This is a genomic window from Noviherbaspirillum sp. ST9 (assembly GCF_048799745.1).
In the GTDB taxonomy this organism is placed as follows: domain Bacteria; phylum Pseudomonadota; class Gammaproteobacteria; order Burkholderiales; family Burkholderiaceae_D; genus Noviherbaspirillum.
Map to the genome: position 1 here is coordinate 168,483 of NZ_JBLWFR010000007.1, position 111,823 is coordinate 280,305.

The following is a 111,823-nucleotide window of genomic DNA, read 5'->3' on the forward strand; positions in this document are numbered from 1 at the left end:
GACAGCGCCGGCTTTCTTAAGGGCAAGCGCAAATGAACCGCCAATGAGACCAACGCCGAAGATGGATATTTTATTGAACACGCGCGCCCCCGCTCCGCCCGCTCAGGTCAGCACTTGCTTGAGTGCCGCGATAAAGGCTTCGTTTTCTTCCGGCAAGCCGATCGATACCCGGATCCACTGCGGCAATCCGTAATTGCCGACCGGGCGCACGATGATGCCGCGCTTGAGCAGGGCGAGGTTCACCCGCGCGCCGGCGCCATCGTCATTGCCGACCTTGAACAACACGAAATTGCCATATGAGGGCACATACTCGATATCCATCGCGTCGAAAGCATTCGTCAACTGACGGTAGCCATCGGCATTGAGCTTTGCGCTCTTTTGCAGGAAGGCGGCATCGGTCAGAGCAGCGACAGCAGCAGCCTGCGCCATGGAATTGACATTGAACGGCTGGCGAATGCGATTGAGCAGGTCGGTAATCGACGGCTGCGCAATACCGAAGCCGATGCGTAATCCAGCGAGGCCATACGCCTTCGACATGGTGCGCGACACCAGCAGGTTCGGGTATTGCCTGACCCACTCCACCGATTCGTACTGCAGTTCGGGCGCGAGGTATTCGTTGTACGCCTCATCCAGCACCACAACGACGTCCTGCGGGACTTTCTTCAGGAAGGCCTCGATGTCAGCCGCCGGAATGAAGGTGCCGGTCGGGTTGTTGGGATTGGCGATGAACACCAGCTTGGTATCCGCAGTAATGGCTTTTGCCATCGCTTCCAGGTCATGCCCGTAATTCTTCGCAGCGACGACGATCGCGCGTCCGCCGACCGCCTGCGTCGCCAGCGCGTACACGGCGAACGAATACTGGGCATAGACCACGGATTGACCGGGCTGTACGAAGGCATGCGCTGCAAGTTCGAGGATATCGTTGCTGCCGTTGCCAAGCGTGATCCATTCCTGAGGCACGCCGTATTTTGAGGTGATCGCCTGCTTCAGCTCGAAGCCATTCGCATCCGGATAGCGGCCAATGTCTGTCACTGCGTTGAGCATCGCCTGCTTCGCCGATTCCGGCATACCGAGCGGATTTTCATTTGATGCGAGCTTGATGATCTTTGCTTCATCAAGGCCGAACTCGCGAGCAACTTCAGCGATGGGCTTGCCACCCTGGTAAGGGGCGATGGCGCGAACGTAATCGGGTCCGAATTGGAGTGACATAACGATTTCCTGAACAGGTGTCCCACCAGGCAGGTCGCGAGACCGCGCGTGCCCGGAAATGACAGGACAAATTACAAACTAAACGGATATGAGCCGAGCACCTTGAAGAAGGGTGCGTTCTGCTTCAGCTCTGCCATGGCCTTTGCGACCCTCTCGTCCTGGACATGGCCTTCCACGTCGACGTAGAAGTAGTACTCCCACGTGCCCATGCGCGCCGGACGGGATTCGAAACGCGTCATCGACACCCCGTGTGTGGCGAGCGGAGCCAGCATGTTGTAGACCGCGCCGGCCTTGTTGGGCACTGCGAGCACGAGCGAGGTCTGATCCTTTCCGCTCGGCGCAGGCTGAAGGCGACCGACCACCGCGAAGCGCGTGCGGTTGTGCGGATCATCCTGCACGTGCGCCTTGACGACGCCGAGGTTGTAACGCTGCCCGGCAATCTCGCCGGCGATGGCAGCGGCAGTCGGATCTTCGCTGGCGATGCGTGCTGCCTCGCCGTTGGACGCAACCGCCTGACGTTCGATATTCGGATAATTGAGATTCAGCCACACCTGGCACTGGGCGAGTGCCTGCGAATGCGCGCAGATGCGGGTAATGCCATCCATCGTGCCGCTCTTGGTCATCAGGCTGTGATGCACGGGAATGGACAGTTCGCCGCTGATGGACAGCGTCGTTTGCAGCATCAGATCGAGGGTACGGTTGATTGCACCTTCGGAAGAATTTTCAATTGGAACCACGCCAAAGTCCGCAGTGCCTGCCTCGGCGGCACGGAAGACTTCGTCGATGGAACTGCAAGGCACGCCTTCAACGGCATGGCCGAATTGCTGGTACACGGCCTGTTCACTGAAGGTGCCGGCGGGGCCAAGATAAGCCACCGCCACGCGCCGCTCCAGCGCGCGGCACGAGGACATGATCTCGCGGAAGATGGTCTGAACGTCGTGACCGTCGAGCGGCCCCGGATTGTTGTCGGCAACCTTGCGCAGGACCTGCGCTTCGCGCTCGGGGCGGAACACCGGGGCATTGGTTTCAGCCTTTACGTGTCCGACTTCTTGCGCCACGCGTGCACGACGGTTAAGCAGATCGAGGATTTGCGCGTCGATCGCGTCAATCTGCTCGCGAAGGGGTTTAAGTTTGTCGTCGCTCATCATCTTGAGGTAAGTCCGGCGGGAGATAGACACGGCCTCGTAAAAATCCGCCGCCGGAAGGGCATTAACCGTGCTTCTTCTCGAATTCCTTGAGGTAATCAACGAGCGCCTGCACGCCCTCCATCGGCATCGCATTGTAGATCGATGCACGCATGCCGCCCACGGACTTGTGGCCCTTGAGTTGCAACAGGTTGTGCTCCTTCGCGCCGGCCAGGAAAGCGTCGTTCAGCGACTCGTCCTTCAGGAAAAACGGCACGTTCATGCGGGAGCGGCAATCTTTCGCAATATGATTGCTGTAGAAATCGGTCGAATCCAGATAGTCGTACAACAGCGCGGCTTTCGCGATGTTGCGTTGTTCCATCGCATCAACGCCGCCCTGCTTCTTCAGCCACTGGAACACCAGTCCAGCGATGTAGATGCCGTAGGTCGGCGGGGTGTTGTACATTGAATTGTTTTCGGCGACGAGCTTCCAGTCGAAAGCCGAGGGGCAAATTGGCAGCGCATGACCAATCAGGTCATCGCGCACGATGGCGATCGTGAGGCCTGCGGGGCCGATATTCTTCTGTGCGCCACCAAAGATGACGCCGTACTTCGACACATCGATCGCACGCGAAAGGATGTGTGACGACATGTCTGCCACGAGCGGTACGTCACCGACGTCGGGCGCGTACTGGAACTCGACGCCATCAATCGTTTCGTTGGTGCAGATGTGAACGTAGGCCGCGTCCTTTGACAACTTCCACGCATCACGCGGCGGAATGAACGCAAATTTCGCACTTTCGGAAGTAGCGGCAACGTTGACGTTGCAATACTTCTTCGCTTCCTTGATCGACTTGCCCGACCACGAACCCGTGTGAATGAAATCGGCAACGGCGGGTTGTGACTTCGTGCCGAGCAGGTTCATCGGCACGATCGCGTTCTCACCAATTCCGCCGCCCTGCAGGAACAGGATGCGGTAGTTCGACGGAACGGAAAGCAGCTCGCGCAGGTCGCGCTCCGCCGCTTCGTAGATTGAAATGAACTCCTTGCCGCGATGGCTCATTTCCATCACGGACATGCCGCTGCCGTGCCAGTCGAGCATTTCATCGGCCGCCTGCTGCAGCACTTCCTGCGGCAGAACTGCCGGGCCGGCGGAGAAGTTATAGACGCGCGTCATTACTCCTCCGTTCCGGCACCTTCAACCGCACCGCCTTCGACGCCGGCTTCTTCCTCGGCATCCGATTCAACGATACGCTGCAGGCCGCTCAGTTTGGTGCCGTCTTCGACAGCGATCAGCGTGACGCCTTGTGTCGCGCGGCCCATCTCGCGGATCTCTGCCACGCGGGTACGAATCAGTACGCCGCCAGTGGTGATGAGCATGATTTCGTCGCTCGTATCAACCAATGTGGCTGCAACGACTTTGCCGTTGCGCTCGCTGGTCTGGATCGCGATCATGCCCTTGGTACCGCGGCCGTGGCGTGTGTACTCGGTAATCGGCGTGCGCTTGCCGAAGCCGTTCTCGGTCGCGGTCAGCACGGATTGCTGCTCATTTTCCGCAACCAGCAATGCGATGACCTGCTGCCCGTCTTCCAGGTTCATGCCGCGCACGCCGCGCGCCAGGCGACCCATCGGACGAACGTCGTTTTCATCGAAACGGACCGCCTTGCCGGCATCCGAGAACAGCATCACGTCATGCTTGCCGTCCGTCAGCGCCGCACCGATGAGGAAGTCGCCCTCATCCAGGTCCACGGCAATGATGCCGGCCTTGCGCGGATTGCTGAATTCGGTCAGCGGCGTCTTCTTTACGGTACCCAAGCTGGTCGCCATGAACACATAGTGGTCCTCTGGGAAGGTACGGTTCTCGCCGGAGAGCGGCAGCACGACGGTGATCTTCTCGCCGTCCTGTAGCGGGAACATGTTGACGATCGGCTTGCCGCGCGAATTGCGGGAACCCTGCGGCACTTCCCACACCTTCAGCCAGTACAGACGGCCGCGATTGGAGAAGCACAGGATGTAATCGTGCGTGTTGGCGATGAAGAGCTGGTCGATCCAGTCGTCTTCCTTGGTCGCCATGGCCTGCTTGCCGCGCCCACCACGCTTCTGCGCCCGATATTCGGACACCGGTTGGGACTTCATATAACCGGAATGCGACAGCGTCACCACCATATCTTGCGGAGCGATGAGGTCTTCGGTTTCGAGATCGGTCGCGTTCAGTTCGATCGTGGAACGACGGGTGTCCTTTGCGCCGTCGCCATACTCGTTCTTGGCGGCGGTCAGTTCGTCGGAAATGATGGCAGTCACGCGCTCCGGCTTGGCAAGAATATCCAGCAGGTCGGCGATCTGCGCCATGACTTCCTTGTATTCGTTGACGATCTTGTCCTGCTCGAGACCGGTCAGGCGCTGCAGGCGCATCTGGAGGATTTCCTGCGCCTGGTCGTCGGAGAGCTTGTAGAGGCCGTCCGTCTGAATGCCGTAGTGCTTCGGCAGGTTCTCCGGACGGAAAGCGTCCGCCCCGCCGACGTTTTCACCGGCTGCGCGAACGAGCATTTCGCGCACGAGCGACGAGTCCCATGCGCGTGCCATCAATTCGGACTTAGCGATCGGCGGCGTCGGTGCCGCCTTGATGATTGCAATAAAGTCGTCAATGTTTGCCAGCGCGACGGCAAGACCTTCGAGCACATGCCCACGCTCGCGTGCCTTGCGGAGTTCGAAAACGGTACGACGCGTCACCACTTCGCGGCGATGCGACAGGAAGCACTCCAGCATCTGCTTCAGGTTCAACAGCTTCGGCTGGCCGTCGACCAGCGCGACCATGTTCATCCCGAAGGTGTCCTGCAGTTGCGTCTGCTTGTACAGGTTGTTGAGCACCACTTCCGGCACTTCGCCGCGCTTGAGCTCGATCACCACGCGCATGCCCGACTTGTCAGACTCGTCACGGATATCGGAAATGCCTTCCAGTTTCTTGTCGCGCACCAGCTCGGCGATACGCTCGAGCAGCGACTTCTTGTTCACCTGGTACGGCAGCTCATCGACGATGATCGCGGTCCGGTTGTCCTTACCGAATTCCTCGAAATGCGTCTTCGCGCGCATCACCACGCGACCGCGGCCGGTGCGATAGCCATCGCGCACGCCGGACACGCCGTAGATGATGCCCGCAGTCGGGAAGTCGGGCGCGGGGATGAGTTCGATCAGCTCATCGATCGTGCACTCAGGGTTACGCAGCACGTGCAGCGAGCCGTTGATGACTTCGGAAATGTTATGCGGCGGGATGTTGGTCGCCATGCCGACTGCGATACCTGACGAGCCGTTGATCAGCAGGTTGGGAATGCGCGTAGGAAGTACCGACGGCTCCTTCTCCTTGCCGTCGTAGTTCGGCACGAAGTCGACCGTTTCCTTCTCGATGTCCGCCAGCAGCTCGCTGGAAATCTTGTCGAGGCGGCACTCGGTGTAACGCATTGCCGCAGCGTTGTCGCCGTCGACCGAGCCGAAGTTGCCCTGGCCGTCGACCAGCGTGTAACGCAGCGAGAAATCCTGCGCCATGCGAACGAGGGTGTCGTAAATCGCCTGGTCGCCGTGCGGGTGGTATTTACCCATGACTTCACCGACCACGCGCGCACACTTCACGTAGGGACGATTCCAAACGTTGTTTGTTTCATGCATCGCAAAGAGAACGCGGCGATGCACCGGCTTCAGGCCGTCGCGCACGTCGGGAAGCGCACGCCCCACAATCACGCTCATCGCGTAATCGAGGTAGCTCTTGCGCATCTCTTCTTCGAGGGAAATCGGGATTGTCTCTTTGGCGAATTGATCCATTGGCGAGTCGGCTTGTGTGTGCTGAGGTTCGAGATGCCGGCATCGCTGAAAATCCGCGATGCCAAACATTGGATTTTAGCATGGCGGCCTTCACACTCCGCCCTCGTTGGATTTGGAGGCGGCATTCCTTGCTCCAATCGAAGGCGAATACAGGAAAAATATGTTTAAATAAAATGTTTCATTGCGTTAATTGGCATTCTTATAATAATCACCACGGGAAAAAAACTATGCTCAAACACCTCGCCCTCGCCGCCACGATCGGCCTCTCCGCAACCGGTGCAATCGGCCAGACCGATATCAAGGCCAACCCTGACAAGAGCGCTTACCTGCAGGATGGGCGCGGCGTTATCGCACGCAATCCGTTCGGCCTTTGCTGGCGGACCGGTACCTGGACGCCGGCCGATGCAGTCGCAGGGTGCGACGGCGAACTGACGCCTCCGGTCGCAAAGCCGACGGCGCCTGCGATTGCCGCACCCGCCCCCGCTGCCGCGCCTGCGCCGGCAGCGCCGAAGCGCTGCGATTTCGCCGTCACCCTCGGCGCGGACCAGACCTTCGACTTCAACAAGGCCACGCTGAACGCGGCGGCTAAGAAGCGCATCGATGACGAAGCGATCGCGAAGCTTGGCACCTGCGGCAAAGTGGACATTGTCATGGTGACCGGCCATACGGATCGCCTCGGTACGCATCAGTACAACCAGAAGCTGTCCGAGAAGCGCGCTGACGCCGTTGCCGCATACTTGAAGAGCAAGGGCGTGACTGCCGAAATCGACACGCTGGGCGCAGGCAAGACCCAGTCGATCAAGGCTTGCGACGACAAGCTGCCCCGCAAGCAACTGATCGAGTGCCTCGGACCGAACCGCCGCGTCGTGATCGAAGTGCGTGGCTTGGCGAAGTAATTCAATTTTGGCAATTTCAAAAGAAATTTCTGAAAAATTGCTAGTCTAATTTGACAGTCCGTTGCAAAAACACAACGGACTGTCAAAATCGCCTGCTGATTGATTTAGCAGTAATCGATGGCATGCGCTGCTATGGCAAAATGTAGTTAACTAAAGAGCATTGCAAGTGAACAACCTTGCAAAAAAATGATCTAATAGCTCACACCTACAGGTTTAAAAACGTAGTATTTGTTGCGCAGTTCGTCTGCGGATATCTCAACCAAGAGGAAAAATATGAATAATTTGGCAAAACTCGTCTTTGCTGCGTCCGCAGTAGTTTCGTTCTCTGCATCCGCACAGCAGGACATCCAGGCTAAGACCCCGAATAGCGCGTACTTGCAAGATGGCCGTGGCGTGATCGCACGCGACCCGTTCGGCCTGTGCTGGAGGACCGGCACCTGGACTCCGGCCGATGCAGTCGGCGGCTGCGATGGCGAAATCGTCAAGCCGGCCGCCCCGGCACCGGCTGCCGCGCCTGCACCCGCTCCGGCACCGGCACCGGCACCCGCTCCGGTCGCTCCGGTCTCCGAAAAGGTCACCTTCGCCGCTGACACCTTCTTCGACTTCGACAAGGCAGTCCTGAAGCCGGACGGCAAGGCAAAGCTGGACGACCTGTCCTCCAAGCTGAAGGGCATGAACCTGGAAGTCGTGATCGCCGTCGGCCACACCGACTCCGTCGGTTCCGATACCTACAACCAGAAGCTGTCGGTTCGCCGCGCAGAAGCCGTCAAGGCATACCTGGTGTCCAAGGGTGTTGAGCCGAACCGTGTCTACACCGAAGGCAAGGGCGAAAAGCAACCGGTTGCTGATAACAAGTCCGCCGCTGGCCGCGCCAAGAACCGCCGCGTGGAAATCGAAGTTGTCGGTACCCGTACCCGATAATCGATTTGCCTGAGGCAAAACCCCGCTTCGGCGGGGTTTTTTTATGGCTGCGCAATTGCAGGTGACCTATCACGGAACCCGCTGTTGACATTCCTGCACTTCCCGAGAGTGAGCCCCACCCCGCAAACCGCCCCAATCCAGCTATCATTCAGCCTATGAACGCCGATCCCCTAGAACTTCAAAAATTCAGTGACCTCGCCCACCGTTGGTGGGATCCGACCTCGGAATTCCGTCCACTCCATGAAATCAATCCGCTCCGTCTGGAATGGATCAACGCGCGCGCGCCGCTTGCAGGCAAGAACGTCGTCGATATCGGCTGTGGTGGCGGCATCCTTGCAGAGTCAATGGCAAGGAAAGGTGCCAAGGTGACCGGTATCGACCTGTCAGAGAAAGCGCTGAAGGTCGCCGATCTGCATAGCCTCGAATCCGGCGTGCAGGTCAGATATGAGCTGATCGCGGCCGAGCAGCTTGCTGCGCGCGAACCAGGCAGCTTCGATGTCGTCACTTGCATGGAGATGCTCGAACATGTCCCGGATCCATCCGCGATCGTTCAGGCTTGCGCCACCCTCGTCAAGCCCGGTGGACATGTGTTTTTCTCCACCATCAACCGCAATCCCAAGGCCTACCTGTTTGCAGTGATTGGCGCTGAATACGTGCTGCGCATGCTCCCCAAGGGAACGCACGACTATGCCAAGTTCATTACGCCGGCCGAACTTTCGCAATACGTGAGGAATGCCGGCCTGCAAGTCGACGGACTGAAAGGCATGACGTACAACCCGCTAACCAAGATCTACTCGCTGAACCAGGACACCGACGTCAACTATCTCGTTGCGTGCACCCGTCCCGCTTGACCCTCCCGCACAAAGGGCGTTCGTGCTATTGCCGCACGAACGCTACAGCCACTCGATCACCATGACACTTCCCAAGCCCCGCGCCGTCCTCTTCGACCTCGACGGCACGCTCGCCGACACCGCGCCCGATCTCGCAGCCGCCATGAACAAGGTGAGAACGGACCGCGGACTGGCGCCGACTCCGTATGAACAGCTTCGCCCGGTCGCGTCGGCTGGCGCACGCGGACTGATCGGCGCATCTTTCGGACTGAAGCCGGGCGACGACAGCTACGAAGAACTTCGCGTGGCCTTTCTGGACACTTACGAGGGCGCGATCGCTGTCCACACCTCGCTCTTCGAGGGCATCCAGGCCTTGCTGGAGGGACTGCAGGCGCAGAACTTTGCATGGGGCATAGTCACGAACAAGGCGGCACGCTTCACGGACCTGCTCGTCCCCCGCATTGGACTGCACCACGCCGGTTGCGTCATTTCCGGCGATACCACCCCGCATTCCAAACCCCATCCCGCCCCACTGCTTGAAGCCGCAAAGCGCCTTGGAATTTCTCCCCTGGAATGCTGGTACGTGGGCGACGACCTGCGCGACATCGAGGCTGGCCGCGCGGCGGGCATGGCAACGGTAGGTGCCGCATGGGGCTATTGCGGTCACGCCGAACCGGCGACCTGGGAGGCCGATGCCATTGCATCGTCGCCACTCGAGGTGCTGAAACTTGTCCTTGGCTCCAGTTGAACTTTCCGATTGGCGCACGTTCTGATGCGGCTTGACCGAATTTGCGTATGCAGGGCGCGAGATTTATTTCATGCGACGTCTTGAATTCACTCCGGGCAGCACCATCTGGTGAGATACAATAGAAGTACTGTTTTGGGGACGACCTGGTTTCGACGTGGGTTACAAAGCAGCGCAGGGCATACCGAGGGCTGGTCACCTCGTAAATCCAACCGGAAATGAAATAACTGCTAACGACGAACGTTACGCTCTGGCCGCTTAATAACCGGCTAGCCCTACACCACCTCTTCCCTGGGGTGGGCTGGTAACAGCACGTAGGGTCATTTACAGGGAATCGCTTCAGGCCGGGTCACTTGGCTTGGAGTTAAATCCAAGGTGACTCGCCTGATCGAAGCGTGCGCGTCCGCGTCGCTCAGGTTAAAACAAATGGCAGCGCTAAGTATGTAGAACTGTCTGTAGAGGGCTTGCGGACGCGGGTTCGATTCCCGCCGTCTCCACCAAATTCTTTTTCACGCTGCTGCAAGTTGCCTAAAAGGCCGCAATTCCGTTCAGGTTTGCGGCTTTTTTGCTTTCTGCACTTGTTTCGTGCCCTTCCGCCGCAGTTCCGCCCAATTCCGGGAGCTGCGGCTTCGGCATCGTCGATTTCCGCCTCCGTAGGTGTTGGCCGGCCTTCTCGTTATTCACCAAGAGTTACCGTCGGAAAAACTTACACCTTTTGTCATTCGCCAATCTTTGCGGCGGAAATATTTATTTTTTATCAATAAGTTATCAAATTGGCACTCATATTGCTTTTATGGCAACGCTTCACGCGAATTCGACGGGGAGTAATCAAAACTTACAGGAGAAATACATGACGATGAAACTTAAAGGAATGGCGGCGGCGTTCGTTGCTGCAGCCAGTCTTCTGGCAGTCGCGGCGCCAAGCCACGCTGCTGCAGTCATCACCAACGGGACGGTGACCCTTGGTGTCGACGACCTTGGACAGTTGAATGTTCCAGGTACCCCTTCGAGCGGCGGCACCTCCTATGTGGGCTTGCGTTACAACGCGACCGGTAGTGAAGCCACCGCTCCCGGTTGCCTCTGCGAAGGATGGGGTGTCGGCCTCGTCTCGAGCGGAATCAGCGGTTATGCGAACAATTCGGCTGGCACCTCTGGCCTCAGCCTGGTGAGCTTTGCGTCTACGGCAACCACGGCAACATCCATCACTCGCGTCGGCTCCTCCCTGGAGATCACCCACTACTACCACCCGAGCACCACTGCCAACCTCTACCAGGTTGATGTCAGCATCAAGAACATCTCGGGCAGCACGATCGCTGCCGGCGACCTCGTGTATCGCCGCGTCATGGACTGGGATGTGGAACCGACTGCCTTTGACGAGTATGTCACGATCAACGGCGTACCCCTAGCGCTCGGCCTGGCAAACGGTAACAACATCCGCGGAACCGGCGACAACGGCTTCGCAAGTTCAAACCCGCTTTCCGGCGATTTGCGCAGCCTGGTTTGCCCGGTGAATACGAACTTTACGGATTGCGGCCCCAGCGATCATGGCGCCCTGTTCGACTTCGAATTCGAAAGCCTCGTCGACGGTGCCACCAAGCTGTTCACCACCTTCTACGGCGCAGCAGGGAACGAAAGCGATGCCCTGGCTGCACTCGGCAGTGTTGGCGCCGGCCTGTACTCGCTTGGTCAAACCAGTACTGATCCTGCCGGTGGCAAGCCGAATACCTTTATCTTCGGCTTCGGCTCCAAGGGCGGTGTCCTGCAACCGCCGCGCAGTGTACCTGAACCCGGCTCGATGGCGCTGCTTGGTCTCGGCTTTGCCGGCCTCGCCGCTTTCCGCCGCAAGCAAAAGCGCGCTGCATAATACGTCCGCGTAGTTCCCCACCTGCCTCCGTCATGCATTGACAGAGGCAGGTGTCATCCAACAACCATTATCGAGTTTTGTCATGCGCATAAATGCCTTGCTTTCCGCTGTCCTGCTAGCCCTGAGTACACTTCCCGCGCTCGCACTGACGCTCACTCCCTCTGCAACTTCTGCGCCGACGTCGGCCAGTGCGCGGTCTGAGTACGACCAAGGCTTGCAAGCGCTCAATGACAAGAACCTGGATGTCGCCGAATTGCTGTTTCTGAAAGCGGCAGAAAAGGAGAAAGGGGCTGCAGGACCGCTCCTGGGCCTTGCCGAAGTCGCGCGGCTGCGGAAGAACGACGCCGATGTGGAGAAGTGGGTGCGCAAGGCAACGGACGCTGCACCGCGGAGCGCCGAGAGCCAGCTCGCCATGGGTCGATTGCTGTACGCCCGGCGCGACTTTGAAGGTGCAGAGAAATTCCTGCTGAAGGCTGTCGAGTTCGATCCTAAGTTACCGGCTCCAGTACTCGACCTCGGCGAACTTTACCTGAACGCGACCAATCAACCGGTGCGCGCGGTCGGCATGTTCGAGAAGGCCGTGAAGCTGAGTCCGCAACATGGCGGCGCTCACTTTGGCCTCGGGCATGCTTTCATGCAGACGAGAAGCCTTGCCCGCGCAACGGCCAGCTTCAAGGAAGCCGCACGGCTAAGTCCCGACAATCCGCTGGCCTTGATTGGTCTGAGTCAGGCGCAAGCGGCACAAGGCAAGCTGGACGATGCCGTTGCTTCACTTCAGTCCGCAAAAAAGCTGGCCCCCGGCCTCTATACCGTACCGCTACAGCTTGGCATGATCTATCAACAAGCGAAGCAGTGGGCTGAGGCCTACGCTGCCTACACGGAAGCAATCAAGCTGAACGCCGAACTCCCTGTCGCGTATAACAATCTCGCGTGGATGGCTGTGGAACGTCGAGAACGACTGCCAGAGGCGGTGCAATGGGCGCAGAAGGCTGTTGAGCTTGCGCCACGGAATCCGGACTTCGTGGACACCCTCGCCTGGGCGAAACGCGCACAAGGCGACCTGAAGGGTGCGATTGCCTTGCTCGAATCCATTACCGCATCTCAGCAAGCCTCCTTGTCCGCGCTATACCACCTGGGCATCGCCAAGTCGGAAGCCGGCCAGAAGAAGGAGGCGCTCGCGGCATTGAAACGTGTTATCACAACCAATCCGCAGTTCGCCCAGGCGGAAGATGTCTCGCTGCGCATCAGGCAGCTTGAAACGCGCTGACAGCGGGTGCCTCCGCGGCGCCACGCGTCGTGCGAGCATTTATCGCCGCGACCGGGTGAACGGGAATACCTTGGTGAGACCGAGGATGTCGGTGACCAGCAGAACGACGAAGATGAGCACCAGCGCGCCAACAACGTCACCACCGGCTGGCAGGCCATCGATCTGAGATGCGAGGACCCCGGCTTCCTGATCGCTTAGTGCTGCCACCCTGGTCTGGGCATCCTCACGGCTCACACCCATGCGTTCCAGGTGCGCGATCACCTCGGGGCGGTCGAGTGCTGCGTTAATTCTTGCATGATCACTGCGCGCGAGGTTGGCCGCATGGACCTGTTCCGTGCCGATCATGGCCGCCTGTACCGTCTGCGTGAAGCCGACAAAGCTGAAGGTGGCGAGCAATGCGCCGACAAAGGCGCGCTTCATTGATTGCATCATGCTCTCCTCTCGGTAAGAAACATCCTGCTTGGGTCACGGCCAAGGCATGGGGTTGGTGTCCCGGAACTGGCGGTCGTCGTTGCCGAATGCCGGCCTTGGCAGCTCGTCCTGCTCGTCTGCATCTCCGAGCTTTCGTCCGGCAATCTGGCTGATTTCTCGACGCGATTCCGCGAAGTCGGACGACAGGAGCGGGAACTCCGATTTCGGCCAGTTCGCAAGCGCCCATTGAACAAACTCATCGAAGCGGCGTGTAAGTTCAGCTGCGTACTGGTCACATTCTTCCTTGCTTGCCATGTTTTGCTCCGTGGGCGCCACGCGCCCGCTAAGGATTCTTGTTCAAGACCGGTTATCGGTTGGCGTAACGCCGGGTGTCATGCGGCCGGGATCCTAGACATCATCGTCGGTCGCGTCGCGTCCTGTGGCGGCTCGATGTGCTTGACGATACGTTCGAGCTGCCGTCCTCCCGGTCTGGCTCTGTGCTTGCCCCGTACGGACGACGTTCGGGGGATGGGAGCATTGCTGGTTCTCCATCAGGATTTGTCGGTCGTCTTGCCAGGATCCGGGCGGATGTCCTCAAGGCGCCCGACCTCGTCCTTTCGAATGCCGGAAGGCAAGCCGATATCGTCGATACCAATCGGATTGTCCTTGGTACGCGCTTTCTCGCTGTCGCTCATCCCTGCCTCGGCAGGAACGTTTTTCCTGGTATCCATATCGCCTCCAAAAAAGTTAGACGAGTGCTCCTCCTGATGGTTCGAACGCATTGGCGGCGCAAGGCGAAAGCTCCCTGCAAGAACTATCACGATGCCATTTCATCATATGGACAGGCCCCGGCAAGCCGTGCAGGGGAAGACGCACAGGAGAGAGGCATGGGACAGCAAGTGAAGCACTTGATGGACGAAGCAGATATCGGCAGCGGCGACAAATCCTTGGGACAACGCGACGTGGAGCGAGATGAACAATCCTTGGGCGAGAGTAACGGCGAGGCGCCGCAAGGCCGGATGATGCAGAGCGGCACGCACTTGGCGCGGATCGTCGCGCTTCCCCAGCCGGACGGCACGTTTGAGGCACAAGTGTACGTGCGCCTCGCGCGGGAGCCGGAAGTTGCAGAAACATACATACCGGCCGGGACGTTCCCAACAGAGGCAGATGCCTGGGCGGCGGCTGAAGAGCGTGCCCGCCGGGCCTTCGATGAGCACGAATTCTAGGATGACCGGTTCTGCACCGTTCTCCGATTGTTGATGGCCACAATGGCAGCGGGCCGGGCCTTATGGTATGTTAAGTTTCCTGTTTGCAATCGGACATTTGGGACGAGGTGCCGATGTTCCGAGCAGGAGCCCAGATACCATTCGGCAGCTCAATGAACAGCACGCGCAATGCTCTACGGCCTGGCGGCCTGCTCAGGAAACCCGACTTCCTGAAACAAAATATCCTCTTCATTGCTGTTTGGCCGGTGCTATGCCTGCTTCTCGGCATCTTCATGTGGGTTTCCGTCCTCGCGAAGTCCGCCGAAGACCACCGCAGCGAGGAAAGGAGTGCATCGCAGGAAGCGCGCACCCTCGCAACCGCCTACGCGCAGTACCTCACCCGTTCGGTCGAACAGATCGATCATCTTACGCTGCTCGTCAAATATGAATGGGAAAACTCTCTGCTCAGCCTGGAGGCGCTTGCAGAGCAAGGCCTTTTCCCAATCGACCGTTACGCTCTGGTGACCGTGATTGGTCCCGAGGGCCGGCCGATTACCGGGAACCGTCCGCTGGGACAATTGCCGCCACTTGTTACTGACCGGGAATACTTTGTCTTCCACCGGGAAAACCGCTCGCGTGAATTGCGCATCAGTGCCCCGAGCACCGGGCGTGTTTCTGGCAGGCAAGTAATTCAGTTCACCCGACGGCTTGAAAAATCTGACGGAAGCTTCGACGGCGTGGTCCTGGTATCGGTCGAACCGCTATCCTTTTCCTCGTTCTACGACGGCTCAGGCCTGGGAAAATCCGGGCTGCTGGCCATTATCGGAACGGACGGCGTTCTTCGGATGTCCACCATCGGGGACGTCGGCCGCAAGGCGGCAGGCCACGACGGCAATGCGCTTCGGAAGATGCCTGCGCTCGACAGGCTGGACGGCAGTAGCGGGCTGCTCCCCGCCGACTGGTTTGCCGACGCCCGCCCGCGGTTTTCATCGATGGTAGCGCTTGGCACCTACCCCTTGATCGCCATGGTCGGGCTTGCCGAGGAGGAGCGTTTCGCCCCCTATTGGCAGACGCGCAGGAACAACATGGCGATGGCGACGGCCGGCACCCTCTTCCTGTTCCTCTTCGCTGTCGTGGCCACTTTGCTGTCGGCACGCCTTGCATGGCGCAAACACCAGGAAGCGGAGGTGCAGGAAGCCTACCGGCTGGCGACCGAAGGCGGCAACGAAGGCTTTTACATGCTGCGCGCCATGCGGGACAAGTCCGGCACCATCGTCGATTTCGAAGTCGTGGACTGCAATGTGCGCGGGGCGTCGTTCTACGGCCTGACGCGCGAGCAGTTTGTTGGTGCCAAGTCTTCCGTGCTCAATAGCGCAGAATACTTTCCAGTCCTGATGCAGACATACTGCAGTGCCATTGAATCCGGCTACTACGAAGACGAAATCAAGATCCCGCCCGGCAGCCCAATCAAGATCGAGTGGGTGCACCGCCGCCTGGTGCGCTCCGGTACTGGCCTGGCAATCACGTTCCGCGACATCTCGCAGATCAAGGCACACGAGCGCGAGCTGTCCCGCATGGCCAACGAGGACGCGCTCACCGCCCTGCCCAACCGCAACTGGCTGTCCAAGTACCTGCCACAGGCCCTCGAGAACGCGCGCACCTCCGGCAACATGCTCGCGCTACTGTTCGTCGACCTCGACAATTTCAAGAATGTGAATGACTCGCTGGGTCACTCGGCGGGCGACGAACTGCTGCATGCCGCTGCCTTGCGCCTGAAGTCGGTCGTGCGCCCGACCGACCATGTGGTTCGACTCGGCGGCGACGAGTTCACCGTGATCCTGGAACCGGTAGAGCAGGAAGACGATGCCGCCGCCGTTGCAGGACGCATTGCGGAGGCCTTCCATCATCCGTTCGACCTTGCACGCGGCAAGAACTTCGTCAGCGCGTCGATTGGCGTAAGCCTGTTTCCGCATGATGGCCTGGACGCGGAAACACTGCTCAAGCATGCCGACATTGCCATGTACCAGGCCAAGTCCGAGGGCAAGGGGCAGTTCCGCTTCTATGAAGCCAGCCTCTCGGAAATGCTCAAGTCAAGACTGGACATGGAACGCGCCCTGCAGCAAGCGCTGCTGCAAGACCAGTTCGTCCTGCATTACCAGCCGCGCGTGAGCGCGACGACGGGTGAACTCCGGGCCATGGAAGCGCTGGTCCGGTGGCAGCATCCCGAACTCGGACTGATGCCGCCTCTGTCATTTATTCCGCTCGCTGAAGAGACGGGGTTGATCCTCAAGCTTGGCGAAATTGTGATGGAACAGGCTTGCGCCCAAATCGCACGATGGACGACACAGGGTCTTCCCGTCGTACCGGTGTCCATCAACGTCTCCCCCTATCAGTTCAACCACGGTGATGTGCGCGAAACGATTGCGGCCTGCCTTGCACGACACAACGTTCGTCCCGAATTGCTGGAAATCGAAATCACCGAATCGCTGATGATCGGTGAGCAGGAAGAAGTTGCGGCCGAACTCTCCGCGCTGCGCGCATTAGGCATCAAGCTCTTCGTTGATGATTTCGGAACGGGATATTCGTCGCTGTCGCAACTTCAGAGGCTGGACCTGGACGGCCTGAAAATCGATCGTGCCTTCACCGCTCAACTCTGCACCAGCGCCGAGGGCGAAGTATTCTTCCGCGCGATCATGTCCATGGCGCACGCGCTGGGGATGAGCGTCGTGGCGGAAGGCGTGGAGACTTCAGAACAATTGCACGTCCTGCAGTCGCTCTCCTGCGACGAAATCCAGGGCTACTACATTTCACGTCCCGTCCCCGCAGAGGAAGCACAGGTCCTGATGCAACGCCGGCACCTGTGGCCCGTTGCCGACGCGGCGATTCTGCCCGCTGCCTGATCAACTACACTAGGCTTTTATTCCACGGCAAACCCAACGGGAGTGAAATGGCAGCACGCGCGCGCTTCTTTCCTCTTTGCACACTTGCCTGCTTGCTCGTCGCCTGCCAGTCCGACCAGCGGATGCGGGAAGAACAGGCGCAAGCCATCCTGCGTGCAGACACGGGGGCAAGCCTCTATGCGGCCGGCGATATCGCATCCTGCCAGTCCATCCGCCCGGAGGATAGCGGCGCCGCGAAGACGGCAGCGATCATTTCCGCGGGTCTTGCTTCCGACCAGGACGCCATCGTCCTGACGCTTGGCGACAATTCCTACCCGGTCGGCCGGTTGAGCGAATTCGAGGAGTGCTACGCGCCGACATGGGGACAGTTCAAGCAGCGCACCCGCCCGTCGCCCGGCAATCATGATTACTACACACCCTACTCGGCGGGGTACTACACCTACTTCGGCGACGCGGCTGGCCCCGGACGACGCGGGTACTACAGCTTCACGCATGGCGGCTGGCGCATCATTTCGCTCAACAGTTACCTCAAGCCCGCCGAACACAACATGCAGATCGCATGGCTGAAGGACGAACTCGCGCGGAACCCGGCCAAATGCACGCTCGCGTTTTGGCACCATCCCCTGTACAGCTCAGGCGGACACGGCAATGACAAGCGCATGCAGGAAGCATGGGCAATCCTGCACGCGGCCGGGGCGGAAATCGTCCTCGCCGCGCACGACCACAACTATGAACGGTTCGCGCCGCAGGATGCGGAAGGGCGGCGTGACGCGGACCACGGGATCCGGCAGTTTGTCGTAGGGACAGGCGGAGCCGAACTCACGCCGATACGATTCCGTCGCTTTCATAGCGAGGTCTCGGACAACTCCACCCATGGCGTGCTGAAACTGGTATTGAAGCAAGCCGGGTACGAATGGGAATTTCTTCCCGTCGAGAAAGGCGGCTTCACGGACCGAGGTGCAGCCCTTTGCCATTGAACAGGGCACAACATGGCGTCGCGCATGTCATACCCGGAATACATTCAACCTGACATCCAGGGACCGACATGAAGGCAAAAAACCCAGGTTCGCTCCGGCTGTTCTACGCACTCTGGCCGGATGACGCTACATCAACGAAGTTGCAGCAGCTGCAGGCGCCCATGTACGGAAGAAGGATTCCGTACGCCAACTTGCACATGACGCTGGTCTTCCTCGGCCAGCAACCGGCGGCACTTCTGCCCGACCTGAAGGACATCCTTGCCCGCATCCCGCGCACTGACCTCACGCTGACGCTGGATCGCGTCGGCTACTTTCAACGCAACCGGATCGCCTGGTTAGGGCCGACGCATACACCCGAGGCGCTCACTGAGCTGCATGACGCGCTGGTGGAGAATCTACGTGATCGAAAGGTGGTTTTCAACGACCAGCACAGTTACCGGCCGCATGTCACGCTTGCGCGCGACGCTGCACTGCCACCGGACCTCGCCTTCGATCCGATCGAATGGCATGTCACGCAAGCCGCGCTGGTGCAATCGACAACGACAGCGGAAGGATCGATCTATCGGATTCTCGCGTCCCGCGTGATCGACAAGGACGTGTGGGTGCCGGACGAAGGCCGGCAGGCAGGAATCGACGCGCCGCGCGCGTGATCAGTTTGATTCGGCGGCGAGCTTGCGCAGTACCTGCGATGCCGCCACCAGGCCAAAGGATGCCGTCACCACCATGGCCGAGCCGAAGCCCGCGCAATTGAGGCCGGTGATGCCTGTTTTCTCATCGGCATCGATGTCGCAGCTTTCGGCGCTTTCCGGAAAGCGCAGCGGCTCCGTGGAGAACACGGCGTCAATGCCGAACTTGTTCTTCGTGCCACGCGGGAATCCGTGTAGCGCGCGCAGCCGCTTGCGCACCTTGGCCAGCAGCGGTTCCTGCTCCGTGCGGCACAAGTCGCGGATCTCGATCTTCGTCGGATCAGTCTGTCCGCCCGCGCCGCCGATCGTGACGAGTTTGATCTTCTTGGCCCGGCAGTAGGCGATCAGCGCAGTCTTCGCCTTGACGCTGTCGATGGCGTCGATCACGTAATCGTAACCACCCTCGCCGATCATTTCGTCGAGGTTCTCAGGCGTGATGAAATCTTCAATCTCACGCACCGCGCAACAGGGATTGATCTGCGCAATACGTTCGGCCAACGCCGTCACCTTTGCCTTGCCGATCGTGTCGGACAGCGCATGGATCTGGCGGTTGACGTTGGACTCGGCGACATTGTCGAGATCGATCATCGTAATGCGTCCGATAGCGCTTCTTGCCAAGGCTTCCACAACCCACGATCCGACGCCTCCCACTCCAATGACACAGATATGTGCAGAACGGAAACGCGCCAGCGCCGCGTCACCGTACAGGCGTGCGATGCCGCCGAAACGACGCTCGAAATCGATGTCGTTGTCAGAGGAGAAATTCGAAGATGGGAGAGAGATGACTGCGTTCATCCTCCCATTTTAACGGACGGAAACGCACTGTGTTTTTACGTGGAATTATTTTTCTCTGTTTATTGCGGCAGTGCCAGCATTGGCGTTATCGTTGAAGCGTGTTTCCCTCCGTACCGCTACTCCACCTGATCCTTGTCGCCCTGACAGCACACATCGCGCTGGCAGGAGCGCGCATCACGACATCGTTGTATGCGCTGTCCATGCATGCGTCCGAGTTCACAGTCGGCGTCCTCATTGCACTCTTTTCACTTTTCCCCATGCTGTGCGCCGTTCCTGCGGGGAGGCTGATTGATCGTATCGGCATTCTCCGACCGATGATGGCGGGCAGCGTTGCGATGGCCGCCGGATGCCTGTTGCCGGGAATGATCGGCGGCATGCCAGTGCTCTTCCTCGCCACGATTCTGATCGGCACGGGCTTCATGGTGATCCAGGTGGCCGCGCAACACACCGTCGGCGCAATCAGCTCGCAGGAAATGCGCGCGACCAATTACAGCTGGCTGGCACTCGGATTTTCCATCTCCGGCTTTACGGGACCCGTGCTTGCCGGATTGATCATTGACGACGCGCCCTATTACGCAGCCTATCTCGTCTTTGGCTGCTTTGCCGCGGGCGCGTTTACCCTTGTACTGTTTGGCAAGCTTTCTGAAATACGTGGGCAAACGACGCCTGAGCAGGCTGCGACGGGAACAGCGTTCGACCTGCTCCGGCTGCGCGACATGCGACATATTTTCATTGTGGGGATGCTGCTCTCTTCGGCATGGGACCTGTTCACCTTCGTGCTGCCGATCCATGGTGCGCGCTCCGGCTTTGCCGCGTCAACCATCGGCCTCATCCTCGGCTGCTTCTCGGCGGCGACCTTCATGGTCCGCCTGGCCATGCCACTGATCTCCCGCCGCCTGAATGAATGGCAGGTGCTCGCCGGCGCGCTGGTGCTCGCCGCTTTCTGCTACGCCGTCTTTCCTTTCATGCGCCAACCGGTGTCGCTGATGATCGTGGCGGCAATTCTCGGCCTGGCGGTCGGTTCCGCGCAACCGAACATGCTGGCACTCTTGCATCACGTCGCCCCTGCCGGACGCGCCGGCGAAGCAGTCGGAATCCGGGTCACGATTGGCAATGCCTGTCAGGTATTCCTGCCGCTGGCGTTCGGCGGTGCGGGTGCCGCGCTCGGCCTGACAGCAGTCTTTTGGGGAATGACCGCCATGATCGGCGCCGGTCTTCCAATCGCATGGCGCAAAACGCTCCTTTCCAAGGCAGAATAGGCGTCTTTGCGATTTCGCAAAAATTGATTCATGACAAGGCAAAAAAACGGCGTGCACGTATGGTGGTAAGCGTCGTGAACAGCGTGTATCGGCATTGTTGATGATTATCAAAAATGCAATGAGTTGCCATTCACTTCGTGCAGCATTCAACACAATATGAACAGGGAAGATGATGTCGATAGCGGATCTACGTAGGGACTACAGTCGCGCAAGCTTGACGGAGACGGATGTGCATCCGAATCCCGTCGATCAGTTTTCGAAATGGCTTCATGAGGCGATTGACGCCCAGGTGCCGGAAGCGAACGCGATGACCGTATCCACCGCGACAGCGGAGGGACGCCCCTCCTCGCGCATCCTGCTGATCAAGGACGTCGACCAGCGCGGCTTCACGTTCTTCACGAACTACGAAAGCCGCAAGGGCCGCGAGCTGGACAGCAATCCCTTTGCCTCGCTGCTGTTCTACTGGATCGAGCTGGAGCGCCAGGTACGCATCGAAGGCCGCGTGGAACGCATCACCGACGAGGAAAACGACGCCTACTTCAACAGCCGCCCGGTAAAGAGCCGCCTCGGCGCGATCGCTTCGGCACAAAGCCGTCCGGTGGCAAGCCGCGAAGTGCTGGAAGCGCGCGTGCAGGAAGTGGAAAAGCAGTACGGCGACCATCCGGTCCGTCCGCCTCACTGGGGCGGCTACCGCCTGGTGCCCGACTATCTCGAATTCTGGCAGGGCCGCCCGTCCCGCCTGCATGACCGCATTGCCTACACGCGGCAGGCGGATGGAAGCTGGCAATTGCAACGCTTGCAGCCGTAACGATTCTTTTTTATTGCAGTACCTGAAACTGGTTCGTGTGATCAATCCGTCAAAACGGAGGTGTGATCATGTTCTGGGAAAAACGCCTGGGAAACTGGGTCGAAGGCATACGCAGCCACGCGGCACTGCCGCTGCGGCTTGAGTTGTGGAACGGGCGGCAGCTCGATTTCGGCCAGCAGGTACCGCAAGTCACCATCCGGGTGCCGCATGCGTCGGCACTCACCTATCTCCTCACCCCGTCTCTGTTCAACCTCGGCAAGGCTTACGTCGAAGGAAAGATCGAGGTCGAAGGACGCGCCAAGGAAATCATTGCGGTCGGCAGTGCGCTCGCCCGCTATACGCTGCGTCCGGAGGGACGCTTCGCGCGGATCACGCGCACCATCCACCACACCCGCAAGCGCGATGAAGAGGCAATCCGTTACCACTACGACGTCTCCAACGATTTTTACCGTGCGTGGCTGGATGAATACATGGTGTATTCCTGCGCCTACTTCGAAAACGGCGACGAAGACCTGGGCGCCGCGCAACTGAAGAAGATCGACCACATCCTGACCAAGATCCGGGTACAGCCTGGCCAGACACTGCTGGACGTCGGTTGCGGCTGGGGTGCGCTGGTGGTGCGGGCCGCACAAAACTTTGGCGCGAAGTGCGTCGGCGTCACCTTGTCCCGCAACCAGTTCGATCTCGCATGCGAACGTGTGAGGGAAGCCGGACTCGAGGATCGCGTCGAGATCCGCCTCGAAGACTATCGCGATATCAGCGGCACCTTTGATCGCATCACCAGCGTCGGCATGTTCGAGCACGTCGGCGCGAAGCATCTGCCAGAATATTTTTCCAAGCTCCGCGCTTTGCTGGCCGACGACGGAATCGTGATGAATCACGGCATCACCACCACCGATCCGGACAATGGAGAGACGGCCTTCGGTGGCGGGGAATTCATCGAGCAGTACGTGTTCCCGCACGGAGAACTCGCGCATCTGGGAACAGTCCTGACGGCAATGCAACGCGGCGGACTGGAGGTATTCGATGTCGAAAACCTGCGCCGCCACTACGCGCGCACCTGCGGCATCTGGGCGGAAAATTTTGACGACCGCGCCGAGCAGATTCGCACACTGGTGGACGACCGGCGGTTCCGGATCTGGCGTGTCTATCTGGCAGGATGCGCGTATGCCTTTGCGCAGGATTGGGTATCGCTCTACCAGGTGGTCTGCACCAAGGCAAACCGCAATGCGTCCACCCTGCCCTGGTCGCGCCGATATATCTACGCCTGATCGTTATCGAGGCGAATCATGGCGGCATATTCGCGCAGCTTCTCCATGCCCGGTTCCTTGCGTGGCCAGGTGAGATCAACGCCGTCGTTGTCGTAGCGCGGAAGTACGTGCAGGTGCAGGTGCGGCACCGTCTGCCATCCGGCGGGCTTGTTTGCTTGCAGGACGGTGATGCCGTCCGGCTTGAACGCTTCCTGGACGGCGCGCGCAATGCGGCGAGCCGCGCGCATCATGGCGGCGGCCGATTCTTCGTCGGCATCCATCAGCGTGACATAGGGCTTGCGGGTCGCCACCAGCACATGGCCGGGATTGACCTGTCCGGCATCCATGAATGCGAAGACGTATTCGTCTTCATACACGCGCGCGCTTGGAATCTCGCCGCTCAGGATCCGTTCGAATACCGTGCTCATTGTCATGCCTCGGACTTGGCGCGGTCGGCGAACACTTTGCGGAATTTCGCCACCTTCGGCGCGACGACGAAGGCGCAGTAGCCTTGCAACGGGTGCTGCCGGAAATAATCCTGGTGGTAGTCTTCCGCCTTGTAGTAATCCGGCACGGGAGCCAGCTCGGTAACGATCGGAGCATCCCATACGCTGGCCATGCAGGCAATCACCTGCCGCGCGATCTCATGCTGCTCGGGGGAATGATAGAAGATCACAGAACGGTACTGCGTGCCGACGTCATTGCCCTGGCGATTGGGCGTGGTGGGATCGTGGATGGTGAAAAAGATTTCGAGGAGCTCGCGATACGTCACGATGGCGGGGTCGAACTCGATGCGCACGACTTCCGCATGGCCGGTGTTGCCGTCACATACCTGCTCGTAGCTCGGGTTGCGCAGATGGCCGCCGGCATAGCCGTTCTCCACGTGCAGGACGCCTTTGAGTTCCTGATACACCGCCTCCAGACACCAGAAGCACCCTCCGCCAAGTGTTGCGATTTCCGACGCCATGATCCACTCCATGTGTTGATGTATTGACTTTAGCGCAAAGATGCGGAGATGCCTATGTTGCATGGTTGAGTGCGGTCAATATTTTCCTTGCCGCTGTGCAGCGAACCTGCGTGGCGCCTGAGCAAGACGCTGCTGCGGCTGGTGTATCATTTTCGCCACCTGTTGCCATTCATGAAAACCATGCTGCAAGCAAGCTCACTCGTCGACTCCCTCAAACGCGAATTAAAGGCACGCGGCATTACCTATGCCGACCTGGCAAACCGCATCGACATGTCGGAGGCAAGCGTCAAGCGGATGTTCTCGCAGAAGAACTTCACCTTGCAGCGACTGGATGAAATTCTGCAGGCGGCGCAAATCGACTTCCGCGACATCGCGCTGGCCGGCCATGACGAATCGCGCCTGATTTCGGAACTCACGTATGTGCAGGAGAAGGAAATCATTGGCGATCCGAAGCTGTTCATCGTCGCCGTCTCTGTCCTGAACCAGCTGTCGCTCGCGCAGATCGTGCAGGTGTACCGCATGACAGAAGCGGAAGTCGTGAAATGCCTCGTCCGCCTCGACAAGATTGGGATCATTGCGCTCCAGCCCAACAACCGCGTCAAGCTGCTGGTCTCGCGTACCTTCCGCTGGATTCCCGACGGACCGATCCAGGCGCACTTCCGCGAACAGGCATACAGCGACTATCTCGATTCGCAGTTCGATGGCGACCATGAACTGCTGCGTCTCGTGAATGTCATGCTGTCGAAGAAATCCATCGCCGTCCTCCTCGAGCGCTTGAAGCAGGTGGCGCGTGAATTTGCGTTGCAGCACCAGGAAGACGCGCGCCTGCCGTTCGAAGACAAATATGCGATCAGCATGCTGCTCGCGGCACGCCCATGGATGCCGAGGACTTTCCAGGCCATGCTGCGCGAGAAACCCGCGGCGTCGCGAGTCGTGCGACGCAAATAAGGCGGACGCGCTTGTTTCTCGTCAAGCCGGGTTTTTCGGCATAATGGATGAAATAACAGGATTTCAGATGTCACTTCAGTCTTCCAGCGCGGGACCGCCCGAGTTCGACTCCCGCCATTTCCGCATTGCCCTGTCACAGTTCGCCACCGGCGTGACGATCATCACCACGCGCCTGCCTGACGGCACTTTCCTCGGCCTAACTGCCAGTTCGTTCAACTCCGTTTCGCTCGACCCGCCACTCGTGCTATGGAGCCTTGCGCAGACGGCGACCAGCCTGCCCGTTTTCACCGGCAATACGCACTATGTGATCAACATCCTGTCCGGGAACCAGACGGCGCTGGCGGAGCGATTCGCCAAGCGCATCGATAACCGGTTCGAGGGCGTGGAATTCGAACTGTCCTATACCGGCCTGCCGATCCTGAAGGGCGTGGCCGCCTGGTTTGAATGCCACAATCGCAGCCGCTACCCCGAAGGCGACCATGTCATCTTTGTCGGTGAAGTCGAGCGATGCGATGTCACGCCGCAACCGGCACTTGTTTTCCACAACGGGCAATTCTCGGCGACGACGCCAACCAAATAAATAACGAGAAAAGGGACTCAACATGACGAAATCGAAAGCGCAGTTCCAGTGGGACGATCCGCTACTCCTCAGCCAGCAGCTCACCGACGACGAGCGCATGGTGCGCGACGCGGCGCAGGCCTACTGCCAGGACAAGCTGCAACCGCGCGTGCTGGAAGCCTTCCGCCATGAGAAGACCGATCCGGCGATTTTTCGTGAGATGGGCGAACTCGGCCTGCTCGGTCCGACCATTCCGGAACAGTACGGCGGGCCCGGCCTGAACTACGTCAGCTACGGCCTGATTGCACGCGAAGTGGAACGCGTCGATTCCGGCTACCGTTCGATGATGAGCGTGCAGTCGTCGCTGGTCATGGTGCCGATCTTTGAATTCGGTACCGAAGCGCAGAAGCAGAAATACCTGCCGAAACTGGCGAAAGGGGAATGGATTGGCTGCTTTGGCCTGACCGAACCGAACCATGGTTCCGATCCTGGCTCGATGGTGACAAGGGCGAAGAAAGTCCCCGGCGGTTACAGCATTTCCGGCGCCAAGATGTGGATCTCGAACTCCCCCATCGCCGATGTGTTCGTCGTGTGGGCGAAGGACGACGCCGGGGATATCCGCGGCTTCATTCTCGACAAGGGCATGAAGGGTTTGTCGGCACCTGCCATCCACGGCAAGTTCGGCCTGCGCGCATCAATCACCGGCGAAATCGTGATGGATGAAGTGTTCTGTCCGGAAGAGAATGCCTTCCCGGAAGTGCGCGGCCTGAAGGGGCCGTTCACGTGTTTGAATTCCGCGCGTTACGGCATTGCCTGGGGCGCGCTCGGTGCGGCAGAAGACTGCTGGCACCGCGCACGGCAATACGTGCTCGACCGCAAACAGTTCGGCAAGCCGCTCGCGGCAAACCAGCTGATCCAGAAAAAGCTCGCCGACATGCAGACCGAAATTACGCTTGGCCTGCAAGGCTGCCTGCGTCTCGGCCGCATGAAAGATGACGGCACTGCCTCGCCGGAAATCACCTCCATCATGAAGCGCAATTCCTGCGGCAAGGCGCTCGACGTTGCCCGCGTGGCGCGCGACATGCTGGGCGGGAACGGCATTTCAGACGAGTTCGGCATCATCCGCCACATGGTGAACCTGGAAGTGGTCAACACCTACGAAGGCACGCACGATATCCATGCGCTGATTCTCGGCCGCGCGCAGACAGGCATACAGGCGTTCCAGTAAAATTCGGGAACGGCAAAAAAACCCCGTCCGCTGTCAGCAACGGACGGGGTTTTTGCATTCACTTCAGACAAATTACAAAACGCAAATGGTATTCGCATCCCTTGACCAGTTCGACAACCTGGTTGGCGCGCTCGCCGCGACGTTGACCACGATCGCCTTTATCCCGCAGGCGTGGATGACCTGGAAGTCGAAACGCGCCGAGGGCGTCTCCCTCGGTATGTACAGCATCTTTACGTCGGGCGTGGCGATGTGGTTGCTGTACGGCGTGCTGATCTGCGCATGGCCAGTCATCATCGCCAACGTGTTCACGCTGGCACTGGCGCTGTTTATCCTCGTGATGAAACTGCGCTTCGGATAACAGCGCCAGCCTTTCCCTCTTACAGCCAGCCGCGCTTGCCCATTTCCTGGGAGACGAGGTCGGACAGCAGCTTGTACCCGAAGGGCGTCGGGTGCACGGTGTCCGCATACTGGAAAGTGTCCGTCGCGCCGGCGATCAGGTTGTTCTTCGTGCAAACGAGCGAGGAACCGAGCGGGTTCTTCGCGGCCGTCAAGTCGCAAGCCGGCGTCGTCACATTGGTAATGCCGTACTTCGCCGGATTGGCGAACTGGTCGCGGCCGGTGGTGTAAGCATCCACCAGCACGACGTCCGTCCCTGACAGCCCCTGCGCCAACTGTGCGTTGAAGGTCGTTACCATCGTATTGATCAGTCCCTGCGTTTCGGCGCTTTGACCACGCGCGAACGGCGTCAGGCTGACGTCCGGCAGGTTGACGACCACTACGTACTTCGCGCCCTTGCCCAGCACCAGATTCTTCACATAGCCGCCGAGTTCGGCGCCGGCGGTACCCATCGCCGTCACCGCGGCCGTCGGGCTTCCACCTGCTCCCACCGTGGCGAGGTTAATGAAGACGTCATTCCCGCCCGCCATGACGAACACGATCTCGGTGCCCGTGAACGAACCGCGTGTCGCGAGGTGATTCTGGATCTGCGTCGCAACCGGAACGGTAAGCTGGCCGAGAACTGCATTGGCGCCGCCCAGCGCCTTGTTGCCCGGTCCGATGGGGTTGGTCACCCGCGCGCCCCCTTGTGCGTAGGCCGTGCAGTTGGTGAAGTTCGTCACCGGAACGGCGAAGCCCTGCGCGGGATCGCCCTCAAGGCCGGTTTGCGCCGGGCAAGGGGCAGGAACGTTCAGCTTCGTGGCCATCAACTCAATCCAGTTCTTGCTTGAGGCATCATTGATCGTGTATTTGCCGCCGCCGAGTGCCTTGACCGTGCCGACCGAATAGGTGCCGATGTCGCTCAAGCTGTCGCCAAATGAAACAACGCTGCTGAACTGAGGGGTGTTGTCGCCGCCGCCGCAGCCTGCCAGGATCGCGGCCGACAATAGCGCCGCTGAAAAGTGGAAGTGACGCATCTGGTCTCCTGTTATGGATATTGTATTGGGGAAAGAAAAGCGAACGAGCGTGCCTTTCCGCAGCTAGTATGTCACCGATGCGTGACCTTGCCTAGATGACCAGATTTGAATCCGCAGTGCAACTTTAGAGAGATGACTCTAACTCAGGAGGCGAGAAAGAATGCCTTGGGAATCGTGCGCCGCGCGACGCAGGCGGTCATTGACGCCCTGCCATTCGTCTTCGGCCGGCAGGGATTCGACGAGAATGACATCGGCTGCGGCAGCATCCATCGCACGCAGGGCCGCGTACAAATCATGTGCGTAGCCGTCCGGGGATTGGGGCATCGCTATCTGCGCAATTGCAGCCGCTGCAGGTTGTGTGCGCAGGATCACGGCAAACCGGCGCCCGGCATTGGACAACCGTTTCATGGTATCGGCCAGTTCTTCCGGCGGCACCAGGGCGACGGGAGTGCTCGGCGCGTAATGCGCTTCCAGCGTGCCCGATGCGCGAGGTGCGGCGGCATCTGGCATACGCGGATGCATTCCGATTACATGTTCGATCTGCGCTGCACTGATATGACCGGGACGAAGCAGGACCGGGCCATGCGAGGCCATGCGGCTCAGGTCGAGGATGGTGGACTCGATACCGACCTCGCTCTGCCCGCCTTCGAGAATGCAGGCAAGCGGGCTGTCCTCATCGGTCCCGAACTCGTCGCGCACATGCTGTGCGGTCGTGGGACTGACATGGCCAAACTTGTTGGCGGAAGGTGCCGCAACGCCGCCCTTGCCCGACTTGAACTCGCGCAGCAGTGCTTGCGCAACAGGATGCGAGGGACAGCGCAGCCCCACCGAATCCTGTCCTCCCGACACTGCATCGGGAATATGCGGCGCGCGCTTGAGAATCAGGGTCAAGGGGCCCGGCCAGAAGGTATCGATCAGCTTGCGGGCCTCGGCAGGAATAGCGATCGCCCAATAGCCGATGTCGGCACCAGGCGCAAGATGGACGATGACCGGATGATTGGCTGGACGCCCTTTCGCCGCATAGATCTTTGCCACGGCTTCAGGGTTTTCGGCATCGGCACCAAGACCATAGACGGTTTCCGTCGGAAGGGCGACAAGTGCGCCCTCTTCCAGTTTGCGTGCCGCCGCCTGAATTGCCGGCATGTCCAATGATTGCATGTCCTGCTCAGTAGGGAATGCCGAGGATGTCGCAGGCCGCACGCAGGTTCTGCTGTGCCAATTCCAGCGTCGGATCGACGAAGGTCACGTGCCCCATCTTGCGTCCGCGGCGCGGGTCGTCCTTGCCGTACAGGTGCAGGTTTGCGCCGGGCAGCGCGAGGATCTTGTCCCATGCCGGCTCGCGTGGCGTGTCGCTGTCACCTTCGAACCAGACGTCACCGAGAATGTTGAGCATGACGGCCGGGGAATGCTGGCGCACGTCACCGAGCGGCAGGCGCGCCATGGCACGGGCCTGTTGGGCAAACTGGCTGGTGACGCAGGCGTCGATGGTGTAGTGACCGCTGTTGTGCGGACGCGGCGCCATCTCGTTGACGACGAGCGAGCCGTCCTGCAGCACGAAGAACTCGATGCACAGCACGCCGACATAGCCAAGCTGCGCAATGATCGACAGCGCGGCGGCTTGCGCCTTTGCCGAGGTTTCCGCGGAGACGTTCGGCCCCGGGACCGTTGTGGTGAAAAGGATGCCGTCGCGGTGTACGTTCTCCGCGATCGGATAGACGACCGAATCACCGTCCGCGCCGCGCGCGGTCAGCACGGAAACCTCATAGGCCAGGGGAAGCATTTTCTCCAGCACACAGGGCACGCCGCCCATGCCGGAAAATGCACTTCGCACATCGTCCTTCGACTTGACGCGCACTTGGCCCTTGCCGTCGTACCCCATACGCACCGTCTTCAGGATGCCGGGGAAAAGCGTCTCAGGAATGGTATCGATGTCGTCGTTCTTGAGGATGGCCTTGTAGGGCGCAGGCAGCACGCCGGAACTCGGCGCACAGTCGGTAAAGAAGCGCTTTTCCTCAAGACGGTCCTGTGCCACCGACACGCATGCCGCACCAGGGGCGACAAAGGTACGGTCGGCGAGGAATGCCAGGCTTTTCGCCGGCACATTCTCGAATTCGGTGGTCACGGCTGCACATTGCAGGGCGAGTTCCGCCAGTGCCGCCTCGTCGTCGTATTTCGCGCAGATCAGATGGTCGGACGCATGGCCCGCCGGGCAGTCATGCGCGGGTTCGAGTACCGCGACCTTGAAGCCCATCATCTGCGCGGCGTGCACGAACATGCGGCCGAGCTGGCCGCCGCCCATCACGCCGAGCCAAGTGGCAGGCGTGGCGGAGGGTACGAAGGCTTGGAACTTGTCACTCATGCTGGAAGCGTCATTGCAAAGGCTGCCTGCGTCTGCTTCGCGCGGAACTCCTGAAGCTTGGCGGCCAGATTGTCATCGGTGGTTGCGAGGATGGCGATCGCGGTCAGCGCGGCATTGGCCGCGCCCGCCTCGCCGATAGCGAAGGTCGAGACCGGGATGCCCTTGGGCATCTGCACGATCGACAGCAGCGAGTCCTCGCCGCGCAGATACTTGGACGGTACGGGCACGCCCAGCACGGGCACGATGGTCTTTGCAGCGACCATGCCGGGCAGGTGTGCCGCACCGCCGGCGCCGGCGATGATCGCGCGAAGGCCGCGCTCCCGCGCCGTCTCGGCGTACTCGAACATCTGATCCGGCATGCGGTGCGCCGATACCACTTTCGCCTCGTGGGGAATGCCGAATTCCTTCAGCATGGCGACGGCATTCTGCATCACGTCCCAGTCGGACGAAGAACCCATGATGACGCCGACGACCGGCTTCTCGGTTTGTGCGCTCATGTCAGTCCTTCAGCTTTTCACCGGTCAGGCGCTCCAGCGCTTCGCGGTATTTCGCGCCGGTCTTTTCGATCACATCCGCAGGCAGGGCCGGTGCCGGCGGGGTCTTCTTCCAGTCCTTCAGCGTCTCGAGGTAATCGCGCACGAACTGCTTGTCGAAGGACGGCGGCGACATGTCCGGTGCATACGAATCCGCCGGCCAGAAGCGGGAAGAGTCCGCTGTCAGCACTTCGTCCATCAGATGCATCGTGCCATTCTCGTCGAGGCCGAATTCGAACTTGGTGTCGGCAATGATGATGCCGCGCGTCGCCGCATAGTCGGCAGCGGTCTGGTACAGCTTGATGCTGACGTCGCGCATCTTGGCTGCCAGTTCCTTGCCAATGCGGTTTTCCATCTCGGCAAAGCTGATGTTCTCGTCATGCTCGCCCAGGTCGGCCTTCGCCGCCGGCGTAAAGATCGGGGCGGCGAGTTTGTCTGCCTGGCGCAGGCCCTTCGGCAGTTCGATGCCGCAGATGGATCCGTTCGCCTGGTAATCCTTCCAGCCCGAACCGATGATGTAGCCGCGCACGACGGCCTCGACCAGGATCGGCTTCAGGCGCTTGGCAACCACCGCGCGACCACGTACCTGATCCACCTCGTCCGCAGCAACCACCGATTCCGGCGCAACGCCGGTCAGGTGATTCGGAACGATGTCGCCCAGCTTCGAGAACCAGAAATCGGACATCTGGTTCAGCACCCTGCCCTTGCCGGGGATCGGTTCGTTCATCACGACGTCGAACGCGGACAGGCGGTCGGTGGTCACGATGAGGATCTTGTCGTCGCTGACGGCGTAGTTGTCGCGCACTTTGCCGCGGCCGAGCAGCGGAAGGGACTTGATGGTGGACTGGTAGAGGCTGTTCATGGGGGTTTCCAAAAAAGCTAAACCGGCGGGTGTATGACACGCCGCCGGTCGGTTTTATTTCCGAAGCTGAATTTTACTGCACGATCTGAGCGAGCTCGCCCTTCTTGTACTTTTCTGCAATCTTCTCGAGCGTAAGCGGCTTGATCTTGCCCGCCTGGCCTTCGCAGCCAAACGCCAGGAAGCGCGCCTTGCAGATCAGCTTGGCAGCTTCGCGCGCCGGCTTCAGGTACTCGCGCGGGTCGAACTTGCCCGGGTTCTCAACGAAGAAGCGACGAATCGCAGCGGTCATCGCCAGGCGGATGTCGGTGTCGATGTTGATCTTGCGCACGCCGTGCTTGATGCCTTCCTGGATTTCCTCGACCGGCACGCCGTAGGTTTCCTTCATGTCGCCGCCGAATTCACGGATCTCGGCCAGCAGTTCTTGCGGCACCGAGGAGGAGCCATGCATCACGAGGTGGGTGTTGGGGATGCGTGCGTGGATTTCCTTGATGCGCTGGATCGCGAGGATGTCGCCCGTCGGCTTGCGCGAGAACTTGTACGCGCCGTGCGAGGTGCCGATCGCGATGGCGAGTGCGTCGCACTGGGTCTGCTTGACGAAGTCCGCAGCCTGGTTGACGTCGGTCAGCAGCTGCTCGCGGGTCATGGTGCCTTCCGCGCCGTGGCCGTCTTCCTTGTCGCCCTTCATGGTTTCGAGCGAACCGAGCACGCCCAGTTCGGCTTCAACGGTGACGCCGATGGAGTGCGAGAACTCGACCACCTTGCGCGACACTTCGACGTTGTATTCGTAGCTGGCGACGGACTTGCCGTCTTCCATCAGCGAGCCGTCCATCATCACGGAGGTGAAGCCAGACTTGATCGCGGCCATGCAGACCGCCGGCGACTGGCCGTGGTCCTGGTGCATGACGACCGGGATGTGCGGATAGGCTTCGACGGCGGCTTCGATCAGGTGGCGCAGGAAGGCTTCGCCGGCGTATTTGCGCGCGCCTGCGGAGGCTTGCATGATCACCGGCGAATTGACTTCGTCGGCGGCCTGCATGATCGCAGTGACTTGTTCCAGGTTGTTGACGTTGAACGCCGGCAGACCGTAACCGTTTTCAGCAGCGTGGTCGAGCAGTTGACGCATGGATACGAGAGGCATGGTAATTCTCCAAAACAATAAAATTAGTATTCGCCGATCTTCATGATCTTCAGGGCGTTCGTGCCGCCAACCTGGCCCATCGGTTCGCCCCAGGTGACGACAATCATGTCACCTTTCTGCACCACTCCTTTGGCAAGGAGCAAATCCTGCGCGGCCTTGAGCACCGCTTCGCGGTCATGGGAGTGCCCGAGCTCAAAGGTCGTGACGTTCCTGTACAGCGCTGCCTTGCGCTGCGTCCCGAGGACGGGCGTCAGTGCAAAAATCGGGATATCGATGTTGTGGCGGCTCATCCAGAGCGCGGTGGAGCCCGATTCGGTCAGCGCTGCAATGGCCTTCACGCGCAGGTGGTAGGCGGTGAACAGTGCGCCATAGGCGATCGACTGGTCGATACGGGTGAACGTAGCATTCAGGAAGTCGGCATCGAGCTTGATGACGTCGGACTTTTCAGCCTCGAGGCAGATGGCCGCCATCGTCTCGACCGTTTCGACCGGATATTTGCCGGAAGCGGTTTCGGCGGAAGTCATCACCGCGTCGGTGCCATCCAGCACCGCGTTCGCGACGTCGCTCACTTCGGCGCGCGTCGGTACGGCGTTGACGATCATCGACTCCATCATCTGGGTCGCCGTGATGGCCAGCTTGTTGGAGGCGCGCGCCATCTTGATCATGCGCTTCTGCAAGGCCGGCACGGCCGCATTGCCCACCTCAACCGCGAGGTCGCCGCGCGCCACCATGATGCCGTCTGAAGCGTCGAGGATTTCCTGCAGGGCAGGAATGGCTTCCGCGCGTTCGATCTTGGCGATCATCTGCGGCTTGTGGCGGGTCGCTTCGCCGGCGATGTTCGCCAGCTGGCGCGCCATGATCATGTCGGTCGCGCTCTTGGGGAAGGAGACGGCGACGTAATCCGCCTGGAAACTCATCGCAGTCTTGATGTCTTCCATGTCCTTGGCCGTCAGCGCGGGTGCCGACAGGCCGCCGCCAAGGCGGTTGATGCCCTTGTTGTTCGACAGTTCGCCGCCGATCTTGACGGTCGTGTGAATGGCGCTGCCGATGACTTTGTCCACGACCAGCACGATCAGGCCGTCGTTAAGGAGCAGGACATCCTGCGGCTTGATATCGCGCGGCAGTTCCTTGTAATCGAGGCCGACCTGCGCCTGGTTGCCCAGTTCGCAATCCGCGTCGAGCACGAACTTGCTGCCGTTTTCGAGGAAGATCTTGCCGTTCTCGAACTTGCCGATGCGGATTTTCGGGCCCTGCAAATCGGCCATGATCGCGACTTCACGTCCGCATTCCGCAGCCGCCTTGCGCACCAGTTCCGCGCGGTCGATGTGGTCTTGCGCCTTGCCGTGGGAGAAATTCAACCGTACCACGTTGACACCGGCCTTGATCATCCGGGTCAGGGTGTCCGGATCGCTCGATGCGGGGCCGATGGTGGCGACGATTTTTGTGGCTCTGATCATATGAAAACCTTTGCAGTCAGCGGACGGTTTGCGGCGCACATCCCGCCGCCCGGAATTATTTCGCGCGCTGCAACAGAATGTCGACCGCGGGCAGGGTCTTGCCTTCGAGGAATTCCAGGAATGCACCGCCGCCCGTCGAGATATAACCGACCTTGTCGGCAATGTTGTACTTCGCAATCGCCGCGAGGGTGTCACCACCGCCGGCAATCGAGAACGCCTTGGAGTCCGCAATCGCCATCGCCAGCGTCTTCGTGCCTTCGCCGAACTGATCGAATTCGAACACGCCGACCGGACCGTTCCATACAACCGTGCCGGCCTGGGCAATTTGCTGTGCCAGCTGGGCCGCCGTCTTCGGGCCGATGTCGAGGATCATGTCGTCGTCGGCAACGTCCTTCACATCCTTGACCGTCGCTGCAGCGGTCGCGGAAAACTCCTTGGCGCAGACGACATCGACGGGAATAGGCACGGAGGCGCCACGCTTGGCCATCATATCGATGATGGCTTTCGCCTCGCTGACGAGGTCGGCTTCCGCGAGCGACTTGCCGATCTTGAGGCCGGCAGCGAGCATGAAGGTGTTGGCGATGCCGCCGCCGACGATGAGGTTGTCGACCTTGTCGGCCAGGGTCTTCAGGATGGTCAGCTTGGTGGAAACCTTGGAGCCGGCAACGATAGCAGCCAGCGGACGCGCGGGCTGGCCAAGTGCCTTGCCGAGTGCATCGAGTTCGGCTGCCAGCAGCGGGCCGGCGCAGGCGACCGGGGCAAACTTGGCGATGCCGTGGGTGGTCGCCTCAGCGCGATGCGCGGTACCGAATGCATCGTTGACGTAAACGTCGCACAGCTTCGCCATCTTCTGCGCGAGGTCGTCGCTGTTCTTCTTCTCGCCCTTGTTCACGCGGCAGTTTTCGAGCAGGACCACCTGGCCCGGCGCGACTTCAACGCCGTCGACCCAGTTCTGCTTCAGTTCCACCGGCTTGCCAAGCAGCTCGGACAGGCGCTTGGCGATCGGTGCCAGCGAGTCTTCCGGCTTGAATTCCCCTTCCGTCGGACGGCCGAGGTGCGAGGTCACCATGACGGCGGCGCCCGCTTCCAGCGCCTGCTGGATGGCCGGCACGGAAGCGCGGATGCGCGTGTCTTCGGTGATGTTGCCAGCGTCGTCCTGCGGAACGTTGAGATCGGCGCGGATGAATACGCGTTTGCCCTGGAGTTGGTTGCGTGCGATGAGGTCGCTCAGACGATTGAATTGCATGGCTGCAGACGGGATTGAAAAAGTGGAAAGATTGGGAAAACCGCTATTTTACCGCACCGCATTCCGCCAAAAAACCGTTTTTGGCCTATAACATGACTCGCAGCAAACTATAGAGAGCCATGCCGGCAACGATGGTTCCGAGAAGGTGGCGCGTGGTCAGGAAAAACGCGGCGGCGCCGATCCCGGCGAGCAGCTTGGGGTTCGCCCAGGTGAGTTGCAGCGCACCATTCGCCATGACGAGGTCGGGTGCAACGATGGCAGCCAAAGCGGCGGCCGGCGCATAGCGCAACGCATGCTGTACTTTTGGCGGCAATTTGACCGCATGTCCCAGCAGGAAGAACGAACATCTCGTCACAATCGTGGCGACAGTCAACAGGACAATCGTCAACCAAACATCTCCTGCACTCATGCCTTTTCCTTCTTGTCGAGATAAGTATCGACCACCATCGCCGCCGTCATGCCGACAATGACGGCGAGCAGCAGACCAAGGCGGTACGGCAGGGACGTTGCCGCAATCGCGACGATGCTGGCGACGATGACGCCGACCAGCGCGGCCGAATTGATGGTCAGCGGGATCGTAATTGCCAGCAGGGCAAGCGTTCCGGCGAAACCGATACCCCAGCTTTCCGGAATCTGGCTGGCGAGCAGGATGCCGATGACCGAACCCGCTTGCCACGCACACCAGTTGGGATAGCCAATGCCATTGAAAAAGGAAACCTTCCCTTCTGTCTGGTGCACTGTCTCGGCGGGGAAACGGCGCGGGAACAGCGCCATCGTGATGTCGGCGTTGAAATAGCCATGCCAGAGCCGCCTGTACCAAGGCAGGTGCGCGAAGTGCGGCGCAATGGCGGCGGCGAAGATGACGAAACGCAGATTGACGACCAGCGCCGTCAGGAAGACCACCCATACCGGCGCATTGGCGGCGATCAGCGGCAGCGCGGCGAGCTGCGCGGAGCCGGCGAATACAAGGAAGGTCATCCCCAGCGCCTGCCAGAGGGTCAACCCGGTTTTCACCATGGCCATCCCGGTCACCATGCCCCAGGCGCCGATGCCCAGCATGGTCGGCGCGCAGGCCCTGAAGCCCTCGCGATAGGCGCGCTTTTCGAGATCGACCGAGGTCTCGGGCGCCATGCTTGCTTGTGTATTGCTCATAGTTCCGGAATCGGGAACCGCGCAGTGCTCGTGGCACTGTCGTGTTCAATTGATAACAGCCGTGCGTGCGGTTGCGCGCGGCTGTCGTGACAGAGGCAGAAATGCCGATGCCACATTCTACAGATGAATTTTCACCCCCGTTGGAGTGCGCTAAAATCGAGGTTTTGCAACGATTTGGGAGAGCACGCTATGTCCATGGCCGACCGCGACGGAAAGATCTGGAAAGATGGTGAACTGATTGACTGGCGCGATGCGACCGTCCACGTGCTGACCCATACGCTCCACTACGGCATGGGCGTGTTCGAAGGCGTGCGCGCCTACAAGACCGACAAGGGCACCGCGATCTTCCGCCTCAAGGAACACACGCAGCGCCTGTTCAATTCGGCCAAGATCTTCCAGCTGAACATTCCGTTCGACCTCGAAACGCTGATGGAAGCACAGCGCACCGTCGTCCGCGAAAACAAGCTCGAATCCTGCTACCTGCGTCCGCTGGTCTGGATCGGCTCCGAGAAGCTGGGCATTTCCGCCAAGGGCAACACGATCCACGTCGCCGTCGCTGCATGGCCGTGGGGCGCTTACCTCGGCGAAGACGGCCTTGCCAAGGGCATCCGCGTCAAGACCTCGTCCTTCACGCGCCACCATGTCAACGTCTCGCTCGTGCGCGCCAAGGCCTGCGGCTACTACATCAACTCCATCCTGGCCAATCAGGAAGCGCTGGCTGACGGCTACGACGAAGCACTGCTGCTCGATACGGAAGGCTATGTCTCTGAAGGCTCCGGCGAAAACGTCTTCGTCATCAAGAACGGCAAGATCTATACGCCCGACCTCGCTTCCTGCCTCGACGGCATCACCCGCGATGCGGTGCTGACGATGGCACGCGACCTCGGCATCCCTGTCATCGAAAAGCGCATCACGCGCGACGAAGTGTACTGCTGCGACGAAGCCTTCTTCACCGGCACCGCCGCCGAGATCACGCCGATCCGCGAACTCGACAACCGCCAGATCGGCGAAGGCAAGCGCGGTCCGATCACCGAAAAACTGCAGACGCTGTTCTTCGACGTGGTCGCCGGCAAGGCGCCGCAGTACCAGCACTGGCTCACCCTGGTTTAATCACTCACGGAAAATCCCATGAACCAAACGAAGCAAGTCATGAGCTACGTCGAACTTGACGGCAAGGACCTGCCGGCATACTGCCCGAATCCGCAAATGCCGATCTGGTCTACGCATCCGCGCGTCTACATTCCCGTGGATCATCACGGCGAAGGCAAATGCCCGTATTGCGGTACGGTGTACAAATTGAAGCCGGGAACGGTCGTCAAGGGACACTGACACCCCGGCACGGCTCCTCGCGACGGCCCGGTTTCAGCAATGAACCGGGCCGTCGGCTTTTCGGAGGGGGACATTGTTCTATACTGTCTTGTCCAATCGCGCCGACGATAATACGAAGCGCAGAGCAATGTTCTGCATGGAAAGGAGCGGCGGCATACCATGCCCAAGCCAAACAGGATTTTCGAAACACCCGAAGAAACGGAAGCCGCGTTCTATGAGGCAATCAGCAATGCCGACGTCGAGGCCGTCATGTCCCTCTGGGCTGACGAAGAGGACGTAGTTTGCATCCACCCGGGAGCACCACGCCTCGTAGGACACGCATCGATCCGTGCATCATGGGAACAGATTTTCGAGCAAGGCGGCGTGCAGATCCGGCCGGTTCAGCTGCACGTTACGCAGAACATGATGACTTCGGTGCACAACATCATCGAGGAAGTACATCGGACCACATCGCGACAGCCGGACATCCATATTCTCGCGACGAATGTCTTCATGAAAACACCGCGCGGCTGGCGCATTGCTACCCATCATGCCTCGGTCGTTCCCGGAGAAGCACCGGTAGCCACTTCGGTCGCGGCACTCTTGCACTAAGACCACATGCAGTACGCAGCGCCTCCGTGGCTGCCCGGCGGGCACCTTCAGACGATTTTTCCGGCGAAGTGCATCGCCAGGCCACAGGTGACCTATCGCCGCGAACGCTGGCGCTCGCCCGACGAAGATTTCATCGATATTGATTTCGTCGACGGCCAGCCCGGTCGGCCTTTCCTCGTCCTGTTCCATGGGCTCGAAGGCTCGTCGGACAGCCACTATGCGCGGGCCCTGATGGCGTACATTGCCACACTCGGCTGGTCAGGCGCAGTGCCGCATTTTCGCGGATGCTCCGGCGAGCTCAATCACGCGCCGCGTTTCTACCATTCGGGGGACGCACAGGAAGTCGACTGGATCGTCCGCCGCCTCGCAGCGGACTGGAGAAAGCGGGAGCCTGCCGCGAAGTTTTTCGCAAGCGGTGTATCACTGGGCGGAAACGCCCTGCTCCGCTGGCTCGGCGAATCGCAACACCAGGCATCCATCGTCGATGCAGCCTGTGCCGTATCCGCCCCCCTCGACCTGGCCGGTGGTGGCGCTGCACTGTCTCGTGGCTTCAACATGGTGTACACACGCTTGTTCCTGCAAACGCTCAAGCCGAAATGCCTGAGCAAGCTCGATCAATTCCCCGGTCTGTTCGACCGGGAGCGTATGCTCGGCGCACGCGACCTCTACGAATTCGACAACGTCGTCACCGCGCCCTTGCATGGGTACCGCGACACGGATGATTACTGGAATCGCGCCAGCGCCAAGCACGTGCTTCCGGACATCGCCGTGCCCACCCTGGTGCTGAATGCGAAGAACGATCCCTTCCTGCCGGCGCATCACTTGCCAACAAGGGCGTCGCGACACGTCACGTTGGATTATCCCGAGCACGGCGGACACGTCGGCTTCGCCATCGGCGCCCTTCCCGGCCGCCTCGACTGGCTGCCGAGGCGTATCATTGGTTTTCTTGATGGCGCAACGGGTTGAACCATGGATGAGATCGTCAAACAGGCAATGGCAAAGTGGCCGAACGTGCCGCACTGTTACGGCTGGCTGGCGCTAGACGCGCGCGGAAACTGGCGGATGCGCGACGAACGCGCGCAGCATCTCAAATTGGCCGGCGACAGGATCAACAACGCTGCACTGCTCGGCTTCATCAACCGCAATTACCTTTCCGACGCCCAGGGACGCTGGTACTTCCAGAACGGCCCGCAACGCGTCTATGTCAGTCTCGAGGCCACCCCCTTCATCGCACGTACCGATCCTGCGCACGGCTTTATCCTGCATACGGGGGATGCGCTGGAGTCGATTGACGGCGCGTGGATGACGGAAAGCGGACTGTTGCTCCTCCAAAGCGGCGACAGGATCGCGCAGGTAGATGACAGGGACATGGCGCAATGCCTGGCTCGAATTCACATCAATGGCGGCCCTTCGGATGACGAGCGGCTTCTCGCATGGCTTGGCGAGCCGTCGAGCGACGTAAAGGTAACGCTGGAATTCGCCGACAAGCACTACCCGGTCACACGGCTGGCATGGGACAACATCCCCCAACAGTTCGGCTTTACCCGCATTCCGCAGCCGGACGCAACCTGAATGGTCAGCGCTCCCGCTGCCCGTCCTTCATCTCCTCCATCCAGCGCGCCTTGAATTCGCGCTCACGCGCATCGATCATCGCTTGGTCATAGAACGATGCATCGGGAGAACGGCGGGCGATGCCGAGCTGTTCGATAGCCGTCGGCACGCTGCCCAGCAGCGCGTACGATTCCGCCAGGGCCAGGTGCTGCAATGCCTGTTTTCCTTGTGCGGCGTAGGCCTTCGCCAGCTGCTCGTACAGCTTCGGTTCCTGCCTGTATAGCTGTGCCTGGTCCCGCAAGTAACCGACCGCGTCATCCAGCCTTCCGACCGCAATTAATGCTTCCGCGTACTGGCGTGCAATGCCGCGGGAAAGCGGGAATTTCTGGCGCGCGCCCTCGGCCTCCTTCAGTGCTTCCGCCGCTTGGTTGGCGGCAAGCTTGATATCGATCGAGAGGCTGGTGAGCACGGCACTTTGCACCGGTGCTGTCGGTCCCTGCGCGGCGGCCAGCGTCTCCTGAAGCAGAGATTGCGCTCTCACGAAGGCTCCTTGGCGAAGTGCAACGAACGCCTTGCCGTAGAGCGCCGAAACGAGCTGCGGTCGCGTCTTCTGCTGCATTTGCGTATCGAAGGCCACCGTCGCATCACGCAATCCCTGCGCCGTCGGATCCTGCAATACGCGCAAACGGGCGCGGACAAGATGGAAATCGAGGCTGTCGGCGCGCTGCCGGTAGCGCTGGTCGCGCGTCCGCGCCTGAATGTCGGCAATACGCTCGGTCGTCAACGGATGCGAGCGCAGGTAGGCTGGAGCGGTATCGTTATAGCCGCGGGTCGCGGTCTGCATACGGCCGAAGAAGGCAATCATGCCTGTCGTGTCGAAGCCCGCCTCCTTCAGGATCTGCAAGCCAATGCGATCCGCCTCGCGTTCGGCGTCGCGGCTGAAGTTCAGTTGCCGCTGCAGGGCGACGCCCTGCCCGCCCATGAGCAGCGCCGCAGACGTATCCGGGCTCCCGCGCGCCGCCAGCGCCGCGAGGACCGCCGCTGCAAGCGGGATGAGCGAATCCTGCCGCTGCTGTCCGATCATGCGCGCGATATGCCGCTGTGCGACGTGGCCGATTTCATGTGCCAGCACGGAGGCGAGTTCAGATTCATTCTGCGCTGCGAGCATGAGGGCGGAATGCACGCCAATGAACCCGCCCGGCAAGGCGAAGGCGTTCAGCATCGGATCGCGCACCGCGAAGAAGAAATAATCGTAACTGGTCTCGCCACGCGCTTCGGGACGAACGGCGAGAAGGCTGTTGCCGAAATTGTTCAGGTACTCGGTAGTGGGCGCATCATCGAGATAGTCACGGTCGCGGCGAATGTCGCGCATGATCTGTTCGCCGAGTTTGCGTTCGACGAGGGGGGAAAGCTCGGCGCGCTCGGTGTCGCCGAGGTTGGGGAGGGTTTGGGCTGTGGCTGGCGGCAGAAATGGGCCGCCGACTGCAACCATGAGAGGAACGACTACAGCCAGTCGTGCGACGCGACGAGTCGGTTTCGATAACGAGAGGGAAAATTTGGATTTCACGATGCTATGATACCCGCACCCATTGATCAATCAAGAATCATCCTTTTTCATTTCCCATGAGCAGTCAACACGACAACACGGCATCTTCATCCGACAACCAGGGGCTGACGCATTTCGACGCGGATGGCCAGGCGCATATGGTTGATGTCGGTGCGAAATCCGAGACACACCGGGTCGCAGTAGCGAGCGGCAAGATCAGCATGAAGCCGGAAACACTCGCGATCATCCAGTCTGGCACTGCAAAGAAGGGAGATGTAATCGGCATTGCGCGTGTCGCGGCGATCATGGCGGCGAAGCGAACCAGCGATTTGATCCCCTTGTGCCACCCGCTTGCCTTGACGCGTGTTACTGTCGACTTCACGATCGACCGCGCACAATCCAGCGTCCGCTGCACGGCTCAGGTCGAAACGTTCGGAAAAACAGGTGTGGAAATGGAAGCGCTGACGGCGGTCCAGGTTGGTCTGCTCACGATTTACGACATGTGCAAAGCAGTTGACCGTGGGATGGTCATGACCGACGTACGTGTACAGGAGAAGCGCGGCGGAAAATCAGGCGATTGGCACGCCTGATTCGCAGATGCTCCGGCAAGAACAGGAAGATAGACGCTACAGTATCTCCACGACTGCACCGGTCATTTCATCGATTGCCACGTACAACATGACTTTTTTAGATACCAATCTCACGAAGCGTACAGCCCTCCCACCTTCTCGCTTCTTCGCTTCGTAATCAGACAATCGGGCGATATCCTCGTCGGACGTAATGATTTCGCCCTTCAGTTCCCTGGCCCGCACCGCCGCTGCCTTGACACTTGCCGCTGCCTGCCCATATGGCACGTAGTACTGTGGCAGTACCTGAATACCCATGCCAACCATTCCACCGACCTTGATCTTTTCCCGCATGTCCGGGGCATCCGGGAGAGCCGTCCCGACGATTGTCGGCCCGAAGTGTGGAAATGACTGGAATGCCGGATTTTTTGCCTTTTTCATATCCTCTGGATCGATTTCATTCGCTGTCACCAGGTAGAAGCGATCCTCGTCAAACGGTATATATACGGGACGTGCCGAATAGATCGACCAAAGTCCGTACATCAGGAATCCGACCTGTACGACCACGACCACAGTCAGGTCGAATTTGAGGGAGGGTTTGGCAGGAGAAAAAATAATCAAGGTCACAAGCGGACCAAGTACAACGTCAACAAGGGTAAGAATCAGCATCAGTTCAGTGCCGCTCGCTGCCTCAAAAAACCTGCCCGGATACCAGACGAGCCGTACAAGTAAGAAAACGAGCAAAACAACACAAACACTACCGAACAGATGGAGCAGAGAAGCTTTGAATCGATTCATGGATGCGCGCATTTTTCAAGAACGTTAACCGTCTTTCGACTTGTCGATGGGAGCACAGGAACCGGAAAGGTAGCCGTATTGGGGAAAGTCCCTACTTCAAGGTAATCTGTCAAATCAAGCCACTACATGTAAAAACACCCCGGTTCATATTCAGAATCGGGGTGTTTCCAGAGATGGGGACTAGCCCCACATCAGATATTAGCGAGCCTTGCACCAACCCTTGGCGATGCAGGAACCGGAGTTGGTCCACTCGATCACGCCGGAACCGCCAGCTTGGAATGCCGGAGTCAGGATGGTAGTAATGCCATCAGCCGCTGCCGTTGCGGTGCCAGTGATGACGCCGTTCACAACAGCCAGAGATGCAGTGTTGGTCGTTGCCGTCGGTGCGGGCGGAATGCCAAGCGCGCCGTTGCTGCAACCCGTAAAGGTGCCGGGAGCCGCAGTATTATCCGAGCCGCAAGCCGCTACGTCCTTCTTGAGCGATTCTGCCAAGCCTTGTACTTCGGCGAAGCGCGACTTCTTGGTGTAATCCTGATATGCGGGCAGCGCGACTGCGGCCAGAATACCGATAATTGCCACAACGATCATCAGTTCGATCAGGGTAAAGCCTGCTTGTGCGCGTTGCACGATCTTCATGGATTTCATGTGTTTCTCCCTTTGGAAAGTAGGCAGAACGCCTGCCATGCTTTCCTTTCAGCAAAGAGTGTGCCAGTCGGAAATCCCGTCAAAATCGACACTTTTTGTGAAGCGGGAGGCGGCAAATGAAGGAGAAGTGACCAATTTTGTCAGCAAGAATACAAAGTTTTGCTACGTCGAGGACAGAATTTGTCAGCTTGTCCGAAAAACGCAGGTCGTACCATCGCACAGCTTATATAACTAGAAACTCCACCCGGTCGCCTGACATGTCAATCATGTCGCCATTTTTTAGTTTACAAGGCTCGCTCCCGACCTTTGCGCCATTTATCTCCGGGTGCTGGCTGCCCTCGACATGTGCCAGGTAATATCCGTCAGCGCGCCAGAGGATGACGCCATGCGAGTCCGGCGTGCCGATCGTGGTAATTGCCTTGTTGATCACGATTTCTCGCCCCGTCTTGGCGCCACTCAACACCCTCAGCCTTGCGCACGGTCCGACGGCCGGCGAGTTCAACGAGTCGGCGTGTCCCAAGATGTAATGGAGCCGATATGAGGCCAACTCAATGCAGTCCGCGTGCTGCAGGTAATGTTTCTTTACTGGCTGGCCGTTGACCTTTGTGCCGTTGGTGCTGTTAAGGTCCTCAAGAAACGCGTCCTGGTCCGTCAATACGATGACCGCATGCTCGCCGCTGATCGCCAGGTCGTCGATCACGATGTCGTTGTGCGGTCGTCGCCCGATCATCATTCGCGCCTTGGAGAGCGGTATTTCCCGAAGCGGCTTTTCACCAGACATTAGGATAATCTTTGCCATTCCAATCCTCAGGGGCGCTCCGTTTTCATTCAGCTTACCCAACTTAGAATGCGCCCAAGGATTCCGCTCGCCTCCACGCCAGTAGAGCGTATCCGTGCAAGCACGACAGAAATATTGTCGAACCCGCCGTTATCATTGGCGCGCTTGATCAGTGCCTGGCATGAGGCTTCAAGTGAATCCTGTTTGTTTGCCAGGATGCCGGCGATTTCTTCATCGGACAGCATGTCCGAAAGCCCATCCGAACAGAGGAGGTAGAGGTCTCCGGGCTGGAGTTGGTGGTCGTGGATTTCGACTTCGACGTCCACACCGACGCCAATGGCGCGCGTGACGAGATTCTTGCTTTGGGAAAAACGCGCCATTGCGGCGTCGATCAGCCCGGCGTCAATCTGTTCCTGAAGCAGGGAATGGTCACGGGTCACCTTGCTCAACTCGTTGTTTCGAAACCGGTATCCGCGCGAATCGCCGACGTGTGCGATGGTGATTTTCTCCTGTCCGAAGACCGCAGCGATGATCGTGGTTCCCATGCCATGGTATTCCGGCTCAGCAAGCGCCGCCTCGAATACGGCGGTGTTTGCTGCGCGGATCGCGCTTACCATCAGTTCGTGCAATTGGCGACTGGGAAGCGGGTGCTCATCTCCGCCATCCCCCGGTGCACTGATTGCATGAACGAGGTGATCTCGCGTGACGGTCGTCGCCATGCTGCTCGCGACCTCGCCCGCATTGTAGCCCCCCATGCCGTCCGCCAGCACTACAAAACCACGCGCGGGTTCGAGCACGATCGCATCTTCATTTTGCGACCGCACCAATCCGGTATCTGTCGAACCGGCGATTTCAAGATGGAGCCTGTTTGCCATGTCGACAATTATACGTGGCCGCGGCTGCCAGGGATCGATGTGAAGGACACCGTTGAAGCCCTTGCTGGAATTACGCTTTGATACGTTTGCGTCGCTTCATTGCCGCCTTGCCGGTGCACACGACCAGTGCCGCCGCAAGCAGGCCAATCGCATTGAAATGAATGCCCAGGCCCGGGATGATTATTTCAAACGATGGTACGTCTGCATTCAGCCAGGAACTGAGCGCGCTGTCAGCAACAGCCATGCCGCCGGCAATATAGCCAAGCAGTGCCGCGCCGAGCGTGACGATCACAGGGAAGCGTTCCATGAGCTTCAGTACGATGGTGCTGCCCCAGATAATGATCGGAATGCTGATCAGAATACCGAACACCACAAGAAGCATGCGATGCTCGCCTCCGGCGTGTTCCGCCGCCCCGGCGACGGCAATGACGTTGTCGATGCTCATGACCAGGTCGGCAACGATGATGGTTTTGACCGCCGAGAAAAGCCGGTCGCTTGCCGGAATTTCACCATGCCCGCCCTCATCATCTTCCAGCATGAGCTTGATGCCGATCCAGAAGAGCAAGGCGCCGCCGAGCAGCTTCAGGTAAGGCACCTGAAGCAGCGTAACCGCAAAAGCAATCAGGACAACGCGAATGGCAATCGCGCCGAACGTCCCGAGCAGGATGCCACGTTTGCGAAGCTTCGGCGGGAGGTTTCTGCACGCTAGTGCAATCACAATTGCGTTGTCCCCGCCAAGCAGGATGTCGATCAGGATGATCTGACCGACGGCGACCCAGTTGATGCTCAGCAGGAGATCCATGTCGCGTGCCCAGGTGGCTGAAAATGAAACGGGGAGCCGAAGCTCCCCGTATCTTACGCCTGTACTACTTCAGCAACACTTGATTTAGAGCATCGCTTTCAGGAGACGCGCCATCTCGGACGGATTCTTGGTGACCTTGATGCCGCAGGATTCCATGATTTCCAGCTTGGCTTGTGCCGTGTCGGCGCCGCCGGAGATCAGTGCGCCAGCGTGGCCCATGCGCTTGCCCGGAGGAGCGGTGACGCCAGCGATGAAGCCGACCACCGGCTTCTTCATGTTGTCCTTGATCCAGTAAGCTGCATTGGCTTCGTCCGGACCGCCGATCTCACCGATCATGATCACTGCATCGGTGTCGGGATCGTCGTTGAACGCCTTCATCACGTCGATGTGCTTCAGACCGTTGATCGGGTCACCGCCGATACCGACTGCGGACGACTGGCCCAGGCCGAGCGCGGTCAGCTGCGCCACAGCTTCATAGGTCAGCGTGCCGGAACGCGACACGACGCCGATGCGGCCCTTCTTGTGGATGTGACCCGGCATGATGCCGATCTTGATTTCGTCCGGCGTAATCAGGCCCGGGCAGTTCGGTCCGAGCAGCAGGGTTTTGCTGCCAGCCTTCTTCATCTTGTCCTTGACTTCCAGCATGTCACGGACCGGGATGCCTTCGGTGATGCAGATGGCCAGGTCGAGTTCGGCTTCGACGGCTTCCCAGATCGCAGCTGCCGCGCCTGCGGGCGGCACGTAGATCACGGACACGGTGGCGCCGGTCTGTTCCTTGGCTTCCTTGACGTTGGCGAAAATCGGAATGCCTTCGAAGTCCTCGCCTGCCTTCTTCGGGTTCACGCCGGCGACGAAGCAGTTCTTGCCGTTGGCGTAGTCGCGGCAGCCGCGCGTGTGGAACTGGCCGGTCTTGCCGGTGATGCCTTGCGTGATGACTTTGGTGTCTTTATTGATCAGAATCGACATTTGTAATTCCCTTAGCGATTATTTACCGGCTGCAGCGACGACCTTCTGTGCTGCTTCTTCCATCGTGTCAGCCGCGATGATCGGCAGGCCGGATTCGGCCAGCATCTTCTTGCCCAGGTCTTCGTTGGTGCCCTTCATGCGGACGACGAGCGGCACGCTCAGCGACACTGCCTTGGAAGCGGCGATCACGCCTTCGGCGATGACGTCGCAGCGCATGATGCCGCCGAAGATGTTGACCAGGATGGCTTTCAGGTTGGGGTTCTTCAGCATCAGCTTGAAGGCTTCGGTCACTTTCTCGGTGGTGGCACCGCCGCCCACGTCGAGGAAGTTGGCCGGCTCGCCGCCGAACAGCTTGATGGTGTCCATGGTTGCCATCGCCAGGCCGGCGCCGTTCACGAGGCAGCCGATGTTGCCGTCGAGGGAGATGTAGGCGAGGTCGAACTTGGAGGCTTCGATTTCAGCCGGATCTTCTTCGTCCAGGTCACGCATCGCGACGATTTCCGGATGGCGGAACAGCGCATTGGAGTCAAAGTTGAACTTGGCGTCCAGAGCGATGACCTTGCCGTCGCCGGTCAGGATCAGCGGGTTGATTTCAGCCAGGGAAGCGTCGGTTTCCCAGTATGCCTTGTACAGGCCTTGCAGTTGCTTGCGTGCGTCGGCGATGGAGCCGGCCGGAACGCCGATCTTGGCAGCGATCGAATCTGCGTCGGCATCAGTCAGGCCGGTTGCCGGATCGATTTCAACTTTGTGGATCAGCTCGGGATGCTTTTCTGCGACTTCTTCGATATCCATGCCGCCTTCGCTGGAGGCCATCAGCACGACGCGCTGGCTCAGACGGTCGGTAACCATCGAGACATACAGTTCCTTCTTGATGTCGGCGCCTTCTTCGATCAGCAGACGGTTGACCTTCTGGCCTTCCGGGCCGGTCTGGTGGGTGACCAGTTGCATGCCCATGATGGCGTGCGAGTATTCCTTCACCTGGTCGAGCGACTTGGCAACCTTCACACCGCCGCCCTTGCCGCGACCGCCGGCGTGGATCTGAGCCTTGACGACCCACACCGGGCCTCCAAGAGTCTCGGCCGCCTTGACCGCTTCTTCAACGGAAAAGCACGGGATACCGCGCGGAACCGTCACTCCGAACTTGCGGAGGATTTCTTTGCCCTGATACTCATGGATTTTCATGCGAGCTTCCCTTCAGACGCTTATTAACAAACAAAATGGTTGAAATTAACTGGATTCGGAGACTGCCAACGGCTTGACCGCCCAGCGCGGATAGAACTTGGCGACTGCTTCCCCGTCAGAACGCAAGGCGTGGCAGCGGTCGAGTTGAAATGGTTTGTGGCTTTGCTCGTCGGTGCTCGCGCCGTCGCGCGTATCCAGCACTTCGCCGGCAAATGCCTGGATGGTCGCGGTCGGAAGGACTGCGGCCAATTCGGTGATGTGGGTGCAGCCGTTGATGCCGGAAAGGCGCTGCCTGACACCATCGCGGAATCCCTTGAGGAGATTTAGCCCGATCAGCTTTTTGTAGTCGGGCCCGACGGTGTCGCAGTAATTTGGATAAGGAACAGCGTCAGAGACAGCTTCGGCGTCGACGATGGTCAACGCGGTGTCTACGGTAATGCGGAGCCAGAGGTCGTGTACCGGTTGTCCTGCCGGGCGGATGCCGGAAGCAAGTGTGGTATCACGGGTCTTTATATCTGTTATATGCGCGTCAATGTCCCACAAGCCGTCGTCGCGAGCGAACGCTTCGAGCTGGATTGCGCGCGTGTGTTTTAACGCTCGGCGGGTTGACGGCTGAGATAAGGGCATAACGACCAATGCCAGTGAAGCGGCCAAAAGAAATGCCGCAATTGCGTGTCGTTGTCGCAGTTTCTACGACAACAGCCGCTCATGCGGCGCTGCAAAAACCTCGAAAGTTTAGCACAGGCACAAGGCTAAAACCATGATGATGTTTTTGCCACGGAAAGGCCGCTACGCGCTGCTGGCATTCGCACAGGCATGTGCGAATACTGCAATCGTTGTGGAAGAAAAAAGCCTGCTTGGGTCGGGAGATATCAGGCGTCATCGTCAGCAGGCTTCATTGCCGATCGAATAGCTGCAGAGGAAAAGCCGCGCTGTTGCAAAAATCGCATCTGTTTGGCGCGATCGGCGGCGTCTTCGGGCAGGTGGCCGAATTTTTTGCGCCAGACTTCTTTGGCGCGCGCCGCTTCGTCGTCAAGCAAACTGCCCTTGATGTCCTGGAGCGCCTCGCCGTCGATGCCGTGAGACTGCAACTCGGAAAGGATACGGCTGTTTCCGAAGCGTGCAGCGCGACGGTTAACCAGCGATTCGGAGAAGCGGGATTGGGACAGGAATTTTGCTGCCTCCAGCGAATCGAGCAACGCTTCGACGTCGTCGCCTTCCTGAGCATAGCGCGCCAACTTGCGTCCCAACTCAAGCCGGCTGTGTTCACGAGCGGATAAATACTTCAGAGCCCGCGCCTTTAGACTCATTTGCAATTTTGCCATGGTGTTCCAGCAGCGCGGGCTCCCTCACGTGAAGTATTCAGGATGAAAGGAGCTGCCCTTTCTTATTCAGCTTCTGCCACGAGGGGCGGCAGTTCCGGCACGCCCAGCGCTGCGCGGACCTTGTTCTCGATCTCGCGCGCCAGTTCTGGATGCTCCTTCAGGTAGTTGCGTGCGTTGTCTTTGCCCTGGCCGATACGCTCGCCGTTGTAGCTGTACCATGCACCGGATTTTTCAACGATCTTGGCTTCGGAACCCAGGTCGAGGATTTCGCCTTCACGCGAAGTGCCTTCCCCGTAGAGGATGTCGAAATGCGCTTCCCTAAATGGGGGCGCAACCTTGTTTTTCACGACCTTGACCTTTGTTTCGTTGCCGATTACTTCGTCGCCAGACTTGATGGAGCCGGTACGGCGAATGTCTAGACGCACAGATGCGTAGAATTTGAGCGCATTGCCACCGGTCGTCGTTTCCGGATTGCCGAACATGACGCCGATCTTCATGCGGATCTGGTTGATGAAGATGACCAAGGTGTTGGTGCGATTGATGCTGCCGGTCAGCTTGCGCAGCGCCTGCGACATGAGGCGCGCCTGGAGACCTGGGAGGGAATCGCCCATGTCGCCTTCGATTTCAGCCTTCGGGGTCAGTGCGGCGACGGAGTCGACCACAACCAGGTCGACGCTGCCGGAGCGCACGAGTGCGTCGCAGATTTCGAGCGCCTGCTCCCCTGTATCGGGTTGCGAAATCAGCAGTTCCTGCAAATTGACGCCCAGCTTCTGTGCATACACGACGTCCAGTGCGTGTTCGGCGTCGATAAAGGCGCAGGTGCCGCCCAGTTTCTGCATTTCTGCAATGGCTTGCAGGGTCAGCGTAGTCTTACCGGACGACTCCGGACCGTAAATTTCAACAACGCGGCCGCGCGGCAAGCCGCCGACGCCCAAGGCAATATCTAGGCCCAGCGAGCCGGTCGAAACGACCTGAACCTCTTCCGCCACAGCACCGTCGGCCATGCGCATGACGGAGCCCTTGCCGAACTGCTTCTCGATTTGCGCCAGTGCGGCGGCCAGTGCCTTTGCCTTTTCCGGGTTTTGCGCAGCTTTCTTGTCGTCCATAACTGTATTCTTTCGACGGTTGGGTATTAACTAGTTCGCCACCCCTTGAGCGGCGAGCCACGATTAACGTCACAGGCCATACTGTATAAAAAAACAGTGGCGTGCGCAAGCGGGAATTTTAAATATCGGGAAAACTTGATTAGGATGAGGAGAGACGCCGGTTTTTGAAGTCGGTACTTGCTTTGCCTTGCTGCTATTAATGAAAAGCAATAGACTACTTTACATCTGATTGCAGAGTGCCAACCATGCGTATTTTGCTCGCTGAAGACGACAGTGTACTAGCCGATGGACTGACGCGCTCGCTGCGCCAGTCGGGATATGCCACGGACTGCGTCAAGAACGGCCTTGAAGCGGACTCCGCACTGTCGACACAGGATTTCGACTTGCTGATCCTCGACCTCGGTTTGCCGAAAATGCCCGGCCTGGAGGTGTTGCGCCGCCTGCGTGCGCGAAATTCGCGCCTGCCGGTGCTGATCCTGACTGCCGGCGACTCCATTGAACAGCGCGTCAAGGGACTGGACCTGGGCGCCGACGATTTCATGGCCAAACCGTTTGCGCTGTCCGAACTGGAAGCGCGGGTGCGCGCCCTCACCCGGCGTGGCGCCGGTGGAGGACCGACCGTCATCAAGCACGGCCCCCTGTCCTACGACCAGGTGGGGCGTATCGCTTATATGAACGACCAGATGCTTGACCTGTCTGCGCGGGAGCTGGGCCTGCTGGAAGTCCTTTTGCAGCGTACCGGGCGCCTGGTGTCGAAGGAGCAGCTGGTTGACCACCTGTGCGAATGGGGCGAGGAAGTCAGCAATAACGCCATCGAGGTGTATGTCCACCGCCTGCGCAAGAAGATCGAGGTGGGTGGTGTGCGCATTGCCACTGTGCGCGGCCTGGGATATTGCCTTGAAAAGTTCTCCGAGCCGGCTGCGGGCGCACAGAGCACCCCGACTGCCGGCTGACATTCCTCCATGAGTGACGCCCACCGTCCGGATGCGGGCGTTTCCGCCTCGACTGACGCTTCCCGGCGCGGGAAGTCCAGCGATTTTGTCGCCCTCCAGCCTGAAGAGCGCATCCAGCGTTCGCTGTTCGGCGAGATCCTCGACTGGATGCTGGTGCCCCTGCTGCTGCTCTGGCCGATGAGCATTGCGATCACCTACCTGGTCGCGAAGTCGATTGCCAACCATCCCTTTGACCGCGCACTGGACGACCGCGTGATCGTGCTGTCCCAGCAGGTGAAGGAAGTCAATGGCAGGGCCAACGCCCAGCTCACCAATTCCGCACGCGACATCCTGCGCGCCGATGACGTCGACAATGTCTATTTTCAGGTTCTCGGCCCAAGCGGTGAATTTGTTGATGGCGATGCCGACCTGCCGCCGCCGCCGCCGGACGAGGAAAAGCAGCCATCGGGTTCGGTGCGTTTCAGGAACGATACGATGCGCGGCACAGAAGTGCGCGTGGCTTACGTGTACGCCGAGCTTCGTCCGCGCCGCGGCGCACGCGAAACCGAACGTGGCACAACCACGCTGGTGCAGGTTGCCGAAACCTTGGACAAGCGCGCCCAGCTCGCCAATGAAATCATCAAGGGCGTGATCCTTCCGCAGTTCATCATTCTTCCCGTGGCCCTGGCACTGGTCTGGTTCGCCCTGTCACGCGGCCTGTCGCCCCTGGCGGAGCTGCAGCAGCGCATTCGCGCGCGCCGTCCCGACGACCTCAGCCCCATCGAATCCGGCCAGGTGCCGGAGGAGATCTCGCCCCTGGTGCGCTCGTTCAACGACATGCTCGGCCGGCTGTCGCAGAGTATCGAAATGCAGAAGCGATTCATTGCGGATGCGGCGCACCAGATGAAGACGCCGTTGGCCGGCATGCGCATGCAATCAGAATTGGCGCTGCGCGAGACCAATCTGGATGAAATGCATCGCTCGCTCGAGCAGTTGTCGAAAAGCTCGGAATCGGCAACGCGACTTGTCAACCAGCTGCTCGCGCTTGCGCGCGCAGAGAACCAGACGCCAGCAACGAAACCGCTCGTGCCGCTCGAGCTGTCGGAACTGGCGCGTAACGTCGTACAGGACTGGGTACAGCCCTCGTTCACGCATCGCATCGACCTCGGCTTTGAGCAGCCGGGCCATCCGATCATGGTGCAGGGTAATCCGGTCATGTTGCGCGAACTGTTGAGCAACCTGATCGACAATGCGCTGCGTTATACGCCGGAGGGGGGCAGCGTGACCGTGCGGGTGCGGGCAAACGCCGTCGAGGAACAGGCGATCCTGGAGATTGAAGATACAGGCCCTGGCATTCCGCCGTCGGAACGCTCGCATGTCTTCGAGCGCTTTTACCGCATCCTTGGAAGCAACGCCGAAGGCAGCGGACTGGGGCTGTCGATCGTGCGCGAGATCGCGCAGCAGCACGGGGCGACGGTGGACATCTTCAACAATCCACACAGTCACGATCCGAAGTTTCCGGGCTGCCTGTTCCGCGTCACCATGCACATGGAGCAGCGCCCCGATTTCATCGAGGATATCGGCTGATGGACGACAAGAACGCGCACAACCGCAATCTCTACTGGAGCAAGGTGCGCCAGTTTACCTGCGTGCTGATCGCGCTATGGCTCAGCTCGACCTTCGGCATCATCTACTTCGCGCGCGAGCTGACCGACTTCACGGTATTCGGCTGGCCGTTCTCGTTTTACATGGCTGCACAAGGCCTGACCCTGCTTTACCTGGCGATCCTGGCCGTGTATGCCCTCCACATGCGCAAGCTGGACAAGTTGCTGAATAGCGAGACCACCGATGTCCAATGACGCCTTTTTCCGCCGACTGGTCCGCTATTACAGCTGGTATACGATCGGATTCATCATCTTCCTGCTCGCGCTGGCGATCCTGGAGAAGGAAGGCTTTCCGCGCGCCTGGATCGGGTACATCTTCATCTTCTCGACCATCGTCGTGTACGCGGGGATCGGTGTCATCAGCCGCACCTCCGACGTGTCCGAATACTACGTCGCCGGACGGCGCGTGCCGGCCATGTTCAACGGCATGGCCACCGCCGCGGACTGGATGTCCGCTGCCAGCTTCATCAGCCTGGCGGGCGGACTGTACGTGCTCGGATTCGACGGCCTCGCCTACATCCTGGGCTGGACGGGCGGCTACTGCCTCGTCGCGCTGCTCGTTGCGCCGTACATCAACAAGTTCGGGCACTACACCATTCCCGACTTCCTGGCCGCGCGTTTCTCCGGGCCATGGGGCAGCACACCGGTGCGGATCATCGCGGTCGCGTTTACCGTCCTGGTGTCGTTCACCTACGTGGTCGCGCAGATCTACGGCGTGGGGCTGATCACTTCGCGCTTTACGGGTGTCGAGTTTTCGGTCGGGATTTTCCTGGGACTGGCGAGCATCCTGGTGTGTTCCTTCCTCGGCGGCATGCGCGCCATCACCTGGACCCAGGTCGCCCAGTACATCATCATGCTGATCGCGTACATGATTCCTGTCGTCTGGCTTTCGGTAAAGCATACCGGCGTCCCGGTGCCGCAAGTCGCCTATGGCTCCGCGCTCGCCAAGCTGAGCGAGCGCGAGAAGGAAATCAATGACGATCCGATGGAACAGCAAGTCCGTGCGATCTTCAAGGAACGCGCGAATGATTACGCGTTCAAGATTGCTGCCCTGCCCTCGTCATGGGAAAACGGCCTTGTGGAGATGCAGCGTCATGTGGAAGACCTCAAGCGGACCAACGCCTCGCTCATCGAAATCAAGGCGGCCACGCGCGCCCTCGCCTCCTACCCGAAAGACGTCGACGAAGCACACCGAAAATGGAGCGAAGCGCGCGCCTTCAACCTTGCCCGGGCAGAGCCGGTGGTCGCGCACACGACCCCATTCCCGGGGAAGACGCCCGAGGCCTCCGACACGAAACGCAATAACTTCATGGCGCTGGTGCTGTGCCTCATGATGGGAACCGCCGCCCTGCCGCACATACTGGTCCGCTTCTATACCACGCCCTCGGTAGCGGAAACGCGACGATCGGTCTTCTGGGCGCTGCTGTTCATCATGCTGCTCTATACGACGGTTCCGGCATTGGCAGTCCTCGTCAAGTACGACATTTATACCTCGCTGCTGGGAACAGACTTTTCGAAAATGCCGTCGTGGGTGTCGTACTGGGCCAGCGTGGACAAGATCAATCCCCTCGTGTCGATCACCGACATGAACAAGGACAACGTGGTCCAGCTCGCCGAAATCGTGATGGACGGCGACATTGTGGTGCTGGCGACGCCCGAAATCGCCGGGTTGCCCTACGTGATATCGGGCCTGATCGCGGCAGGCGGCCTGGCCGCTGCGCTTTCGACCGCGGACGGCCTGCTGCTGACGATTTCCAATGCCCTCTCGCACGATGTGTATTACAAGACGGTCGACCCCAAGGCCTCAACCCAGAAACGGGTGACGATCTCCAAGCTGCTGCTGCTCGTCGTTGCGCTGGTTGCCGCCTATGCGGCGTCCCTCAAACCGGGCGATATCCTGTCGATGGTCGGCGCGGCCTTCTCACTGGCGTCGTCGGCCCTGTTCGCCGCCCTCGTTTTGGGCGTCTTTTGGAAGCGGGCGAACCAACAAGGTGCAATTGCCGGAATGGTGGTCGGGCTCGGCATCTGCATGTACTACATGCTGCGAACCTATCCGGCGCTCGGCGGATCGCCCGCGAACCAGTGGTTCGGCATTGCGCCCATCTCGGCCGGCGTGTTCGGCGTGCCTGCGGGATTCCTTGCCATCATTGTGGTGAGCCTGCTGACCCGAAAGCCGGAGCCACGCATCAACGCCCTGACGGATCATATTCGCATCCCCTAAGCGGCACGTGCCCTCTGGCACGTTTCTTGTTACTCTTGGTCTAATCATAAGGGCGCGTTACCGCCTATCGACTGCCGAGACAGGACGCCATGCCAAACTTTTTCAACGAGATGGTTTCAGACGAACCCGCGGTGCGCGCGCACTACCGGAAGTTCGACAACTGGCTGCAGGGACAGCCACCGGACGTCATTGCGAGAAAGCGCGCCGAGGCTGACCTGATCTTCCGCAGGGTAGGTATTACATTCGCCGTGTACGGCAACGACGCGGGGACAGAGCGCCTGATCCCGTTCGACATCATTCCGCGCATTATCCCTGCCGCCGAATGGGCGCAGCTGGAAGCCGGCCTCGTGCAGCGCGTGAAAACGCTGAACATGTTCATCCACGATATCTACCACGACCAGAACATCGTGAAGGCAGGCGTGATCCCCGCCGAGCAGATCTTCAGGAACGCGCAATACCGTCCGGAAATGCAGGGCATCTCGGTCGCCTCCGACATTTATGCGCATATCGCCGGCGTCGATATCGTCCGCGCCGGCCAAGGCGAGTTCTACGTGCTGGAGGACAACCTGCGCGTGCCGTCGGGTGTGTCCTACATGCTGGAAGACCGCAAGATGATGATGCGGTTGTTCCCGGACCTGTTCTCGCGGCACAAGATCGCGCCTGTCGCCCACTACCCGGACATGCTGCTCGACAACCTGCGCTCTGTCGCACCGGTTGGCGTGACCGATCCCACAGTCGTCGTCATGACGCCCGGCATGTACAACTCGGCCTATTTCGAACACGCCTTCCTGGCGCAGCAGATGGGAGTGGAACTGGTCGAGGGGCAGGATCTCTTCGTCAACGACAATGCGGTCTACATGCGCACGACGCGCGGGCCGAAGCGCGTGGACGTGATTTACCGGCGCATCGATGACGACTTCCTCGATCCGCTGGCGTTCCGCGCCGATTCCTCGCTGGGCGTGCCGGGACTGCTATCGGTCTACCGCGCGGGCCGGGTCACGCTGGCCAATGCGATCGGCACCGGCGTCGCCGACGACAAGTCGATCTATCCGTTCGTACCCGACATGATTCGCTTCTATTTGTCGGAAGAGCCGATCCTCAACAACGTGCCCACCTATCAGTGCCGCAAGAAGGAAGACCTGGAATATACGCTCGCCAACCTGCCCCAGCTGGTGGTCAAGGAAGTGCACGGCGCGGGCGGCTACGGCATGCTGGTCGGACCGGCATCAACGCGCGACGAGATCGAGGCATTCCGCCAGCGCGTGATTGCCAAGCCGGAGGGCTACATCGCGCAACCGACGCTGGCACTGTCCGCCTGCCCGACATTTGTGGAATCCGGTATCGCGCCGCGCCACATCGACCTTCGCCCTTTTGTACTGTCGGGCAAGACCATTTCCATGGTCAAGGGAGGGTTGACGCGCGTGGCTCTGAAGGAAGGCTCGCTGGTCGTCAATTCGTCACAAGGTGGCGGAACGAAAGATACTTGGGTACTGGAGAAATAAGATGCTCAGCCGCACCGCAGACCACCTCTTCTGGATGGCGCGCTACACCGAGCGCGCCGAAAACACGGCCCGCATGCTGGACGTCAACGTCCAGACAGCCTTGCTGCCGCAATCCGCCCACGCGGCAGAACAGGGCTGGCGCGCCATGCTCGGGATATCCGAACTGCTCGGCGCCTTCGACGACAAGTACGGCTTGATGACGGCCAAGGACGTCCTCGACTTCATGGTGCGCGATCCGGATAACCCGTCTTCGATTGCATCCTGTCTCCATCAGGCACGCGAAAACGCCCGGGCCGTGCGCGGCACCCTGACCACGGAGGTCTGGGAAACGCACAATGCCACCTGGCTCGAACTGCAGAACAAGCTGCGCAGCAGGATCCTCGCGGAAGACCCGAGCCAGTTTTTCGAATGGGTGAAATATCGCTCGCACCTGTCGCGGGGCGTGACCATTGGCACGATGCTGAAGGACGAAGCCTTCCACTTCATCCGCCTCGGCACCTTCCTTGAACGCGCCGACAATACGGCGCGCATCCTGGATGTGAAATTCCATGGCGCAGACAAGAGCGTATTCGCCGATCATGCCGCGGACGACGAAGCGCAGCACGACTTTTACTACTGGGCGGCAATCCTGCGCTCCGTGTCCGGTTTCGAAATCTACCGCAAGGTTTATCGCGATGTGATTACGCCGGAACGCGTGGCCGAACTGCTGATGCTGCGCGCCGACATGCCGCGCTCGCTGCTGGCCTGCATGGACGAGGTAACGATCAACCTGGCGCAAGTGCGCAACGACGCGTCGACAGATACCGAGCGCTTTGTCGGCAAGCTGCATGCGGAACTGAAGTACAGCAAGATCGATGAAATCCTCAGCGCGGGACTGCACGACTACCTGTCGCAGTTCCTCGAACGCATCTTTGAAATCGGCAATCGCATCAGCCGCGATTTCCTGGTGCCACTGACTGCATGACCATGCTGCTGTCGATCCGCCACGAGACCGTTTATCACTACACGGCTGCGCTGACCTACACGATCCAGCAGCTGCGGCTCTCGCCGCGTCCGGATCCGCACCAGCAGGTCCGCACATGGGAAATCCAGACCACTGGTCGACGCAATGCGTTCATCGACGCCTTTGGCAATATCGGACACATGCTCACCATCACCGGTTTGCACGACGAGGTCCGGATTCTCGCTGGCGGCACGGTTTCGGTAGACCCGCTCGACCGCGGACGGCTTCCGGGCAACCATATCCTGTCGCCGCTGGTGTTCACCGTACCGACGCGCTTGACGCAGCCGGACGACGGCATTGTGGCGTTCGCGACGCAGCACGTGAAGGCCGGCGCACGCAGCGCAGCCCTGCTCGCGCTAGCGGAAGCAATCCGAGGATCGGTCGATTACCGGACAGGAGCGACTGAAGTCACGACATCGGCTGCCGATGCCCTGCGCCTCGGCCAAGGTGTTTGCCAGGACCACGCGCACCTGTTCCTTTCCTGTTGCCACGTGCACGGCATTCCCGCACGCTACGTCTCCGGCTACATCGATCCGGGCGAGACCGAACATGGGGCCAGCCATGCCTGGGTCGATGTCTGGGTGGAGGAAGTGGATTTTTCGGGCTGGGTCAGCATCGATGTTACCCACGCATGCTTCGCCGGAGACGCCTACTGCAGGCTGGCGATCGGCCGCGACTATGATTCGGCGGCGCCCGTGCGGGGCGTGCGGCACGGCGGCGGGTTCGAATCGCTGAGCGTCCGCGTTGACGTTTCACCAACGAACTCCTGATCGCCCCCTCTCTTTCCCTGCGGTCTTTTCACGACACTGCGGGCCGTAAAACGGGCCGTCCGCCGGGTTTCGTCCTGTAGAATTCCTTTTTTGCACCCTGCTTTTGCGATCATGACTTATTGCGTCGCCATGCGCCTCGATTCGGGGCTGGTCTTCCTGTCCGACTCCCGCACCAATGCCGGCGTCGACCAGGTGGGTACCTTCAGGAAGATGACGGTTTTCGAGAACCCTGGCGACCGCATGATGGTCCTCATGACGGCTGGGAACCTGTCGATCTCGCAGTCCATCCGCCAGATCATCGCGGAGCGGACCACCAGCGTCGGCAAGTCGGTCTGGACGGCGACGTCCATGTATGAGGCCGCGCAGATCGTCGGTGAAGCCGTACGCACCGTCTACGAACGAGATGCCCATACCTTGCGCGAATTCGGCATCGATTTCAATGTCAGCATCATTTTTGGCGGGCAGATCCAGGGGGAGCGCTGCCGCCTGTTCCAGATCTATGCCGCCGGCAATTTCATCGAAGCGCACAACGAGAACACCTATTTCCAGATCGGCGAAGCCAAGTACGGCAAGCCGATCATCGACCGTGTCATCTCCCCGGCGACACCGCTGAACGAAGCGGCGAAATGCGCGCTGATCTCGATGGATTCGACGCTGCGTTCAAATATATCGGTCGGATTCCCACTCGACCTCCTGATCTACGAGCAGGACGCGCTGTCAGTCACGCGCTTCGTCACAATCGATGAAAAAAACCAGTATTTCCAAATGATCCGCAGCACCTGGGGACAGCAGCTCAAAAGCGTGTTCGAAGGCATAGCCGATCCGGTGTGGAATGCTTCCCCCGAGGAGACTGCGATGGCGCTGTCGACCTCCAACACACACAGCCAGCCGGTGCGCGTGCAACCGCCGCACAGCTTGGCGAACGCGAATCCGCATCCCGCCCCCTTGCAGACGCTTGCGGAGCAGGACAGCGCAAGCAAGCAGCACTAAACGGCCCGCACAAACAAAAACGGCTGCAGGATCTGCAGCCGTTTTTTTATTCAGCGATCGTTTTACAGCACGATCGTTTGCGCCTCTTCACCTTGGCGCTCGCGGATTTCACCGATGCGCGAGACGTTTTCGCCGGCAGCCTTCAGCTGTGCGATTGCCGCGTCGGCGTTTTCCTTCGACACGATCACGACCATGCCGATGCCGCAGTTGAATACGCGGTGCATCTCGGCGTCGGCGACGCCGCCATGCTGTTGCAGCCAGGTGAACAGCGGCGGCATGGTCCAGGCATCGCGATGCAGGACGGCCGTCAGGTTCTCGCGCAGCACGCGCGGCACGTTTTCGACCAGACCGCCGCCAGTGATGTGCGCCATGCCCTTGACCTCGATCTTTTCCATCAGGGCCAGCAGCGGTTTCACATAGATGTGGGTCGGTTCCATGATCACGTCGGCAAGGCGGCGGCCATGGAAGTCTGCGTTCAGGTCCGGCTTGGCGACCTCGATGATCTTGCGGACCAGGGAATAGCCGTTGGAGTGCGCGCCGGACGATGCCAGGCCCAGCACCACGTCGCCGGGGACAATCTTGCTGCCGTCGATGATCTTCGACTTCTCGACTGCGCCGACCGCGAAGCCGGCCAGGTCGTATTCGCCGTCCGGGTACATGCTCGGCATTTCAGCGGTTTCGCCGCCGATCAGTGCGCAGCCGGACAGTTCACAGCCCTTGGCGATGCCCTTGATGACATCGGTCGCGGACGGCACATCGAGCTTGCCGCAGGCGAAATAGTCAAGGAAGAACAGCGGCTCGGCGCCCTGCACCAGGATGTCGTTCACGCTCATCGCGACCAGGTCGATACCGACCGTGTCGTGCTTCTTGAGGTGGAAAGCCAGCTTCAGCTTGGTGCCCACGCCGTCGGTACCGGACACCAGGACCGGCTCCTTGTACTTTTTACTGATTTCGAACAGGGCGCCGAATCCGCCGATACCGCCCAGCACGCCTTCGCGCATCGTACGTTTGGCAAAGGGCTTGATCGCTTCGACCAGGGCGTCGCCCGCATCGATGTCGACACCGGCGTCGCGGTAAGAAAGGGATACGTTGGATGTGGAACTCATGTCAGGAATAAGTGCAGAGGCGGTAAAATAGGCGGTTTGGGCTTTGCAGAGTCAATCAAGCCCTGACGAAAACGCTATTTTATCAAACCCGACCCGTCCAACCTGCCCCAACCCGCCGAAACATGCCATTTTCTTTCAATTCGGAGCAGAAACAGACCTTCTTGTGGCTGGCCATCGGGCTGGTGCTGGTCGCATTGCTGGTCTACCTGGGCCCTGTGCTGGCGCCGTTTATCGCCGCCGGCGTCCTGGCGTATGCCCTCAACCCGGCCGTTGACTGGTTGTCATCAAAACAGATCGGGAAGCTTTCCGTACCGCGCAGCCTCGCGGTCATTGTCGTCATCCTGTTGCTGCTGGCGGCGATCCTGGCGCTGATCCTGGTCGTCTTGCCGATGATGCAAAAGCAGATCCCGCTGCTGCAGGAAAAAATCCCCGGCGCGCTGTCACGCCTGAACGCCTTCCTGTCGCCAAAACTGCAGGACATCGGCATCCGCGTGCGCCTGGATGAAGTCGGCATCAAGCGGCTGGTGTCCCAGTATTTCGCTACCAGCAGCGATGAAGTCTGGAGTTCCGTGCTCACCTCCGCAAAAGTCGGCAGTGCCGCGGTCCTCGGATGGATCGCCACCCTGTCCTTGATCCCGATCGCCCTGTTCTACCTGCTGCTCGATTGGCACGCCGTGCTCGATCGCATCCAGGCCGTCATTCCCCGGCGCTGGGTGGGCCAGGTCGTCGGCTTCGGCCAGGAAGTTGATGGCCTGCTGGCGCAATACCTGCGCGGCCAGCTTGCAGTGATGCTGGTGCTGTCCATCTACTATGCGGGCGCGCTGGCGATGTTCGATTTCGACGTCGCCGTTCCGGTCGGCGTCATTACCGGCCTGCTCGTATTCATCCCCTACCTCGGCTTCGGACTCGGCCTTGTGCTGGCACTGATTGCCGCCGTCCTGCAGTTCGAAGGCGTGCAAGGCCTTGTCGTGGTTGCAGGAATCTACAGCACAGGCCAGGTGGTCGAAAGCTTCTTCCTGACGCCGCGCCTGGTGGGCGAACGCATCGGCCTGCATCCGCTGACAGTGATCTTCGCCCTGATGGCGTTCGGCCACCTGTTCGGCTTCGTCGGCATACTGCTGGCCCTGCCGGCGTCGGCCATCCTCGCAGTGGCGCTTGCCCACTTGCGCACCCAATACATCAATAGCAGTTTCTATCGTCAGTCATGAGGCAAATGCTGCTCGACCTGGGCGCGGAAAAACCGCAGACCCTGGATACCTTCGTCGTTGGACAAAATGCGGAACTGTCGCAGTTGCTGAGGCAGTACTCCCAGTACGCGACGGCCATGCCCAAGGAACGCTTCGTCTACATCTGGGGCGAAGCCGGTGCCGGCAAGTCCCACCTGCTGCAGGCTCTGGCCGCGGTACCCGGGGCGCGCTATATCCCGGCGGGCGCCGGTGAAAACGACTACCTGTTCGACGACAATACGCGCCTGTACCTCATGGACGACTGCCAGCTGCTGTCGCCGGAGTCGCAAATTTCGGCGTTCGCCCTGTTCAACCAGGTACGTGAAAACGGCGGCCTGCTCGTCAGCGCCGGCGACAAGGCGCCGGCCGGACTCGAATTGCGCGAGGACTTGCGCACCCGTCTCGGCTGGGGCCTGATCTACCAGGTGCACGGCTTGACCGACGAGGAAAAAATCGCCGCATTGACGCAAGCGGCCCAGGCGCGCGGCATAACATTGTCACCGGGCGTGTTACCCTATCTGATCACCCATTTCCGCCGGGATATGCGGTCCCTGTCCTCCATGCTGGACGCGCTAGATCAGTACTCGCTGGAGACCCAGCGGCCGATCACGCTTCCGCTGTTGCGCAGCCTGCTGCAACTCGAAGGTGAACCAAAGACATAATGAATCTCGCTTTATTCGACCTCGACCACACCCTGATACCGCTCGATTCGGATTACGAATGGGGCCAGTTCCTTGTCCGCATCGGCGCTGTCGACGCGGATGAATTCGCCAAACGCAATGCGGCGTTCTACGCGCAGTATGAAGCGGGCACGCTCGATCCCGTGGAGTACCTTGAATTTGCGCTCGGCACGCTGGCACAATTCCCGCGCAAGCAGCTCGACGCCTGGCACGGTCAATTCATGGACGAAGTCGTCCTGCCCGGCATCCGTCCGGCGGCCACCGACCTCGTCAAGGAGCACCTGCGAGCCGGCGACCAGGTTGCCATCATCACGGCGACCAACCGGTTCGTCACGGAACCGATCGCCAGGGTCTTCGGCGTCGACACCCTGATTGCCGCACAGCCGGAAACCACCGCGGATGGCGAAATCACCGGCAAGCTGGTCGGCATCCCGACCTCCGGCCAGGGCAAGGTGATCCACATGAATGACTGGCTCGCCTCCCAGGGAAAATCGCTGGCCAGCTTCCCGCGCAGCTATTTCTACAGCGATTCCCAGAACGACATTCCCCTGCTGTCGACCGTCACCCACCCGGTCGCCACCAACCCGAACGCCTTGCTCAAAGCCCATGCACAAGCGCAAGGCTGGCCCATCCTGACACTGTTCGATGATTAAAAAGTTTATCAAGCGCATTCTCGGCGGCAACAAGAAGGCAGAAAACCCGCACCAGCCCGTTGTGCTCGGACCGCAGGAACACGGCATCAACCCGCAGCTGCTGTCTTCGCACGCGGTGCGCGTGACGCAGACACTGCAGGAAAACGGCTTCAAGGCATTCGTCGTCGGCGGCGCGGTGCGCGACCTTCTGCTCGGCGTGAAGCCGAAGGATTTCGACGTTGCGACCAACGCCACGCCCGAGCAGGTGAAACGCCTGTTCCGCCGCGCCTTCATCATTGGCAAGCGGTTCCAGATCGTGCACGTGATGTTTGGCCAGGAAATCATCGAGGTGACGACCTTCCGAGGCGCGTCCGCCGATGCTGCGCCCAAGGATGAACACGGCCGCGTGCTGCGCGACAACACCTTCGGCGAACAGCACGAAGATGCCGTGCGCCGCGACTTCACGATCAACGCGATGTACTACGATCCGGCGGCGCAGACGGTGCTCGATTACCACAATGGCATCGCCGACATTCGCAACAAGACCCTGCGCATCATCGGCGCACCCGAGGCACGCTACCGCGAGGACCCGGTACGCCTGCTGCGCGTGGTGCGCTTCGCCGCCAAGCTCGGCTTCACCATCGATTCCGCCACGCGCGAACCGATCCAGGTGATGGCGCCGCTGATCAACAACGTGCCCGCCGCGCGCGTGTTCGACGAGATGCTCAAGCTGCTGATGAGCGGCCATGCCCTCGCCTGCCTGCAGCAGTTGCGCAAGGAAGGCCTGCATCACGGCCTGCTGCCGCTGCTCGACGTCGTGCTGGAACAGCCACTCGGTGAAAAATTCGTCACACTGGCGCTGGAAAACACGGACGAGCGCGTGCGCCAGGGCAAGGGCGTATCGCCGGGCTTCCTGTTCGCGTCGCTGCTGTGGCACCAAGTCCTCGAGAAATGGAACGCCTACAAGGCCGCGGGCGAGTTCCCGATCCCCGCACTGCACCTCGCCGCCGACGACGTACTCAACACGCAAACAGAGAAGCTTGCGCTGCAGCGTCGCATCGCGACCGACATGCGCGACATCTGGGCCATGCAGCCGCGTTTCGAACGCCGCACCGGAAAATCGCCCTACAAGCTGCTTGAACACCCACGCATGCGTGCGGGCTATGACTTCCTGCTGTTGCGTTGCGAATCAGGCGAGCTCGACGCCGAACTTGGGCAATGGTGGACCGACTTCATTGCCGCCGACGGGCCGGGCCGTGAAGAACTGCTCGCCAGGAAACCGCGGGCGGAAGGCGATGCCTCCGCGCCAAAAAAACGCCGTCGCCGTGGCGGACGCAGCAAGAACAAGGCCGCCCCCGTGGAAGGCAGCGCCACATGAGCGTAGCGCGGACGCCGTGCTATATCGGCATCGGCGCCAACCTCGGTGACGCGCGCGACACTGTCACCCAGGCGATCGCACTGATCGGCAAGCTGCCACAGACGCAACTTGCCGCGACATCGAGCCTTTTCTCCACTGCACCCGTCGACGCCGGCGGCGATGACTACGTCAACGCCGTCGTGAAGATTGACACCCGGCTCCAGCCCATCGAGCTACTACAGGCCCTGCAGGCGCTGGAACAGGACTTCGGCCGCCAGCGCCCCTACCGCAACGCCCCGCGTACCTTGGACCTCGACATCCTGCTGTATGGCGACAAGGTCATCACGCAAGACTCCCTCGAAATACCACATCCGCGAATGACACAACGCGCATTCGTGCTGATTCCGTTGCTCGAGATCGATCCCTTCATTACCATTCCGAAACAAGGCCCGGCCCACAATTTCGTTCCCGCTGTCGCCGGCCAGGCCATCCGGAAGATTTGAGCCATGCAAATACCTGTTGTTGTGCAAACCGTCGGTTTGCTCGTCCTGTCGAACGTCTTCATGACGATCGCCTGGTACGGCCATCTCAAGAACCTCGCGAGCAAACCCTGGTGGATCGCCGCCATCATCAGCTGGGTTATCGCACTGTTCGAATACCTGCTGCAGGTGCCCGCCAACCGCATCGGCTATGGCGAGCTCAGCCTCGCGCAGCTCAAGATCGTGCAGGAAGCGATTACGCTTACCGTGTTCGTGCCCTTCGCAATGATCTACATGAACCAGCCGTTCAAGCTCGATTACATCTGGGCGGGACTGTGCCTTGTGGGCGCGGTGTATTTCATCTTCCGCACATGAGCCTGGATCGTTACAAGTACATCGTCGTCGAAGGCCCGATCGGTGTCGGCAAGACGACATTGACGCGCAAGCTTGCCGAGACGACGAGTGCGCAGACCTTGCTGGAACTGCCGCAGGACAATCCCTTCCTCGAGAAGTTTTATCGCGATCCGTCGCGCTACGCGCTGCCGACGCAGATGTTCTTCCTGTTCCAGCGCATGAACCAGCTGCGCGACATGGCGCAGACTGACCTGTTCGATGCGCGGGTCGTGTCCGACTTCCTGCTCGACAAGGATCCGATCTTCGCGCGCCTGACGCTGGGGGACGACGAGCTGAACCTGTACCAGCAGTTGTATTCCCACCTGAGGCCGCAAGCAGCAATCCCGGACCTTGTCATCTACCTGCAGGCCCAGCCCGAGACGCTGGTCGAGCGCGTGAAGAAGCGCGGCATTTCGATGGAATCCGGCATTTCCGAGATCTACCTCTACCGTCTTTGTGAAAGTTACAGCCGTTTCTTTTATCATTACGACGCCGCTCCGCTGCTGATCGTGAATACAGAGAACCTGAATCCGATCGAACGCGAAGACGACTACAACCTGCTGGTTCGACGCATCGGAGAAATGCGCGGCAAGCGGGAATTTTTCAACCTTGGGGAATAACTATGTCGGGATATTTGCAAGAAGGCGCACCGGCCGCACCGACGACACGCAGCAAGGCCGTTACCGTGCCGTCGCTGCTGGCGATGAAGAACGCGGGTGAAAAGATTGCGATGCTGACTTGCTACGATGCCAGCTTTGCCGCCTTGATGGACCGTTGCGGCGTGGACGTATTGCTGGTCGGCGACTCCCTCGGCAATGTTTGCCAGGGCCACAGCTCCACGCTGCCTGTCACCCTCGGCGACATCGCCTATCACACCGCCTCGGTGGCACGCGGCAACCAGACCGCCCTGCTGATCGCCGACATGCCGTTCGGCACTTACGCGACGCCCGAAACGGCGTTCGAGAATGCCGTCAAGCTGATGCAGGCCGGCGCGCAAATGGTCAAGCTCGAAGGCGGCGCGTGGCTGGTCGATACGGTGAAGTTCCTGACGGACCGTGCCGTTCCGGTATGCGCCCACCTCGGGCTGACGCCGCAGTCAGTGCATCAGTTGGGCGGGTTCAAGGTGCAGGGGAAGACCGCAGAAGGCGCTGAAAAACTGAAGGCGGATGCCCTCGCCCTGCAAGAAGCCGGCGCCTCAATCCTGGTGCTGGAAGCCATTCCGACGGCGCTTGGCAAGGAAGTGACCGACTTGCTCGCCATGCCGACCATCGGCATCGGCGCCGGTCCCGATTGCTCCGGACAGGTGCTGGTCATGCACGACATGCTGGGCGTTTTCCCCGGCAAGAAGGCACGTTTCGTGAAGAACTTCATGGACGGCCAGACCAGCATCGAAGCGGCCATTCGCGCCTACATTGCCGCGGTCAAGGACAAGTCCTTCCCCGCGGCCGAACACTGCTTTTAATTAATCGTTGTTCTCGTAACGCGCGAGGCTCCTCGGCATCTTTTCGGCCAGGTCCTCGGCGTTACTCACGGTCAGCCCCAGATCGCGCAGCAGGCCGTCCTTGAGGCCGTAGATCCAGCTATGGATCGTGAGTTGCTGGCCCCGCTCCCAGGCATCCTGCACGATCGTCGTCTGGCACACGTTGACCACCTGCTCCAGTACATTCAACTCGCACAGACGATCCTGCCTTTCGCCCAGCGGCAGCACCTCGCCGAGGTAGCGTTCATGTTTCTGGTGCACGTCCTGGACGTGGCGCAGCCAGTTGTCCGCCAGCCCGACACGCCGGCGCGCGAGCGCGGCATGCACCCCGGAGCAGCCGTAGTGGCCGCACACAATCACGTGCTTCACACCCAGCACGTCGATCGCGAACTGCAGGACCGACAGGCAGTTGAGATCGGTATGTACCACGACGTTGGCGACATTTCGATGCACGAACAGCTCGCCAGGCAGCAGGTTGACGATTTCGTTGGCGGGCACGCGGCTGTCGGCGCAACCGATCCACAGGTATTCGGGGGATTGCTGGCCGGCGAGCTTTTTGAAAAACGAGGCGTCGTTGGCGACCATGGCGGCAGCCCAGTCGCGGTTGCTCTGGAACAGGTGCTCCAGCATCACGGAATTGTTGTCGTTCTGAGTCATCTTGCGTCAATCATGAACAGGGAACAGGCAGGCCGCCCAGACGCAATAAGCGCAAAGATACGCGGAGTTAGGTGAACTTAGCGCAGAAAGCCTGCTTGGCGCGGACGGCATGACGTCCGGCACCACCGGACGCACCGCGCATTATACAGAGGGCAAGGTTGCCCTCCTTGAAACCCCTACAAAGGATCAGGAGTTGTTGCCGCGCGTGCCGGTCTCAGGCTTCTCGCCCAGCATCAGCGGCTTAAGTTGCGCATCGACCGGCTTCTCGCCCAGCCAGATCTTCAACAAGGCGTTATAGAACGCGACGTCAGGCAGAACATCGGACACCTTCTTGCCATTGACGTGGACCACCGTTCCCGTCCCGGGAATCCAGTCGGTCGTGAGCACATCTCCCTTCTTCAGCTCGGGAATGGACGCGAAAATCTCGCCAAACTTCTGCAATTGCATGATCAGCCTGGCTTTTTCGTTCTTGTCGCTGTTCTGCTGGATACCGCTCATGAAACCGCGGCCGAGCTCTTCATTGCTGACATCGCGGAGCATGACGATCGTGACGCGCTTCGGACCTGGCGCGGCGAGGACATCCTGCACGGCAGACTTTTTCTCGGGGAGGTAGAGGCCGGCGACATACACCTTGAATACGGCTTTGTAGCGCACGCCAGCGCCGTTGAGCTTCAGTTCCTGATTTGCCAGACGCACGGAATCGTCGAGTTTGACGCCGGCGACCTCGGCAGCAGAGAGATGAGCGGGGAATGACAGGACCGCTGCAGCACTAATGAGGCCGAGCGCACGAGTTACGCGGATGCCAAGCTTCATATTGCCTCCTGAGTGATATTGACGCACAGCAATAGTACGAGCGTTTGATTATCCGGAGAAAAGCTAGAGCCCCTGCTCTAAATCGTGCAGAAAAAAAGCCGCGGGTTGTTGAAACCGGCGGCTTTGAAAAGAGGATATCGCGCTTACTCGAAGAATTCCTTGACCTTGTCCTTCCAGGACTTGCTTTGCGGGCTGTGCTTGGAGCCGCCAGCGGTCGTCAGCTTTTCAAACTCCTGCAGCAGTTCCTTCTGGCGGTCGGTCAGCTTCACCGGCGTTTCCACCACGACGTGGCAGAACAGGTCGCCGGCATAACCCGAGCGCACACCCTTGATGCCCTTGCCGCGCAGCCTGAACGTCTTGCCGGACTGCGTACCTTCCGGCAGGGTGAAGGATGCCTTGCCATTAAGCGTCGGCACTTCGACTTCGCCACCCAATGCCGCCTTTGCAAACGACACCGGAATCTCGCAATGCAGGTCGTCACCGTCACGCTGGAACACGGGGTGCTGCTTGATGCGGATTTCCACGTAAAGATCACCCGGAGGCCCCCCGTTCATGCCCGGCTCGCCGTTGCCGGATGAGCGGATGCGCATGCCGTCGTCGATACCGGCCGGGATCTTCACTTCCAGCGTCTTGTTGCGCTTGATGCGTCCCGCGCCGCTGCACGTCGGGCAGGGATTGGGAATCATCTTGCCCGTGCCATGGCACTTCGGGCAGGTCTGCTGGATGCTGAAGAAGCCCTGCTGCATGCGCACCTGGCCCTGGCCGCCGCAAGTGGTACAGGTGGCCGGCGACGTACCCGGCTTCGCGCCGGAGCCATGGCAGGTGTCGCATTCATCCCAGGACGGCACGCGGATGGTGGTGTCGTATCCGTGGGCTGCCTGCTCTAGCGTGATTTCCAGGTTGTAGCGCAGGTCGGCCCCGCGGTAGACCTGCGGACCGCCGCGGCCGCCGCGCGCGCTCTGGCCGAAGATATCGCCGAAAATATCGCCGAAGGCATCGGAGAATCCGCCACCGAAGCCCGCACCTCCCGCGCCAAAGCCGCCGCCGCCCATGTTCGGGTCGACACCCGCATGGCCGTAACGGTCATAGGCTTCGCGCTTGTCCGCGTCGGAAAGCATCTCGTAGGCTTCTTTCGCCTCTTTGAACTTCTCTTCCGCACCCTTGCTGTCCGGATTGCGGTCCGGGTGGTACTTCATCGCGAGCTTGCGATACGCCTTCTTGATTTCTTCCTCGGAGGCGTTCTTCGCTACACCCAGAATCTCGTAATAATCTCGCTTTGACATCTTGTAGGCGTCCTGTTTCTAAACGCAAAACGCCGAGTCGAGGATCTGGACGATCGCATCGGCTCGGCGGGCCATCGCGGCGCTAAGTTGCCTTAGCCGCGATGAAGGTTATTACTTGTCTTTGACTTCCTTGAAGTCGGCGTCAACGACGTCTTCTTCCTTGGCCTTGGCTTCCGATGCACCTGCACCCGCGCCGCCGGCAGCGCCTGCGGCACCCGCCGCACCTGCCTGCTGCGCCTGTGCGTCAGCGTACATCTTTTCGCCCAGCTTCTGCGCGGCGGTCGACAGCGCGGCAACCTTGGCGTCGATGTCGGACTTGTCGTTGCCCTTCAGGACGCCTTCCAGATCCTTGATCGCTGCTTCGATCTTTTCCTTCTCGCCGCCATCCAGCTTGTCGCCATACTCGCTCAGCGCCTTCTTGGTCGAGTGAACCAGCGCGTCGCCCTGGTTGCGCGCGTCGGCCAGTTCCTTCAGCTTGCGATCTTCGTCGGCATACAGCTCGGCATCCTTCACCATCTTCTGGATTTCGTCCTCGGACAAACCGGAGTTCGCCTTGATGGTGATCTTGTTTTCCTTGCCGGAAGCCTTGTCCTTCGCGCCGACATGCAGGATGCCGTTGGCGTCGATGTCGAAGGTCACTTCCACCTGCGGAATGCCGCGCGGTGCCGGCGGAATGCCTTCGAGGTTGAACTCGCCCAGCAGCTTGTTGCCGGTCGCCATTTCACGCTCGCCCTGGTAGACCTTGATGGTCACGGCCGGCTGGTTGTCGTCGGCGGTCGAGAACACCTGGCTGAACTTGGTCGGGATCGTGGTGTTCTTCTGGATCATCTTGGTCATCACGCCACCCAGGGTTTCGATACCCAGGGAAAGCGGAGTCACGTCCAGCAGCAGCAGGTCCTTGCGGTCGCCCGACAGCACGGAACCCTGGATTGCTGCACCGACGGCCACGGCTTCATCCGGGTTGACGTCCTTGCGCGGCTCCTTGCCGAAGAATTCCTTCACCTTTTCCTGCACCTTCGGCATACGGGTCATGCCGCCCACCAGGATCACGTCCTGGATGTCGGAGACCTTCACGCCGGCATCCTTGATCGCGATGCGGCACGGCTCGATGGTGCGCTCGACCAGTTCCTCGACCAGCGATTCCAGCTTGGCGCGGGTGATCTTCATGTTGAGGTGCACCGGCGCGCCGTTGACCATGGCAATGTACGGCTCGTTGATTTCGGTCTGCTGCGAGGAGGACAGCTCGATCTTCGCACGCTCGGCGGATGCCTTGATGCGCTGCAGGGCGATCGGGTCCTTCGACAGGTCGAGGCCGTTGATCTTCTTGAACTCTTCGATGACGTAATCGATCATGCGCTGGTCGAAGTCTTCGCCGCCAAGGAAGGTGTCGCCGTTGGTGGACAGCACTTCGAACTGCATTTCGCCGTCGACGTCCGCGATCTCGATGATGGAGATGTCGAAGGTGCCGCCGCCGAGGTCATACACGGCGATCTTGCGGTCACCCTTGCCGCTCTTGTCGAGGCCGAATGCCAGGGCAGCCGCGGTCGGCTCGTTGATGATGCGCTTCACGTCCAGGCCGGCGATGCGGCCGGCGTCCTTGGTTGCCTGGCGCTGAGCGTCATTGAAGTAAGCCGGCACGGTGATCACGGCTTCGGTCACTTCTTCGCCGAGGTAGTCTTCAGCGGTCTTCTTCATCTTGCGCAGCACTTCCGCGGAAACCTGGGGCGGCGCGAGCTTCTTGTCGCGTGCCTGCACCCATGCGTCGCCGTTGTCGGCCTTGACGATTTCATAGGGCATCAGATTGATGTCCTTCTGGACTTCGTTTTCCTGGAATTTGCGGCCGATCAGGCGCTTGACCGCATAGAGGGTGTTCTTGGGGTTGGTGACGGCCTGGCGCTTTGCGGGCGCGCCGACGAGGATTTCGCCGTCGTCCTGATAGGCGATGACGGAAGGCGTCGTGCGGGAGCCTTCGGAGTTTTCGATAACCTTCGGCTGACCGCCTTCCATGATGGCGACGCAGGAGTTGGTCGTCCCCAAGTCAATGCCAATGATCTTGCCCATGATGTATTCCTTTAAAACGAGAGTTTTCTAATGTGTTGTATATGTGGAACAAAGTGCCGGTTTCAAGCGCCTTTGTCGCACTTCTCCGAATTTTTTATTGCGCCACCGTGACCAGCGCGGGCCGCAGCAGGCGGTCGGCGATCATGTAGCCCTTCTGCAAGACGGTGACGATAGTGTTCGCCTCCTGATCAGCGGGCACCATGGAAATGGCCTGGTGTTTCATCGGGTCGAGCTTCTCGCCCGGCACCGGATTGATTTCCTGCAGGCGGTTGCGCTCGAAGGCGGCGCTCAGTTGCTTGAGCGTCATTTCGACGCCTTCCTTCAGCGACTCCACGGACGGGGTATCCAGCTTGAGGGCCATTTCCAGGCTGTCCTTCACCGGGACCAGCGCTTCGGCAAAACCTTCGATCGCGAACTTGTGCGCCTTGGCGACGTCTTCCTGTGCACGGCGGCGGATATTTTCCGTGTCGGCCTTGGCGCGCAGGAATGCGTCTTGCATCTCTGTCGCACGTGCCTCCGCTGCTGCCAGCCGCTCTTCCAGGCCCGCGCCGGTTTGTGCCTGTGCGGGCTGTTCAGCAGTCGCGCCGTCTTGCGGCGGCATTGCCTGTTCTACCTGGTCCTGCATCTTTTCTTGATCTTGCATCACAAAAAGTCTCCAGAAAATCAATGACTTAGTTTCGATTGCAACACTAAATGGGGGTATCCCTTACTTTTTCAAGGGGAATGAGATGCTTTATTTGAGAAAAATTTGCCGGGCGCAGAGCGTAAAGACTTGTTACACACTTTACTGCGCACAGGGCTTCAATTTAGGGACAGGCGTACTAGGATGAGCTTAACCAAGTTGCAACTGGATGGTGCCGGTTGCAAAGGAGTAAAGACCATGAAACTGCCACTAATTTCGGCATCGGTCGTCGCCTACACCCTGCTCGGCGCGGCCTGGATTTGCCAAGCTGACTTGTTGTTCTAAGCCCCTCCGGAAAGACCGGAGCTGCCTAGTTTTTTGCCCCCATTTGTACGGCCCGTTGACGCGCCACTTCAGCTTCCTTGCGCGCATCCTCACGCATTTGCGGCGTCTGCATCGTGGGCCAGCCGACCATGTGCTGCTCGGCAATCTCGGCCAGGGCGGTAATCCATGCGGGGTCTTCATTGAGGCAGGGGATGTAATGGAATTCTTTACCGCCAGCGGTAAGAAAGTCCTGCTTGACCTCCATTGCAATTTCTTCCAGGGTTTCCAGGCAATCGCTGGAAAAGCCGGGACATAGCACGTCGATGCGGCGCACGCCTTCCTTGCCCATCTTCTGGACGGTCGGCGCCGTGTAGGGCTGCAACCACTCCGCCTTGCCGAAGCGAGACTGGAAGGTGACGATGTACTGCTCGGGCGTCAGCCGCAGTGCATTCGCCAGCAGGCGCGCCGTCTTGTGGCATTCGCAGTGGTAGGGATCGCCCAAGAGCAGCGTTCGCTTGGGCACGCCGTGGAAACTCATGACCAGCTTGTCGGGCCTGCCGTGCACTTCCCAATGCGCCAGTACGGAGTTCTTCAGCGCGTCGATGTAGCCCTCGTTGTCGTGATAGTGCTTGACGAAGCGCAGCTCGGGCACGTTGCGTACCTTCGCGTAATGACTGAACACGGCATCGAAGATGGACGCCGTCGTCGTCGCCGAATATTGGGGATAAGCTGGCAGGATCAGGATGCGGTCGCAGCCATCGGCCTTGAGCTTGTCGACGACCTGGGCCACGGAGGGACTGCCGTAGCGCATGGCATAGGCGACCTGCACATCATGTCCGCGTTCACCGAGATAGCCGCGGAGCAGCGCCGCCTGCTTCTTCGTATGCACCAGCAGGGGCGAACCTTCCTGCGTCCAGATGGACGCATACTTGGCCGCCGATTTCGACGAACGGAATGGCAGGATCACGCCGTGGAGAATGAGCCACCAGAGCGCTCGCGGGATTTCCACCATGCGCGGGTCCCACAGGAATTGCTTGAGGTAGCGCCGAACGGCGGGCGTGGTCGGCTCGTCGGGCGTACCAAGGTTGACCAGGACAAGGCCGGTCTTTGACAGCGTGCCGTGCGAATACGGCGGTTCCGGATTGGGGCGCATCGTGTGCGGGTTTCCTGTTGTTCTGTGTTAGGAGGCGAGCAGTTCGCGCGCGTGCTTGCGCGTTGTTGCGGTGATTTCGAGGCCGCCGAGCATGCGGGCGATTTCCTCGATGCGCGCTTTCGAATCGAGTGCGTCGATGTTGGACAAGGTACGCCCTTCGAGGCTGCGCTTGCTGACCTGGAAATGCTGGTTGGCCTGGCTGGCGACCTGTGGCAGGTGGGTCACGCACAGCACCTGGCGGTCCTGGCCAAGCCGCTTGAGCAGGCGGCCCACGACTTCCGCCACGCCACCGCCGATGCCGCTGTCGACTTCGTCGAAAATCAGCGTCGGCGTCACGGTTGCGGTCGAAGTAATGACCGAAATCGCCAGCGAAATGCGCGCCAGTTCACCGCCGGATGCCACTTTCGCCAGTGGGCGCGGCGAGGTTCCGGCATGGGCGGCGACCAGGAATTCCACCTGCTCCAAGCCGTAGGCGGCGGGTTCGCACTCGTTCAATGCGATGACAAAACGCCCGCCCGACATGCTCAGGTCCTGCATAGCGTCCGTGACGGCTTCGCTCAATGCCTTGGCCGCTTTTGCGCGCGCCTTCGACAGCTTTCCGGCGGTAGACATGTACTCGCTCTTGAGCCTTTCCTCCTGGGCGCGCAGGGCCTCGACATCGCTGGCATCGGCCAGCTGCTTCAACTGTACGGACAGAGTCTCGTATTCCTGTGGCAGGTCCTCGGGCGTGACGCGGAACTTGCGTGCGGTGGAATGGATCGCGTCGAGGCGCGCCTCCACTTCCTGCAGGCGTGCCGGATCGAGCTCGACGCGGCCGAGGTAATCATTAAGTGCATAGACCGCCTCCTGCAACTGGATGCGGGCGGGTTCCAGCGCATCGACGACCGGCTTCAGTGCGGCATCGACATCGGACAGCTTGCCCAGCTTCAGCGTCAGTGCGGACAATTGGGACAGGATGGGATTGGTGTCGGATTCGGAAATGACGGTCAAGGCTTCCTGGGCGCCTTCGAGCAGGCTGGCGGCGTGCGCGAGCCGGCTGTGCTCGTTGCTGATCTCGGCCCACTCGCCCGGCTTGACCGCGAGTTTTTCCAGCTCGCCGACCTGCCATTCGAGGCGCTCGCGTTCGAGCAGGACATTCTTGGCGTTGGTCTCGAATTCTTCGCGTTGCCGTGCCAGCGCGCGCCAGGCCTTGTGGGCGACAGACACCGCTTTGGCCTCGTCAAGCAAGCCGGCCTGGGTGTCGAGCAGCACGCGCTGTGCGTCCACCTTCAACAGCGACTGGTGCGCATGCTGGCCATGGATGTCGACCAGCATTTCGCCCAGCTCGCGCAACTGCGCGGCCGTTGCGGTGATCCCATTGATGAACGCCTTCGAGCGGCCCGCATTGTCGATCACGCGCCGCAGGAGCACGCTGCCTTCGTCATTGCTGATCTCCTGCTCCGCCAGCCATGACTCCACTTCATCATGCGTGCTGAACTCGGCAGTGATATCGGCTTTCGCCGCGCCTTCGCGCACGACACTGGCATCGCCCCGGCCGCCAAGCGCCAGTGCAAGCGCATCGATCAGGATGGACTTGCCGGCGCCGGTTTCGCCGGTGAAGACGGTGAAGCCTGGGGCAAACTCGAGTTCGATCGAATCAACGATCACGAAATCGCGGATGGAAAGTGTGCGAAGCATGTCGGAAATGGCTTTTCGGGCAAAAACAGCCTGCTATTTTAACTTCCCCGCCACGGAGGGATACTCATGCCAGTGCAGCTTTTCCCGCAGGGTATCGTAGTAGCTCCAGCCTTGCGGATGCAGGAAGGTAATGGTGTGTGCAGAACGGCGGATGAAAATGCGGTCGTGATGCTGCAGGCTGGCCAGCGACTGCATGTCAAAATTGACGCTGATGTCGCGTCCGCCCATGATTTCGACGACCACGGTGCAGGAATCGGGAACGACGATGGGCCGGTTGGAGAGCGCGTGCGGCGCGATCGGCACGAGCACCATGCCGGACAGACTTGGATGCAGCAGCGGGCCGCCTGCCGACAGGGCATAAGCGGTCGATCCGGTCGGCGTGGAAATGATCAGACCGTCGGAGCGCTGGTTGTACATGAAGTGTCCGTCGACCTCGACCTTCAGTTCAGCCATGCCAGTGGTCGACCCGCGCGCCACCACGACGTCGTTGAAGGCCAGCGCGTGGAAGATTGGCTCGCCGTCGCGCACCACCGATCCTTCCAGCAGGGTGCGCTGTTCGGACTCGAGTTTTCCGGAAAGCATGTCGGCCAGCACCTGGATCATGCCTTCCTGCGAAATGTCGGTCATGAAACCGAGACGCCCCTGGTTGATGCCAATCAGGGGAACGTTGTATGGCGCGAGCTGACGCGCGATGCCTAGCATCGTACCGTCACCGCCAACGACAATGGCGACGTCGGCGTTGGCGCCGATCTCGGCGGGCGTCATGGCCGGCACCCCGGGAAGCGACACGCTCTGGGCGGTTTCTGCTTCGAGCACGACCTTGTGCCCGGATTGTGCGAGGAATCCGGCAATGTCAGACAATGACTGCTCGATACCGGCGGCCATGTATTTGCCGACGATGGCAACAGTCTGGAAGGCGACCGAGCGGTCAAATGGCTTGAAAGGCAACATGCAGCAGATTAGACCATAATTTGAGGGTCTGTTACAGGCATTGAAACGCAAGAACCCGATCCCATATGTCAAGTATAAGAGCCGTACTGTTCGACCTGGACGACACGCTGTGGCCGATTGTGCCGGTCATCAAGCGCGCGGAAAAGCTGCTCTACGAGTGGTTGAAGCTGAACGCGCCGCCGGTCGCCCAGCGCGTCACGATAGAAAGCATGCGCGAGCGACGCCAGCAATTGATGGCAACCGATCCGGTCTACCAGCTGGACCTGCGCCTCTTGCGCCGTGCCGTGCTGCTGGAGGCATTTACCGATGCCGGACTGGACGTGAGGCTGGTGGACGACGCAATGGATGTGTTTTCGACAGCGCGAAACGAAGTGACGCCGTTCGAGGATGTTCGCCCGGCACTGGAAAGACTCCGCGAACGGGTCGTTCTAGGCTCTGTGTCGAATGGCGTGGCCGACTTGCACGTGGTCGGCATGGCGCATTATTTCCAGGCTTCGCTTGCCGCGCATCACATCGGCTTCGCGAAACCGGATGCGGCGATTTTCCACGCTGCATGCACGGCGCTCGATGTTTCGCCTGGGGAGACCCTGTATGTCGGCGACGACCCGTTCCTGGATGTGGAAGGAGCGCAGAAAGCGGGCCTGCGTGCTGCATGGATCAATCGCCAGGAGCTCGGGCCGGACCGCGTGTTGCCAGAACAAGTTCGCCCGGATGCCGTATTTGGCAACCTGTACGAACTGGAAAGCTGGCTGGATGAGCAGTAACCCCTTGATAACAATCGATATCGGGTGACGCCTGCAGGCAACATGTTCTGGCACCCGCTGTCATGGCTCGGTAGAATAATCGTATGCAACTCGATTCCCGCGCACAAACATTGCTCAAGGCCTTGGTCGAACGTTATATCGCCGACGGCCAGCCCGTTGGCTCGCGCGCCCTTTCCAGGATTTCCGGACTTGAACTGTCCCCGGCGACCATTCGCAACATCATGGCCGACCTGGAAGAGCTCGGCTATGTGTGCAGCCCGCACACCTCGGCGGGACGGATACCGACGCCGCGCGGCTACCGGATGTTCGTCGACACCCTGCTGACCGTGCAGCCGATCGACGAAACGACCGTGGAATCGAAACTGCAACCGCGCCTGCAGACAGCTTCGCCGCAAAAGATCATTTCCAATGCGGCCCAGATGCTGTCCTCCCTGTCGCAGTTTGCCGGCGTGGTCATGACGCCGCGCCATGAGTCGGTCTTCCAGCAGATCGAGTTCATGCGGCTTTCCGAGAAGCGCATCCTCCTGGTGATCGTCACGCCCGGTGGAGATGTGCAGAATCGCCTGCTGCTGACCGATGTCGACTACTCGCCGGCGCAGCTGGTGCAGGCGGCGAACTACATCAACCAGCACTTCGCCGGCCTGGGCTTCGACGAGGTGCGGACCCGCCTGCAGAACGAATTGCGCCAGCTGCGCGACGACATGACGCGCCTGATGCAGGCAGCGGTGGAAGCGGGCAGCGATGCGATGGCAGAAAACGAGGAAGATGTTGTCATTTCCGGCGAACGCAATCTCCTCAGCGTCACCGACCTCGCGTCGAACATGAATTCACTGCGCAAGCTGTTCGACCTGTTCGAGCAGAAGACCAGCCTGATGCAACTGCTCGACGTATCGAGCAAGGCGACGGGTGTGCAGATTTTCATCGGTGGCGAATCCCAGCTCGTGCCGATGGAAGAAATGAGCATTGTCACCGCGCCCTATGAAGTCAACGGCAAGATCGTGGGAACACTCGGGGTCATCGGCCCGACGCGCATGGCTTACGAGCGCGTCATACCGATCGTCGACATCACGGCCAAGCTTCTGTCCAACGCGCTCAGCCATCACTGAGTAACGATTTAAATCATCACTTCGGCCAGCAGCTTGTTGTTGGCCGCATCGATTTCCGTGAATTGCAGGCCGGTACGAAATCCATCGGTTCCGGCCAGGATGCTGTAGACCACCTTGGCCATGGCAAAAACACGGACCGTCTTTCCATTCAAGGGCGCCTCGAATCCGACATTGCATACCTTTCCCGACGGGAGTTGCTCGGGAACCATGAGACATAGACCGCCGAGGGAGATGTCAATAGTTTTGGCACGCAGGGCCGGCATGCCGGGAAGCGCGACGCGGGCCTGCGCGCGCAAGACTTTGCGGGGATAGACTCTGGTTTCAGAATTGGCAGTCATCAGGGGAAAACCTGGCCTGCAGCAGTCGGTGGTTGGCCCCTTGGCGGGGCATGACAACGGATTATGCAGGCGGGAAAAGCAATGAGTTCAGGAACGCTGCCGGCAATCGCCGGCTCGGCAGATCAACGGGGCCGATGGGGGCAATCGGATTTGGTGCAGTGGCCGTAAAGTGCCAGCGCGTGCTCGGAGATATCGAACCCGCGCTCTTTCGCAATCTTCTGCTGCCGTTTTTCGATCTCATCGTCGAAAAACTCCTCCACCCTGCCGCAGTCGAGGCAGACGAGATGGTCATGATGCGACCCCGCGTTCAGCTCGAACACCGCCTTGCCGGTTTCGAAATGGTTCCGGTGCAGCAGGCCCGCCTGCTCGAACTGCGTCAGCACGCGGTAAACCGTTGCCAATCCGACATCCATGTTTTCGGTCAGGAGAATCTTGTACACGTCCTCCGCACTCAGATGGCGGACCGTGCTCGTCTGGAAAATCTCGAGAATCTTCAGCCGCGGCAGCGTCGCCTTCAGGCCGCTGGCTTTCAGATCATTAGGCGTGTTGGTCATGTTGTTGGTCGGTTTCCGTATATCTGCTTTATCATATAGCGTTTTGGCCAGATTGCTCAACGAATTGAGAACCATTTATGCGAATGTCGCCCTTCAGTGCTGATCGTTCAACCCTTGCTGCGGCATTCTGCCTCGCCGCCGCCGTCCTTTCCGGTTGCGCGAGCAAAAATCCATTGATCGACGAACCCGCTGCCGCCAGCACCCCGGCTGCCGAGCAATCCGCATCAAGCGCATTGACGACGTCAAAGCCAACCGGCATCCAGCGCTTCCTGGGATTTCTCACGCCTTATCGCATCGATATTCAGCAGGGCAATTTCGTGTCGCGTGAAATGGTGGCGCAACTAAAAGAAGGCATGCAGCGCAGCGAAGGCGTCACTCGCGAGCAAGTGCGTTTCGTCCTCGGCACGCCCCTGCTGACTGACATGTTCCATGCCGACCGCTGGGATTACGTGTTCCGCATGAAGAAAAGTAGTGGCGAAGTCATCGCCAGCCGCGTGACGGTCTTCTTCAAGGATAACCGTGTGGTCAACATCGACGGTGACACCTTGCCGACTGAACAAGAATATCTCGCATTCATCGCTGGCACCGCCGGCAAGTAAGAGCATCACATGAGCCAACTGAAAATCGCCGTAGCAGGCGCATCCGGCCGCATGGGCCGCATGCTGATCGAAACGATCCAGAACGCAGACGACGCTACACTCGTCGGCGCGCTCGACGTACCGCAATCGCCGGCCATCGGCACCGATGCGGCGGCCTTCCTGGGCAAGCCCGCGGGCGTGACCATCGAGTCCGATCTGGCGAAAGGTCTCGCCGACGCCGAATTCCTGATCGACTTTACGCGCCCGGAAGGCACGCTCAAGCACCTCGAGTACTGCGCGCAGCACGGCATCAAGGTCATCATCGGCACAACCGGTTTCGATGAAGCCGGCAAGGCCGCCATTGCGGCAGCCGCACAAAAGACTGCCGTCGTGTTCGCACCGAATATGAGCGTCGGCGTCAACGTCACGCTCAAGCTGCTGGAAATGGCGGCGAAGAGCTTCTCCCACGGTTATGACATCGAAATCATCGAAGCGCACCATCGTCACAAGGTGGACGCCCCGTCCGGCACCGCGCTCAAGATGGGCGAAGTCATTGCCTCCGCACTCGGCCGCGACCTCGACGATGTCGCGGTATACGCCCGTGAAGGCGTGACTGGCGAGCGCGAGCCGTCGTCGATCGGCTTTGCAACCATCCGTGGCGGCGACATCGTTGGCGACCATACGGTACTGTTTGCCGGCATCGGCGAACGCATCGAAATCAGTCACAAGTCGTCCAGCCGCTTCAGCTATGCCCAGGGCAGCGTCCGCGCCGCGCGCTTCCTCGCCGACAAGAAGACCGGCCTGTACGACATGCAGGATGTCCTCGGCCTGAAGTAAAGGAACGAGGCGCAGGCCACGCGATGCCGACACCCGCGCCAGTTGCCGCCGCCGCGACCATCCTGCTGCATGCATTACTGATTGTGGCAGTGGTTCGGGGGCTGACGGCCAAGCCGGAACCCGATACGCGCAGCGAGCCGGTACAGGTCCAACTCCTCCGGCCCGAACCTCCCCCCTTTCCGGTGGCGCCTCCCGCACCGCACGTGCCAGCTCCTGCGCCAGCGCCGGTGAAGAAGGCGCGTCCCACGCCCAAGCCGGCCCCCATTCCCAAGCCCGCCCCAAGCGTCGCCGCACCTTCGCCCGCCCCCGCGCACACCACATCGCAGGACACGAAGCCCGCTCCCGCCGCCGGACCGCCTGCGTCCGCGCCTGCGCCTGCAGCACCACCGGCACCACCGGCAGCGCCAGCCCCACCCGCTCCAGTACGGACCAGTGCGTCAGAGGCGAGCTATGCAGCGACCAATCGCACGCCGCCCTACCCGCGCATTTCGCTCAACAATGGCGACGAAGGCACGGTCGTCCTGCGCGTGCTCGTTACGGCGGAAGGCACAGCGGGCGCAGTGGAGATCAAGTCCTCGAGCGGCCACACCCTGCTCGACGAATCCGCCCGGAAGACCGTCATGAGCTGGCGCTTCAAGCCGGCCACGATCGACGGCAAACCAGTGGCCGAGTGGTATCAGGTGCCCATTCCGTTTAAACTTCAGAACAATTAATCTTTTTTACACAACATGAACCAGTCACTCGGATTTGCGCATTATTGGGCCCAGGGCGACGCCGTCACGCATTCGGTCGCCTACCTGCTCCTGCTGATGTCGGTCGTCAGCTGGTACTACATCTTCTCGAAGACCTGGAGCTCCTGGCGCATCCGCCGCAGCGCCGGCGCGCTGGAGGGTTTTTGGAAGGCCCCGACGCTGACCGACGCCATCGCCGTCGTCAAGAATGCCGACAGTGAGAACGTGTACGCCCCGCTCGCGATCCAGAGTGCGGAAGCCGCCAATGTCACTGCGCAGGCCGGATCGCTGAATGCGAGCATCGACCCGAGCGAGCTGATCACGCGCACCCTGCGCCAGGAAATCAACCGCGTGTCGTCACGCCTGGAGAACGGACTCACCCTGCTGGCCTCCGTCGGATCCACCGCGCCCTTCGTCGGGCTGTTCGGCACCGTCTGGGGCATCTACCACGCGCTGGTCGCGGTCTCCACCACCGGCACGGTGCAGATCGACAAGGTCGCTGGCCCGGTGGGTGAAGCGCTGATCATGACCGCACTCGGCCTCGTGGTCGCCATTCCGGCCGTGCTCGCCTATAACGCATTTACGCGCGTGAACCGGGTCACGCTGGCGGAACTCGACGCCTTCGCGCACGACCTCCACGCCTTCCTGACGACCGGCGCTCGCGTCGGCAAATAAGGAGACACGCCATGGCCTTCGGCGGATTCAACGACAACCAGAAGCAGGCGCCCATGGCGGACATCAACGTGACGCCCATGGTCGACGTGATGCTGGTGCTCCTCGTGATCTTCATCATCACCGCGCCGCTGTTCACCCACGCCATCAAGCTCGACTTACCCAACGCCCCGGCCGCAGTCTCGCCGCAAAAGCCGGAAACGATCACCCTGTCGATCAACGGCGAAGGCCGGATCTTCTGGAACAATGATCCGGTCGACGAAAAGGACCTGGGGCAGAAGCTGGCGCAGGAGTCGCAAAAGAATCCGCAGCCCGAATTGCAACTGCGCGCCGACAAATCCACACGGTACGAGGTCATTGCACGCGTCATGTCTGCGGCGCAGACCAACGGCATGAACAAGCTCGGCTTCGTTACCGACGCCAAGGAAAACTAAGACCATGCCCGACGTATCGCTCGATGGCCGCCGTATCAGCGACTGGAAGACCTTTCATGCCGAATGCCAGGCCGTTTTCGGATTTCCGGATTTCTACGGCCGCAACATGGATGCGTGGATCGATTGCATGGGCGGCGTGCGCGACGATGACGGCATGACAAAATTCGCGCTCAATCCGGATGAAATCCTGTGCATCGAGCTTCTGCACGCGGAAACCCTGCGCAGGAAGGCGCCTGAAATCCTCGAAGCGCTGGAGGAATGCACCGACGAAGTGAACGAACGCTGCATCGAAAGCGGCCAGAAACCGCCCCTGCGCCTGCTGCTGCGCTGATTCGCGCCCAAATTCCCCCGCTGTTGCGGCGCAACACCCCCTCCCGGGCGGTATAATCGCCGGTTCACATTCACTTTCACCAGCCTCATCCGCCATGCAAGAAAAATATCTTCCCGGCGACGTCGAAAAAGCGGCGCACGCTCACTGGAATGCCATCGACGCGTACAAGACTGTCGAGCACGCCAAGGATCGCAACGGCAACGAAAAGAAAAAATTCTATGCCTGCTCCATGCTGCCCTACCCGTCCGGGAAGCTGCACATGGGCCACGTACGCAATTACACCATCAACGACATGCTGTCGCGCTTCCTGCGCATGAACGGCTACAACGTGCTGATGCCGATGGGCTGGGACGCGTTCGGCCTGCCCGCCGAGAATGCCGCGCTGAAAAACGGTGTGCCGCCGGCGAAGTGGACGTACGACAACATCGCCTACATGAAGAAGCAGATGCAGGCAATGGGCCTGGCGATCGACTGGTCGCGCGAAGTCGCCACCTGCGACCCGAGCTACTACAAGTGGAACCAGTGGCTTTTCCTGAAGATGCTGGAAAAGGGCATCGCGTACCGCAAGACCCAGGTCGTCAACTGGGACCCGGTCGACCAGACCGTGCTCGCCAATGAGCAGGTCATCGACGGCCGCGGCTGGCGTACCGGCGCGCTGGTGGAAAAGCGCGAGATCCCCGGCTACTACCTGAAGATCACCGACTACGCGGAAGAACTGCTCGACCACGTCGTCAACAAGCTGCCCGGCTGGCCCGAGCGCGTTCGCATCATGCAGGAAAACTGGATCGGCAAGAGCGAAGGCGTGCGTTTCGCCTTCCCGCACGAGATCCGCGATGCGCAAGACAACCTGATCCAGGACGGCAAGCTGTTCGTGTTCACCACGCGCGCCGACACCATCATGGGCGTGACCTTCTGCGCCGTCGCGCCCGAACATCCGCTGGCCACGCATGCGGCCGCATCGAATCCCAAGCTCGCCGCCTTCATTGAAGAATGCAAGCGCGGCGGCACGACCGAAGCCGAGCTGGCGCTCAAGGAAAAGGAAGGCCTGCCCACCGGCCTGTTCGTCACCCATCCGCTGACCGGCAAACAGGTCGAGGTCTGGGTTGGCAACTACGTGCTCATGACCTACGGCGACGGTGCCGTCATGGGCGTGCCGGCGCACGACGAGCGTGATTTCGCGTTCGCGAAGAAATACAACCTGCCGATCGAGCAGGTCATTGCGGTCGAAGGCGAAACCTATTCCACCGATGCCTGGCAGGAATGGTATGGCGACAAGCAGCGCGGCGTGACCGTCAATTCCGGCGCCTACGACGGCCTGAACTACAAGGCGGCAGTCGACAAGATCGCCGCCGACCTGGCGACGAAGGGCAACGGCGAAAAGAAAACCACCTGGCGCCTGCGCGACTGGGGCATCAGCCGCCAGCGCTACTGGGGCACGCCGATCCCGATCATCCACTGCGACAGCTGCGGCTCGGTGCCGGTGCCGGAAAAAGACCTGCCGGTCGTGTTGCCGCAGGATTGCGTGCCGGACGGCTCTGGCAATCCGCTGAACAAGCGTGAAGACTTCCTGCGTTGCGACTGCCCGAAGTGCGGCAAGCCCGCGCGTCGCGAAACCGACACGATGGACACCTTCGTCGATTCGTCCTGGTACTTCATGCGCTATTGCGATCCGAAGAACGACGAGCAGATGGTTGCCGGCGGCGCGAACTACTGGATGCCGATGGACCAGTACATCGGCGGCATCGAGCACGCGATTCTGCACCTGCTGTATGCGCGCTTCTGGACCAAGGTCATGCGCGACCTTGGCCTGGTCAAGGTCGACGAGCCGTTCACCAACCTGCTCACGCAGGGCATGGTGCTGAACCACATTTATTCCCGCCGCACGCCGCAGGGCGCGATCGAATACTTCTGGCCGCATGAAGTCGAGAACGTCCACGACGACAGCGGCCGCATCGTCGGCGCCAAGCTCAAGAGCGACGGCTCGGCCGTTTCCTACGACGGCGTCGGCACGATGTCGAAGTCGAAGAACAACGGCGTCGACCCGCAAGACCTGATCGACCAGTACGGCGCGGACACCGCCCGCCTCTTCGTCATGTTTGCTTCGCCGCCGGAGCAGACGCTGGAATGGAACGACGCCGGCGTGGAAGGCGCGAACCGCTTCCTGCGCCGTGTCTGGGCCTTCGCCCATGCGCAGGCAGAACGCGTCAAGTCCTCGCAGGAAGTCGATTTCGGCGCTCTCCCCGAGCAGCACAAGGCGCTGCGCCGCGAAGTGCACAAGATCCTGCAACAGGCCGACCACGATTTCCGCCGCCTGCAGTACAACACCGTCGTCTCGGCCTGCATGAAGATGCTGAACACGCTGGAAGGCGCGAAGCTCGACGACTCTGCCCAGACCAACGCCGTGATCGCGGAAAGCCTGTCGGTTTTCCTGCGCGTGCTGTATCCGGTCGCGCCGCACATCACCCACGTGCTGTGGCAGGAACTTGGCCTGTCCGTCGCATTCGGCGACATCCTCGACGCAGCATGGCCGCAGGTCGACCCGGCCGCGCTGGAACAGGCTGAAATCGAACTCGTGGTCCAGGTCAACGGCAAGCTGCGCGGCAGCGTAAAGGTGCCGAAGGATGCCGACAAGGCAGCCATCGAAGCCGCCGCGCTGGCCAACGAAAACGTGAAGAAGTTCGTCGAGGGCGCGCCGAAGAAGGTCATCGTCGTGCCCGGCAAGCTGGTCAACATCGTTGCCTGACCCCAGGAGATGCCCATGAATCGCCGCGCCGTCCTGGCCCTGTCCACAGCCCTCATGCTGAGCGCATGCGGTTTCCAGCTGCGCGGCTCCAATGGCCAGGCCCGGCTGCCGTTCAAGACGATTTACATCGGCACGGCGGAAACCTCGCCACTGGGCATCGAACTGCGGCGCTATATCCGCGCCAGCGGAGACACGACAGTGGTCACCGACCAAAAGCAGGCAGAAGCGACCATTGAAGTGCTGAACGAAGTACGCGAAAAGGCGACCCTGACCCTCAACACCCAGGGCCGCGTGCGCGAGTACTCGCTGTACTACCGCGTGAAGTTCCGCGTGAAGGACGGCAAGGAAAAGGAATTGCTGGCCCCGACCGAGCTGATCCTCAAGCGCGACATCAGCTTCAACGAGTCGCAGGTCATCGCCAAGGAAAAGGAAGAAGAGATGCTGTACCGCGACATGCAGTCCGACGTGGTGCAGCAGATCCTTCGTCGCCTCACCGCCCTTAAGGCGTAAGGAATTGCCATGCAGCTGCGGCTCGACGCCCTCGATGCCCATCTCGCGAAGTCGCTCGCGCCCTTGTATGTTATTGCCAGCGACGAGCACCTGCTCGCGCTGGAAGCCGCCGACAAGATCCGCAGGACAGCGCGCGCGCAAGGCTTGACCGAACGCGAGGTACTGGTGGTCGAGCGCAGCTTCAAATGGGGCGAACTGCTCGCCGCCAATCAATCGCAGTCGCTGTTCGGCGACCGCAAGCTGATCGAATTGCGCATCCCGACCGGCAAGCCCGGCAAGGATGGCGGACAGGCGCTGCAAGAATATGCGGGTTCGCTGAATCCGGACAACGTCACGCTGATCACCCTGCCCAAGCTCGATTGGCAGACACAGAAAGCCGCGTGGGTGGCCGCGCTGCAGCAGGCTGCGGTGTACATCGACATCCCGCTTGTGGAGCGCGCGCACCTGCCCTCCTGGATCGGCACGCGCCTGGCGGCGCAGAAGCAGAGCGTCGACCGCCCGAGCATCGATTTCATCGCCGATCGCGTGGAAGGCAACCTGCTCGCGGCACATCAGGAAATCCAGAAGCTCGCCCTTCTCTATCCTGAAGGAAAGTTGAGTTTTGAACAGGTGCAGGATGCGGTGCTGAATGTGGCACGCTATGACGTGTTCAAGCTGAATGAAGCGATGTTGGCCGGAGACGCCGCTCGCCTCGTGCGGATGATCGAGGGGTTGAAGGGTGAAGGCGAGGCGCTGCCGCTGGTGTTGTGGGCGATGGCCGAGGAAATCCGCACGCTGCTCAAGATCAAGGCTGGAGCCGCGCATGGCAAAGCCATCGGCATGCTGCTGAAGGAATACCGCATCTGGGGGCCGCGCGAAAAGCTGATGGAACCGGCGCTGCGCCGGCTGAAGCTTTCCACGCTGGAACAGGCACTGCAGGAAGCCGCGCAAATCGATAAGATGGTCAAGGGATTGCGCGCCAAGGCGTTTGCAGGCGATGCATGGGATGCGCTGCTGCAGCTAGGCCTGAAAGTGGCGCGGGGCTGAGCCAGTCAGAATTTGAATATCGAAGCAGGGTCACGACATGGACATCAAGACTTACATGAACGACGTCGGCCAGCGCGCACGCAACGCATCGCGCGCCATGGCCAAGGCCGATACCAGCGCCAAGAACAAGGCGCTGTCGCTGATCGCCGCCGCCATTCGCCGCGATGCGGACGCTCTCCGCGCTGCGAACCGCAAGGACCTGGATGCTGCGCGCGCCAACGGGCTGGCCGAGGCGATGATCGACCGGCTGACGCTGTCCGACAAGGCAATCACCACCATGGCGGAAGGCCTGGAACAGATCGTGTCGCTGCCGGACCCGATCGGCGAAATCTCGAACATGAAGTACCGTCCGACCGGCATCCAGGTCGGCCAGATGCGCGTGCCGCTCGGCGTCATCGGCATCATTTATGAAGCCCGTCCGAACGTGACCGTCGATGCCGCCGGTCTCTGCATCAAGAGCGGCAACGCCACCATCCTGCGCGGCGGGTCGGAAGCAATCCACTGCAACCAGGCGCTGGCGAAATTGGTCAAGGAAGGCCTTGCCGGCGCCGGCCTGCCGTCCGACGCGGTGCAGATCGTCGAAACCACCGACCGCGCCGCCGTCGGCGAACTCATCACCATGCCGCAATACGTGGACGTAATCGTCCCGCGCGGCGGCAAGGGCCTGATCGAGCGCCTGATGAAGGAATCGAAGGTGCCGATGATCAAGCACCTCGATGGCATCTGCCACGTTTACATCGACGACAAGGCCGACATCGAGAAGGCGCTGAAGGTCGCCTTCAATGCGAAGTGCCATCGCTACGGCACCTGCAACACGATGGAAACGCTGCTGGTGGCGCGCGCCATCGCACCGCAGGTGTTGCCCAAACTGGCTGAACTGTACGGCACCAAGGACGTCGAACTGCGTGCCGATGACGAAGCACGGAAGATCCTGTCCGGCTACGCGAACCTGGCGGCCGCGACCGAGGAAGACTGGCGCACGGAATATCTCGCCGCGATTCTTGCCGTCAAGATCGTCGGCGATATGGACGAAGCGATCGGGCACATCAACACCTACTCGTCGCAGCACACCGATGCCATCATCACCGAGGACTACACGCGTGCGATGCGCTTCCTGCGCGAAGTGGATTCCGCTTCGGTCATGGTCAACGCATCGACACGTTTCGCCGACGGTTTCGAATACGGCCTCGGCGCCGAGATCGGCATTTCGAACGACAAGCTGCATGCGCGCGGCCCGGTCGGCCTCGAAGGACTGACTTCGCTGAAGTACGTGGTGTTCGGCCACGGCGAAGTGCGCGAATAACAACAACACACAGGAATTCCATGGGTTATCTCTGGGTCAAAGCACTCCACATTTTCTTCGTCGCCTCCTGGTTCGCAGGACTCTTCTATCTGCCGCGCATCTACGTCAACCTGGCGATGGAAACGGACAAGGCAGCCACCGCGCGCCTCCTGCTGATGGCACGCAAGCTGTACCGCTTCATGACCATCCTTGCCGTCCCGGCACTGGTGTTCGGTCTCTGGCTGTCGCTGGGTTACGGCGTCGGCAAAGGCAACGGCTGGCTGCACGCGAAGCTGGCGATCGTCGTCTTCCTGATTTTCTACCATCACGGCTGCGGCGTGCTGCTGCGCAAGTTCGAGAAGGGCGCCAATACGCACAGCCACAAGTGGTATCGCTGGTTCAATGAAGCGCCGACGCTCGGCCTGTTGGGCGCCGTCGTGCTGGTCGTCGTAAAACCATTCTGATTTCCCCCCGGAGGCAGCCATGACCAAGGTATGCGAATACTTCTTTACCCCGATCTCGCCCTGGACCTATTTCGGTCACGAACGCCTGGTCGCAATGGCGAAGAAGCATGGCGTGCAGGTCGAGGTGAAGCCTTGCGACATCGGCAAGGTGTTCAATGTCTCTGGTGGATTGCCGCTGGCGAAGCGTCCGCCGCAGCGCCAGGCTTACCGCTTGGTCGAGCTCAAGCGCTGGAGCGAGCATCTGCAGATGCCGCTTAACCTGCATCCGAAATTCTTCCCGGTTCCGCCCGACGCGGCGGCAAAGCTGATCATCGCCACCCGCCTGGCGCACGGCTCCGATGCCGCGCTCAACATCGCCGGCGCCATCATGCGCGGCATCTGGGCGGAAGAACGGAACATCAGCGACGCCGACACGCTCATTGCCATCGCGCTCGAATGCGGGCATGACGGCAAGGCGTTGCTGAAATCGTCGGAAACCGCGAGCGTGCAAGGCGAGTTCGACCGCTACACCGACGAGGCGATCGCCAAGAACGTTTTCGGATCGCCTTGGTACATCGTCGATGGCGAAGGGTTCTGGGGTCAGGACCGATTGGATTTCGTCGAGCGCGCGTTCGCCAAATAACATCGCGCCGGTTGAGACCGGCGAGCAATTAACGGATAAAGGGTTCCCCATGTCACATTCATTTTTCTGCCCCTGCCCGCGCGGTTTGGAAGCCGCTCTCGCGGATGAGCTCAACGAGATCGCACGCCAGAGCAAGACACTGAAAGTCCACAACCAGGTGCCGGGCGGCGTGCACTGCTCGGGCGCATTGGCTGACAGCTATCGCATCAACCTGCATTCCCGCATCGCGTCGCGCGTGATGATGCGCATCGCGCACGGCAAGTACGTGAACGAGAACGATATCTACGACCTGACGCTTGCTGCGCCCTGGGAGGAATGGTTCGATGTCGACCACACCATTCGCGTCGACCTCACCGCCATCAAGTCCCCGCTCAAGAGCCTGGAATTCACGACGCTGAAGATCAAGGACGCCGTGTGCGACCGCTTCCGCGACCTGTATTCGAAGCGCCCGTCGGTCAACACGCGCACGCCGGACATGCGCATCGTCGGCTTCCTCGACGCGCACACGTACACCGTGTATCTCGACACCTCGGGCGAGGCGCTCTTCAAGCGCGGATGGCGGCAGGAGACCGGCGACGCGCCGCTGCGCGAGAACCTTGCAGCCGGACTCCTGCGCGTATCAGGCTGGCAGCCGGGAACGGTACTGTTCGATCCGATGTGCGGTTCGGGCACGATCCTCATCGAAGCGGCACAAATCCTCGCCGGCATACCGCCGGGCGCGCGCCGCAGTTTTGCCTTTGAAAAATTCCTCGATTTCAATGCCGATGAATGGTTGGCGATCAAGGGCAGCTTCAAGCCGAATCCCCTGCCAGTCACGCCGACAGTGTTCGGCAGCGACATTTCGGGCGACATGATCGTCATGACACGCAACAACCTGCGCAACGCCGGTATCCAGTTCGAGGTGCCGCTCAAGCAGATCGAGGCGCAGGAAGTGAAGCCTCCCAGCGAGGAGCCGGGCATTGTGCTGACCAACCCGCCGTATGGCGAGCGCATCGGCGTGCGCGGTGACAAATCGCAGGCGCCGGACGAACTGGCCGCTGCGTTCTACAGCGCGTTCAGCACGACACTGAAGCAGCGCTTCGCTGGCTGGAAAGTCTTCCTGTTCACCGCCGACCTCGGGCTGCCGAAGATGCTGCGCCTGAAGGAATCGCGCAAGACGCCGTTCTTCAATGGTGCGCTGGAATGCCGGCTGTTCCGCTTCGACATGGTCGCGGGCTTCAACCGCCGCGAAGAAGCCAAGCCGAAACAGCCCTGAACTCCTGACACCATGCTGTCAGGAGGGGCAATGCATGATGGGCATTCCCATGCAAGAATGCCGTCATGCCTGACCAACGCCTCTCCGACCTGCGCAACCTCGGGCTGAAGTCCGAGGAAATGTTCGCCGCGATCCGCATCCGCACGCCGGCTGAACTCGCCGCGCGCGGAGCAATCGCCACCTTCATCGCATTGAAGCAGGCCGGGCTTCCTGCCAGCCTCAATATGTTGTGGGCGCTGGAGGGCGCGCTTAGCGATTGCGACTGGCGCGAGGTCGCGCGCGACGACAAGCCGCGCCTGCTCACCGAACTCGAGGCGCGCGGAGTGAAACCCTGATGCGCCGCGCTGACCGCCTCTTCCAGATCGCCCAGTACCTGCGCGGGCGTCGCCTGACGACCGCGCGGCAGCTTGCAGACTGGCTCGCTGTGTCCGAGCGGACGATCTATCGTGACATCCGCGACCTGTCGATTTCCGGCGTTCCGGTCGAAGGAGAAGCCGGTGTCGGCTACCGCATCAAGGCCGGGTTCGACCTGCAGCCGCTGATGTTTTCGCCGGACGAGATCGATGCGCTCGTGACCGGCATCCGCATGGTGCAAGCCTGGGGTGGCCCTCAGCTCGGCGCTTCCGGCGCGGCGGCGCTCGCCAAGATCACACTCGCGCTGCCAAAGGATAAGCGCGACTTTGTGGAGGCGACCCCGCTGTTCGCACCCACCTTCCACATTGATCCGCTGCACGGCCATCGCCTCGAATCGATACGGCAGGCGATCAATCGCCGCCGCAAGCTGCTCATGGACTATGTCGACGCCCAGGAACAGGCAACCCGCCGTACCACCTGGCCGCTTGCCCTGTACTTCTGGGGCGGCGTCTGGCTGGTCGCCGGCTGGTGCGAACTGCGCGGGGATTTCCGCACTTTCCGCCTCGACCGCATCCGCGAGATGGCCGCGGGGGACTGCTATCCGAGCGAGGAAGGCCGTCACCTGCCGGATTTCATCCGCGCCATGCAGCAACAGAACGGTCGTTCGTAAAAGCCCGGCAGACCCCTGTCGATTGCGCTATTCTTGACGTTTTCCCACTTCGCAAAAAGACGAGGAGAACGTCATGCCGCAGAACCAAGGGTTTCCCGCACTGAACGATGCCGCCCTGCTCCGCAACCAGGCCTACCTGAACGGTGCATGGGTCGATTCCGCTTCCACCTTCGCCGTGACCAACCCCGCCGATGGAGCGACGATTTGCAGCGTCCCCAACATGGGCGCCGACGATGCGCGCAAAGCCATCGACGCCGCGCAGGCCGCCTTCCCGGCGTGGGCCGGCAAGACTGCGAAGGAGCGTGCCAATATCCTGCGCAAATGGTACGACTTGCTGATCCTGCACGCGAACGACCTTGCCGCACTGATGACAGCCGAACAGGGCAAGCCGGTGCCGGAAGCCAAGGGCGAAGTGATGTACGGCGCCAGCTTCGTGGAATGGTTCGCGGAGGAAGCCAAGCGCGTCAGCGGCGATGTGCTGGCGTCGACGTGGACCGACAAGCGCATGGTCGTGCTCAAGCAGCCAATCGGCGTATGCGCTGCAATCACGCCCTGGAATTTCCCCATCGCGATGATCACCCGCAAGGTTGCGCCCGCCATCGCGGCAGGCTGCACCATCGTGATCAAGCCTGCAGAGCAGACGCCGCTTTCCGCGCTCGCCATGGCCGAGCTGGCACATCGTGCCGGCATGCCACCAGGCGTGATGAACATCGTCACTGCCGACGCGGAACGTTCGATCGAAGTCGGCAAGGTGCTCTGCGAAAGCCCGGTCGTGCGCCACCTTTCGTTCACCGGTTCGACGCCGGTTGGCCGCATCCTGATGCAGCAGTGCGCGCCCACCGTGAAGAAGATCGGACTGGAACTGGGCGGGCATGCCCCGTTCATCGTGTTCGAGGATGCGGACATCGACGCCGCCGTCGAAGGCGCGCTGGCGTCGAAGTACCGCAACGCCGGCCAGACCTGCGTCTGTACCAACCGCATCTACGTGCATGAATCCGTCCATGACGAGTTTGTGGAGAAGCTGGCTGCGGGCGCGGCGAAGATCAAGGTCGGGAACGGCTTCGAGGCCGGCGTCGCGCAAGGGCCGCTGATCGACGGCCAGGCGGTCGCGAAAGTGCAGGAGCATGTGTCCGACGCTGTCTCCAAGGGCGCAAAGCTGCTCACCGGCGGCAAGCTGCACGCCCTCGGCGGCCAGTTTTACGAACCGACCGTCCTGTCGAACGTCACCGCCGACATGCTGGTGATGCGCGAGGAAACCTTCGGGCCGGTGGCGGCCGTGACCAAGTTCAAGACCGAGGACGAAGCCGTCTTCGCGGCGAACAATACCGAGTTCGGCCTCGCCAGCTACTTCTATTCCCGCGACATCGGCCGCGTCTGGCGCGTGGCGGAGAAACTGGAATACGGCATGGTCGGCATCAACACCGGCATCATTTCCAACGAAGTCGGGCCTTTCGGCGGTGTGAAGCAGTCGGGACTCGGCCGTGAAGGATCAAAGTACGGCATCGACGAATACCTCGAAATCAAGTACCTGTGCATGGGCGGCATCTGACCGTCGCATCTTTCCTGCCGCCGCATGCCTGCGGCGGCAATTCCCTCTCCTCCCGTCGATTTAATTTCCCAATGGCAAGCCCGCGGCGATATTGCTATATTTTTGGTTCCAGGGGGAATTCACCGTGTCTGAACTCGATCCGCGTTCGCTGATTTTCGTCGCCGGCCTGCTCGGACTCCTCTGCCTGTGCATCCTGTTCATGATGCGCCGCAGTTTTCCGCCGACCATTGGCGGTCTCGTGTACTGGAGCCGCGGCCTGTTCGGGATGGTGTTCGCCAGCGCACTGTTCGGCCTGACCGGCGTCATTTCGGATTTCTTCTGCGTCGTCCTGGCCAGCACCATGCTGGTGGCGGGCATCATGTCCTTCTATGCGGGCTTCCGGCACTTTGCGGGTCTGGCAGTCCATACCCGACAAATGGCCGCCGTCCTGGCGTCCGTCACCGGCTACGTCGCCTGGTTCACCTACGTCGACTATAACTATCCCGCGCGTGCGATCCTGGTCACGCTGACCAATACCGTGCTGTTCTATTCCTGCGCGCTCCTGGTGGCACGCACCACCGGGAGCACCATGGCAGGTCGCTTTACCAGTCTTGTGTTCGCGGCAATCGGCACTGTATCGCTGATCCGGGCAGGCTTGCTCGCGTTCGATTTCGATACGCCGGGAGGCGTGCTCGGCACCACGTTGACGCATAAGGCCTATCTCGCCGCATTGGCCTTTTCCGTTCTCGCCATCACGCTCGGCGCCATGATGCTGGCCAACGAGCGGCTGCGCGCGGCGCTTGAATTCATTGCCTCGCACGACCAGCTGACCGACGCTTTCGCACGGACGGCCTTCATTGAATTGCTGGAGAAGGAATTGGCGCGCAGCCGGCGCAACGGCAGGCCGCTTGCGCTGCTGATGTTCGACCTCGACAACTTCAAGTCGATCAACGACAGTTTCGGCCACGTCACGGGAGACAAGGTCATCATCGACTTCGTGCAGCGGACGCGCGAGATGCTGCGCAATATCGACTCTATCGGACGTTATGGCGGCGAGGAGTTCGTCGCGCTGCTGCCAGAAACCAGCCTGAGCGAAGCGAGCGCCATCGCCGACCGCGTGTGCAAGGGTATTGCCGCCAGCACGTTGCCGGATCTGCCGCCATACACAGTCAGCATAGGCGTGGCCGCCGCAATCAACGGCAGCGGGGACGTCAGCGCCCTTCTCTCACGTGCCGACAAGGCGCTTTATTGTGCGAAGTCAAACGGCCGAAACCGCGTGGAAGTCGCGAGCGAAGAGGCCTGCCGGCTTGCCAAGCAGGCATGATTTGCCTTGGCAAAGAAGCCGCGTCGTTTGCAAACCCCTCCCAAACCCGCGTAAAATGCGGCTTTCCGCGGGTGTAGCTCAATGGTAGAGCAGAAGCTTCCCAAGCTTACGACGAGGGTTCGATTCCCTTCACCCGCTCCAGGTCAAACGGGCACCGGTCGGTGCCTTTTTTATTGGCTTGCAGCCATTTCATCCGGAACCCAGCATGTCCCACACCCACGACGACGGCAGCAACAAGCAGATGCTCTATGACCCGACGGAACGCCGCATCCGCAGTTTCGTGACGCGTGCGGGCCGGCTGTCGACGGCGCAGGCGAAGGCGATCGAGACACTGGGGCCGAAGTTCTGCATTCCGTACGAAAAGGCGCCGTACGATTTCAGCCAGGCGTTCGGGCGTACCGCACCGACCATCCTGGAAATCGGTTTTGGCATGGGCGATACCACCGCGAAGATCGCGGCCGGCATGCCGGAAAAGGATTTCATCGGCGTCGAAGTGCACACGCCGGGGGTGGGCAGCCTGCTCAAGCTGATCGGCGAACAGCAGTTGTCCAACCTGCGCATCCTCCAGCACGATGCCTTTGAAGTCGTGACCCACATGATCAAGCCGGACTCGCTTGCGGGCGTGCATGTCTTTTTCCCCGATCCGTGGCACAAGGCGCGCCATAACAAGCGCCGCCTGATCCAGCCTGCGTTCGTGCAATTGCTCGTGTCGCGCCTTGCGCCGGGCGGCTATATCCATTGCGCGACCGACTGGGAAGATTACGCGGAACAGATGCTGCAGGTGCTGGGCGACGAACCTGCACTGAAGAATACGGCAGAGGGTTATGCGCCGCGTCCCGAGTACCGCCCGGTGACGAAGTTCGAAAACCGCGGCCTGAAGCTGGGCCACGGCGTGTGGGACCTGGTGTTTACGAAGCGCTGACGTTTATGCGAATTCGGCGATGAGGGCGACGATCTCTTCGCCGTAGCTTTCCAGCTTCTTCTCGCCCACCCCCGACACATTCCGCAGTTCATCCAGCGAAGATGGTTTCGACTTCGCGATCTCGCGCATGGTCGCGTCATGGAAGATGACGTAGGCCGGCACATTGTGCTTGCGCGCAGTCTCGACTCGCCACCAGCGCAGCTTCTCGAAGATTTCCTGCTCGGCCTGCGACAGGTCGCTCTCCACATAGCCCTTCGGCTTGGCCGATTCCCGCTTCTTCTTCGCCGGTTTCTGGTACTGGCGCAGCTGCACTTCGCGCTCGCCCTTGAGGACGGGACGCGCCTCGGCGGTCAGTTTCAGCGAGCCATACGCATCGTGGTCGACCACGACGAGGCCGAGCGCGATCGCCTGGCGCAGGATCGCGCGCCATTCCGCCTCGCTGGTGTCGCTGCCGATACCGAAGGTGGACAGCTTGTCGTGCCGCCACTGCTTCACCTTCTCGGAATCGGCGCCGCGCAACACATCGATCACATGGCCCGCGCCGAAACGCTGGTCGACACGGTAAATCGACGACAACAGCTTTTGCATCTGCACCGAGCCGTTGTAAGACACCGGTGGGGTCAGGCAGATGTCGCAATTGCCGCAGGGCGCTGACTGCTGCCCGAAATAATCCAGCAACCGCACGCGGCGACAGTTCAGCGTTTCGCACAGGCCGAGCATGGCGTCGAGCTTCGCAGACTGCACGCGCTTGAAATTTTCGTCAGCTTCCGACTCGTCGATCATGCGGCGCTGCTGCACCACATCCTGCAAGCCGTAGGCCATCCACGCATTGGCCGGTGCACCGTCGCGTCCCGCGCGTCCGGTTTCCTGGTAATAGCCCTCAATGCTCTTGGGCAGGTCGAGATGGCAGACGAAACGCACGTCGGGCTTGTCGATGCCCATGCCGAACGCGATTGTCGCCACCATTACGATGCCGTCCTCGCGCAGGAAACGCGCCTGGTTGGCGGCGCGCTTCGCATGGTCCATGCCCGCGTGGTAGGCCAATGCGGTGATGCCGTGCTCGTTCAGGAAGTCGGCAGTTTCCTCGACCTTCTTGCGCGACAGGCAGTAGACGATGCCCGCGTCGCCAGGATGTTCTTCCTTGATGAAATCGAGCACTTGCTTGCGGCCGTTGGTCTTCTCGACAATCTGATAACGGATATTCGGACGGTCGAAGGAGGATACAAACTGTGCCGCATCGTCGAGCTGCAGGCGGTGCGCGATCTCGGCGCGCGTCTGCGGGTCGGCGGTGGCGGTGAGCGCGATGCGCGGCACTTGCGGGAAGCGCTCGTGCAGAACTGACAGCTTGATGTATTCCGGTCGGAAGTCGTGTCCCCATTGCGATACGCAGTGCGCTTCATCGATGGCGAACAGGGCAATCTTCGAGGATTCCAGCAGGTCGAGGCAGCGCGGCGTCATCAGGCGTTCCGGCGCGACGTAGACGAGGTCCAGTTCGCCCTTGCGCACCGCTTTTTCGGTGCGGATCGTCTCTTCGAAGGATTGCGTGGAATTGAGGAAAGCCGCGCGCACACCGACTTCAGCCAGCGCGTCGACCTGGTCCTGCATCAGTGCGATCAGGGGCGAGATCACCACGCCGACGCCTTCGCGAACCAGCGAGGGAATCTGGTAGCACAGGGATTTGCCGCCGCCAGTCGGCATCAGGACGAGCGCGTCGCCGCCCTGGGCGACATGGTTCACGATATCGGCCTGGTGCCCGCGGAATGAGGGATAGCCGAAAACCGTCTGCAGGACATGCAGGGCGGCATTGTTGTCAGATTGATCACGCATCCGCGTATTTTAATGCACCCACTCCACGAGGCCGGCATAGGCCGTTGCCAGGACCACAATGCCGAACACGATGCGATACCAGGCGAAGATCGCAAAGTCGTGCGTGCTGATATAACGCAGCAGCCAGCGTACACACAGGAAGGCGGAAACGAAGGATGCCGCGGCGCCGACGCTGAACCAGGGCAGGTCGGCCGCAGAAAGAAGTTCGCGCTGCTTGTACACCGAGTAGATCGTCGCGCCGAACAGCGTCGGGATCGCGAGGAAGAAGGAAAATTCCGTTGCCGCCTTGCGCGACAGGCCGAACAGCATGCCGCCGATGATCGTCGCACCGGAGCGGCTGGTACCCGGGATCAGGGCGAAGGCCTGCGCAAAGCCAACCTTCAGGGCGTCGAGCGCGGTCATGTCATCAACCGATTCCACGCGCGCCTTCGCCGCGTTCTTGTTGCGGCGTTCGACCCACAGGATCACGATGCCGCCGAGGATGAACGCCAATGCGACCGGCACAGGGGCAAACAGTTTGGCGGTGATCGCCTTGTTGAACAGGAAGCCTAGCGTGGCTGCAGGGATGAAAGCAATGATCACGTTGGTCGCGAACCGTTGCGCCTTCGCGTCGCTGAACAATCCGGACAACACATTCGCAATCCGTACACGATATTCCCAGCACACAGCGAGCATGGCGCCGGCCTGAATCGCGATTTCGAACACTTTCACTTTCTCGCCGGTGAAATCCAGCAGGCTGGCGGTGAGGATCAGGTGACCGGTGGACGAAATGGGCAGGAATTCGGTCAGGCCTTCGACGATTCCCATGATGAGCGCTTTGAGCGCGAGCGTGACATCCATGAATGCTTTTTCGGTACGGTTATTCAATCAACAAAAAACCCGCGGGGGCGCGGGTTTCGGGCGCTGCGGACAACGCGGCCTGCAGGCTAGCGAACAGGCTCAAAGGTTACCACGAGACCGTTGCTCCGCGTTGTGATTCGCGTCGGATTGAAGGTCGTGCCGCTCATGCGGAGATCCTCGGGGCGGAAGGTGTACAAAGGGATATCCTTCAGTATCTGTTCGGCCAGCAGGCTGCCGACGCGGGTGATCTGGTTGGCATACAGGGGATCGAGTCCGTTGACGTTGAATGTCTCGACGCGCGGCTCGGCCAGCACCAGCGCATTGCGCGCCGGGTCGAAGCGCAACTGGCCGGAGACGGCAAGGTTGCCATTCCATGACTGCTTCATGAAAGGCGGTGCGATCGACGCATCCATGCTGGTCAAGATGCGGTTGGCGTCGGGCTGCAAGGCCACGCGCGGATTGGTCACGCGGATGTCCAGCAGTTCGAGGAAGCGGTTGTTGAAGGGGAAACGGCCTGCGATGGCTTCCTGCAGTTTCGCCAGCGGGATTTCGACATCGCGCGGCCCGAGCAGCGTCGCGCACGAGGCCAGGAACAAGGCCGCCAGCACGGCGGCGAATGCAGCAAACCGTCGTTTCATTGCATCTCCCTCAGGACGTCAATTCATCGAGGCGTGACAGGTAATGCATCGCGTATTCGCGTGTCTCGCCGCACATCTCCGTCGATGGCTGTAGACTCTCGCACACTGCGGGCCGGCCCGGTTTGCCGAAGATCATGCATTGGTTCAAGGCGTTCAATTGAACGCAACGCACGCCCGCGGGCTTGCCGTTCGGCATGCCGGGAATCGGGGATGAAATCGACGGAGCGATGCAGCATGCGCCGCATCCCGACCGGCATATTGTATTACTCATAGCGCAACGCCTGGATCGGCAGCAGGGACGCCGCCTTGCGCGCCGGGTAGAAGCCGAAGAAGATCCCGATCCCTGCCGAAAAGCCGACGGCGAGCACGATCGATTCCGGCGACATGCGCGTCGCCCAGCCGGTGAGTTCGCCAATCGCCCAGGAACCGGTCACGCCCAGCACGATGCCGACGAAACCGCCGATGAGCGACAGCGTCATTGCTTCCACGAGGAACTGCGTGAGGATGTCCGAGCCGCGTGCGCCGACCGCCATCCGCAGGCCGATCTCACGGGTACGCTCGGTGACCGAGACCAGCATGATGTTCATGATGCCGATGCCGCCGACGAGCAGCGACACGGAGGCGACCGCGGCCAGCAGCAGCGTCATGATGCGCGACGACTCCTCCTGTGCCTGCAGCAACTCGGTCAGGTTGCGCACGGTGAAGGCGTCGTCCTGACCCGGCTGCGTGCGCTGGCGCTGGCGCAGCAGTTCGCGGATCTTTTCCTCGGCAACCTGCATGCTTGCACCCTCGCGCACCTTGACCTGCACGGTACCGACGCGACGCAACTTGCCCTGCGTATTGCCGAAGAGGCGATTGCGCGCAGTGTTCAGGGGCAGCATGATGACGTCGTCCTGGTCCTGTCCGATCATGCTCTGGCCTTTCCTGTCGAGCACGCCGACGATGGTGAAAGGCACTTTGCGGATGCGGATGGTCTGGTCGATCGGATCGAGATCGCCGAACAGCTGCTTGGCGGCCGTCTGGCCGATGATCGCCACCTTCGCATTGCCCGTCAGTTCCGCCTGGTCGAACATGCGGCCTGAGAGCAGCGGCCATTCGCGCGCCTCGAAGTAATCGGGGTTCACGCCATAGATGCTGGTGGACCAATTGGCGCCGGCTGCGACGACCTGCTCCGTGCGCCGGTTGGAGGGCGCCGCCACCTGCACTTCGGGAATTTCACGCACGATCGCCGCGGCGTCGTCGTCGGTCAGGCTCTGGTTGGCGCCCGCGCCGAGGCGCACGCCCGACTGCGTGGTGGACCCCGGCAGGATGATCATCAGATTGGAACCGAGGCTCTTGATCTGTTCCTCGACGCGCTGCTGCGCGCCGGCGCCGACGGCGATCATGGTGATCACCGCCGCCACGCCGATGATGATGCCGAGCATGGTGAGGATGGATCGCAGCTTGTTGACGCGCAAGGCGTTCAAGGCGATGCGGAGGGTGGCGAGCATGTTCATGCCGTCGCTCCGCTGTCGATGCGCGCGAGTTCGGCCTGCGCGTCGTTCGGCTGGTTCGGCGCATCGGAGATCACATGGCCGTCGCGGAAAGTGATAATGCGCGAGGCGAAGGCCGCGACGTCATGCTCGTGCGTGACCATGACGATTGTCATGCCTTCGCCGTTCAGTTTCTGCAGCAGGGCCATGATTTCCACGCTGGTACGAGAATCGAGCGCGCCGGTCGGTTCGTCGGCCAGGATCAGCGAGGGGTTGTTGACCAACGCACGGGCGATCGCGACACGCTGCTGCTGGCCGCCGGACAACTGCGCGGGATGATGGTCCGTGCGTCCGCCGAGTCCGACGTCGGACAGACGCTGCGATGCGCGCTGGTGGCGCTCCGCGGGCGGGACGCCGGCATACAGCAGCGGCAGCTCGACATTGTCCAGCGCGCTCGTGCGTGGCAACAGGTTGAACTGCTGGAACACGAAGCCGATCCGCTTGTTGCGGATCGTGGCGAGCGCATCGGCGCCGAGTTCGGACACCCGTTCGCCCGCGAGGAAGTAATCGCCGGACGACGGCCGGTCGAGACAGCCGAGCAGGTTCATGAAGGTCGATTTGCCGGAGCCGGACGCGCCCATGATGGCGACGAATTCGCCCTCGCCGATGGACACCGACACGCCGCGCAGCGCATGCACGACGTTGGAGCCCATGACGTACTCCTTGGCAAGGTTGACGGCTTCGATCAGTGCCATCAGAACAGCCTCGGTCCGGCCGGCTGGCGAGGACGTGCGCCGTCCTGCTGCTGCGCCTGCACCGTACCCGTGATGACGTCCATGCCTTCCTTGACGTCCTGCGAGATGACTTCGGTGGTCGTCCCGTCGCTCAGGCCGAGGCGCACTTCGATGGGCTTCGGCTGCTTCTTTTCGTCCAGCACGTAGATGCGGCCGCGCGCGCCGGATCCGCCGCGGCGATCCGCGCCTTCGGCGATGATCTGTTCGTACTTCTTTTTCTGCTCGGGGTTCAGCATTTCCATGATCTGCGCACGCATGTCGCTGCGATTGCGCTCCGCCGTCTTCTGGCGGTCGCCTTCCGGCGCGTCGCGCAGGGACATGAACTTCTCGCGCATGCCGGCAAAGATCGTGTCGAGTTTGGCCTTCTGGCTGTCGTCGAGCTGCAGTTCCTTTTCCAGACGCTCGCGCATGGCCTTCATTTGTCCGCCGGCCTGGCCGTTGGAAGGCGCTTCCGGCTGCGCGGCGGCGGGACGGTCGTTGGACGCGCCCGCCGGCCGGAATCGCAGCGCGGCATTGACGACCTTGAGTACATCGCTGCGGGTGTCGGTCACGATGCGGACATTGGCGGTCATGCCCGGCAGGAGTTCGCGGGAAGGATTGGCGGCACTGATGACCACGGTATACGTCACGACGTTGGACACGTTCTGCGCGGCCTTGCGGATCTGCTTGACCGTGCCTTCATAGCTGCGGCCGGGGAAGGCATCGACGGTAAAGGTCGACTTCTGGCCAATGCGGATGCGGCCGATTTCCGATTCGTCGATGGAGGCATCGACTTGCATGTCGGTCAGATTTTCCGCGATCACGAAAAGTTCCGGCGCCTGCAGGCTGGCGGCCACCGTCTGGCCGCGTTCGACGCTGCGCTTGATGACGACGCCGTTGACTGGCGCACGGATTTCGGTGCGGCCGAGGTCGATCTTGGCCTGCGCCAGCGCCGCCTCGCGCTGCTTGACGACCGCCTCGGCGTTGCGCAGCCCTGCCGCGGCGACGCTGGCTTGCGCGCGTGCGGTGTTGACCTGTTCGGTCGCCGAGTTGAAGGTTGCCTGCGCCTTGTCGCGTTCTGCGCCGGAAATGAAGCCCTTGTCCACCAGTTGCTGCTTGCGGTCGAGGTCGCGCTTCGCTTCGGCGAGGTCGACTTCCGCCTTGGCCTGGGCCGCACGGGCCGCTGCGATGTTGGCCTGTTGGGTCATCACCTGGGCGCGGGACGCGTCGACATCAGCCTGCGCCTGTTGCACGCGGGTTTCGAAGGTTTGCGGGTCGATATGGGCAATCAGCTGCCCCTGCTTCACTTCACTATTGAAGTCGACCAGCACGTCGCGCAGCTGGCCGGACACCTGCGAACCGACCTGGACCTGCACGACGGGGCTGAGCGTGCCCGATGCGGATACGCTGGCGGTGATTGCGCCCTTCTCTACTTTGCCGGTCTTGTATTCGGGTGCGTTGTTTTTTTGCTGCCAGCTCCAGATTCCCAGGCCGCCTGCGACGAGGATGGCGACGGCGGCGAGCCAGGCCCACCATTTTCTTGACAAATTCATAAAACGGAGTGAGGTGATTCTGCGATTGATCGGGGATGTTCGGGATTCTACCGGCTAACCGGCGGCGGATTTTGTCGTTATGTAACAGTGCCTGTCGCTTTCCCGCCGCTTGTATTCAATTGAGACGATGCTTGACGCTGCCTGCGGGCGCGCTTATATTACTGACTCGTAAGTAAGTTATTTGGTTCCGCCTGTCTATCATGAATTGTCCCCTGAAAAAACGCTGGGAGCGCCGCAAGGATGCGCGTCCGCAGGAACTGCTCGCTGCCGCACTCGACCTCTTTGTCGAAAAGGGATTTGCGGCGACACGCCTTGATGATGTCGCGGCGCGGGCGGGGGTTTCCAAGGGCACACTCTATCTGTATTTCACGAACAAGGAAGAACTGTTCAAGGCCGTCGTGCGCGAGAACGTGGTGCCCGTGCTGGGCGAAGCGGAAGGCATCCTCGACGCCTACGAAGGAAGCACGGTCGACCTGTTCAAGGAATTGATCCTCGGCTGGTGGGAGCGTATCGGCGCGACCAAGCTGTCCGGCATCACCAAATTGATGATGGCGGAGTCGAGCAATTTCCCGGAAGTCGCGCAGTTCTACCATGACGAAGTGATCAAGCGCGCCGACGCGATGATCGCGCGCCTGCTCAAGCGTGGCATCGAGCGCGGCGAATTCCGGCCGCTCGACATCGAACACGCCACCCATGTCGTCTGTTCGCCCATGATCATGCTGATGATGTGGAAACACTCCTTCAGCACTTGCCGCCCGCAAGAGACCTCGCCGGAAGCCTACCTCAACGCCTTCGTCGACCTGTTCCTCCACGGCATGCTTGCCAAACCCACCCGCTGACCGGACCTCCCATGTTCAAACGCCGCGCTTTCTGGATCACCCTCGCCGTCCTGCTGCTTGCCGCCGGTGTCGCCGGTGCGATGCTGAAAAAGCAGGGGCCGAACAAGGCTGCCGCCATCCAGAGCGCAGCCCAGGAACCGGCCGTGATGGAATTCCTGCCGACCGACCTCATGCAGGTGAAGCCGGGCGAACTGCGCCAGCTGATGCCGCTGACCGGCTCGCTGCGCGCGGTCAACCAGGCCAGCGTCAAGGCCAGGGTTGCCGGCGAAGTGCGCGAAGTGCTGGTGCGCGAGGGCGAAACGGTCAAGGCGGGGCAAGTGGTCGTCAAGATGGATACGAGCGACTACCAGGCGCGTGTGGAGCAGTCCCGCGGTGCGCTGCTGGCGGCGCGCGGCCAATTGGAAATCGCGACCAAGACGCGCGACAACAACAAGGCGCTGCTCGACAAGGGTTTCATTTCCAAGACCGCCTTCGACAATGCCGAGAGCCAGTACAACATCGCGCAGGCCAATGTGGAATCGGCACGCGCCGCGCTCGACGTCGCGCAGAAGGCGCTCGCGGACACCGTGCTGAAGGCGCCGATTTCGGGTCAGGTCAGCATGCGCGCCGTGCAGCCGGGTGAAAAAGTTGCGATCGATAACCGGCTCCTCGATGTGGTCGACCTCGGCCAGATGGAACTCGAAGCCGCCGTGCCGGCCGCCGACATCGGCCTCGTCTCGAATGGACAGGAAGTCCAGGTCAAGGTCGAAGGCATGCCCAAGGCGCTGAGCGGCAAGGTCGTGCGCATCAATCCGGCGACGCAGGCAGGCTCGCGCTCAATCATGGTGTACATCCAGGTCGAGAATCCGCAAGGCGCACTGCGTGTCGGCATGTTCGGCGAAGCACAACTGACGACGGCACGGAAATCCGGCGTTCTCGTCGTTCCGCAGGCGGCGGTGCATACGGATGCGGGCCGCCAGTACGTGTACGCCATCGAAGACGGCAAGCTGGCACGCAAGCCGGTGACCGTCGGCATTCCTGGAGACGACGGCGCCGGGAGCGCCGTCGAAATCACGCAGGGACTGGACAGCGGCGCGCAGGTGGTCAAGGCAAACCTTGGCGTCCTGCGTGCCGGCACGCCGGTCAAGATCACACAAGCTGGCGGCGCCAGCCCCGCTGCCCAGTAACGGCGATATCGCCAGCACAAGCGCGCGTGCGCTGAGGAATAACAACCATGTGGTTTACCCGCATCAGTATCGGCAATCCTGTCCTCGCAACCATGATGATGGTGGCGTTCGTGGTGCTGGGCCTGTTTTCCTACCAGCGGCTGCGCGTGGACCAGTTCCCCGACGTCACCTTCCCGGTGGTCGTCGTGCAGACGGACTATCCCGGCGCATCGCCGGAGACGGTCGAGTCGGACATCACGCGCAAGGTCGAGGAAACGGTCAACACCATCAACGGCATCAAGAACCTGTTTTCGCGTTCGTACGAAGGCAGCTCGGTCGTCATCATCGAATTCGACCTGACCATCGATCCGGCGCAGGCGGCACAGGACGTGCGCGAAAAGGTGGCGATGGTGAAAACCATCTTCCGCAAGGAGGTGAAGGAACCGCGGGTCATGCGCTACGACCCGGCCGACCGTCCGATCCTTGCCGTATCGATCACCAGCGACGCCAAATCGCGGGACCGCGACCTGCGCGAGCTGACCACGATCGCCGACCAGGTGATCAAGAAGCGGCTGGAAAACGTGCGCGGCGTCGGTTCCGTTGCACTCGTCGGCGGCGTCAAGCGCGAGATCCAGATCTACGTGAAGCCGGGCGAGATGGAAGCGCTCGGCATCGGCATCGACCAGGTGATCAATGCCTTGCGGAACGAGAACCAGGAATTGCCGACCGGCGCCATCCGTTCGTCCTCCGACGAAAAGGTCGTGCAGATCCAGGGCAAGGTGAAGAATCCGCAGGACTTCGGCCGCATCATCGTCGCCCGTCGCGGCGGCCAGCCGGTGCTGCTGTCGCAGGTCGCCACCGTCGTCGACGGCCAGGAAGAACAGGAGAGCCTGGCGCTGTACAACGGCCAGCGCACGCTGGCGCTGGCCATCCAGAAGGCGCAGGGACAGAACACGATCGACGTCGCCGACGGCCTGAAGGAGGCACTGAAGGAACTCGAACCGCGGCTGCAGGCGCTCTATCCCGGCGTCAAGGTTGACGTGATCCAGGACAGCTCCCGCCAGATCCGCGTGGGCGTGGACAATGTCCGCCGCACGATGATCGAAGGCGCGGTACTCACCATCCTGATCGTTTTCCTGTTCCTCAACTCCTGGCGTTCCACCGTGATCACCGGCCTGACGCTGCCGGTGGCGCTGATCGGTACCTTCCTGTTCATGTACATGTTCGGCTTCACGATCAACATGATTACGCTGATGGCGCTGTCGCTGTGCGTGGGCCTGCTGATCGACGACGCCATCGTGGTGCGCGAAAACATCGTCCGGCATGCCGGGATGAAGGTGCACGGCAAGTTCAAGGACCACAAGACAGCATCACTGGACGGTACGCAGGAAATCGGCCTCGCGGTGCTTGCAACGACCTTCTCGATTGTCGCGGTGTTCCTGCCGGTCGGATTCATGGGCGGCATCATCGGGCGCTTCTTCCACCAGTTCGGCATTACCGTGACGGCTGCGGTGCTGATTTCGATGTTCGTGTCGTTTACGCTGGATCCGATGCTTTCCTCGATCTGGCCGGATCCTGACGTTCACGGCGAGCAAGGACGCAAGCGCAACCTCTACGACCGCACCATCGGCCGCGTGCTCCACCAGTTCGACCGTCTCGTGCAGTGGATGTCGCGCACCTACCAGGTCATGCTCGACTGGTCGCTGAAGCATCGCGGCAAGACGCTCGGCATCGCCGTGGCCACCTTCGTCGCCGGTTGCGCGATTCCGATGGCCGGCCTGGTCGGCACCGAGTTCGTGCCACAGCCGGATTACTCAGAAACCGGCGTCACCTACTACACCCCGGTCGGTTCCTCGCTCGAATTCACGGAGACCAAGGCGCGGCAGGTGGAAGCGGTACTGCGCGAATTCCCCGAAGTGCGTGACATCTACACCACGATCAACACCGGGCAAGCGCAAGGCAAGAATTATGTGACGTCCTATGTGCGCCTGGTGCCCCGCGCCGAGCGGTCGCGCAGCACGACGCAGATGAGCATCCCGCTGCGCGAGCGCCTGCGCCAGGTCGCCGGCATTACCGTCACCCACATCGGTTCGCTGGAAGGCGTGGGCGGCGACGTCAAGCAGCTGCGCCTGAGCCTGCAGGGAACGGACCTGAAGGAACTGGCCAAGCTGACGGATGAGGCCATGAACAAGATGCGCAACATCCCCGGCCTGGTCGATCTCGATTCCAGCCTGAAGGCGGAGAAGCCGACAATCGCCGTCGAGCCCAAGCGCGACATCGGCGCCGACCTTGGCGTGGGCGTGGCGCAGATCGGCATGGCCTTGCGGCCGCTGCTGGCCGGCGAGGCGGCGACCACCTGGCGCGCTCCGGACGAAGAGAACTATGACGTGAAGGTGCGCCTGTCGCCCACCGACCGCAACAATGCCGACGACCTCTCGCGCCTGATGCTGGCCAGCTCGCAGGTGAATGCCGACGGTACACCGAAAATGGTCGCGTTGCGCCAGGTCGCGACGATTGCGCCGTCCACGGGCGCCAACCAGATCAACCGCCGCGATCTGAACCGCGAAGTGGAGCTGTCCGCCAACGTCGTGGGGCGCTCCTCCGGCGAAGTGAGCGCGGATGTGAAGCGCGCGCTCGACAGCATGAACTGGCAGCCCGGCTACCGTTACCAGCTGGGCGGATCGACGAAGAACATGCAGGAATCCTTCGGCTATGCGCTGTCGGCGCTGCTGCTGGCAATCATCTTCATCTACATGATCCTTGCCTCGCAGTTCGCCAGCTTCCTGCAGCCGCTGGCGATCATGTCCTCGCTGCCGCTGACGCTGATCGGCGTCTTTCTGGCGCTGATGTTCTTCCGCTCGACACTGAACCTGTTCTCGATCATCGGCTTCGTGATGCTGATGGGCCTGGTCACCAAGAACGCGATCCTGCTGGTGGACTTCGCCAACCATGCGCGCAAGGAAGGCATGGAGCGCACCGCCGCCCTGCTGGAAGCCGCGCATGTCCGCCTGCGGCCGATCCTGATGACGACACTCGCGATGGTGTTCGGCATGGTGCCGCTGGCCTTCGGCCTGGGCGAAGGCTCGGAACAGCGCGCCCCGATGGGCCAGGCGGTGATCGGCGGCATTATCACTTCGTCAATCCTGACGCTGGTGGTGGTGCCGGTGATTTACACCTACCTTGACGATTTTGCAGCATGGTTGCGTCGCAAATCACGCAACAACAAGCCTGACCAGCATCAAGGCGCACCGGCGATCATGGTTCCGCAGAGCAAAAACGAGGAAGCCCTTTGATAAAATGATGGGTTTGTTCCCTTTATCCTCTCGAGTGCCGACATGAATATCGAAAAAGCCCGTTTCAACATGATTGAGCAGCAGATTCGCCCGTGGGACGTCCTGGACATGGACATCCTGAACCTGCTGACGGTGGTCAAGCGCGAAGCCTTCGTTCCGGCCGCGTACAAGAACCTGGCCTTCATGGACACCCAGATCCCGCTGGGGAATGGCGAATTCATGTTCACGCCGAAGCTGGAAGCGCGCATCGTGCAGGAAGTCGCGGCAAAGAAGCATGAGAACGTCCTCGAAATCGGCGCCGGTTCCGGTTACCTGGCGGCTCTGCTGGCACACCGCGCACGCCACGTGACCACGGTCGAGATCGATCCCGAGCTCAAGGCCTTCGCCGAGCACAACCTGAGCAACTACGGCATCACCAATGTCGACGTCGCGCTGGGCAACGGCGCACAGGGCTGGTCCAACCAGGGCACCGAGACCCCTTACGATGTAATCGTCATTTCCGGTTCGCTGCCGGTGCTGCCGGAAGCCTTCCTCAAGCAGATCAAGGTCGGCGGCCGCATTTTCGCGATCGTCGGCGAGCAGCCGGTCATGAGCGCCATCCTCGTTACCCGCGTCTCCGACACCGCGTTCGACACCGTCAAGATCTTCGAAACCGACGTCACGCCGCTGCGCGAGATCACCAAGCCTTCCCACTTCGTATTCTAAGGACGACCATGCAACACATCACAGCACCGGAACTGGCGGTCTGGATCGCCGATGAATCCCGGCCGAAGCCGGTGCTGCTTGACGTGCGTGAGCCGTGGGAATTCCAGACCTGCCACATTGCAGGCTCGGTCGCCATTCCCATGCAATCGATCCCGGAACGCCTGCAGGAACTGGAAGAAGACGCACCGATTGTCTGCATCTGCCACCACGGCGCGCGCAGCATGTCAGTCGCGGCCTTCCTCGAACGCAACGGCTTCACGCAAGTGACCAACCTGACCGGCGGCGTCCATGCCTGGGCGTTGCAGGTTGACAATTCGATGCCTACCTACTAACAATCAAACTGCCTACTCCACCGGAGAATTGAATGCGGAAATCCGTTATCGCCACCCTGCTTGCCGGTTCCTTCCTGACGTTGAACGCGCACGCGCTCGACCTCGTCCAGGTCTACCGGGAAGCACTTGCCAACGACGCTCCCTTCGCCAGCGCCCGCGCGCAGCTGACGGCGGGCCAGGAGCGCTCGACGCAAGGGCGGGCGGGACTGCTTCCGACGATCGGTGTGGGCGGCAGCTATACCCGCAACGACCTGGAGAGCAACTCGGCGGGCATCACGACGAACCGCGACTTCACTTCGCGAGGCTACACGGTGTCGCTGTCGCAGCCGCTGTTCCGCCTCGCAAACTGGGAGCAGTACCAGCAGGGCAAGCTGTCGGTGGCATTGAGCGAGGCGCAATTCGCCCAGTCGCAGCAGGACCTGATCCTGCGCGTCGCCCAGGCCTACTTCGACGTGCTCGCATCGCAGGACACGCTGGCCACGGTGCAGGCGCAAAAGACGGCCATCACCGAGCAGCTCGCTTCGGCCAAGCGCAATTTCGAAGTCGGCACCGCGACCATCACCGATACCCACGAAGCGCAGGCGCGTTACGACCTCGCGATTGCGCAGGAATTCGCGGCGCAGAACGACCTCGAGATCAAGCGCACGGCGCTTCAGCAGATCATCGGCAAGCCCGCGGGTTCGCTCGCGACCCTGCGCCCCGGCGTCAAGCTGACGCCGCCGGAACCGGGCATCGTCGACAACTGGGTGCAAAGCGCGGAACAGCAGAACTTCGGCGTCGTCGGCCAGCAACTGGCACTCGAGATCGCGCAGCGCGAGATCAAGAAAAACCGCGCCGGCCACTATCCGACCGTCGATCTCGTGGCCAGCCGCAGCCACAGCAGCCAGACTGCCAGCGCGCTCAGCCCGACCGGCAGCGGATCGGACAACAATGCCATCGGCGTGCAGTGGAGCATTCCGCTGTTTGCCGGCTTTGCGGTCGACAGCCGCGTTCGCGAGTCCATCGCGCTGGAAGACAAGACGCGCTCGGACCTGGAAAACGCGCGCCGCGTGGCCGCCCAAGGTGCGCGCCAGGCCTTCCTCGGCGTCAATGCGGGGCTGGCGCAGGTGCGCGCACTGGAAGCGGCGGAAATCTCGAGCAACTCGGCACTGGATTCCAACCGCCTCGGTTATCAGGTGGGCGTACGCATCAACATTGACGTGTTGAACGCCCAGCAGCAACTCTTCACCACCCGCCGTGACCTGTCTAAGGCGCGCTACGACACCATCATGAACGGCCTGCGACTGAAAGCGGCCGCTGGTACCCTTCAAGAAGCCGACCTGGTGCAGGTCAACGCGCTTCTGCAGCAGTAAGAACAGGCATCACGGCGCTCGCCGTGATGCCCCCCACCTCGCGTCACCCGCCTCCCTCGCCTTTAATCTCGATAGTTGGAATTAAATTTTCCAGTTTCAGGAATAGAGATCGCCTATTATTTCCATGAGGAAATTTGTTCAAGCGGCATTTTAAAAATAAAAATTTCTGCGAACAGAATGGCATCGGCATGTTTCTAACTTGAAACGACGCTTAAGCTCGGCCTTTATGCAAAAGTAGATGCACGCTTTTTGCATAATAGTTTCCGTGTGGCAATACAACAACAATCTGGCTCATCTTTTGCTCTAGATCAAGAAAACGAGATTTTCCCCGCCCCTTTCTTGATGGAGCCCCCTCGATGCGCACCAACCTTCCCGTGACCGGAGTCGAATACGTACTGAAAGACACCGAGACCATCGTGTCGAAGACCGACCTGAAAGGGCGGATCACTTACGTCAACCAGGACTTCATTAACATCAGCGGATTCACTGAATCCGAGCTGCTGGGCGCCCCGCAGAACATCGTCCGGCATCCGGACATGCCCGCCGAAGCCTTCGAGGATTTCTGGCACACCATCCAGAGCGGAAAGGCATGGACGGGCCTGGTCAAGAACCGCTGCAAGAACGGCAACCACTACTGGGTCGAGGCCAATGCTGCACCACTCATCGAAAACGGCCAGGTAACAGGCTATACCTCGATCCGCATCAAGCCCAGCCGCGAACAGGTCGCGGCAGCGGAGCAGGCGTACAAGGCGATCAGGGACGGTGACAAGTCCCTCGAGATCCGCGAAGGCAATGCTGTCCGCCGCTCACTGTTTTCACGGCTGCGTTTCGTCAAGAACCTGTCTTTGAAGACCAAGATGCTGACGGGGTTCGGCGTGATCGCCGGCCTGTTCGGCGCTGGCCTCGCCTTTCCCGGTGCGGCAATTCCGGCGCTTGGACTGTTGTTTGCCGCACTGTTCGGATTCACGCTGTACCGCGACATCGTGACCCGTCTCGAATGCGCGCGGCACGATATCGACCGCATGAGCGCCGGCGATCTCAGCTGCAAGATCCAGTCGGAAGGCGATGACGAGATATCCAAAGTCCTGCAGGCCATTCGCGTCCTGCAGACCAACGTGAAACTACTTGTCGGCCAGATCAAGGAAGTCACCG

General features: G+C 60.7%; 116 protein-coding genes, 1 tRNA gene and 1 other RNA gene (2 of these 118 only partly in view). 68 read left to right on the forward strand and 50 right to left on the reverse strand.

The genetic code is table 11. The annotated features are described in order from the left end of the window. The 5 genes from ACNOHI_RS17385 to gyrA all read right to left on the reverse strand — a co-directional run. Positions 1 to 81, reverse strand: partial view of a prephenate dehydrogenase gene (locus ACNOHI_RS17385; protein WP_420475945.1) — the start only. 819 nt of this gene lie to the left of the window's left edge; 81 of the gene's 900 nt are visible here — the first part of the coding sequence; the start codon lies at positions 79 to 81; the stop codon falls past the left edge of the window. A gap of 21 nt (positions 82 to 102) precedes the next feature. Further along, positions 103 to 1,209: a histidinol-phosphate transaminase gene (gene hisC, locus ACNOHI_RS17390; protein WP_420475946.1), complete on the reverse strand. Its 1,107-nt coding sequence runs from the start codon at positions 1,207 to 1,209 to the stop codon at positions 103 to 105. A 71-nt stretch (positions 1,210 to 1,280) separates the two neighbouring features. Beyond that, positions 1,281 to 2,354: a prephenate dehydratase gene (pheA, locus tag ACNOHI_RS17395; protein WP_420476172.1), complete on the reverse strand. Its 1,074-nt coding sequence runs from the start codon at positions 2,352 to 2,354 to the stop codon at positions 1,281 to 1,283. Between the two features lie 64 nt (positions 2,355 to 2,418). Then, the gene (gene serC, locus ACNOHI_RS17400; RefSeq protein ID WP_420475947.1) at positions 2,419 to 3,510 is read right to left on the reverse strand and encodes a 3-phosphoserine/phosphohydroxythreonine transaminase; all 1,092 of its coding nucleotides are present in this window, start codon (positions 3,508 to 3,510) and stop codon (positions 2,419 to 2,421) included. Further along, entirely contained in the window at positions 3,510 to 6,146 is a 2,637-nt protein-coding gene (gyrA, locus tag ACNOHI_RS17405; RefSeq protein ID WP_420475948.1) for a DNA gyrase subunit A, read from the reverse strand. Before gyrA ends, serC begins: the two co-directional genes overlap by 1 nt. A gap of 227 nt (positions 6,147 to 6,373) precedes the next feature. Here gyrA and ACNOHI_RS17410 point away from each other — a divergent pair, with 227 nt between their 5' ends. The 7 genes from ACNOHI_RS17410 (at position 6,374) to ACNOHI_RS17440 (ending at position 12,669) form a co-directional block, all read left to right on the forward strand. Further along, positions 6,374 to 7,042, forward strand: a complete 669-nt coding sequence (locus ACNOHI_RS17410; RefSeq protein ID WP_420475949.1) for an OmpA family protein — start codon at positions 6,374 to 6,376, stop codon at positions 7,040 to 7,042. A 273-nt stretch (positions 7,043 to 7,315) separates the two neighbouring features. Next, positions 7,316 to 7,963 (forward strand): outer membrane protein OmpA, encoded by a 648-nt coding sequence (gene ompA / locus ACNOHI_RS17415; RefSeq protein WP_420475950.1) that lies wholly within the window; start codon positions 7,316 to 7,318, stop codon positions 7,961 to 7,963. Positions 7,964 to 8,118: 155 nt separating this feature from the next. Beyond that, a complete protein-coding gene (gene ubiG, locus ACNOHI_RS17420; RefSeq protein ID WP_420475951.1) occupies positions 8,119 to 8,814 on the forward strand; it encodes a bifunctional 2-polyprenyl-6-hydroxyphenol methylase/3-demethylubiquinol 3-O-methyltransferase UbiG in 696 nt (231 codons plus the stop codon). A 61-nt stretch (positions 8,815 to 8,875) separates the two neighbouring features. Next, entirely contained in the window at positions 8,876 to 9,541 is a 666-nt protein-coding gene (locus tag ACNOHI_RS17425; protein WP_420476173.1) for an HAD family hydrolase, read from the forward strand. A 134-nt stretch (positions 9,542 to 9,675) separates the two neighbouring features. Then, positions 9,676 to 10,038: a transfer-messenger RNA gene (ssrA, locus tag ACNOHI_RS17430) on the forward strand. 350 nt (positions 10,039 to 10,388) lie between these two features. Continuing rightward, positions 10,389 to 11,402, forward strand: a complete 1,014-nt coding sequence (locus ACNOHI_RS17435) for a PEP-CTERM sorting domain-containing protein (RefSeq protein WP_420475952.1) — start codon at positions 10,389 to 10,391, stop codon at positions 11,400 to 11,402. 82 nt (positions 11,403 to 11,484) lie between these two features. Beyond that, positions 11,485 to 12,669, forward strand: coding sequence for a tetratricopeptide repeat protein (locus tag ACNOHI_RS17440; RefSeq protein WP_420475953.1), 1,185 nt, complete (start codon positions 11,485 to 11,487; stop codon positions 12,667 to 12,669). A gap of 39 nt (positions 12,670 to 12,708) precedes the next feature. Here ACNOHI_RS17440 and ACNOHI_RS17445 read toward each other — a convergent pair whose 3' ends face one another. From ACNOHI_RS17445 to ACNOHI_RS17455, 3 genes are all read right to left on the reverse strand, one after another. Next, the gene (locus ACNOHI_RS17445; RefSeq protein WP_420475954.1) at positions 12,709 to 13,101 is read right to left on the reverse strand and encodes a PA2779 family protein; all 393 of its coding nucleotides are present in this window, start codon (positions 13,099 to 13,101) and stop codon (positions 12,709 to 12,711) included. Positions 13,102 to 13,134: 33 nt separating this feature from the next. Beyond that, positions 13,135 to 13,395, reverse strand: coding sequence for a hypothetical protein (locus ACNOHI_RS17450; protein ID WP_420475955.1), 261 nt, complete (start codon positions 13,393 to 13,395; stop codon positions 13,135 to 13,137). A gap of 236 nt (positions 13,396 to 13,631) precedes the next feature. Continuing rightward, positions 13,632 to 13,811 carry a hypothetical protein gene (locus tag ACNOHI_RS17455; protein WP_420475956.1) on the reverse strand — a complete coding sequence of 60 codons (180 nt, stop codon included), beginning with the start codon at positions 13,809 to 13,811 and terminating at the stop codon, positions 13,632 to 13,634. A 156-nt stretch (positions 13,812 to 13,967) separates the two neighbouring features. Here ACNOHI_RS17455 and ACNOHI_RS17460 point away from each other — a divergent pair, with 156 nt between their 5' ends. From ACNOHI_RS17460 to thpR, 4 genes are all read left to right on the forward strand, one after another. Continuing rightward, complete coding sequence (locus tag ACNOHI_RS17460) at positions 13,968 to 14,306, forward strand: hypothetical protein (protein ID WP_420475957.1); 339 nt, start codon at positions 13,968 to 13,970, stop codon at positions 14,304 to 14,306. Positions 14,307 to 14,458: 152 nt separating this feature from the next. Next, positions 14,459 to 17,185, forward strand: coding sequence for a bifunctional diguanylate cyclase/phosphodiesterase (locus ACNOHI_RS17465; protein WP_420475958.1), 2,727 nt, complete (start codon positions 14,459 to 14,461; stop codon positions 17,183 to 17,185). A gap of 47 nt (positions 17,186 to 17,232) precedes the next feature. Next, positions 17,233 to 18,162, forward strand: coding sequence for a metallophosphoesterase family protein (locus tag ACNOHI_RS17470; RefSeq protein ID WP_420475959.1), 930 nt, complete (start codon positions 17,233 to 17,235; stop codon positions 18,160 to 18,162). Positions 18,163 to 18,230: 68 nt separating this feature from the next. Continuing rightward, complete coding sequence (gene thpR, locus ACNOHI_RS17475; protein WP_420475960.1) at positions 18,231 to 18,812, forward strand: RNA 2',3'-cyclic phosphodiesterase; 582 nt, start codon at positions 18,231 to 18,233, stop codon at positions 18,810 to 18,812. Here the strand turns inward: thpR and tcdA are convergent, their stop codons facing one another. Continuing rightward, complete coding sequence (gene tcdA / locus ACNOHI_RS17480; RefSeq protein WP_420475961.1) at positions 18,813 to 19,643, reverse strand: tRNA cyclic N6-threonylcarbamoyladenosine(37) synthase TcdA; 831 nt, start codon at positions 19,641 to 19,643, stop codon at positions 18,813 to 18,815. A gap of 98 nt (positions 19,644 to 19,741) precedes the next feature. Between tcdA and ACNOHI_RS17485 the strand changes: the two genes are divergently transcribed. From ACNOHI_RS17485 to ACNOHI_RS17495, 3 genes are all read left to right on the forward strand, one after another. Next, positions 19,742 to 20,902, forward strand: coding sequence for an MFS transporter (locus ACNOHI_RS17485; RefSeq protein WP_420475962.1), 1,161 nt, complete (start codon positions 19,742 to 19,744; stop codon positions 20,900 to 20,902). Between the two features lie 172 nt (positions 20,903 to 21,074). Beyond that, on the forward strand, positions 21,075 to 21,710 hold the full coding sequence (gene pdxH / locus ACNOHI_RS17490) for a pyridoxamine 5'-phosphate oxidase (protein WP_420476174.1): 636 nt from the start codon (positions 21,075 to 21,077) through the stop codon (positions 21,708 to 21,710). Between the two features lie 68 nt (positions 21,711 to 21,778). Beyond that, positions 21,779 to 22,981: a class I SAM-dependent methyltransferase gene (locus tag ACNOHI_RS17495; protein ID WP_420475963.1), complete on the forward strand. Its 1,203-nt coding sequence runs from the start codon at positions 21,779 to 21,781 to the stop codon at positions 22,979 to 22,981. Here the strand turns inward: ACNOHI_RS17495 and ACNOHI_RS17500 are convergent. Further along, positions 22,972 to 23,388 (reverse strand): HIT family protein, encoded by a 417-nt coding sequence (locus tag ACNOHI_RS17500; RefSeq protein ID WP_420475964.1) that lies wholly within the window; start codon positions 23,386 to 23,388, stop codon positions 22,972 to 22,974. The genes ACNOHI_RS17495 and ACNOHI_RS17500 overlap by 10 nt on opposite strands. Positions 23,389 to 23,390: 2 nt before the next feature. After that, positions 23,391 to 23,927: a peptide-methionine (S)-S-oxide reductase MsrA gene (gene msrA, locus ACNOHI_RS17505; protein ID WP_420475965.1), complete on the reverse strand. Its 537-nt coding sequence runs from the start codon at positions 23,925 to 23,927 to the stop codon at positions 23,391 to 23,393. 180 nt (positions 23,928 to 24,107) lie between these two features. Between msrA and ACNOHI_RS17510 the strand changes: the two genes are divergently transcribed. From ACNOHI_RS17510 to ACNOHI_RS17525, 4 genes are all read left to right on the forward strand, one after another. After that, positions 24,108 to 24,875, forward strand: a complete 768-nt coding sequence (locus ACNOHI_RS17510; RefSeq protein ID WP_420475966.1) for a helix-turn-helix domain-containing protein — start codon at positions 24,108 to 24,110, stop codon at positions 24,873 to 24,875. Between the two features lie 67 nt (positions 24,876 to 24,942). Beyond that, on the forward strand, positions 24,943 to 25,455 hold the full coding sequence (locus tag ACNOHI_RS17515) for a flavin reductase family protein (RefSeq protein ID WP_420475967.1): 513 nt from the start codon (positions 24,943 to 24,945) through the stop codon (positions 25,453 to 25,455). Between the two features lie 22 nt (positions 25,456 to 25,477). Continuing rightward, positions 25,478 to 26,662, forward strand: a complete 1,185-nt coding sequence (locus tag ACNOHI_RS17520) for an acyl-CoA dehydrogenase (RefSeq protein WP_420475968.1) — start codon at positions 25,478 to 25,480, stop codon at positions 26,660 to 26,662. An 85-nt stretch (positions 26,663 to 26,747) separates the two neighbouring features. Further along, on the forward strand, positions 26,748 to 27,020 hold the full coding sequence (locus tag ACNOHI_RS17525; RefSeq protein ID WP_420475969.1) for a SemiSWEET transporter: 273 nt from the start codon (positions 26,748 to 26,750) through the stop codon (positions 27,018 to 27,020). A 19-nt stretch (positions 27,021 to 27,039) separates the two neighbouring features. Here the strand turns inward: ACNOHI_RS17525 and ACNOHI_RS17530 are convergent, their stop codons facing one another. The 10 genes from ACNOHI_RS17530 to ACNOHI_RS17575 form a co-directional block, all read right to left on the reverse strand. Beyond that, positions 27,040 to 28,074 (reverse strand): SGNH/GDSL hydrolase family protein, encoded by a 1,035-nt coding sequence (locus ACNOHI_RS17530; RefSeq protein WP_420475970.1) that lies wholly within the window; start codon positions 28,072 to 28,074, stop codon positions 27,040 to 27,042. A 138-nt stretch (positions 28,075 to 28,212) separates the two neighbouring features. Beyond that, the gene (locus ACNOHI_RS17535) at positions 28,213 to 29,232 is read right to left on the reverse strand and encodes an L-threonylcarbamoyladenylate synthase (RefSeq protein WP_420475971.1); all 1,020 of its coding nucleotides are present in this window, start codon (positions 29,230 to 29,232) and stop codon (positions 28,213 to 28,215) included. Between the two features lie 7 nt (positions 29,233 to 29,239). After that, entirely contained in the window at positions 29,240 to 30,433 is a 1,194-nt protein-coding gene (locus tag ACNOHI_RS17540; protein ID WP_420475972.1) for a 5-(carboxyamino)imidazole ribonucleotide synthase, read from the reverse strand. Further along, positions 30,430 to 30,930: a 5-(carboxyamino)imidazole ribonucleotide mutase gene (gene purE, locus ACNOHI_RS17545; RefSeq protein ID WP_420475973.1), complete on the reverse strand. Its 501-nt coding sequence runs from the start codon at positions 30,928 to 30,930 to the stop codon at positions 30,430 to 30,432. The genes ACNOHI_RS17540 and purE overlap by 4 nt, the downstream gene beginning before the upstream one ends. A gap of 1 nt (position 30,931) precedes the next feature. Further along, a complete protein-coding gene (locus ACNOHI_RS17550) occupies positions 30,932 to 31,828 on the reverse strand; it encodes a phosphoribosylaminoimidazolesuccinocarboxamide synthase (protein WP_420475974.1) in 897 nt (298 codons plus the stop codon). Between the two features lie 73 nt (positions 31,829 to 31,901). Further along, the gene (fba, locus tag ACNOHI_RS17555; RefSeq protein ID WP_420475975.1) at positions 31,902 to 32,966 is read right to left on the reverse strand and encodes a class II fructose-bisphosphate aldolase; all 1,065 of its coding nucleotides are present in this window, start codon (positions 32,964 to 32,966) and stop codon (positions 31,902 to 31,904) included. Between the two features lie 23 nt (positions 32,967 to 32,989). Then, entirely contained in the window at positions 32,990 to 34,423 is a 1,434-nt protein-coding gene (gene pyk / locus ACNOHI_RS17560) for a pyruvate kinase (protein WP_420475976.1), read from the reverse strand. Between the two features lie 55 nt (positions 34,424 to 34,478). Further along, positions 34,479 to 35,669, reverse strand: a complete 1,191-nt coding sequence (locus ACNOHI_RS17565) for a phosphoglycerate kinase (protein WP_420475977.1) — start codon at positions 35,667 to 35,669, stop codon at positions 34,479 to 34,481. An 85-nt stretch (positions 35,670 to 35,754) separates the two neighbouring features. Next, positions 35,755 to 36,078 (reverse strand): AzlD domain-containing protein, encoded by a 324-nt coding sequence (locus ACNOHI_RS17570; RefSeq protein WP_420475978.1) that lies wholly within the window; start codon positions 36,076 to 36,078, stop codon positions 35,755 to 35,757. Beyond that, positions 36,075 to 36,821, reverse strand: coding sequence for an AzlC family ABC transporter permease (locus ACNOHI_RS17575; RefSeq protein WP_420475979.1), 747 nt, complete (start codon positions 36,819 to 36,821; stop codon positions 36,075 to 36,077). Before ACNOHI_RS17575 ends, ACNOHI_RS17570 begins: the two co-directional genes overlap by 4 nt. 189 nt (positions 36,822 to 37,010) lie before the next feature. On the opposite strand from ACNOHI_RS17575, the gene ACNOHI_RS17580 reads away from it, so the two are divergent. The 5 genes from ACNOHI_RS17580 (at position 37,011) to ACNOHI_RS17600 (ending at position 40,313) form a co-directional block, all read left to right on the forward strand. Next, entirely contained in the window at positions 37,011 to 37,931 is a 921-nt protein-coding gene (locus ACNOHI_RS17580) for a branched-chain amino acid transaminase (protein ID WP_420475980.1), read from the forward strand. 18 nt (positions 37,932 to 37,949) lie between these two features. Then, positions 37,950 to 38,150, forward strand: coding sequence for a zinc-finger domain-containing protein (locus tag ACNOHI_RS17585; protein ID WP_420475981.1), 201 nt, complete (start codon positions 37,950 to 37,952; stop codon positions 38,148 to 38,150). A 159-nt stretch (positions 38,151 to 38,309) separates the two neighbouring features. Then, the gene (locus ACNOHI_RS17590) at positions 38,310 to 38,741 is read left to right on the forward strand and encodes a YybH family protein (protein ID WP_420475982.1); all 432 of its coding nucleotides are present in this window, start codon (positions 38,310 to 38,312) and stop codon (positions 38,739 to 38,741) included. Positions 38,742 to 38,747: 6 nt separating this feature from the next. Next, positions 38,748 to 39,707: a YheT family hydrolase gene (locus ACNOHI_RS17595; RefSeq protein ID WP_420475983.1), complete on the forward strand. Its 960-nt coding sequence runs from the start codon at positions 38,748 to 38,750 to the stop codon at positions 39,705 to 39,707. Between the two features lie 3 nt (positions 39,708 to 39,710). Further along, complete coding sequence (locus ACNOHI_RS17600) at positions 39,711 to 40,313, forward strand: DUF2946 family protein (RefSeq protein WP_420475984.1); 603 nt, start codon at positions 39,711 to 39,713, stop codon at positions 40,311 to 40,313. 4 nt (positions 40,314 to 40,317) lie between these two features. On the opposite strand, the gene ACNOHI_RS17605 is transcribed toward ACNOHI_RS17600, so the two are convergent. Then, positions 40,318 to 41,784 carry a M48 family metalloprotease gene (locus tag ACNOHI_RS17605; protein WP_420476175.1) on the reverse strand — a complete coding sequence of 489 codons (1,467 nt, stop codon included), beginning with the start codon at positions 41,782 to 41,784 and terminating at the stop codon, positions 40,318 to 40,320. A 131-nt stretch (positions 41,785 to 41,915) separates the two neighbouring features. Here ACNOHI_RS17605 and moaC point away from each other — a divergent pair, with 131 nt between their 5' ends. Then, positions 41,916 to 42,428: a cyclic pyranopterin monophosphate synthase MoaC gene (gene moaC / locus ACNOHI_RS17610; protein ID WP_420475985.1), complete on the forward strand. Its 513-nt coding sequence runs from the start codon at positions 41,916 to 41,918 to the stop codon at positions 42,426 to 42,428. A 36-nt stretch (positions 42,429 to 42,464) separates the two neighbouring features. On the opposite strand, the gene tfpZ is transcribed toward moaC, so the two are convergent. The 10 genes from tfpZ to recA all read right to left on the reverse strand — a co-directional run bounded on the left by tfpZ (position 42,465) and on the right by recA (position 50,881). Further along, positions 42,465 to 43,202 carry a TfpX/TfpZ family type IV pilin accessory protein gene (gene tfpZ / locus ACNOHI_RS17615; RefSeq protein WP_420475986.1) on the reverse strand — a complete coding sequence of 246 codons (738 nt, stop codon included), beginning with the start codon at positions 43,200 to 43,202 and terminating at the stop codon, positions 42,465 to 42,467. A gap of 198 nt (positions 43,203 to 43,400) precedes the next feature. Next, the gene (locus tag ACNOHI_RS17620; protein ID WP_420476176.1) at positions 43,401 to 43,838 is read right to left on the reverse strand and encodes a pilin; all 438 of its coding nucleotides are present in this window, start codon (positions 43,836 to 43,838) and stop codon (positions 43,401 to 43,403) included. A gap of 232 nt (positions 43,839 to 44,070) precedes the next feature. Next, complete coding sequence (locus tag ACNOHI_RS17625) at positions 44,071 to 44,646, reverse strand: FHA domain-containing protein (protein WP_420475987.1); 576 nt, start codon at positions 44,644 to 44,646, stop codon at positions 44,071 to 44,073. 29 nt (positions 44,647 to 44,675) lie between these two features. Continuing rightward, positions 44,676 to 45,500 (reverse strand): Stp1/IreP family PP2C-type Ser/Thr phosphatase, encoded by an 825-nt coding sequence (locus ACNOHI_RS17630; RefSeq protein ID WP_420475988.1) that lies wholly within the window; start codon positions 45,498 to 45,500, stop codon positions 44,676 to 44,678. A gap of 70 nt (positions 45,501 to 45,570) precedes the next feature. After that, positions 45,571 to 46,302 carry a TerC family protein gene (locus tag ACNOHI_RS17635; RefSeq protein WP_420475989.1) on the reverse strand — a complete coding sequence of 244 codons (732 nt, stop codon included), beginning with the start codon at positions 46,300 to 46,302 and terminating at the stop codon, positions 45,571 to 45,573. Between the two features lie 84 nt (positions 46,303 to 46,386). After that, on the reverse strand, positions 46,387 to 47,268 hold the full coding sequence (gene sucD / locus ACNOHI_RS17640) for a succinate--CoA ligase subunit alpha (protein WP_420475990.1): 882 nt from the start codon (positions 47,266 to 47,268) through the stop codon (positions 46,387 to 46,389). 18 nt (positions 47,269 to 47,286) lie between these two features. Then, on the reverse strand, positions 47,287 to 48,450 hold the full coding sequence (gene sucC, locus ACNOHI_RS17645) for an ADP-forming succinate--CoA ligase subunit beta (RefSeq protein WP_420475991.1): 1,164 nt from the start codon (positions 48,448 to 48,450) through the stop codon (positions 47,287 to 47,289). A gap of 45 nt (positions 48,451 to 48,495) precedes the next feature. Further along, complete coding sequence (locus ACNOHI_RS17650; RefSeq protein WP_420476177.1) at positions 48,496 to 49,077, reverse strand: DUF2889 domain-containing protein; 582 nt, start codon at positions 49,075 to 49,077, stop codon at positions 48,496 to 48,498. A 245-nt stretch (positions 49,078 to 49,322) separates the two neighbouring features. Then, a complete protein-coding gene (gene recX, locus ACNOHI_RS17655) occupies positions 49,323 to 49,775 on the reverse strand; it encodes a recombination regulator RecX (RefSeq protein ID WP_420475992.1) in 453 nt (150 codons plus the stop codon). Between the two features lie 62 nt (positions 49,776 to 49,837). Next, entirely contained in the window at positions 49,838 to 50,881 is a 1,044-nt protein-coding gene (recA, locus tag ACNOHI_RS17660) for a recombinase RecA (protein ID WP_420475993.1), read from the reverse strand. Between the two features lie 245 nt (positions 50,882 to 51,126). On the opposite strand from recA, the gene ACNOHI_RS17665 reads away from it, so the two are divergent. From ACNOHI_RS17665 to ACNOHI_RS17700, 8 genes are all read left to right on the forward strand, one after another. Further along, entirely contained in the window at positions 51,127 to 51,834 is a 708-nt protein-coding gene (locus ACNOHI_RS17665; RefSeq protein WP_420475994.1) for a response regulator, read from the forward strand. A 9-nt stretch (positions 51,835 to 51,843) separates the two neighbouring features. Next, entirely contained in the window at positions 51,844 to 53,400 is a 1,557-nt protein-coding gene (locus tag ACNOHI_RS17670) for a sensor histidine kinase N-terminal domain-containing protein (protein ID WP_420475995.1), read from the forward strand. Beyond that, a complete protein-coding gene (locus tag ACNOHI_RS17675) occupies positions 53,400 to 53,672 on the forward strand; it encodes a DUF4212 domain-containing protein (protein WP_420475996.1) in 273 nt (90 codons plus the stop codon). Before ACNOHI_RS17670 ends, ACNOHI_RS17675 begins: the two co-directional genes overlap by 1 nt. Beyond that, positions 53,662 to 55,698 (forward strand): sodium:solute symporter family protein, encoded by a 2,037-nt coding sequence (locus ACNOHI_RS17680; RefSeq protein WP_420475997.1) that lies wholly within the window; start codon positions 53,662 to 53,664, stop codon positions 55,696 to 55,698. The genes ACNOHI_RS17675 and ACNOHI_RS17680 overlap by 11 nt, the downstream gene beginning before the upstream one ends. An 89-nt stretch (positions 55,699 to 55,787) precedes the next feature. Further along, entirely contained in the window at positions 55,788 to 57,200 is a 1,413-nt protein-coding gene (locus ACNOHI_RS17685) for a circularly permuted type 2 ATP-grasp protein (protein WP_420475998.1), read from the forward strand. Between the two features lies 1 nt (position 57,201). Continuing rightward, positions 57,202 to 58,164 (forward strand): alpha-E domain-containing protein, encoded by a 963-nt coding sequence (locus tag ACNOHI_RS17690; RefSeq protein ID WP_420475999.1) that lies wholly within the window; start codon positions 57,202 to 57,204, stop codon positions 58,162 to 58,164. A gap of 2 nt (positions 58,165 to 58,166) precedes the next feature. Then, complete coding sequence (locus ACNOHI_RS17695; protein WP_420476178.1) at positions 58,167 to 58,973, forward strand: transglutaminase family protein; 807 nt, start codon at positions 58,167 to 58,169, stop codon at positions 58,971 to 58,973. A 111-nt stretch (positions 58,974 to 59,084) separates the two neighbouring features. Beyond that, positions 59,085 to 59,963 carry a peptidase gene (locus ACNOHI_RS17700; protein ID WP_420476000.1) on the forward strand — a complete coding sequence of 293 codons (879 nt, stop codon included), beginning with the start codon at positions 59,085 to 59,087 and terminating at the stop codon, positions 59,961 to 59,963. Positions 59,964 to 60,025: 62 nt separating this feature from the next. Here the strand turns inward: ACNOHI_RS17700 and purM are convergent, their stop codons facing one another. After that, positions 60,026 to 61,069: a phosphoribosylformylglycinamidine cyclo-ligase gene (gene purM, locus ACNOHI_RS17705; RefSeq protein ID WP_420476001.1), complete on the reverse strand. Its 1,044-nt coding sequence runs from the start codon at positions 61,067 to 61,069 to the stop codon at positions 60,026 to 60,028. 122 nt (positions 61,070 to 61,191) lie between these two features. On the opposite strand from purM, the gene ACNOHI_RS17710 reads away from it, so the two are divergent. From ACNOHI_RS17710 to panB, 8 genes are read left to right on the forward strand one after another with little or no spacing between them, the layout of a single operon-like run. Continuing rightward, positions 61,192 to 62,277 (forward strand): AI-2E family transporter, encoded by a 1,086-nt coding sequence (locus ACNOHI_RS17710; RefSeq protein ID WP_420476002.1) that lies wholly within the window; start codon positions 61,192 to 61,194, stop codon positions 62,275 to 62,277. After that, positions 62,274 to 62,957, forward strand: coding sequence for a DnaA regulatory inactivator Hda (hda, locus tag ACNOHI_RS17715; protein WP_420476003.1), 684 nt, complete (start codon positions 62,274 to 62,276; stop codon positions 62,955 to 62,957). Before ACNOHI_RS17710 ends, hda begins: the two co-directional genes overlap by 4 nt. Next, positions 62,957 to 63,628 (forward strand): HAD family hydrolase, encoded by a 672-nt coding sequence (locus ACNOHI_RS17720; RefSeq protein WP_420476004.1) that lies wholly within the window; start codon positions 62,957 to 62,959, stop codon positions 63,626 to 63,628. The genes hda and ACNOHI_RS17720 overlap by 1 nt, the downstream gene beginning before the upstream one ends. Then, on the forward strand, positions 63,621 to 64,985 hold the full coding sequence (gene pcnB / locus ACNOHI_RS17725) for a polynucleotide adenylyltransferase PcnB (protein ID WP_420476005.1): 1,365 nt from the start codon (positions 63,621 to 63,623) through the stop codon (positions 64,983 to 64,985). The genes ACNOHI_RS17720 and pcnB overlap by 8 nt, the downstream gene beginning before the upstream one ends. Then, positions 64,982 to 65,467 carry a 2-amino-4-hydroxy-6-hydroxymethyldihydropteridine diphosphokinase gene (folK, locus tag ACNOHI_RS17730; RefSeq protein ID WP_420476006.1) on the forward strand — a complete coding sequence of 162 codons (486 nt, stop codon included), beginning with the start codon at positions 64,982 to 64,984 and terminating at the stop codon, positions 65,465 to 65,467. The genes pcnB and folK overlap by 4 nt, the downstream gene beginning before the upstream one ends. Positions 65,468 to 65,470: 3 nt before the next feature. Beyond that, complete coding sequence (locus ACNOHI_RS17735) at positions 65,471 to 65,818, forward strand: DMT family protein (RefSeq protein ID WP_420476007.1); 348 nt, start codon at positions 65,471 to 65,473, stop codon at positions 65,816 to 65,818. Next, positions 65,815 to 66,456 (forward strand): deoxynucleoside kinase, encoded by a 642-nt coding sequence (locus tag ACNOHI_RS17740; protein WP_420476008.1) that lies wholly within the window; start codon positions 65,815 to 65,817, stop codon positions 66,454 to 66,456. Before ACNOHI_RS17735 ends, ACNOHI_RS17740 begins: the two co-directional genes overlap by 4 nt. Positions 66,457 to 66,458: 2 nt before the next feature. Further along, positions 66,459 to 67,298, forward strand: coding sequence for a 3-methyl-2-oxobutanoate hydroxymethyltransferase (panB, locus tag ACNOHI_RS17745; RefSeq protein ID WP_420476009.1), 840 nt, complete (start codon positions 66,459 to 66,461; stop codon positions 67,296 to 67,298). Here panB and can read toward each other — a convergent pair whose 3' ends face one another. The 8 genes from can to ACNOHI_RS17785 form a co-directional block, all read right to left on the reverse strand. Continuing rightward, entirely contained in the window at positions 67,299 to 67,973 is a 675-nt protein-coding gene (gene can / locus ACNOHI_RS17750; RefSeq protein ID WP_420476010.1) for a carbonate dehydratase, read from the reverse strand. Between the two features lie 186 nt (positions 67,974 to 68,159). Continuing rightward, positions 68,160 to 68,786, reverse strand: a complete 627-nt coding sequence (locus tag ACNOHI_RS17755; RefSeq protein ID WP_420476011.1) for a chalcone isomerase family protein — start codon at positions 68,784 to 68,786, stop codon at positions 68,160 to 68,162. A gap of 143 nt (positions 68,787 to 68,929) precedes the next feature. Then, positions 68,930 to 70,069: a molecular chaperone DnaJ gene (dnaJ, locus tag ACNOHI_RS17760; protein ID WP_420476012.1), complete on the reverse strand. Its 1,140-nt coding sequence runs from the start codon at positions 70,067 to 70,069 to the stop codon at positions 68,930 to 68,932. Between the two features lie 111 nt (positions 70,070 to 70,180). Next, on the reverse strand, positions 70,181 to 72,130 hold the full coding sequence (gene dnaK / locus ACNOHI_RS17765) for a molecular chaperone DnaK (RefSeq protein ID WP_420476013.1): 1,950 nt from the start codon (positions 72,128 to 72,130) through the stop codon (positions 70,181 to 70,183). A gap of 94 nt (positions 72,131 to 72,224) precedes the next feature. Continuing rightward, on the reverse strand, positions 72,225 to 72,773 hold the full coding sequence (grpE, locus tag ACNOHI_RS17770) for a nucleotide exchange factor GrpE (RefSeq protein WP_420476014.1): 549 nt from the start codon (positions 72,771 to 72,773) through the stop codon (positions 72,225 to 72,227). A 349-nt stretch (positions 72,774 to 73,122) separates the two neighbouring features. After that, positions 73,123 to 74,229: a ferrochelatase gene (gene hemH, locus ACNOHI_RS17775; protein ID WP_420476015.1), complete on the reverse strand. Its 1,107-nt coding sequence runs from the start codon at positions 74,227 to 74,229 to the stop codon at positions 73,123 to 73,125. A 27-nt stretch (positions 74,230 to 74,256) separates the two neighbouring features. Beyond that, positions 74,257 to 75,906: a DNA repair protein RecN gene (gene recN / locus ACNOHI_RS17780; protein WP_420476016.1), complete on the reverse strand. Its 1,650-nt coding sequence runs from the start codon at positions 75,904 to 75,906 to the stop codon at positions 74,257 to 74,259. Between the two features lie 33 nt (positions 75,907 to 75,939). Next, positions 75,940 to 76,857 carry an NAD kinase gene (locus tag ACNOHI_RS17785; RefSeq protein WP_420476017.1) on the reverse strand — a complete coding sequence of 306 codons (918 nt, stop codon included), beginning with the start codon at positions 76,855 to 76,857 and terminating at the stop codon, positions 75,940 to 75,942. A gap of 65 nt (positions 76,858 to 76,922) precedes the next feature. On the opposite strand from ACNOHI_RS17785, the gene ACNOHI_RS17790 reads away from it, so the two are divergent. Beyond that, positions 76,923 to 77,621: an HAD family hydrolase gene (locus ACNOHI_RS17790; protein WP_420476018.1), complete on the forward strand. Its 699-nt coding sequence runs from the start codon at positions 76,923 to 76,925 to the stop codon at positions 77,619 to 77,621. An 83-nt stretch (positions 77,622 to 77,704) separates the two neighbouring features. Then, positions 77,705 to 78,727: a heat-inducible transcriptional repressor HrcA gene (gene hrcA, locus ACNOHI_RS17795; RefSeq protein ID WP_420476019.1), complete on the forward strand. Its 1,023-nt coding sequence runs from the start codon at positions 77,705 to 77,707 to the stop codon at positions 78,725 to 78,727. An 8-nt stretch (positions 78,728 to 78,735) separates the two neighbouring features. On the opposite strand, the gene ACNOHI_RS17800 is transcribed toward hrcA, so the two are convergent. Next, a complete protein-coding gene (locus ACNOHI_RS17800) occupies positions 78,736 to 79,065 on the reverse strand; it encodes a PilZ domain-containing protein (protein WP_420476020.1) in 330 nt (109 codons plus the stop codon). Between the two features lie 122 nt (positions 79,066 to 79,187). Beyond that, positions 79,188 to 79,619, reverse strand: a complete 432-nt coding sequence (fur, locus tag ACNOHI_RS17805) for a ferric iron uptake transcriptional regulator (protein ID WP_420476179.1) — start codon at positions 79,617 to 79,619, stop codon at positions 79,188 to 79,190. 173 nt (positions 79,620 to 79,792) lie between these two features. On the opposite strand from fur, the gene ACNOHI_RS17810 reads away from it, so the two are divergent. The 19 genes from ACNOHI_RS17810 to trmB all read left to right on the forward strand — a co-directional run bounded on the left by ACNOHI_RS17810 (position 79,793) and on the right by trmB (position 95,902). Next, positions 79,793 to 80,218: an outer membrane protein assembly factor BamE gene (locus tag ACNOHI_RS17810; RefSeq protein ID WP_420476021.1), complete on the forward strand. Its 426-nt coding sequence runs from the start codon at positions 79,793 to 79,795 to the stop codon at positions 80,216 to 80,218. 9 nt (positions 80,219 to 80,227) lie between these two features. After that, a complete protein-coding gene (dapB, locus tag ACNOHI_RS17815; protein ID WP_420476022.1) occupies positions 80,228 to 81,034 on the forward strand; it encodes a 4-hydroxy-tetrahydrodipicolinate reductase in 807 nt (268 codons plus the stop codon). 23 nt (positions 81,035 to 81,057) lie between these two features. Then, positions 81,058 to 81,747 (forward strand): energy transducer TonB, encoded by a 690-nt coding sequence (locus ACNOHI_RS17820; protein WP_420476023.1) that lies wholly within the window; start codon positions 81,058 to 81,060, stop codon positions 81,745 to 81,747. Between the two features lie 15 nt (positions 81,748 to 81,762). Continuing rightward, positions 81,763 to 82,440, forward strand: coding sequence for a MotA/TolQ/ExbB proton channel family protein (locus ACNOHI_RS17825; protein ID WP_420476024.1), 678 nt, complete (start codon positions 81,763 to 81,765; stop codon positions 82,438 to 82,440). Positions 82,441 to 82,451: 11 nt separating this feature from the next. Continuing rightward, on the forward strand, positions 82,452 to 82,871 hold the full coding sequence (locus ACNOHI_RS17830) for an ExbD/TolR family protein (RefSeq protein ID WP_420476025.1): 420 nt from the start codon (positions 82,452 to 82,454) through the stop codon (positions 82,869 to 82,871). 4 nt (positions 82,872 to 82,875) lie between these two features. Next, entirely contained in the window at positions 82,876 to 83,202 is a 327-nt protein-coding gene (locus ACNOHI_RS17835) for a barstar family protein (protein ID WP_420476026.1), read from the forward strand. Between the two features lie 94 nt (positions 83,203 to 83,296). Continuing rightward, a complete protein-coding gene (leuS, locus tag ACNOHI_RS17840; protein ID WP_420476027.1) occupies positions 83,297 to 85,945 on the forward strand; it encodes a leucine--tRNA ligase in 2,649 nt (882 codons plus the stop codon). A gap of 15 nt (positions 85,946 to 85,960) precedes the next feature. After that, the gene (lptE, locus tag ACNOHI_RS17845) at positions 85,961 to 86,455 is read left to right on the forward strand and encodes an LPS assembly lipoprotein LptE (RefSeq protein ID WP_420476028.1); all 495 of its coding nucleotides are present in this window, start codon (positions 85,961 to 85,963) and stop codon (positions 86,453 to 86,455) included. A 9-nt stretch (positions 86,456 to 86,464) separates the two neighbouring features. Beyond that, the gene (holA, locus tag ACNOHI_RS17850; RefSeq protein ID WP_420476029.1) at positions 86,465 to 87,481 is read left to right on the forward strand and encodes a DNA polymerase III subunit delta; all 1,017 of its coding nucleotides are present in this window, start codon (positions 86,465 to 86,467) and stop codon (positions 87,479 to 87,481) included. A 37-nt stretch (positions 87,482 to 87,518) separates the two neighbouring features. Further along, positions 87,519 to 88,784, forward strand: coding sequence for a glutamate-5-semialdehyde dehydrogenase (locus ACNOHI_RS17855; protein WP_420476030.1), 1,266 nt, complete (start codon positions 87,519 to 87,521; stop codon positions 88,782 to 88,784). A gap of 20 nt (positions 88,785 to 88,804) precedes the next feature. After that, a complete protein-coding gene (locus tag ACNOHI_RS17860; protein ID WP_420476031.1) occupies positions 88,805 to 89,227 on the forward strand; it encodes a CopD family protein in 423 nt (140 codons plus the stop codon). 19 nt (positions 89,228 to 89,246) lie between these two features. Then, entirely contained in the window at positions 89,247 to 89,849 is a 603-nt protein-coding gene (locus ACNOHI_RS17865; protein ID WP_420476032.1) for a 2-hydroxychromene-2-carboxylate isomerase, read from the forward strand. Between the two features lie 49 nt (positions 89,850 to 89,898). Then, on the forward strand, positions 89,899 to 91,104 hold the full coding sequence (locus ACNOHI_RS17870; protein ID WP_420476033.1) for a THUMP domain-containing class I SAM-dependent RNA methyltransferase: 1,206 nt from the start codon (positions 89,899 to 89,901) through the stop codon (positions 91,102 to 91,104). Positions 91,105 to 91,169: 65 nt separating this feature from the next. After that, on the forward strand, positions 91,170 to 91,439 hold the full coding sequence (locus ACNOHI_RS17875; protein ID WP_420476034.1) for a TfoX/Sxy family protein: 270 nt from the start codon (positions 91,170 to 91,172) through the stop codon (positions 91,437 to 91,439). Beyond that, positions 91,439 to 92,128, forward strand: a complete 690-nt coding sequence (locus tag ACNOHI_RS17880; RefSeq protein ID WP_420476035.1) for a helix-turn-helix transcriptional regulator — start codon at positions 91,439 to 91,441, stop codon at positions 92,126 to 92,128. The genes ACNOHI_RS17875 and ACNOHI_RS17880 overlap by 1 nt, the downstream gene beginning before the upstream one ends. A gap of 73 nt (positions 92,129 to 92,201) precedes the next feature. Then, positions 92,202 to 93,677 (forward strand): NAD-dependent succinate-semialdehyde dehydrogenase, encoded by a 1,476-nt coding sequence (locus tag ACNOHI_RS17885; protein ID WP_420476036.1) that lies wholly within the window; start codon positions 92,202 to 92,204, stop codon positions 93,675 to 93,677. A gap of 124 nt (positions 93,678 to 93,801) precedes the next feature. Beyond that, positions 93,802 to 94,980: a GGDEF domain-containing protein gene (locus ACNOHI_RS17890; RefSeq protein WP_420476037.1), complete on the forward strand. Its 1,179-nt coding sequence runs from the start codon at positions 93,802 to 93,804 to the stop codon at positions 94,978 to 94,980. Between the two features lie 67 nt (positions 94,981 to 95,047). Beyond that, positions 95,048 to 95,121: transfer RNA gene (locus ACNOHI_RS17895), tRNA-Gly, on the forward strand. 100 nt (positions 95,122 to 95,221) lie between these two features. Next, positions 95,222 to 95,902: a tRNA (guanosine(46)-N7)-methyltransferase TrmB gene (trmB, locus tag ACNOHI_RS17900; protein ID WP_420476180.1), complete on the forward strand. Its 681-nt coding sequence runs from the start codon at positions 95,222 to 95,224 to the stop codon at positions 95,900 to 95,902. A gap of 3 nt (positions 95,903 to 95,905) precedes the next feature. Here trmB and recQ read toward each other — a convergent pair whose 3' ends face one another. From recQ to ACNOHI_RS17935, 7 genes are all read right to left on the reverse strand, one after another. Then, positions 95,906 to 97,729 carry a DNA helicase RecQ gene (gene recQ / locus ACNOHI_RS17905; protein WP_420476038.1) on the reverse strand — a complete coding sequence of 608 codons (1,824 nt, stop codon included), beginning with the start codon at positions 97,727 to 97,729 and terminating at the stop codon, positions 95,906 to 95,908. 9 nt (positions 97,730 to 97,738) lie between these two features. Beyond that, a complete protein-coding gene (locus ACNOHI_RS17910; protein WP_420476039.1) occupies positions 97,739 to 98,569 on the reverse strand; it encodes an undecaprenyl-diphosphate phosphatase in 831 nt (276 codons plus the stop codon). 86 nt (positions 98,570 to 98,655) lie between these two features. Next, positions 98,656 to 99,207: a DUF1439 domain-containing protein gene (locus ACNOHI_RS17915; RefSeq protein WP_420476040.1), complete on the reverse strand. Its 552-nt coding sequence runs from the start codon at positions 99,205 to 99,207 to the stop codon at positions 98,656 to 98,658. A gap of 10 nt (positions 99,208 to 99,217) precedes the next feature. Next, on the reverse strand, positions 99,218 to 99,478 hold the full coding sequence (locus ACNOHI_RS17920) for a YkgJ family cysteine cluster protein (RefSeq protein ID WP_420476041.1): 261 nt from the start codon (positions 99,476 to 99,478) through the stop codon (positions 99,218 to 99,220). Then, positions 99,471 to 100,703, reverse strand: coding sequence for an ABC transporter permease (locus tag ACNOHI_RS17925; protein WP_420476042.1), 1,233 nt, complete (start codon positions 100,701 to 100,703; stop codon positions 99,471 to 99,473). Before ACNOHI_RS17925 ends, ACNOHI_RS17920 begins: the two co-directional genes overlap by 8 nt. Beyond that, the gene (locus tag ACNOHI_RS17930) at positions 100,700 to 101,434 is read right to left on the reverse strand and encodes an ABC transporter ATP-binding protein (RefSeq protein ID WP_420476043.1); all 735 of its coding nucleotides are present in this window, start codon (positions 101,432 to 101,434) and stop codon (positions 100,700 to 100,702) included. The genes ACNOHI_RS17925 and ACNOHI_RS17930 overlap by 4 nt, the downstream gene beginning before the upstream one ends. After that, positions 101,434 to 103,005 (reverse strand): efflux RND transporter periplasmic adaptor subunit, encoded by a 1,572-nt coding sequence (locus tag ACNOHI_RS17935; protein ID WP_420476044.1) that lies wholly within the window; start codon positions 103,003 to 103,005, stop codon positions 101,434 to 101,436. The genes ACNOHI_RS17930 and ACNOHI_RS17935 overlap by 1 nt, the downstream gene beginning before the upstream one ends. A gap of 200 nt (positions 103,006 to 103,205) precedes the next feature. Between ACNOHI_RS17935 and ACNOHI_RS17940 the strand changes: the two genes are divergently transcribed. From ACNOHI_RS17940 to ACNOHI_RS17970, 7 genes are all read left to right on the forward strand, one after another. Continuing rightward, positions 103,206 to 103,844, forward strand: a complete 639-nt coding sequence (locus tag ACNOHI_RS17940; protein ID WP_420476045.1) for a TetR/AcrR family transcriptional regulator — start codon at positions 103,206 to 103,208, stop codon at positions 103,842 to 103,844. An 11-nt stretch (positions 103,845 to 103,855) separates the two neighbouring features. Beyond that, entirely contained in the window at positions 103,856 to 105,010 is a 1,155-nt protein-coding gene (locus tag ACNOHI_RS17945) for an efflux RND transporter periplasmic adaptor subunit (protein WP_420476046.1), read from the forward strand. Between the two features lie 47 nt (positions 105,011 to 105,057). Next, entirely contained in the window at positions 105,058 to 108,282 is a 3,225-nt protein-coding gene (locus tag ACNOHI_RS17950) for an efflux RND transporter permease subunit (protein ID WP_420476047.1), read from the forward strand. A 42-nt stretch (positions 108,283 to 108,324) separates the two neighbouring features. Continuing rightward, complete coding sequence (locus tag ACNOHI_RS17955; RefSeq protein WP_420476048.1) at positions 108,325 to 108,987, forward strand: protein-L-isoaspartate O-methyltransferase family protein; 663 nt, start codon at positions 108,325 to 108,327, stop codon at positions 108,985 to 108,987. 8 nt (positions 108,988 to 108,995) lie between these two features. After that, positions 108,996 to 109,319 (forward strand): rhodanese-like domain-containing protein, encoded by a 324-nt coding sequence (locus ACNOHI_RS17960; RefSeq protein ID WP_420476049.1) that lies wholly within the window; start codon positions 108,996 to 108,998, stop codon positions 109,317 to 109,319. A gap of 32 nt (positions 109,320 to 109,351) precedes the next feature. Then, a complete protein-coding gene (locus ACNOHI_RS17965) occupies positions 109,352 to 110,671 on the forward strand; it encodes a TolC family outer membrane protein (protein WP_420476050.1) in 1,320 nt (439 codons plus the stop codon). A 356-nt stretch (positions 110,672 to 111,027) separates the two neighbouring features. Further along, a protein-coding gene (locus ACNOHI_RS17970) for a methyl-accepting chemotaxis protein (protein WP_420476051.1) crosses the window boundary here: on the forward strand, positions 111,028 to 111,823 show its 5' portion. The gene runs 833 nt beyond the window's last position; only the first 796 of its 1,629 coding nucleotides appear in the window; it begins with the start codon at positions 111,028 to 111,030; its stop codon lies off the right edge, out of view.

Coding starts and splice junctions, on each gene's coding strand:
- ACNOHI_RS17605 (WP_420476175.1), bottom strand. CDS start 41,784: ATGGTTGCAGTCGGCGGCCCATTTCTGCCGCCAGCCACAGCCCAAACC.
- ACNOHI_RS17445 (WP_420475954.1), bottom strand. CDS start 13,101: ATGATGCAATCAATGAAGCGCGCCTTTGTCGGCGCATTGCTCGCCACC.
- ACNOHI_RS17650 (WP_420476177.1), bottom strand. CDS start 49,077: ATGCCCTTATCTCAGCCGTCAACCCGCCGAGCGTTAAAACACACGCGC.
- ACNOHI_RS17550 (WP_420475974.1), bottom strand. CDS start 31,828: ATGAACAGCCTCTACCAGTCCACCATCAAGTCCCTTCCGCTGCTCGGC.
- ACNOHI_RS17740 (WP_420476008.1), top strand. CDS start 65,815: ATGAGCCTGGATCGTTACAAGTACATCGTCGTCGAAGGCCCGATCGGT.
- ACNOHI_RS17455 (WP_420475956.1), bottom strand. CDS start 13,811: ATGGATACCAGGAAAAACGTTCCTGCCGAGGCAGGGATGAGCGACAGC.
- ACNOHI_RS17635 (WP_420475989.1), bottom strand. CDS start 46,302: ATGGATCTCCTGCTGAGCATCAACTGGGTCGCCGTCGGTCAGATCATC.
- recQ (WP_420476038.1), bottom strand. CDS start 97,729: ATGCGTGATCAATCTGACAACAATGCCGCCCTGCATGTCCTGCAGACG.
- pdxH (WP_420476174.1), top strand. CDS start 21,075: ATGTCGATAGCGGATCTACGTAGGGACTACAGTCGCGCAAGCTTGACG.
- ACNOHI_RS17450 (WP_420475955.1), bottom strand. CDS start 13,395: ATGGCAAGCAAGGAAGAATGTGACCAGTACGCAGCTGAACTTACACGC.
- ompA (WP_420475950.1), top strand. CDS start 7,316: ATGAATAATTTGGCAAAACTCGTCTTTGCTGCGTCCGCAGTAGTTTCG.
- ACNOHI_RS17410 (WP_420475949.1), top strand. CDS start 6,374: ATGCTCAAACACCTCGCCCTCGCCGCCACGATCGGCCTCTCCGCAACC.
- thpR (WP_420475960.1), top strand. CDS start 18,231: ATGAAGGCAAAAAACCCAGGTTCGCTCCGGCTGTTCTACGCACTCTGG.
- ACNOHI_RS17830 (WP_420476025.1), top strand. CDS start 82,452: ATGGCCTTCGGCGGATTCAACGACAACCAGAAGCAGGCGCCCATGGCG.
- gyrA (WP_420475948.1), bottom strand. CDS start 6,146: ATGGATCAATTCGCCAAAGAGACAATCCCGATTTCCCTCGAAGAAGAG.
- ACNOHI_RS17755 (WP_420476011.1), bottom strand. CDS start 68,786: ATGAAGCTTGGCATCCGCGTAACTCGTGCGCTCGGCCTCATTAGTGCT.
- ACNOHI_RS17600 (WP_420475984.1), top strand. CDS start 39,711: ATGGATGAGATCGTCAAACAGGCAATGGCAAAGTGGCCGAACGTGCCG.
- ACNOHI_RS17470 (WP_420475959.1), top strand. CDS start 17,233: ATGGCAGCACGCGCGCGCTTCTTTCCTCTTTGCACACTTGCCTGCTTG.
- pcnB (WP_420476005.1), top strand. CDS start 63,621: ATGATTAAAAAGTTTATCAAGCGCATTCTCGGCGGCAACAAGAAGGCA.
- ACNOHI_RS17945 (WP_420476046.1), top strand. CDS start 103,856: ATGTTCAAACGCCGCGCTTTCTGGATCACCCTCGCCGTCCTGCTGCTT.
- ACNOHI_RS17910 (WP_420476039.1), bottom strand. CDS start 98,569: ATGGATGTCACGCTCGCGCTCAAAGCGCTCATCATGGGAATCGTCGAA.
- folK (WP_420476006.1), top strand. CDS start 64,982: ATGAGCGTAGCGCGGACGCCGTGCTATATCGGCATCGGCGCCAACCTC.
- ACNOHI_RS17720 (WP_420476004.1), top strand. CDS start 62,957: ATGAATCTCGCTTTATTCGACCTCGACCACACCCTGATACCGCTCGAT.
- ACNOHI_RS17875 (WP_420476034.1), top strand. CDS start 91,170: ATGCCTGACCAACGCCTCTCCGACCTGCGCAACCTCGGGCTGAAGTCC.
- trmB (WP_420476180.1), top strand. CDS start 95,222: ATGCTCTATGACCCGACGGAACGCCGCATCCGCAGTTTCGTGACGCGT.
- recA (WP_420475993.1), bottom strand. CDS start 50,881: ATGGACGACAAGAAAGCTGCGCAAAACCCGGAAAAGGCAAAGGCACTG.
- ACNOHI_RS17625 (WP_420475987.1), bottom strand. CDS start 44,646: ATGGCAAAGATTATCCTAATGTCTGGTGAAAAGCCGCTTCGGGAAATA.
- ACNOHI_RS17435 (WP_420475952.1), top strand. CDS start 10,389: ATGACGATGAAACTTAAAGGAATGGCGGCGGCGTTCGTTGCTGCAGCC.
- moaC (WP_420475985.1), top strand. CDS start 41,916: ATGAGCAGTCAACACGACAACACGGCATCTTCATCCGACAACCAGGGG.
- ACNOHI_RS17540 (WP_420475972.1), bottom strand. CDS start 30,433: ATGAGTGACAAGTTCCAAGCCTTCGTACCCTCCGCCACGCCTGCCACT.
- ACNOHI_RS17425 (WP_420476173.1), top strand. CDS start 8,876: ATGACACTTCCCAAGCCCCGCGCCGTCCTCTTCGACCTCGACGGCACG.
- ACNOHI_RS17525 (WP_420475969.1), top strand. CDS start 26,748: ATGGTATTCGCATCCCTTGACCAGTTCGACAACCTGGTTGGCGCGCTC.
- fur (WP_420476179.1), bottom strand. CDS start 79,619: ATGACCAACACGCCTAATGATCTGAAAGCCAGCGGCCTGAAGGCGACG.
- ACNOHI_RS17565 (WP_420475977.1), bottom strand. CDS start 35,669: ATGCAATTCAATCGTCTGAGCGACCTCATCGCACGCAACCAACTCCAG.
- leuS (WP_420476027.1), top strand. CDS start 83,297: ATGCAAGAAAAATATCTTCCCGGCGACGTCGAAAAAGCGGCGCACGCT.
- ACNOHI_RS17880 (WP_420476035.1), top strand. CDS start 91,439: ATGCGCCGCGCTGACCGCCTCTTCCAGATCGCCCAGTACCTGCGCGGG.
- dnaK (WP_420476013.1), bottom strand. CDS start 72,130: ATGGGCAAGATCATTGGCATTGACTTGGGGACGACCAACTCCTGCGTC.
- ACNOHI_RS17940 (WP_420476045.1), top strand. CDS start 103,206: ATGAATTGTCCCCTGAAAAAACGCTGGGAGCGCCGCAAGGATGCGCGT.
- ACNOHI_RS17785 (WP_420476017.1), bottom strand. CDS start 76,857: ATGTTGCCTTTCAAGCCATTTGACCGCTCGGTCGCCTTCCAGACTGTT.
- tcdA (WP_420475961.1), bottom strand. CDS start 19,643: ATGAACGCAGTCATCTCTCTCCCATCTTCGAATTTCTCCTCTGACAAC.
- ACNOHI_RS17630 (WP_420475988.1), bottom strand. CDS start 45,500: ATGGCAAACAGGCTCCATCTTGAAATCGCCGGTTCGACAGATACCGGA.
- recX (WP_420475992.1), bottom strand. CDS start 49,775: ATGGCAAAATTGCAAATGAGTCTAAAGGCGCGGGCTCTGAAGTATTTA.
- ACNOHI_RS17465 (WP_420475958.1), top strand. CDS start 14,459: ATGAACAGCACGCGCAATGCTCTACGGCCTGGCGGCCTGCTCAGGAAA.
- ACNOHI_RS17700 (WP_420476000.1), top strand. CDS start 59,085: ATGACTTATTGCGTCGCCATGCGCCTCGATTCGGGGCTGGTCTTCCTG.
- ACNOHI_RS17685 (WP_420475998.1), top strand. CDS start 55,788: ATGCCAAACTTTTTCAACGAGATGGTTTCAGACGAACCCGCGGTGCGC.
- ACNOHI_RS17585 (WP_420475981.1), top strand. CDS start 37,950: ATGAACCAAACGAAGCAAGTCATGAGCTACGTCGAACTTGACGGCAAG.
- ACNOHI_RS17915 (WP_420476040.1), bottom strand. CDS start 99,207: ATGAAACGACGGTTTGCTGCATTCGCCGCCGTGCTGGCGGCCTTGTTC.
- purM (WP_420476001.1), bottom strand. CDS start 61,069: ATGAGTTCCACATCCAACGTATCCCTTTCTTACCGCGACGCCGGTGTC.
- ACNOHI_RS17835 (WP_420476026.1), top strand. CDS start 82,876: ATGCCCGACGTATCGCTCGATGGCCGCCGTATCAGCGACTGGAAGACC.
- ACNOHI_RS17575 (WP_420475979.1), bottom strand. CDS start 36,821: ATGAGCAATACACAAGCAAGCATGGCGCCCGAGACCTCGGTCGATCTC.
- pheA (WP_420476172.1), bottom strand. CDS start 2,354: ATGAGCGACGACAAACTTAAACCCCTTCGCGAGCAGATTGACGCGATC.
- hisC (WP_420475946.1), bottom strand. CDS start 1,209: ATGTCACTCCAATTCGGACCCGATTACGTTCGCGCCATCGCCCCTTAC.
- lptE (WP_420476028.1), top strand. CDS start 85,961: ATGAATCGCCGCGCCGTCCTGGCCCTGTCCACAGCCCTCATGCTGAGC.
- ACNOHI_RS17885 (WP_420476036.1), top strand. CDS start 92,202: ATGCCGCAGAACCAAGGGTTTCCCGCACTGAACGATGCCGCCCTGCTC.
- ACNOHI_RS17680 (WP_420475997.1), top strand. CDS start 53,662: ATGTCCAATGACGCCTTTTTCCGCCGACTGGTCCGCTATTACAGCTGG.
- purE (WP_420475973.1), bottom strand. CDS start 30,930: ATGAGCGCACAAACCGAGAAGCCGGTCGTCGGCGTCATCATGGGTTCT.
- ACNOHI_RS17855 (WP_420476030.1), top strand. CDS start 87,519: ATGGACATCAAGACTTACATGAACGACGTCGGCCAGCGCGCACGCAAC.
- ACNOHI_RS17965 (WP_420476050.1), top strand. CDS start 109,352: ATGCGGAAATCCGTTATCGCCACCCTGCTTGCCGGTTCCTTCCTGACG.
- ACNOHI_RS17950 (WP_420476047.1), top strand. CDS start 105,058: ATGTGGTTTACCCGCATCAGTATCGGCAATCCTGTCCTCGCAACCATG.
- sucD (WP_420475990.1), bottom strand. CDS start 47,268: ATGTCGATTCTGATCAATAAAGACACCAAAGTCATCACGCAAGGCATC.
- can (WP_420476010.1), bottom strand. CDS start 67,973: ATGACTCAGAACGACAACAATTCCGTGATGCTGGAGCACCTGTTCCAG.
- ACNOHI_RS17865 (WP_420476032.1), top strand. CDS start 89,247: ATGACCAAGGTATGCGAATACTTCTTTACCCCGATCTCGCCCTGGACC.
- ACNOHI_RS17690 (WP_420475999.1), top strand. CDS start 57,202: ATGCTCAGCCGCACCGCAGACCACCTCTTCTGGATGGCGCGCTACACC.
- hrcA (WP_420476019.1), top strand. CDS start 77,705: ATGCAACTCGATTCCCGCGCACAAACATTGCTCAAGGCCTTGGTCGAA.
- ACNOHI_RS17870 (WP_420476033.1), top strand. CDS start 89,899: ATGTCACATTCATTTTTCTGCCCCTGCCCGCGCGGTTTGGAAGCCGCT.
- msrA (WP_420475965.1), bottom strand. CDS start 23,927: ATGGCGTCGGAAATCGCAACACTTGGCGGAGGGTGCTTCTGGTGTCTG.
- ACNOHI_RS17735 (WP_420476007.1), top strand. CDS start 65,471: ATGCAAATACCTGTTGTTGTGCAAACCGTCGGTTTGCTCGTCCTGTCG.
- ACNOHI_RS17580 (WP_420475980.1), top strand. CDS start 37,011: ATGTCCATGGCCGACCGCGACGGAAAGATCTGGAAAGATGGTGAACTG.
- ACNOHI_RS17510 (WP_420475966.1), top strand. CDS start 24,108: ATGCTGCAAGCAAGCTCACTCGTCGACTCCCTCAAACGCGAATTAAAG.
- dnaJ (WP_420476012.1), bottom strand. CDS start 70,069: ATGTCAAAGCGAGATTATTACGAGATTCTGGGTGTAGCGAAGAACGCC.
- dapB (WP_420476022.1), top strand. CDS start 80,228: ATGAGCCAACTGAAAATCGCCGTAGCAGGCGCATCCGGCCGCATGGGC.
- ACNOHI_RS17955 (WP_420476048.1), top strand. CDS start 108,325: ATGAATATCGAAAAAGCCCGTTTCAACATGATTGAGCAGCAGATTCGC.
- grpE (WP_420476014.1), bottom strand. CDS start 72,773: ATGCAAGATCAAGAAAAGATGCAGGACCAGGTAGAACAGGCAATGCCG.
- ACNOHI_RS17800 (WP_420476020.1), bottom strand. CDS start 79,065: ATGACTGCCAATTCTGAAACCAGAGTCTATCCCCGCAAAGTCTTGCGC.
- ACNOHI_RS17670 (WP_420475995.1), top strand. CDS start 51,844: ATGAGTGACGCCCACCGTCCGGATGCGGGCGTTTCCGCCTCGACTGAC.
- recN (WP_420476016.1), bottom strand. CDS start 75,906: ATGCTTCGCACACTTTCCATCCGCGATTTCGTGATCGTTGATTCGATC.
- hemH (WP_420476015.1), bottom strand. CDS start 74,229: ATGCGCCCCAATCCGGAACCGCCGTATTCGCACGGCACGCTGTCAAAG.
- ubiG (WP_420475951.1), top strand. CDS start 8,119: ATGAACGCCGATCCCCTAGAACTTCAAAAATTCAGTGACCTCGCCCAC.
- ACNOHI_RS17570 (WP_420475978.1), bottom strand. CDS start 36,078: ATGAGTGCAGGAGATGTTTGGTTGACGATTGTCCTGTTGACTGTCGCC.
- panB (WP_420476009.1), top strand. CDS start 66,459: ATGTCGGGATATTTGCAAGAAGGCGCACCGGCCGCACCGACGACACGC.
- ACNOHI_RS17920 (WP_420476041.1), bottom strand. CDS start 99,478: ATGAGTAATACAATATGCCGGTCGGGATGCGGCGCATGCTGCATCGCT.
- holA (WP_420476029.1), top strand. CDS start 86,465: ATGCAGCTGCGGCTCGACGCCCTCGATGCCCATCTCGCGAAGTCGCTC.
- ACNOHI_RS17675 (WP_420475996.1), top strand. CDS start 53,400: ATGGACGACAAGAACGCGCACAACCGCAATCTCTACTGGAGCAAGGTG.
- ACNOHI_RS17460 (WP_420475957.1), top strand. CDS start 13,968: ATGGGACAGCAAGTGAAGCACTTGATGGACGAAGCAGATATCGGCAGC.
- ACNOHI_RS17595 (WP_420475983.1), top strand. CDS start 38,748: ATGCAGTACGCAGCGCCTCCGTGGCTGCCCGGCGGGCACCTTCAGACG.
- ACNOHI_RS17925 (WP_420476042.1), bottom strand. CDS start 100,703: ATGAACATGCTCGCCACCCTCCGCATCGCCTTGAACGCCTTGCGCGTC.
- ACNOHI_RS17535 (WP_420475971.1), bottom strand. CDS start 29,232: ATGCAATCATTGGACATGCCGGCAATTCAGGCGGCGGCACGCAAACTG.
- serC (WP_420475947.1), bottom strand. CDS start 3,510: ATGACGCGCGTCTATAACTTCTCCGCCGGCCCGGCAGTTCTGCCGCAG.
- ACNOHI_RS17695 (WP_420476178.1), top strand. CDS start 58,167: ATGCTGCTGTCGATCCGCCACGAGACCGTTTATCACTACACGGCTGCG.
- pyk (WP_420475976.1), bottom strand. CDS start 34,423: ATGATCAGAGCCACAAAAATCGTCGCCACCATCGGCCCCGCATCGAGC.
- ACNOHI_RS17590 (WP_420475982.1), top strand. CDS start 38,310: ATGCCCAAGCCAAACAGGATTTTCGAAACACCCGAAGAAACGGAAGCC.
- ACNOHI_RS17710 (WP_420476002.1), top strand. CDS start 61,192: ATGCCATTTTCTTTCAATTCGGAGCAGAAACAGACCTTCTTGTGGCTG.
- ACNOHI_RS17820 (WP_420476023.1), top strand. CDS start 81,058: ATGCCGACACCCGCGCCAGTTGCCGCCGCCGCGACCATCCTGCTGCAT.
- ACNOHI_RS17930 (WP_420476043.1), bottom strand. CDS start 101,434: ATGGCACTGATCGAAGCCGTCAACCTTGCCAAGGAGTACGTCATGGGC.
- ACNOHI_RS17620 (WP_420476176.1), bottom strand. CDS start 43,838: ATGAAGATCGTGCAACGCGCACAAGCAGGCTTTACCCTGATCGAACTG.
- ACNOHI_RS17520 (WP_420475968.1), top strand. CDS start 25,478: ATGACGAAATCGAAAGCGCAGTTCCAGTGGGACGATCCGCTACTCCTC.
- ACNOHI_RS17495 (WP_420475963.1), top strand. CDS start 21,779: ATGTTCTGGGAAAAACGCCTGGGAAACTGGGTCGAAGGCATACGCAGC.
- ACNOHI_RS17825 (WP_420476024.1), top strand. CDS start 81,763: ATGAACCAGTCACTCGGATTTGCGCATTATTGGGCCCAGGGCGACGCC.
- ACNOHI_RS17515 (WP_420475967.1), top strand. CDS start 24,943: ATGTCACTTCAGTCTTCCAGCGCGGGACCGCCCGAGTTCGACTCCCGC.
- ACNOHI_RS17500 (WP_420475964.1), bottom strand. CDS start 23,388: ATGAGCACGGTATTCGAACGGATCCTGAGCGGCGAGATTCCAAGCGCG.
- ACNOHI_RS17665 (WP_420475994.1), top strand. CDS start 51,127: ATGCGTATTTTGCTCGCTGAAGACGACAGTGTACTAGCCGATGGACTG.
- ACNOHI_RS17440 (WP_420475953.1), top strand. CDS start 11,485: ATGCGCATAAATGCCTTGCTTTCCGCTGTCCTGCTAGCCCTGAGTACA.
- fba (WP_420475975.1), bottom strand. CDS start 32,966: ATGCCTCTCGTATCCATGCGTCAACTGCTCGACCACGCTGCTGAAAAC.
- ACNOHI_RS17935 (WP_420476044.1), bottom strand. CDS start 103,005: ATGAATTTGTCAAGAAAATGGTGGGCCTGGCTCGCCGCCGTCGCCATC.
- ACNOHI_RS17530 (WP_420475970.1), bottom strand. CDS start 28,074: ATGCGTCACTTCCACTTTTCAGCGGCGCTATTGTCGGCCGCGATCCTG.
- sucC (WP_420475991.1), bottom strand. CDS start 48,450: ATGAAAATCCATGAGTATCAGGGCAAAGAAATCCTCCGCAAGTTCGGA.
- ACNOHI_RS17860 (WP_420476031.1), top strand. CDS start 88,805: ATGGGTTATCTCTGGGTCAAAGCACTCCACATTTTCTTCGTCGCCTCC.
- hda (WP_420476003.1), top strand. CDS start 62,274: ATGAGGCAAATGCTGCTCGACCTGGGCGCGGAAAAACCGCAGACCCTG.
- ACNOHI_RS17790 (WP_420476018.1), top strand. CDS start 76,923: ATGTCAAGTATAAGAGCCGTACTGTTCGACCTGGACGACACGCTGTGG.
- ACNOHI_RS17960 (WP_420476049.1), top strand. CDS start 108,996: ATGCAACACATCACAGCACCGGAACTGGCGGTCTGGATCGCCGATGAA.
- tfpZ (WP_420475986.1), bottom strand. CDS start 43,202: ATGAATCGATTCAAAGCTTCTCTGCTCCATCTGTTCGGTAGTGTTTGT.